Raw genomic sequence first — 115,343 nt, 5'->3', positions numbered from 1 at the left:
CATAATTATGATTATGACCCCAAGCCACTGGAAGAGGTTGAGAAACTGTTCGAGGATAAACTTTCGGCGGGATTTCCAGTCTTGGTTGGAACAATAGGAGACGAAGTCTGTGCCTATGCCACCTATGGGATGTTCCGCGCCAAACCAGGCTATCGCAGAACTATTGAGCATTCCATCTATCTCAACAAAAAAGCCCAAGGTCAAGGCTTGGGCTCTGAAATGATGAGACAGCTCATACAAATTGCCACTGATCAAGGATATCATGTGATGATAGCCGGAATGGATTCAGAGAATCTTGGCAGCTACCGCTTTCACGAAAGATTGGGGTTCAAGGAAGTCGCAAGATTTCCAGAAGTTGCCTTCAAGTTTGGCAAATGGCTGAATCTGGTTTTTATGCAGCTGACTATAAATCCTGACCAGCCGCCTTATTAATCCCAATAAAATCAAAGTCTATCCCAACTTGATTTTCTCTCCAGATTTGGCAGCGGCGTAGATCGCATCCACAATCACCAAATCCTTCAATCCTTCTTCCCCATCCACAGGTATTAGCGGCTTTTTCCCATCCAAAATAATCGCAGCCATTTCATCCATTTGAGTCGTCTGATGGGTGATATGCTCTGCTTCGATTGGGCCTTTGTTGGTCCAAGCTTTGATCGGACCATAGCCTGTAGAAGGCTGCATTTCTGCAAATCCTTTGGTCCCGTTTAGGTAAAACTTATCTAGATTGTTTAGACTGTAGGTTGAGAGGCAAGAGGCTACTGCACCCGAAGGAAAGCCCATCTGAAAAGTAATCGTCTCATCCACACCTTCTTTGAATTTGACAGGGTCGGTCTTCACCTCTTGGGCTGTAATCCAAGTCGGCTCTTCTCCCAACATATACCTCGCCCCATTGATCGAATAGACTCCGATGTCCATCATGGCACCTCCGCCTGCAAGTGCAGGATCAAGTCTCCATTGTGTCGGATCCCCGATTATAAATCCACTCAGGCCCTGAAAAAACAAGGTTTTTCCAAACTCACCGGCTCTTTGCTGACGAACCACCTCCAGCGTTTTCGCTTCAAAGTGCATGCGATAGCCAACTAGCAAATGAACCCCGGCTTTCTTACATGAAGCTACCATTTCCCGGCCTTCAGCAGCATTGAGCGCCATCGGCTTTTCACTGATCACATGCTTACCTGCCGCTGCGATACTGAGGCAATGTGGCTTGTGAAGGGAATTTGGCGTAGTCATGTAGACCACATCGATGTCCGGGTTGTCCTTGATCTGATCGAAGGTTTCGTAGTTGTAGCAGTTTTTGTCTGGAATCCCATATTTCTGCTTCCAGGTTTCCACCTTCGAAGGCGTCCCACTTACGACTCCAACCAATTTGGCGCGTTTGCAGTCTTTCATGGCTTCCGCGACACGGGTTCCGTAGCTTCCGAGCCCCATGATGGCCACTCGGAGGACTTTGTCTTCTTTGTCAGTATTCATAGCTGAAAGTGAATTTGCAAATGGCAGGCTCAGGGCTAAAGTGGAAAGTCCGGCTTTTTGGAGAAAAATTCTTCTGGTGCTCATCGGATGGGTGGCTTAAGAGTTTGTTTTTCTCAATTTATAAAAATCCCTGAGTGAATTCATCTTGGGATTTTGAGACTTGAAAAATTCGGTCAGACTTTCCGACGAACTACCTGAAAGGTATTCCTGGAAGCCTGCTCTAACAGAATTTCAAATCCTTCAAGAAAAGTAGGAATTTCCTCCTGCTTGGGATGTAAAATCGTCAAAAGCTCCAGTCCTTCGTTGTATCGGATCTCAAATTCCGATTTTAGTTTTTCAAGCAATTGTTCCAGTTTGAAAAGCTGAGCATCAATCACAATGGAAATACTGATAGCCGAAAGCTGAAGCATATTCACCCGGAGTTTCAAGGCCTGAAGTTGCTCATAGACCCTGTGAATGTGTTTTTCCTCGATGAAGGTAAAATCCGTCACTTTGAAACTCACTAGGATTTGGTCTTTCTTCAAAACAATTGTCGGAACATGGTGTGACGCGGCATTGGCATGAATCTTTGTTCCGGGAGCTTCCGGATCCAGAAATGACTTTACAAAAAGCGGAATTCCGGCATTTGCCAGAGGCTTTATTGTCTTTGGGTGAATTACCGAAGCCCCGAAATAAGTCATCTCAGCTGCTTCACGATAGCCCAATTCCTCAAACTTCCTGGTATTTGGAAAAAGTTTAGGGTCGGCATTGAGTACTCCTGGAACATCTTTCCAAATCGTTACAGACCCGGCATCCAAACTTTTGGCCAAGATAGCAGCCGTAAAATCCGACCCTTCCCTTCCCAAAGTCGTTGATCTGCCTTTTGGGTCCGAACCAATAAATCCTTGGGTCAAAATCGGAAAATTCTCCAGGATCGGTTTCCAGCTTGCCTGACAGGAATTTCTCGTTTTCTCCCAGTCGATTTTTGCAAAGCGAAAATCAGAATCTGTGTGAATCACTTCCCGGGCATCTTGCCAAAGGACGATTAAACTTTGAGAACACAGGTATTCTGCCACAATCCGGGAAGAAACCAGTTCTCCAAAACCTACGATACTGTCATAGAACTCGTCGTAATTTTCTCTGGAAAGCTTTTTTTCTAAAAGGTTGTTCAAGTGAAAAAAAAGATTGTCCAGTTGGGGGAAAACCGAATGCCCCTCCGGGAACAATTCCCGACAAATTTCCTGATGAAATAATTTTAAAATTGCACTATTTTCAGAAAAATCTTCTCCGTTTAACTTTTTAGAAAGGATGGATTCCAGACTGTTGGTAGTTTTTCCCATTGCCGAAACCACAACAACCATGTTTTTTCGCAATCGATTACGGAGAATTTCTGTTAAGTTTTTGACTGCTGCGCTATCTTTGACAGAGGCTCCGCCAAATTTATAGATCAAGGTTTTTGCCATAAGAAATAATTCCTAATTTTCGTGGGTATAAACCCAATTATTGTACTTTTCTGAGAATAGAATGAAAACCTTACCTTATCAACCAGATCAAAGTAACCTGGCCTATTCAGTCGGAGTTACGCTAGACCGATTTATCAAACTCAAACAAAGCGATTTCCCATTTGCTTCGGGAGAATTGTCCCAACTTTTACGGGACATTGCTCTTGCGGCTAAGATAGTCAATCGCGAAACTAACCGTGCCGGTCTGTCCAATATAGGCGGTGCTTTTGGCCAAACCAATATCCAAGGTGAAGAGCAGCAAAAGCTTGATGTCATTGCCAACATCCGTTTTATGCGTGCCTTGAGCAAAGGCGGCGAAGTTTGTGCCATTGTTTCGGAAGAAGAGGATGATGTGATCGATCTGCAAAACAATTCCGGCAAATATGTGGTCGCCATCGATCCACTTGACGGCAGTTCCAATATTGATGTGAACATCAGCATTGGGACAATTTTTTCGATTTATCGAAGAAAAACTCCGGTTGGAAGTCCGATCACTTCGGAGGATATCATGCAGCCCGGCAATCAACAGGTCGCTGCGGGGTATGTGCTTTATGGATCTTCCACGATGCTGGTTTATACCACCGGTTTCGGGACTAACGGGTTTACTTACGAGGCGAGTTTGGGTGAATTTTTCCTTTCCCACCCCAATATTCAGGCTCCTCAAACCGGAACAATTTATTCCATCAACGAAGGATTGGAATACGAGTGGCAATCTGGGATAACTTCCTTTGTAAAAAGCTGCAAGGAAAAACACTATCAATCCCGCTATATCGGAAGCTTGGTGGCGGACTTTCACAGAAATCTCCTGAAAGGAGGAATTTACCTTTATCCGGCAACCTTGAAAAACCCAAACGGAAAGCTTCGCCTTCTATACGAGGCAAATGCACTGGCCTTCATCATTGAGCAGGCAGGGGGAAAAGCAAGTGACGGAAAGCAGCGCATTTTGGATATTCAGCCCGAAGACCTACATCAAAGAACTCCCCTGTTTATTGGTTCGGCATTGATGGTTGAAGATGCAGAGCAATTGGTTCAAATTTCAGAAACAGAAATCACGGGATAGAGCCGTTAAACAAGATTATATTCTGAATCCGAAACTTTCGCATTAACTTACACTCTGAAAAATCCCGAAAATATGTCTTTAAACAAACATTATTTATCTATTGTAATTCTTGCGGGGACAGTTTCACTAGGAACTTCCTGCGCACCCAAAGAAACTGAAGTTGCATCGAATGACGTGGCTTTTACCACGCAGACCGAAAGGATGCTGATCAAAGTTGACACACTCTTTACCGAATTTGAAAATCCATGGGGAATGACCTGGCTTTCAGATGGCAGAATGCTGGTCACTGAGAGAAAAGGAGAAATCCTGATTTTTAAAGACGACGCTTTTACCGGTGAAAAAATCCAGGGATTACCCGCCGTACATGCGGTGAATCAGGCAGGTTTGCTTGACGTGGCTGTTCATCCAAAGTATGCTGAGAATGGCTGGATTTACATTGCTTACGCCAAAAATTTCGAAGACAGTACAGGTGCCACTACCATCATGAGGTTCAAACTTGAAGGTAACACCGCCGTCCAGCAAGAAGATCTGATCACAGCTGGACCACCTTGGAAGGGAGGCCGTCACTTCGGCAGCCGAATCGTATTTGACAACGAAGGCTTCATGTACTTCTCTAACGGGGACAAAGGCAACATCCCGATGAATGCCCAAGATCTGACCAATGCTCATGGCAAAGTCCACCGCGTAAATGATGACGGAACAATTCCTGCTGACAATCCTTTTGTGGATTCGACTGGTGCCGTTGCTTCAATCTGGTCTTATGGCAACAGAAATCCTCAGGGCTTGTACTTTGACAAAGCAAACAATGTCCTTTGGGAAACCGAACATGGTCCGAGAGGCGGTGACGAATTGAACATCATCGAAAAAGGCAAAAACTATGGTTGGCCGGTGATCTCCTATGGGATCAATTACAACAATACCATCTTGGCTGAGACTTCCGAAAAACCAGGCATGGAACAACCCATTCACTATTGGGTACCATCTATCGCTACCAGCGGCGTCACGGTCGTAACCTCTGACAAATACCCCAATTGGAAAGGCAACATCCTGGTTGGAGCACTTGCGAAACAACACATTGCAAGAGTAGTGTTGAAGGACGGGAAACATGTCGCTGAAGAAAAACTGCTTCCTGGCATTGGCCGAGTACGCCAAGTAGCCGAAAGCCCCGATGGCTACATCTACGCCATCACTGAGGCTACTGGACTTTTGGTGAAAATTCTACCTGTCAACTAATTGGCGACTTTAGGAATCAAGGCCTCCGGGAAACCCTGGAGGCTTTTTTTTGCTCAGGGTTGTAACTAGGCCTCCAATACGTTCCTTCAAATCTATTTCCGAGTGAAGTTAAATGTGGAAACTTTGACTCATTTTTTTCGCTTCAAAATATAATTCCCTTTGGTTCTTTCTTCAAAAGAAATACTGGATGGAAAAAGCCGGTTTACTCTTCGGCTTAAATCTAAAAAAGACATGAAACGATCTCCTGGAGACATCGCTAAAAATTCCTCTTGGCGTATCCTGTTGCTCTCCTCCTTAGTCAAAAACCTGATTCCCAGGAATCCAATTTAAGAATATAAGAACTTAGAGACCAAAGTAATGATCAAACAAAATCCACATCCACACTAAACGGATATTTCATCAGGAACTGAAGTGCATCTTCAATCGAGAGATCTTCGAAAAGCACCCGATGGAGATTTTCAGTGATCGGAGCACGGATTCCTACAGTCTTGATAAATGAATCGATGATCCTCACAGTATTGACACCTTCAGCCACTTCGTCCATTGTAGCCAAAATCTGATCAAGCGATTCCCCTTTTGCAAGACGGAATCCAACTGTGAAATTTCGGGAGTCCACTGAATTGCAGGTCGTTACCAAATCACCGATCCCAGCCAATCCCATCACCGACTGTACGCTACCTCCCAGGGCTTTGCTCAGGTGAACCATTTCTACCATTCCTCTGGAAATCAACAATCCCTTCGCATTTTCTCCCAAACCTAATCCTGCCAAAGCTCCGGAGGCAATCGCAATGATGTTTTTCAAAACCCCACTGAGCTCGACTCCGATAATATCCGAATTTCCATAGACCTGAAAGCGCTCTGAGCGAAGCAATCTTTGGCCTTCCAAAATCACCTCATTGTATTTGCTCGCAACCACTGTGGCCGCTGGCTGATCAAGAATGAGTTCTTTGGAAATATTCGGACCTGCGAGACATCCGACACGGATAGCCACCGTCTCCTGGAGGATCACCTCACTCATCGTCAAAATCTGACTTCGTTTTAATTTTTTAACGGTATCAAGATTTTCTCCCGGAGCAAGGTTGAGAGCTAGTCCTTTGGTCCCATGAATTATCATATGGTAGGGATAAAGGAATGGCGCAAAATTTCTGACCGCCTCCAAAAACCCTGTTGAAGGAACCATAAAGAACAAAATATCGCAAATTTTACAGAGCTTCTCAGGGTCACTTGTTGCCTGAATTCCGGGGTTCAATTCCCTTCCAGCCACCATATGAACGGAATTGATCTCTGCTACCACTTCTTCCTTTCGGGCATAGACCATCACGTCGCTTTTTTCAGCAAGCATATTGGCAATAGCTGTCCCAAAACTTCCGACGCCGACTACCCCGATTTTCTTGGGCTTAGAAGAGTTTCTCAAGGCCATATCCGTGTAATCTGTTGTGATAAAAATAGAGCAAACTCATATCCTCTGTAGCAATGTTCCCCTCTTTGTCTCTGACCAAAGGCCGCTTGGCATGGTACATCCCCACATTGTCGATTCCATGGGAGATGATCTCATCCATTGGCCTGCTTAGGTGCGGCGCAGCATCAATTTTACCCTGAGCCTTAAGCTCAAAAATCCTGTTCAAAACCATTTGACAGATTGATTTGAATTCTTCAAAGGGAATTACAATATCCTCCTCTGGCAATCGGATTAAGTCAAAAATATCCAGCTTAACGTTCTTTGATCTGATAATTTCAAAAGCTACAAATGAAACCAAATGTGAGCTGAATACCCTGTTGATGAGGTGGAATTCTTCAACTATCCGCTTGCCGAGCATATTGGTATATTCCTCTTCCCGCTGCTGGTCCACGGTGATTTTGCCATCTGAGATGAAATAATCCCGGGTATCAATCTTTCTTCCCCGTTTGTCCAGACTGTTTCCATTTTGATCCACATAATTACCCAGCACGTCCATCGCCTTACCTATCGAAACTGAGATATCGGATCCCTTGGTAAAGAATTTGAACAAAAACTTCGAGATCTTGTAGGAGGTCGAAAACTCGTCATTTTCCTTGTAGTATCGTTCCTGTCCGGTCAAACTCAGATGCTCCTGAATCAATCCCGGAGCTTCCAAAACGAAGTGATAATTGATCGTCACAGGTACGATGAAGATCTTGCCCGAGATATCGCTTATTCCATTCTGGAAATTCGCCCGCTGGGCTTCAATTGCGGTGCTCAAAAGTCCCAGTTTCAGCTTGGATTCGATCATCCCGCTGCGAGAGCGCGTTCCTCCGGGGAAAAACAAACTGTGGCAGCCAAACTGGATCGCTTCTTTAGAATAGGTTTTAAGCGTTTCGAGGTACATCAGGTTCTTCTTCCTCCGATCAACCTTGTATGCCCCGAGCGCATTCATGAAATAGGCGAAAATCGAAATATTGAAAAGATTCAACCCGGCTCCATAGATAAAAGGCGGCATTCCCAAAACGGAAATAATCCATCCAATCAAGATGCTGTCAAGATTCGAAAAATGGGTAGGAACCATCACTATCGTACCTTTGGTAGCTAGGTCACGGATTTGATCCGTCTGGCCGGTAATCTGAATTTTGTCCTGAAGGGTGTATTGATTACTGAAAATGGACTTGAAGCCTTTCACTCTTGCCGCGTTGAGCAGGCGGGAAAAGCCATACGTAACCACCCTTCTGGTAAACTTGTAATGGGAGGCTTTGAAATTGGAAGCAATTTCCTCCGCGTATCGGGAAGTGATACTGTGGAGAATCTCCTGGTAGGCCTGAAATCTTTTGGCTTTGTCAAGGGATGAATCTGTATTGACTTGGAGCAAGGAGGTTTTTACCTCATTCCAAAATAAGCTTTCATCATCCGGATCCACAGCCCAGGGATTTTGTTTGATCCGGAGTTTTTCGCGATAAAGCGTCGTCTCCAATTCTTCCTTTAAAATATCAGGATTTTTACCGGTCAGTCCCAAGACTCTGGACTCTGCCAAGTCAGCTACTTTCTTGACGAATTCCTTACGTTCTCTTGCCAATTTCACCACCGGCCACTCTTCCTTGCTGGGAATAATGGGGTCATACCGGTGCTTGATGTAGTTCTCGTCCAAAGTGGCGTGCTGGTTATGAAAAGGCCTCAAAGATAGAAAAAATGCCCTTCCCAAAGGTAAATCATTAGAAAGGGCATACAATCAGGGTTTTGAACGGACAAAAAAAACTACCAAAGCCACCACTGCGGAAGTGATCAAGCCCATCACTGCCGCACCGATGACCGACTGCATCATGTAGCTTTTCAGGTTAAAATATTCTTCGGCAGCCTGTTGCTCCATTTGGCCGGAGGAAACGGAATATTCAATTACATTTTTGAAATAATCCGGAGTGATGTAGGTACTCGTAATGTACTGACTGAGTGGGCTCAAAATCACGACCACCAGGGTAATGATCAGCCCGGCAACAAAACCCTGCATGTAGGTCATCTTTCCCCCATAGAAATTTCTCTTTTTATCCAAAAGAGCAAAAACGTAAATGGCAATGGCAATTGGTGCAATGAACAGCGAATAGGTGGCATGCTTATCGATGTGGACATCGTGCCAACCCATTGCTTTTTCGAAGACCATCCAGATCAACCCGACCAGGATGAAAAGAATCCCCCATTTAATTTCAATTCTGATGTTTTTCATAAGGCTTTGTTGGTTTTTGGGTTTAAACTTTCAGGCTATTCATACAAAATACAGAAAAAGCTCAAAACGATCTTCCAAATGTTCAGTTTGATTGACAGTCATTCGGATAATCATTTGCCCATGAGCTAAAGGATATTATTTTTACGCCACCTAATCCCCAATGAAACTAGACCTAAAACAAATTCAAGTCCCGATTGAAGCCGAAATGGCTCAATTCGAACATAAGTTCAGGGACTTTATGAAAAGTAAGGTCAAGCTTCTCGACCACATTACCAATTACATCGTCAAGCGAAAGGGCAAACAGATGCGCCCGATGTTTGTTTTTTTGACGGCGGGTGTTTGCGGCACTATCAATGAGTCCACTCACCGAGGTGCTGCTTTGATCGAATTGCTTCACACAGCTACGCTCGTCCATGACGATGTGGTGGATGATGCGGACTATCGTAGGGGATTTTTTTCGGTCAATGCGCTATGGAAAAACAAAATCGCCGTTCTGGTTGGGGATTACCTTCTTTCTCGCGGATTACTTCTCAGCGTAGACAACGGGGATTTTAACCTCCTTCGAATCGTTTCCAATGCCGTCAAGGAAATGTCCGAGGGTGAATTGTTGCAAAGCTACAAAGCCAGAAAACTGGACGTAGATGAGGAAGTGTATTACGAGATTATCCGGCAGAAAACAGCCAGTTTGATTGCTTCCTGCTGCTCAGTTGGAGCATCCAGTGTTGGGAGTAAAAACGGTGATATTGAGAAAATGAGACTTTTTGGAGAAAAAGTCGGGATGGCTTTCCAGATCAAAGACGACTTGTTTGATTTCGGGGACGATGAAATCGGCAAACCGGTAGGTATTGACATCAAGGAAAAGAAAATGACCCTTCCGCTGATCTATGCCCTTCGCCACACCGACTGGCTCACCAAGAAGAAAATCATTTACCTGATCCGCAACCGCTCCGAAGACAAAAAAGCAGTCAATGAGGTGATCGATTTTGTTAAAAAGAGCGGCGGACTGGACTATGCCAAAGAAAAAATGGATGGGTTCTACCTTGAAGCGCTAGCAATACTTAAAGAATTTCCGGATTCAGTCTACAAGACCTCTCTGAGTGATTTGGTCAGCTATACGATCGAGCGAAAAAAATAAAGCCGCCAGGAATCTGACGGCTTCACACCTTTATTTTTTCATCGCATCGATGGTCTGAATCGTCCCATCTGGATTGTGAATCAACTCTGCCATTTTGATGTTTCTGAGCGGAGTATCCCCCGACAACTGAGTATCGTGGTAAAACAGGTACCATCTACCTTCAAATTCGACTATAGAATGATGGTTGGTCCATCCTTCGACCGGATTCAGAACATTACCCCGATAGGTAAATGGACCATAGGGATTGTCGCCGGTGGCATAGGCAATGTAATGGGTGTCACCCGTGGAATAGGACAAATAGTAGGTATCTCCAAGCTTGTGCATCCAAGCGGCTTCAAAAAATCGGCGGTTGTTGTCACCTGCTTTGATGGGATTACCGGCTTGATCCAGAATTTGGATTTCTTTCGGCGTTTCAAAAAGGGATTTCATATCCTCGCCTAGTTTCGCAATATAGGGAACCAAAGCAGGCTCTTCTGACTCAGGCAAACCACTTAGCTGACTGTCTCGCCCAGGCACTAGTTTTTGGTCCTTATACCATTGCAATTGTCCTCCCCAGATACCACCCCAGATTAGGAAATAATCCGAGCCTTGCTGAAAGACCGCCGGATCCATGCTGAATGTACCTGGAATAGGCTGTGGCTCCGCCATAAATGGGCCACTTGGCTTGTCGGAAGAAGCCACACCTATTTTGAAGATTCCTTCCTTGTCCTTGGCAGGAAAAAAGAGGTAATATTTTCCATCCTTTTCAGCCGCATCCGGCGCCCAAAGCTGCCTGCTGGCCCAAGGAATTTCTTCCAATTTCAGCACCACTCCGTGATCAGTCACCGGCGATCCGGGTTTTTCCATGGAGTAGACATGGTAATCCTTCATGTCAAAATGGGAACCCATATCATCTTGCGCCACGTCAGTTTCGATGTCATGGGAGGGATAGATGTAGATTTTGCCCTCGAATACATGTGCGGAGGGGTCAGCAGTAAAGAGATCCGTCACAAGCGGCTGGTGGTTAAACTTGGCTGCAACGGTGTCTTCGAGTGATTTCTCAGCAATTTCCTCCTGCTTTGGACTAGCGCAAGCCAGCGGCAAAGCGATCAAGAGTCCATAAACCAGGATCTTGTTAGTTGGGTTTTTCATAGTGAAATAGGTAGAGTTAGATTAGGTATTTGATCAAATTAAATAATAAACTGACAGATTTATTTCAAAATCGAAATTATCTCCTGACTTTGACAGAAATAACTACATCAAACAAAAGAATAATCCCCGAAGCTTTAAATCCTGTCATGGTTAAATACATACCTGGTTTTTTACTTGCCACGCTACTAACTACCCTTAGCTTGGCACAGAACTATGCCATACCCCAAGAAACGGAGCGAATTGTCTTTCTCGGCAACAGCATCACCTACAGCGGTAAATTTGTCTCCTACCTCGATGCCTACCTGACTCTTCGCTATCCTGACAGGAAGCTGGAAATCATCAACCTTGGACTTCCAAGCGAAACTTTGTCGGGGCTTTCCGAGCCAAATCATGCCGAAGGCAAATTTCCAAGGCCTGACCTCAGGGAGCGACTTCAGCGGGTGCTGGTTCAATTGAAACCGGATTTGGTGATTGCCAATTACGGGATGAACGATGGGATCTATTTACCATTTGACGAAGAGCGATTTGATAAATTCAAAGCAGGAATGGATTGGATGCATCAAGCGATTGAAAATTCCGGCGCGGAAATCATTCATGTTACCCCACCACTATACGATGAGCGGAAAGGAGCTGCTTATGCCAATGTCCTTGATATTTATTCGGATTGGCTGGTAAGCCTTCGCAACACTGAAGATTGGAAAGTCATCGACCTTCATTGGCCGATGAAAAAACATCAAGAGGACCAACGGACGATCAATCCGGAATTTGCCTTTTCAAAAGACGGAGTTCATCCCGATGAAAGTGGGCACTTTTTAATGGCCAAAATCATTCTTCTGGGCCTTGGGGAACAGGTGGCCGGAGTAAAGACCATTGAAGAACTGCTCGCGCCATTCCCAAATGGCAAGCAAGTTTTAGACTTAATCGAGCTGCGACAGGAAATCCTAAAACTGGCCTGGTTAAGTCAAACCGGACACCAAAGGCCTGGAATCCCAGAAGGTCTGTCGATAGAAGAAGCTGAGAAAAAAGTAGCTGAGATCAATCAGGAGATTCAGTCCATTTTGAAAAAGTGATTGGGAGAAAAATCAAACACTATTATACTCCAAGAATTACGGGTGATAGCATCAAATGATACTATCACCCCACGTATTTTCTCAATCTAAATTCTCCAAAAACCCCTTAAACTCCCCAAAACCTTTCCCCATCGGGATCACCTTTTTCTCGCCTTTCAGAAATTTGGCCAATCGCGCAGGAAGCTCCAATTCCTCACCCAAGGCACCCTCCACCACGTCCCTAAATTTACCTGGATGGGCTGTTTCCAAAAATACACCGACATAGCCGGGATGCTCATTCATAAAGTCCCCCAAACCCAAATACCCGACCGCTCCGTGCGGATCGAGGGTATAGCCTTTCTTTTGAACTTTCTGAATGGCATCAATCGTTTCTTCGTCGTTGTAGAAATAGCCCTTTACCATCTCCCTGAAGAGATTTTCATCATTCCCGTAGAGCCAAAGCAGTCGCGGGAAATTGCTCGGATTACCCACATCCATGCTGTTGGATACCGTCTGAATCGAAGGCTCAGCCTGAAAAGCGGCTCCGTGTAAATAATCCGGTACAACCTTATTCACGTTCGTCGCAGCCACAAAACGGTCAATCTGCAAGCCCATACTTTGGGCCAAAATCCCAGCAGCCAAATTTCCGAAATTCCCGCTTGGTACAGCAAAAACGACCTTTTTTCCATTCTTTGGAAGTCTGGAAAAAGCATAGAAATAATACAGGCACTGGGGAATCCATCGGGCGATATTGATGGAATTCGCAGAAGTTAGCAGTAATTTTAGATTCAATTCCGGGTCCAAAAATGCCTGTTTCACCAAGGTCTGACAGTCGTCAAAAACCCCGTCCACTTCCAGGGCAGTGATATTTTGGCCTAAGGTGGTAAACTGCTTTTCCTGAAGCAGACTGACTTTACCCTTCGGGAAAAGAATGATCACTTCTACCCCATCTACTCTCAAAAATCCATTGGCAACCGCACTCCCAGTGTCTCCGGAAGTCGCGACCAATACCCGGACGGTTTTGTCGTTTTTTCCATGAAGCATACTCATCAGCTTGGAGCAAAACCTGGCCCCAAAATCCTTGAACGCCAAAGTAGGTCCGTGAAAAAGCTCCAGACTGTAGACGTCCTCATCCACTTTCACAACCGGCGCATCAAAGGTCAAGGTATGATCCACAAGTTCCCGAATCTGGGTTTCACTTAAATCCTCCGAAAACAAAGCATCGATCACGGCATAGCCAATTTCCCGAAAATTCATTTTGGAAAACTTTTCAATCAACTCTTTCGGCAAAACCGGAATCCGTTCAGGAAAATATAAACCATTGTCAGGCGCCAGTCCTTTGATGACGGCCTCGGAAAGTGATACTTTATGGTTTGGGTTGTTGGTACTGTAGTACTGCATGGTTTTTACTTTTCTTCGAGGACATAGGCCCCGCGGGTGTTGATTGCGGAATGGTAGACATCTACTCCCAGTCCGATGGAATCATAGACTTCCTGTGCGGCTTTGATGATTGCTCCGGATACTTCTTCACCTTTTGAAAGAGCGAAGAGGGTTGGTCCCGAACCGGAAATCCCCATTCCCAAGGCTCCGGCTGCTTTTACGGCTTCTTTAACTTCGTAAAATCCGGGAATCAAAGTTGCCCGATAAGGCTCGGCAATCACATCGCGCAATGACCGACCGATCAGTTCGAAGTCTTCCTGAAATAGCCCTGCGATCAATCCAGCCACATTTCCAGATTGAATGGTGGAATGTTTCAGCGAAACATTATCCCTTAATACTGATCTGGAATCTGAAGTTTTAAGCTCGAAATGCGGATGCAAAAGCGTGCAATGCAATCCGTTCGGCACGTTTAGCTTGATCACATCCAGCGGATGATAATCCCGGATCAACACAAAACCACCGAGTAAACTCGGGGCAACATTGTCGGCATGTCCTGCTCCGCATGCTGCTTTTTCAGCGGCGATTGCGAAAGGAAGCATGTTCTTCTTTTCAAAAGGTTCCCCGAGCAGCCGATTTGCAGCCACCAAAGCCGCTACAGCACTTGCCGCACTCGAACCCATTCCCGAACCTAAAGGCAAGCCTTTTTTCAGGTAAATATCCATTCCAACCTGCTGTCCCAATTCATCCAACAAAGCCTGAATGGCAACAGCGCAGGTGTTTTTCTCCACTTCGTAAGGAAGTCTTCCTTCATCGCCCTCTATAGACACAACCCTTAATCCGGGTTCATCTCGAAGCCGGATTTCCACCTCATCGCCCATTGCATCGATTGCAAATCCAAGAATATCGAATCCACAGGAAACATTGGCGACGGTGGCCGGAGCAAATGCTTTGACCGATCTCATCCTTACTCTCTGGTGTAATTACCGATACGGATCACATCCGCAAATACGCCTGCTGCGGTCACATCTGCTCCTGCACCTGGACCTCGGATGATCATCGGTCGGTCATGGTACCTGTCGGTAGTAAGCAAAATCATGTTATCCGAGCCTTTCAAGCTGGAGAAAGGATGAGATTCCGGTAGAGACTTCAATCCAACTTTGGCTTTTCCATCTTCCAAAGTCGCCATAAAGCGAAGCTTTTCTCCTTTGGCTTTTGCCTCTGCCAATAGCTTGGCAAAATCCGCATCATGACCTTTCAGTTTCTCAAAAAACACATCTACTGATGGCGTGACTTTACAATCAGCAGGGACCATACTTTGAATCGTGATGTGGTTAAACTCCAATTCCTGCTCTGCCTCCCGACCAAGAATCAGGATTTTTCTGGCCACATCCATTCCGCTCAAATCATCCCGGGGATCCGGTTCGGTATACCCTTTTTCTTTGGCAATCTTCACCACTTCTGAGAAAGGAGCACCATTTTCCAGTTCTGAAAAAATAAAATTCATCGAGCCGCTCAGCACCGCTTCTATCCGGATCACTTTGTCTCCGGAAAGCATCAGATCCTGTAAGGTATTAATCACCGGAAGGCCGGCGGCAACATTGGTTTCGTAAAGGAATTTCACTCCCCGGCGCTTGGCAATCCGTTTGAGAGCGCGATACTGATCCATTGAACTGGAATTCGCCTTTTTGTTTGGTGTCACGATAGCAACTTTGGCTTCCAAAACCCTGGAATAGGCGTCTGCCACATCTTGACTCGCAGTGCAATCCACAAAAACGGAATTGGAGAAGTTCATCTCTTCCATCTTCTGTACAAATTTCTCCAGATTCGTTGGCTCATCCGCTTCGCTCAACTGGTGCGGATTTTTCAAGTCAAAACCATCTTCATGGAAAGCCATAAAACGACTGTTTGCTAGTCCGTGGATCTGAACATCGAGCTCGTTGTCTTTGAGCAATTTGTGTTGTTGTGATGCAATCATCTTCATCAAGGCTTGGCCGATCAGGCCGGTACCAACCAAAAAGACGTGCAATACTTTATTTTCTGAAAGGAAAAATGCTTCGTGGAGTGCGTTGAGAGCTTTTTGTAAGTCTACCTGGGGAATTACCGCTGAGATGTTCAGCTCCGAACTTCCCTGAGCAATTGCTGCCACGTTGACGTTGTTTCGGCCCAAAGCACGGAACATGCGGCCGGAAGCACCCGGATTTTGCTTCATGTTTTCTCCCACCACAGCAATCGTGGCCAGACCTTGAAGCAGAGAAACCTGATCCATTTCGCCGGATTTGATTTCGTAGTAGAATTCCTTTTCGATCGCCTCTTTGGCAAGGTAAGCCTCATGGGTTTTGATTGCCAAACAAATGCTGTGCTCGGAAGAAGCTTGAGAAATCAGGACGATATTCACTTTTGCCTCTGCAAGTGCTTTGAAAACACGGCTAACTGTAGCCCCTCCCTCTATCAATCCCGCGCCCTGCACTGTCACGATCGAGATATTCGACATGGAGCTGATCCCTTTGATCAGGGCACCATGGCTTACTTCTCCATTGATTAGTGTTCCCGGATTTTCAGGCTCGAAGGTGTTCTTGATGTAAATCGGAATACTCTTTTTCATCGCCGGCTGCATGGTAGCCGGGAAAATCACTTTCGCCCCAAAATGGGAAAGCTCCATCGCCTCGTTGTAGCTCAGCTGAGGAATGGTAAAGGCAGTGTAAACCAACTTTGGATCCGAAGTCAAAACTCCTGAGACATCAGTCCAGATTTCCAGGTCATGAGCTTCTAGGGCTCCTGCGAAAATGGCAGCTGTATAATCCGATCCAGAACGTCCCAAAGTAGTGGTTTCGCCTTTGGCTGTAGAGGCAATGAATCCGGTAATTACTTTTACCCCGTCATTTTTTGAAAAGTAGTCCTTGATCTGGGCATTGGTCACTTCATAGTCGACTCTCGCTTGACCGAATCGGTCGTTGGTACGGATCACATCGCGCGCATCTACAAATTGCGTTTTGATGCCTTTTCCGGCCATAGCTTCCGCCAAAATAAATGCGGAAAGGCGCTCTCCAAAACTGGCTACATAGTCCAGCGTTCTTGCAGAATTCTCTTTAATCAGGAAAATCCCGTGAAAAAGATCCTCCAATTCCTTGAATCTCACCTTGACATAAGTCATTACGGTAGATTGATTTTGCACGGCAATAAGCTGTCTGACAATATCCAGGTGCTTTTCTTCCAAGGTTTGAAGCAAATCCCGGTAAGCCTGATCTCCCTCCCGGGCCAATCTCGCGATGGTCAAAAGACTTTCTGTAACTCCGCCAAAAGCTGAAAAAACGATGGCAATTTCGTGTTGCTTGAGTTTGTCCTGAAGGATGGCAAATACCTTTCGGATGTTTTCGGGGTTCGCTACGGATGAACCTCCAAACTTGATGATTTTCATGTGTTTAAAATGATTTTTTTAGGGTCACATGGAATCTCGCATGATTTAAAACCATCTCGCTGGAATTAGCTTGCGTCATGCTCGATTTCATAAAAGACTTAGGAATAAATTCTGGAAACTTTAAACCGGCCTAAATCGGCCTTGGGGCGGGTACTAATGATAATAACGGGTCACCCCGTAATCATGGTGGTCATACCGGTAGTTGTGGCAAAAAAAACAGCAGCACACAATCCTGTCAGAGGAAGCGTTTTCTTGAATAAAAATGATTTAGCTGCAAGTACCATGTGCGGATAGTTGACCCGACAACATTACAGCGAAAAAACGGTTTGGCCAAACAAAACCACAGACTTTGTGGATTTTTTTAGAATTAATTCAGTGTTCAAAGTCAAAAATTAACCTTTTGACAATGCAATTGGTCCATTTGTGATTTTTTGTAAAAAGGCAAAAAATCCCAGTTTCCGGGGTATTTGATTAACTTCAGAGACCTTTAAACATCAATACCATGAAACAGCGACATGCTTTTTTGATGGGTCTTTTGATCCTTTTTACCAGCGGCTGCGGCAGCACTGCAAAACTTAATCCTAACGCACTTATGGACCAAACGTGGGTTTTGGCTTCTATGATGGGGAGCGAACTTGACACGAGCAAATTCGCTGCCGGAGTACCAACACTTAACTTTCTGGAAGGTGGAAACCTAGCCGGATTTGCAGGTTGCAATAATTTCTCGGGAGGATTTTCACTGGAAGGAGCCGACATCAAACTTGATCCCGGTGCCATCACCAAAAAGGCCTGCCCAAGTACCGGAGAAGATGAATTTCTCGCTGCTTTAGAAAAAGCCAAGAACCTCAAAATCGAAAAAGAAAAGCTCACCCTGATGGACGGTGCCACCGAACTGATGAGCTTTTTCTCTAAAAAAGACTAGTTTCCAATCAAACCAACTCTTCGATCAGGTGCATTTTCCCGCGGAAATTCACCTGATCTTTCTTTTTCTTGCCAATCAAAAGCTCACCCAAAGGAGAGTTTTTACTCATCAAAAACACCTTGGAATCCTCCACTTTGACTTGCCCGATACTGACAGCAATCAGGAACCAATCCATACCGAGCTTGATCAAAGCGCCTTCCTGCACACTTGGAGGAGTTTCTTTAATTGTTTGCAACCGGTAGAGCTCCTCCAGGTCAAACTTACTTTGCTTGATCTGAGTCTCCAGAGTATTGAGATCCTGAGTCATGGTTTCTCTGCTTGTCTCATATTTATCCCCGGCACTGTTCTTTTCCTCTTCAAGGATGCTTTCGATAATGTTTTTGCGCTCAGTGGAGAGAAGGACTTCCTTATCCTTCAACTGGGTGATCGCCGTCTGATAGACTTTTGCTTTGAATTCGTTCATAAAATTTACTCTTCACAAGGTTCTTTTCTTCGTGTATCGATGATGTACACGATTTTCCAGCCTTCGGCCATTTTCACCAACTGGAAGGAATTGACTCCACAATGGCTAAAATTTCCGTTGACATAAAAGCGATAAGGCGTCCAGGCGGAAGCCATCGTCCCATCCACTTTGATTTGGTAATCTAAAATCCGCTCATCCAGATTCGTTTCGGCAGGAGTGGATGCGATTCTTTTTACAAAATCAGCCACAGCGTTGCTTCCTACTTCACTTCCTTCAGGTTTGAAAATCACTGTCTGCATCATAGCTTCCGGAGAAAAGGCGGCAGCTACCTGATCGGCATCCTTTTCGCGCATGCCGTCAAACAAACTCCTGATCACTTCCTCCACTTGCTTTTCTTCCTGCTGGGAAAAAGCATTAAAGGACAAAAATAGCCCCAAAAGGCCAGAAAGCAGCACCGTTTTTTTCATAGTAACCAAATTATACTCCTCCATAAAGTTTGAAAGTCATATTTCTTAGAGCCGGATTGTTGACTGCATAATGCATGGATTCCGCAATGTCTTTGGCACTGACCCACTTGGTAAAATCGGCATCCGGCATAGCCGCTCGATTCGCCTCCGTGTCAATAATACTAGGGACAAAAACATGACTCCGAATTTGGGTGTCGTGGACCTCTTCAGCAAGAATTTCGGCTAAGGTCAAAACCAGCTTTTTACTCAGCGCATAAGCTATGGTCCCCATGGCACTTGAAAGCTCCATTGCGGGTCTGGCTCCCACAAACAGAAAAGTGCCTTTTTGCTGCTTTTTCATAATCGGCAAAAAGCCCCTTACCAAATGATAGGCACTGAAAAAATTCAGGTGAAACATCGTCTGAATGTCCTTTTGAGACGTGGATTCGAGATTGCCCATCGCAAATCCTCCGACTAGCATAGCCATGGCATCGAGGTCATTGTATTGCATCTGAAACTCCCTGACAAATTCTAAAACAGCAGTTTCATCCGTCACATCCACCTCGTAGCAATCATCCGCTTCATCCACAGACTCCTCATAACCAGGCTTCAAGAGCGCAATTACATGATATCCTTCCCGTTTGAATTTCTCCACCACAGCTCTTCCAAGACCTCCTGCTGCACCTGTCACAATTATATTTCTGCTCATGTCTGGACTGATTTCATTCCGATATTTGCTAAAATTAGCCTTTATTTTTCGATTGAAACATGAATCACCTCAAAAGCAGTATCCAGGTCAAAGAGAATGTCCGCAGAAGAAACTTTGCCATAAAACTTCTCCTGTTGATCATTTTGGAGATTTTATATGAAGGGGACACATTTTTGAGGCCTTTACTTGAAAAATTTGAAATTTTAAACCACATCATCCGGGCACTGATTTTCCTGATCAGTACCAACCTGATCATTTCTTTGGGCCGGATCATCACCCTGAGAATTTACCTTCAACAGCGGGAAGACTCCAAAGTCCAGCCGAATTTCGTCATCGGAATTGGCCGGATTGCCGGGATACTCAACAGCATCGGGCTACTGATCTGTCTGATGCTTGCATTTGGCATCAGACCTCTTGAGTTTTTGACGAGTATCACTATCGTCGCGGCAGCGATTGCCCTTTTGACCAAGGAATACATCACCAGTATCGCAAATGGCCTGATTATGATGTTTTCAGACCAACTTGAAATCGGTGACAAAATCCAGGTCGGAAAGCACATCGGGTTCATCCGGGACATCACCTTGATTAATCTGGTTTTGAAAAATGACTCAGGGGAAATCATCCTGATCCCAAACACGATGGCTTTGACAACCGATGTGGTCAACTTTTCCAAAAACAATACCCACCAGGTGATTTTTGATGTGGAGATTTCTGCAAAAAGTGAAATCCATCTGAATCCCCTTGAAGAAAAACTCGTGTCAATTTTAGAAAAATTCGAAGTGGTATTTTCCGATGGAGCGCAACTGAATGTGATTGAGCGAAAAGCAGAGACTGTTCTGGTTAGATTTCAGTTTCCGATCAAAACTGGCGAAAAAGCAACCGAGATTATAGTTAAAAAAGAAATCAACCAAGCCCTGATCGACTGGAGCCATGAGCAACGAAAAGCCTAATTATTTTGACCTGGTCTATCAGGTAGTCCGAGAAATTCCAAAAGGAAGGGTTACAAGTTATGGTACCATTGCTCATTACCTCGGACTGAAAAGTGGCGCAAGGATGGTCGGATACGCTATGAATGCCGCCCATTCCATGTCTGATGTACCAGCACAGCGTGTGGTCAACAGAAATGGATTGCTCACGGGGAAAAACCATTTCGAATCCCCCACCAGAATGCAGGAATTGTTGAAAGCAGATGGTGTAAATGTCGAGAATGACCGGGTTGTGGATTTTGAGAAAGTCTTTTGGGATCCTGAAAAGGAACTTGGACTCTAGTCTTTTTTGCGCAGCAGGTAAAGGCCCAAAAACATCAGCAGTCCATTCAAAATCAATGCTTCAAAGCCGAATTTGTAGCCCCAAAGCAGTTTTTCAGAATTTTGGCTGATCAAGTAGGTGACAATAGGAGCTGCAACAGCAATGTAGGGCACCCACTTGTCCTTCACTTTCCACTTTGTGAAAAGACCAAATGAATACAGGCCTAAAAGTGGGCCATAAGTATATCCTGCGATGATAAATACCGAATTGATCACACTCTGGTCATTGAGCCAGTAAAAGGAGAGAATCAAAAGGTAAAACAATCCAGTGAAGGCGATGTGGACTTTCTGGCGGATGGCAACCCGTTTTTCGGGAGCATATTTTCGGTCGATCTCTAGAAAATCAATGCAAAAAGAAGTTGTTAAAGCGGTGAGTGTTGAATCAGCACTGGAATAGGCCGCTGCAATAATTCCCAAAACAAAGACAATACCTGCAAATGCAGAAAAGTGTTCTGTGGCCAACAAAGGAAAAAGCTGGTCCGATTTACCCGGAAGTGGAATCCCTTTGCTTTCAGCATACAAATACAGCATGACTCCAAGGGAAAGGAAAAGAAGATTCACAATCACCAAAATGATGGTAAACCAAAACATGTTTTTCTGAGCATCCCCGATATTCTTGCAAGTCAGGTTTTTTTGCATCATGTCCTGGTCCAATCCGGTCATCACGATGGTGATAAATGCCCCAGAGATAAACTGCTTAAAGAAATTGGTGCCGGCTTTCCAATCCCAATTGAAAATTTCCGATCGGCTGTCCTCCGCGACTGATGAGATGTAATCACCGAGGCTTTTTAATCCAAGTTCATTCCCAATAAAGAAAATGGTAATCACCACCGCAGCAAGCATAAAGGCGGTTTGTAGGGTATCGGTCCAAACCACCGTTTTGATCCCGCCCTTGTAGGTATAGAGCCAAATCAATCCGACAGTGATCAACACTGAAACCCAAAATGGAATCCCGAGTGAATCAAAAAGAATCAACTGTAAAACACTGGCAACCAAGTATAACCGAAGCGAAGAACCTAAAGCCCTTGAAAGAATGAAGAAAAAAGCACCGGTTTTGTAGGACCAAAATCCAAATCTATCCTCCAGGTAAGAGTAAATCGAAACCAGATTTAATCGGTAATAGAGCGGCAATAATACCTTGGCGATTGTGAAATAACCGACCGTATAACCCAAAACTACCTGAAAGTAATAGAAGTTGGTATTGCCGACTTCACCTGGTACCGAAATGAAAGTTACTCCAGAAAGAGAAGCTCCTATCATTCCAAAAGCCACCAAAAACCAAGGCGATTGCCGGTCACCTGTAAAGAAAGTTTCAGCAGTAACTTTGCGGGATGTAAACCAGGAAATCGAAAAAAGTAAAAGAAAATAGGCTGAAATGACTAATAAGACTACTTGGGGATTCATAAAGGAGGATCGAGTAGGTCGCTAAGTTGTCTATTATTCTTAATTTTGCAAAATGAACCAACTAAGCGTCACCCTTCCCTACATTGAGGAGTCGGAAATCCTCTTGGAGGATTTGCTGGATCAGGAAGCACTTGATCTGGTGGTCTTCAATGACGATGTCAATACTTTCGAGCATGTCATTGCTATCCTGATGAAAGTTTGTAAACATTCACATGAGCAGGCAGAGCAATGCACGCTCCTTATCCATTACCGTGGAAAATGTGCTGTAAAAAAAGGCTCTAGAGAAGAACTGAAGCCGATGTGTGAATCCATCCTCGATGCCGGAATTCAGGCAGCAATAGTTTAATTCCAAAACCATTGAATTTCCCTTCCAAATTAATTGAGGATGCAGTCACCGAAATTTCCCGGCTCCCTGGAATCGGAAAAAAGACTGCTTTGCGCTTGGCTTTGCATCTTTTGAAGCAGAATGAAGCGGTGACCGGAGCATTGGCGCTTTCAATTACCCGAATGAGAGAGGAAATCCGCTATTGCAAAAACTGCCACAACATTTCCGACCAAGAGGAGTGCAGTATCTGCAAAAGTCACAGAAGAGACGGGGCTGTTATCTGCGTAGTTGAAGATATACGGGATGTTCTTGCCATCGAAAACACCAATCAGTACCTGGGACTTTACCATGTTTTGGGCGGGGTAATCTCTCCGATTCAGGGAATTGGTCCCGAGGAGTTGAAAATCGAAACCCTGTTAGAGCGGGTATCAAAGGGAGAAGTTTCGGAGATCATTTTGGCGCTATCGGCCACCATGGAAGGAGATACAACTTCCTTTTACCTCAGCAAAAGACTCAAAGAATCCGGAATCAAAGTAAGCACTATTGCCAGGGGAATTCCTGTTGGCGGGGAGTTGGAGTTCACGGATGAAGTCACGCTGGGCAGAAGTATCCTCACCAGGATAAATTACCATCAAGAGTAAAGTTTTATTTGCGAGGAAAAATTCCCGTTCTATATTTGCACTCCGTTTGGGGGATTAGCTCAGTTGGCTAGAGCGTCCCGATGGCAATCGGGAAGGTCAGCGGTTCGAATCCAAATCGGATTAAAATAATGGGGGATTAGCTCAGTTGGCTAGAGCGTCCCGATGGCAATCGGGAAGGTCAGCGGTTCGAATCCAAATCGGATGAAAATAATGGGGGATTAGCTCAGTTGGCTAGAGCGTCCCGATGGCAATCGGGAAGGTCAGCGGTTCGAATCCAAATCGGATGAAAATAATGGGGGATTAGCTCAGTTGGCTAGAGCGCTACACTGGCAGTGTAGAGGTCATCGGTTCGAATCCGTTATCCTCCACTTGAAAGCTTCACAGAAATGTGAAGCTTTTTGCATTTTATAGACATTTTGGAATGCCTATTTTTCCCCCAACTTGGTAAGTTTGATCCATTCATTAGGTTAAATAGGGAATCGAAGGTCAGCATTAGATGGTATTTGAAAAGCAGGGAATACTGGCTAGTTTCCAATTTTTTACCAATTTTATATTCTTAACCCACGCCCTACAATGAAGTCAAATCTGATCTACTTTTTTTGCCTGATTTGGTTAAGCTCCTGCTCTTGCGAACCTGAAGATATCGCCAAGCTGGCATTCAGCGGCATGGAAAATATCATGGGGGAAGGCTTTATGCCTTCTGAGGAAATCCGGGCAATGGGGAGATTTCAGGGAATGAGTGTAAACCTGAGTCAATCCACGGTGGATGATGAAGTGGAGTCTACAATTTTTTTGAAGCTGGAAAATGGTGATCCAGCTATTTTGGGAAATCAACCGGAAATTTTAGCAAGAAAATGTGCTGAAACCTATCTCAGGGATTTTGAAAAATCAGTCGATTACCAAAAAATCACTGTCCAGTTCATCCAATCCGATCCTTCCAATCCCGAGAATGTCGCGATGCAGGAATATACGTTTGACACAAAAGACTTTTGACATTAATCCCTCCCAGCCATGAATTTTCCTCCTGATTTTCAAAAACCTCCCCAATCCCTCGGTGATTGGATTATCAATGTTTTGATTTCCAAAATTCCCCTGATCGGATTCATTATGCTGATCGTTTGGGCGGTGGACAAGAACACAGAACCTGATAAAGCCAACTGGGCAAAGGCTGAACTTATCGTCAAATTGATTGGAATTGTGATCGCTTTGTTGGTTTTAGGATTGGTTGGGTTCGGCTTTTTCATGAACTTCGCCGACCAAATCGACTGGGATTCCTTAGACTGATGAATTTTAAAGCCATCTGTTCCGATATCGACGGGACACTTCTCAATTCCGAACGGGATCTTTCCCCTCGCCTTAAATCGATAATCGGACTATTTCCAAAAGAATTCCCGGTGATTTTAGCCAGTTCCCGAATGCCCGACGCCATGAGGCATTTGCTGCTGGATTTAGGAAAACATCCACAGTCCCTGATTTCTTATAACGGAGGTTTTGTTTTGAGTTCGAAGGGAGAAATATTGGAAGACGTATCGATTCCTCTCGCACTGGTGGAAAAAATCCTTCGCCTTACCGAAAAAACTGAAATCCATGTCAGCCTTTATCAAGGTGAAAATTGGTACGAAGAGAAGGACGACTATTGGTCTCAGCGCGAGATCAAAAACACCAAAGTCCAATGCACCTGGATGAAAGCTATGGATGTCTTGGAGCTTTGGAACAAGGTAAATTCCGGTGCCCACAAAGTCATGTGTATGGGCAGCTCACAGGACATTTCCTGGCTTTTCGGAGAGTTGCATTGGGAACATGCCAAAGATCTTCACCTCTATCGCTCCAGTGACACTTACCTGGAAATCGCCCCAAGAGCGATTTCGAAAGCCACCGGATTGAGAAAAATCCTAAGCCATGAGTTTGATTTTGGAATGGATGAGGTCATCGCCTTTGGAGACAATTTCAATGACATCGACCTGCTCCAAAGCGTCGGTTGGGGTGTGGCTGTGGCAAATGCCCGGCCTGAAGTAAAGGCCGTAGCCAAGGAAGTCACTTCTCATCACAAAGAAGACGGAGTGGCAGCGACACTTGAGCGATTTCGGGATGTGAAATTTGGGCTGTGAAATAGCTTCAACCAGCAATCACAAAATCCCCGAACCGTCCTCCACTTCTTCCATCGCTTGGCTCAAAAAGTCATTGAAGGGTTTCATTTTGCCAAAACCATCCAACGCAAGCGTAATGAATCCACCGGATTCTATTACCTGATCGGAAATCGGTGAAGAAACTGTAAAACTTTTGAGCTTGAGGTACTCGATGTAGGGATGGCTTGCCTCATAGTCCCTTGGACTGGTTTTTAGCTTATCCCCTTCGATTCCTTTAAATAGCTTTTTGAATTCCGGATCATTTTCAATTTTCTCCAATTCGGCCCCACTGTAATCGATCTCTTTTCGAATTTTTTTCAAGGTTTCCGTCTCAGGCATCCAAATACCACCTGCCAAAAATGAATTTCCGGGTTGTATCTGAAGGTAATATCCCGGGCCGGGAGATTTTTTCCCTTTTGGAGAAAAGTAAACTCCAAAATTTGTCTTGTAAGGGTCCTTGTTTGTCGAAAACCGAACATCCCGGTTTTGACGAAAAACGCAATCTTTGGCTTTGAACTTGGATAATTCAGGCTCCAAATCTGTCAATTGCTTCAGTATGACCGTCACATCCTCCAGTAATTCCTCTTTGGTTTCCAAATACCATTTCTTGTTTGAATCCATCCATTCTTTGTGGTTGTTTTCTGAGAGAGCGGAGAGAAACTTGAGATAGGGGCGCATGGAAAGAGGGGAGTGAGAAAGCTAAAGATAGAAATAGGATTGTTTAACTGATTGGAGCTTCTTGAGGTTTGAAGGTTCGAGAAAATACCAAGTCCTGTATTGACGAGATAGAAACTTTTTGATTAACTTACACGTGTAAGGTTATAACAATCCACACGTGTCATGAATACGAAATTAACACTTACGCTCGAAAAAGACGTGATCGAAAAGGCCAAAGAATATGCTGCCCGACAAGGTCAAAGTTTGTCGTCTTTGGTGGAAAATTATTTTAAGCATCTCACATTTGAAAAAAAAGAAGAACCAAAGAAAGGCGAGCTAAAGCCGCTTCCAGAAAGTTTTCTCCGTTTTGAAGGAATCTTAAAAAAGGAAGGCGAAGAGTTTGATTACAAAGAAGAACTTACCAAGGCCTTGATGGAAAAATATGGCCTCTAGCTATTTTTTGGATTCTGATGTCATTTTGGACTTCTTGTTAAAAAGACTTCCTTTTAATATCGGAGCTAAACAAATTTTTCAATTGTCTTTTAATCATAGGGTAAAAATCTTTGTCTCGTCCCTGGCAATTACTAACGTGCATTATATTTGTACCAAGGCTGTTGGAAAAGAAGAAAGTCTTTTATTACTCGAGGAATTGGCAGATTTGGTAAAAATCCTTTCAGTAGGAGAGAAAGAAATCTTCTCCGCAATGAAAAGTGGTTTTCCAGATTTTGAAGATGCCATTCAACATTTCACCGCCTTGCAGGATTCACAAATCGAAGGTATTATCACCCGAAACACCGCTGATTTCCGCAAGTCTAAATTGCCGATTTATTCCCCGGAATCTTTTCTGGCACTTTTCAAATAAAATCCACCAAAGTTTCCAGCTTCATTCCCCTGCTTCCTTTGATCAGAATCAGATAATCTTCCAGCTTACTGTCTTCCAGCCAATTTCTCAATGAGAAAGGATCAGGGAAATACAGTGATTTGGGAGCCTTTTCCAAGGCAGAAACCATCAACTTTCCGGTAAAGCAAACCTTGTCAATCGGGTATTCGCTCACGATCTCACCTATCCTTCGATGCTCGGTTTTGGCGTGGTCTCCGAGTTCAAACATATCGCCAAGAATGATCATTTTCCTTTTGCCCGTCATCTGACCAAACGTCCGAATCGCAACCTCCATACTGGAAGGATTGGCATTGTATGCATCCAAAATGATGGTATTGCTGCGCTTTTCAATCAGTTGGGATCGCATGTTTTCCGGCCGATAGTTGACTACCGCCTCCACGGCTTTTTCCATCGGAACTCCAAAAAACTTCCCAATTGTCAATGCCGTGGCGATATTTCCAAAATTATAGCCACCGATTAGGTTGGTTTGAAACACCTGATCCGAGCCTTCCACTGTGAACTTTACGAAAGGATCAGCTCCCAGAAATTCCACCTCGCAAAAATCTCCATTAGCCGGATAAAGAACAGGATTCTCGAATCGCTTGGCCATATTGGATAAAATCGGATCCTGAGAATTGATAAAAACCGTTCCTTTGGTTTCTCTCAAATGCTGGAAAAGCTCGGTTTTGGTTTTCAATACTCCCTCAGGTCCACCCATCCCTTCCAAATGTGCTCGACCAATATTGGTGATAAACCCATGGGTTGGTTCAGCGATATCGCAGAGCTCTTTGATGTCACCTGGTTTGTTAGCCCCCATTTCCACGATTGCAATTTCGGCTTCTGATCCGACCGATAGCAAAGTCAGCGGCACACCGATGTGGTTGTTGAGATTACCGATAGTCGCGACAGTTTTAAACTTCTGCTTCAGTACAGCATTCAAAAGCTCTTTGGAGGTCGTCTTCCCGTTTGACCCGGTCAATCCGATAATGGGAATCTTGAGTTGATGACGATGGTGATTGGCCAATTTCTGCAAAGTCGCCAACACATCCTCACAGATGAAATACCGCTCATCGTCCTCCACCCAGTAGGCTGGATCATCAATCACGACAGTAGAGGCTCCCATTTCGAGGGCTTTCGGAGCAAACTCATTTGCATTGAAATTGGGCCCCTTCAGCGCAAAAAACAGATTTCCCTGCCCGATTTTCCGGGTATCGGTGCTGACACCGGTGCTTTTCAAATACAGTTCGTAGAGAATGGAGAGATTCATTATTGGAAAGAATTAATTGCCAAAATAACGCAATGATTCACATCTTTGGGGAGGCTCTTTCGTTTTATTTTAGAGTTTACATTTTCCTATTTCATGCAAAAACCCCTGATTTTTCTTTTCGCTTTACTCAGTTTCAATTCCTTTTCACAGGTAGTTTTTGAATTTGACCAAGAAAAATCAATTCGGAAAAACGATGCCCAAGTTCCTGTCCCTTTTTCGCAGGGAATCAATTCCGCACAGATTCAAACCATGGATTTGACGGGAGATGGAAAAGAAGAATGGGTTATCTGGGATATTAATTCCCGACAGCTTCAGGTTTTTGAAAAAAACGATGAAAGTTTCAGAATCCTGCCACATTCAGCCTACTTTTTTCCACAAGACATTTCAGGTTTCTTGGTTTTGGCTGACTTTGACGGAGACGGAAAAAAAGACCTTTTCACCTCTACAGCTTTAGGAATTAAAGCCTATCGAAATACTTCGCAGGGCTCACAAATCTCCTGGACGATGGCCCAAAATTTCCTCAGGCTAGATGGTTCTGGCAATATTCAGGCAAATAATCTGGACACTCCTTTAATTAAAGATCTGGACGGAGACGGAGACTTGGATCTGGTGATATTCAATTTTGCCTCGGGAGATTTCCTTGAATATTATAAAAACTCTTCGATCGAGAGAAAAGGAATCGCTGACATCGATGGCTTTGCTTTTCCCCAAAGCTTTTGGGGGAATTTCGTTTTCTGTGGCTGTTCGGATTTCTCTTTTGGGGAAAAGTGTGATGGAAGGCCAATTATTCCCTCCGAAAGAACTGACGAAAACGCACGAATCCAACATGCCGGCGGCCACAGCATTTTGTATCGAGACTTTTCCGGAGATGGGATTGCAGACCTGGTTTTAGGGAGGGATGAGTGTAACACCTTGTATTATTTACCCAATTTCGGTACCGATGCGGCTCCGCTTTTCACAAGTTTTTTAAAAGAAATTCCCGGCTTTGGCAGCCTCCCGGAGTTCCCGATTTTCCATATCGGTCAATTTATCGAGGAGGAATTGATCATCAGTCTCAATACCAATGAGGCCTCCTTTGACTACAAAATCGACTTTGCCAAATCCATCGTCAAACTGGATGAAAGCGGGACACAAGACCCGAATTTCCTCCAATCTCAACTCTTTGATTTGGGAGAAAATGCCCGTCCGTTTTTCAGAGGCAACAAATTTGGAGGAGAACTTTGGCTCACTGCAAATGTAAAAACAGACCAAACAGTCTCAGGACAGGCATTTCGAATGGCATACAGCGGTTCAGAGTTCGAGTTGCTGGAGAGTGATTGGATGGAGCTTTCTGAGCAAAATCTTCTGGATCTCCAATTGATCGAATACACCGACATTCAAAACAGGGATTACTTTTTGATCTCCGGAACGCGAATCATCAACTCAGTCCCAACCCAGCTTTTACTTAGATCAGAAGGCAGCGGATTTGTAGATTTCAATCTGAGTGGATGGACGCCTCGTCGCGGAGATCAGCTTACATTTTTTCCATTTGAGGGAAAAGACTATCTCCTGATTGCCGGCCAAAATGGAGCTTTGGATCTTTACGAAGTCAATTTTGCTGGCAATTCAGTGACCTTGCGTGAAGAGGATTTTTTGGGATTTGTCGACAATCCAGCCAATCGAAATTTGAGTGTAGGAGTCCATTTCAAAACTAATCCTGATCTTTTCACCGCGGATCAAACCGGTAAACTGATCCGAATCCGTGATTTCATGAATTCGGAGATTCGGGAAGAAGTTTTGCTGAAAATAGGGAATGAAAATCTACCAACCCGACTGGGCAGAAACACCTGGATTTCGGTACTCAACCCTGCTTTCGAGGAAGGACCAGATTTGATTTTAGGTAGTCGGGGCGGTGGAATCACTTATCTAAAATCCTTGGAAAGCCAAAATCCGGGAGAAGGTGATTTTCTAGTCAAGGTCTATCCCAATCCAACCAATGGCCCTTTTAAAGTCATCAGCAATACATCCGCCACCGCAAAACTGATTTCCAGTTTTGGTCAGGTTATTTTGGATGAAATCAACATTCCAGCCAATCGTGAGGTTGAAATTCAAACCCAAGTGCTCAATCCCGGTCTTTATTTTCTGCAATTAGAAGCTGAGGATCGCCAAGTTTTGACAAAAAAGATTCTGATCCGCTGATTACAGGACTGGTTTTGTAGCTCTGGATCAAAACATCTAGTTTCGTTTCAGAATTATAAATCCATGAAAAACTTATACACCCTCCTTTTTCTCGCCCTATTTGCTTGGGCTTGTAAATCCGGTCCCGAAAATCCCGCAGACAAAGTATTTACAAATGGCATCATCTACACCGTAAACGAAGCCCACCCCAAAGCCGAAGCAGTGGCAGTAAAAGACGGACTAATCCTCGCAGTTGGAACGGTTGAAGAAATCCAAACCTACGTGGGCGAAGCCACCGAAGTGATCGATTTGCAAGGCAAAACCATGACTCCCGGGCTGATCGAATCGCACGCACACCTCATGGGTATCGGCTACAACAAGCTGGAAATAGATCTGATGTACGTCAAAACTTACGACGAACTCATCCAAAAAGTAGCTGAAGCTGCCGCCAAAGCCGAACCCGGTGACTGGATCACAGGACGTGGTTGGCATCAAGACAAGTGGCTCCAAATGCCGGACAAGACTGTCAAAGGTTTCCAAACCCACGACGCTTTGAGCGCTGTCACGCCAAACAATCCCGTGTACCTCGCACACGCCTCCGGCCATGCTTCTTTTGTGAACAAAAAGGCGATGGAACTTGCCGGAATTACACAGCTAAGAAGCGAAAAACCGACTCAGGAAGTCGAAGGTGGAGAAGTTCTCCGTGACGAATTGGGAAATCCAACCGGAGTTTTGGTGGAGCGGGCTTCCGCTTTGGTGAGCAAATTGATTCCAGAAGAGACTCCTGAGCGGGCGGAAGAAGCTTTGACTTTGGCCTTAAAGGAACTTGCAGAAAAGGGCATCACTTCCTTTCATGACGCAGGCTCAGGTCAGGATGTAATCGATCTGTTGCAAAAGTTCAAAAACGAAGGCAAACTCACTGCCCGGATGTACATTATGCTGAGTGGACGCCAGCCAGAACTTTTGGACGCTTGGTACCAAAAAGGTCCTATGATCGATCCGGATCATTTTGTAACTGTACGATCCATCAAATTGAATTGTGATGGAGCACTTGGTCCTTGGGGAGCTTGGCTATTGGAAGATTATTCAGATAAGCCTGGCCATCGAGGTCATGAGACTTTGCCGATGGCTGTAGTGACGGAAGTTTCTGAGAAAGCCATTCCACTCGGTTTCCAAGTTTGCGCGCATGCCATTGGCGACCGCGCTAATCAGGAGATTTTGGACAGATTTGAAGCAGCTTTGGCTAAAAACCCGGAAGCCAAAGATCACCGCTTCCGCATCGAGCATGCACAGCATTTGCATCCGGACGACATTCCAAGATTCGGAAAACTTGGCGTGATAGCAGCCATGCAGGCGATTCACTTGAGTTCGGATAGGCCTTGGGCGATCGATCGCTTGGGAGAAAAGCGCATCATCGACGGAGCGTATGTGTGGCAATCTCTGATAAAAACCGGAGCCGTCGTGACGAATGGAACGGACGCTCCTGTGGAACCTGTTGATCCGATTCCTTCTTTCTTTGCTTCGGTATCGAGAAAAACACTACAAGGGCTTCCCGATGGTGGCTATGAAGGGGAGCAAAAAATGACCCGTGTGCAGGCTTTGAAGTCCTACACTCTGGACGGGGCTTATGCCGAGTTTGAGGAAGATTTCAAAGGTTCTATTGAAGTTGGAAAGGCTGCAGATTTCACCGTATATGACAAAGACATTATGGAAATCCCTGAGAATGATATTCTGAATGCGAAAGTGGAGTTGACTGTGGTCGGGGGAAAAATTGTGTTCAGCCGGCAGTAATTTCAACTAAAGCCTGCAAAATCCCCAAATCATTTGATTTAGGGATTTTTTTTGGCACCTCCTTTTTTCAGGAATCAACAATACAATGAAACCCTCTATTGTCGATGGACAGTAGACATCAATAATTTTCCCTAATTTCAAAATCCACATAATTTTTACCCCATGAGAAAAATAGTTCTACTCTTTTGGTTTCTCAGCCTGGCATCAACATTTGTCAGTGCGCAGGAGACCAAACCCATGTCCTGGAAGGACGTCGCCACCTGGAAATACATGCCCAACAGTGCCTTCAAACTTTCCCCGGACGGACAGTGGATGGCTTACGCCCTGATCGGCATCGAAGCTGACGGAGAATTGATCCTTCAAAAAGTCTCCGATCCGGCTACCAAAAAAACGTTCCCGATCGGAAACACCAGCTTCCCAAGCTTTGACTTCAGCGAAAACAGCCAATGGATCGCCTTCAGGGAGTATCCAAAAAACTCCGAAAAGCTTGCCAATGAAAAAGCCAAAGGCAAACCCCTCAAGGAAAAACTCCACCTGATCAAACTCGGGACCGAAGACAAAAAGACATTTGAAGGAATCGGCGGATACAGCTTCAACAATGACGCTTCCTCTCACTTATTGATCAGTTTCCCAAAAGAAGGTAACGGCGAGGCCAAAGGCTCCGATTTGCTGATTTACCACCTCAATTCCGGCAAATCCCAGAACCTCGGAAATGTGCGTGAACATGCCTCAAACAAAACAGGAACTCATTTGGCTTATTCTGTTGATGCAGCCAACTCTCAAGGAAACGGCTTGTATCTCTTGACACTTTCCAACAATTCTATCCAAGTCCTAGACTCGGACGAAGCCGGATATCAAAGCATCAACTGGACCGAAAAAGGAGAAGCCTTTGCAGCACTCAAGCTTAAAAAAGACAAAAAATACAAGCAGGAGCGTGGGACAGTTTTGGGGGTAAAAAACCTTTCCGGCCCACAAGTCACGCTTTACGAACCCGCAAAAGATTCGACAGGATTTGATCAAAAATACACCATTAGCCAAAACCGCCGTCCGATGTGGTCGGACGATTTGACTCGACTTTTCTACGGAATTCACCCTTTGGTTTTAGCAGAAAAAGAAAGTCCCAAGAAGGAGGAGAACAAGGACTCTCTAGCGGCAGCTGAGTCAGTGAAAATCGCCAAAATCATGGCAGACACTACGATCAAATCCATCGCTGATCTCCAAAAAGCCATTGCCAAACTCGATTCCGGAAAGACTAATGGCAAAAAAACGAATGATTCCAAAAAACCGGAAATGACCATTTGGCATTGGCAAGATGACCGGCTTCAATCCCGCCAGCAGGTGATGGAGTCCATGGACAAAAACTACAGCTTTTGGGCGATGTATGATGTCACTGCCAAAAAGCACATCGCTCTGCAGGACAGCAGCATGCGGGACTTGAATATTCTTCCTCAAGAACATTTTGCGCTAGGTTCTGACCGTCAAAAATACGAATTGGACATCAACTTGAATGGCCAAAGCTATCAGGATTTCTACTTGGTAGACTTGAAAACTGGTGCAAAAACACCTCTTTTCGAAAACTTCTACATGCCTTCTTTTGCCTCCATGCCGCGCCCATCGACTGATGGCAAAAAGCTGCTTTACGGTAAAGACGGACATTTCTACGTCTATGACATCCTGGCTAAAACCCATACCAACATCACTGAGAAGCTTCCTGTATCCTTGATCAATACCGAGGATGATCACAATGTGAAGGATCCTTTGCAAAATCCACTCGGCTGGAGCAGCGACAGCAAATATGTACTTGTTCGGGATGGTTGGGACATTTGGCAAATCCCTATGGGTGCCAAAGAAAGCGCCATCAACCTGACCCAAAACGGCAAAAAGGACAAAATCCGCTACCAGTATCGATTTGTGCTTGATCCTGAGGAAAAAGGAATTGATCTGACCAAAACTGTATATTTCCGCACTTATGGTGAAATGACCAAGAAAAGCGGAGTGGCCAGCCTCTCTCCAGCTAAAACCGGATTGGCAGCAGGACCAAAAGTTCTTCTCTGGGAAGATGCCAACATCAGCGGAATCGCAAAAGCAGAAAAGTCTGGGGTATTCACTTACTCCAAAGAGAAATTCAATGAACCAACTCAGATTTTCCTGACTGATGCCACCCTGGCAAATGGAAAAAAAGTCTCTGAAAGTGCTCCGGATGCCGGCAAATTTGCCTGGTCCAAGGGTGCCCAACTGATCGATTATATCTCTGCAAAAGGAGATACCCTTCAGGCGGCCCTTTTCCTTCCTGCAGATTATGTTGAGGGGCAAAAGTATCCGACGGTAATCTATTATTACGAGAAGCTTTCCCAGACTTTGCACAACTGGTCCAATCCAGGCTACAGCGGTACAGGCTGGAGTCCAAGCATCTACACCAGTAACGGATATGCAGTTCTGATTCCGGATATCGTTTACAAAATGGATGATCCGGGAATGTCGGCAGTTTGGTGCGTTTTACCAGCCGTGGATGCAGCTCTGAAAACCGGCGTGATTGACGAAACCAAAATGGGCCTCCACGGACACAGCTGGGGAGGGTACCAGACTTCTTTCCTGATCACCCAGACCAACCGTTTCAAAGCTGCTGCTGCCGGTGCGCCTTTGACTAATATGATCTCGATGTATGATTTGATCTACTGGAATTCCGGTGGAGGAAACATGTCAATTTTCGAGGCTTCTCAGGGAAGATTTTTAGGCGGACCTTGGGAAAACTGGGATGCTTACGAGCGAAACAGTCCGATTTACCATGTGAAAAATGTGCAGACTCCCCTCCTTTTACTACACAATGACAAAGACGGCGCAGTCGACTTCACTCAAGGCGTAGAATACTACAATGCCCTTCGCAGGTTGAAAAAACCGGTCATTATGGTTCAGTACCTGGGTGAAAATCACGGTTTGGGAAAACTCGAAAACCGAAAAGATTATAGTGTGAGAATGATGGAATTCTTTGACCATCACCTCAAAGGCCTTCCTGCACCTGAATGGATGACCAAGGGTGTGCCGAGACTTCAGCTTGGAGATCACTTGGACGACAGGGCGTTTTGAAATACTGAATTGTGAATTCGGATTTCGGAAAAAATCTCCTTTAGCCAACCAAATTCCCATAAGTCCTCCAATGAAAAATTGGAGGACTTTTTTGTGCTATCCTAGGTTTGCAATGCCTCTTGGAGTTTTTTGATTTCCCTTTTCCTCAAAAAATAAAATACGGAAATGAAAAAATAATCCTTCGTGATGGTCCAGTTTTCCACAATTACGGATAAGAAAAAATAAACAGTTGCAATTGATAGGATACCAAAAGAACTATTTACCTTAAAAATCTGTCTTGATTAAGCCTGTGGTTTTTTGTAGGTCAATCTTTATCTAAACAAACAAGTTGAATATGAAAAAAATAGGCGTTTTAGGTTCAGGAGTAGTCGGTAGAACTCTGGCAGAAGGATTTGTAAAGCGAGGCTATGAGGTCATGCTGGGGACTGGCCATCCCAACAAACTATCGGATTGGCAATCGGGTGCCAATGGGAAAGTGGGTAGTTTCGAAAAAGCAGCGAATTTTGGGGACTTGATTGTATTTGCCATCAAAGGCACCGCTGCCCTGGAAATTGCCCAATTGGTTAAAGTTGGGATCAGCGAAAAGACCGTTTTGGATGTCACCAATCCTATTTCGGACAAAAGTCCCAAAGACGGTACTCGTACTTTTTTCACCTCAGAAGATGAATCGTTGATGGAAAAACTCCAGGAACTCATCCCCGAAGCTCATTTTGTCAAAGCCTTCAACTATTTCGACAGTAAGGCAATGGTCAATTCTTCTAAATCAAAAGCTCAGACCATGAATATTTGTGGCAATGAGGAATCTGCAAAAATTGAAGCCAAAGAGGTACTTTCCCAATTCGGCTTTAAAACCAAAGACATGGGAAAAGCGGATGCAGCACGGGAAATTGAGCTTTTGGCGATATCCATTTAACAATCATTGTTAGCCTTTCTGGCTCTAAACCTAAAAAATCCAAACTGAATTCAGTTTGGATTTTTTATTTCCCTTCTTTTCATTGAAGGCACATTCTCATAAGAGCTAAAAATAAAATCATATTTTTGGTCTGAATTGAAAATCCTAGTGGTCCAGATGGGTATAAAATTCAACAACTGAAAATCAATTGGCCATTCACGTTTTTTTCAAAAAGTGATCAGCTTATAAATTTTAGCTTTACGTAATTTTCAAATTGATAATTTTATGAAACCCTATTTTACTCTAAATAGAATATGATTTTACAAATTGCACTTCTTGTTGTTGGTCTTTTATTGTTAGTCAAAGGCGCAGACTGGCTTGTGGATGGAGCCTCAGTTTTAGCCAAAAAACACAATATTTCGGATCTCGCTATCGGACTTACCATTGTAGCTTTTGGGACATCAGCACCCGAATTAGTAGTGAATGTAGTGGCAGCTTCAGGGAATTACCCGGACATCGTTTTCGGAAACATCATCGGCTCAAACAATTTCAACCTGTTTGCAATCCTGGGAATCGCCGGAATAATCACTCCTTTGGCAGTTCAATCCAGTACAGTTTGGAAAGAAATTCCCTTTTCCCTGCTTGCGGCAATTACTTTTTTCTTCCTCGCCAATAATTACTTTCTGTCAGACCAACCTTTTGTATCAAGATATGATGGAATTATCCTTTTGGCCTTGTTTGCAGGATTTCTTTATTATGTAGCGACCCAACTCAAAACTGATCCAAATGCAGAGGTGATTGCTAACAAGAGCTATTCAAACCTAAAAATATGGTTGCTGATTATTGGCGGGTTGGCCGGCCTGGTTGGTGGAGGTAAATTGGTAGTGGACAATGCAGTCGCAATGGCACAATCATTAGGGGTAAGTGAAAAAATCATTGGCCTGACTATAGTTGCTGCTGGAACTTCACTTCCTGAATTGGCAACTTCTGTGGTTGCAGCCATGAAAAAAAATGCGGATATCGCTATAGGCAACATTGTAGGTTCCAACATTTTCAATATTTTCTTCATAATCGGAGTGAGCGTGATGATCAGACCATTGAATTACAACGATGCGTTCAACACAGATATTTATCTCCTTCTTGGAGGAACAGTTTTCCTGTTTTTCACCATGTTTACCGGTAAAAGACGCCGATTGGACCGTTGGGAAGCCACCATCCTGCTATCGGTTTACCTTCTTTATACAGGCTATTTAGTTGGGATGGAATTTTGATTCTTTGCTTGAGGATCATTTGGAAAGGTTTCCCTGGGGAAACCTTTTTTTTTTGCCATTTGTCAAATTTAGACTGCTCCGAAACCAGTTTCATTCTAAATTTCGATAAGAGATTCTGAATAAATTTTAGAATTGCCCCCAATAACCAAACCTATGAAGCTCATTTTCTCAAAATACCTACTGATTCTTTGGACACTGCTCCTGGTAGTTGCGACCCAATCGGTTGCGCAACAAAACCCGGGAAAAGTCCGGGGCGTAATTCTCGATAAAACCAATTCCGAGCCACTTCCCTTTTCGACAATCGGGGTTTACACTGATAAAGACAGCTTGGTTGGCGGGGGTATTTCCGATGAAAATGGAAAATTTTCTGTTGATCTTCCCTTTGGAAAATTCTATGCCTTGATCGAATTCATGGGTTATGAAGCCCATAAAACGAATGGATTTACACTTACCCGAGAAAATCAAAACCAGGACTTTGGTGAAATCGGACTGGCTACTACTGCCTCAGATCTCAATGAAGTGGTGGTCCAGGGAGAAAAGACCGTCATGGAGCTTTCGCTGGACAAACGCATCTTCAATGTTGGGAAGGACCTGGCAAATGCAGGCGGAAATGCCTCAGACATTCTGATGAATCTGCCCTCAGTGGCAGTAGATCCTGATGGGAATGTCCGACTTCGCGGGTCTTCCAATGTGCGGATTCTGATCGATGGAAAGCCCTCCGGGCTAGTCAGCTTCAAAGGAAGCAGCGGACTTCGCCAACTTCCTGCAAGTATGGTGGAACGAGTGGAGGTCATCACCAATCCATCTGCTCGATATGAAGCAGAAGGCATGGCCGGGGTCATCAATATCATTCTGAAAAAAGACAGCAAGCAGGGATTTAACGGTTCATTTGAAGTGATCGCAGGATATCCTCTGAATACCGGCTTCACCGCAAACCTCAATTACAGACACAACCGGATCAACTGGTTTGTCAATTACGGCCTCACTTACAGGGAACAACCCGGAGTCAGCAATCTTTACCAGGAGGTGTACAATGAGAACGGGACGACTTCGATTTTGAACCAGAATAACGCCTCCACTGTCACCGGACTGAACAATAACCTTAGGGGCGGTTTGGACTATTATTTCAATGAAAACAGCGTTTTGACGCTATCTTATCTTTGGAGAAGGAGTGATGCTCATCGCATCACAGACATCCGCTATGAAGATTACTTGGACAGTTTCGACAACTACCTCGGCTATTCTCTCCGTCGTCAGGACGAAACAGAAGATGAACCCAACAAGGAAGCCATCGTCAATTACAAGCGGACCTTTGCTCAAAAAGGCCACGAATTCATCGCTTCATTCACCTATCTCAACTATTGGGAAAGATCAGACCAGCTTTTCACAGAGAATGAATTCACACCCCAAGGTGTGGAAATTCCAGAAGGAGAACTGGTTCAGACTTCACTAAATGATGAATATGAAAACCAATATTTGCTTCAAATGGATTATGTGAAGCCATTCGCTACCAAAGGAAAATTTGAATCTGGAATCCGGACCAGTTTTCGGGAAATGAAGAACGACTATCTGGTTCAGGAACAAAATGAATCCGGCGACTTTGTTACACTTCCCGGATTGGACAATATCTTTCTTTACAATGAAAACATCTTGGCAGCTTATGGGATTATCGGCAACGAAACCGGAAAATGGAGCTATCAAGGTGGACTTCGAGCCGAACATACAGATGTAGAGACAATCCTGGTGGAGACGAATGAGAGCAATCCCAGGGATTACACAAATTTCTTTCCCTCGGCTCACTTGACTTATAACATTTCGGAGGAAAATGCCTTTCAACTCAGCTATAGCCGGAGAATCAAGCGGCCGGTTTACAACGATTTGAGTCCGTATGTGACTTTTTCCGACCAGCGGAATTTCTTCAGCGGAAATCCCGATCTGAATCCAGAATATACTGATGCGTTTGAATTGGGTCACATCAAATACTATGAAAAGGCGACTCTTTTTTCCACCGTTTACTTCAGAAAAACCACGGACAAAATCGAGCGAATCCGTCAGGTTAATGACGACGGTTTTTCGGTGACTGCCCCATATAACCTAACCGGAGAAAAATCCTTCGGAGTGGAATTCAGCGGTGATTATCGGGTGAAGGACTGGTGGAAACTGGACTTTAATGCCAACTTCTTCCACGCCAGAATCGACGCAAGCAACATCGGACAGACAGAATTGAGAAAGACCTACTCGTGGTTATTCCGTCAGACTTCCAGATTTACATTTGGTGAGGGTTGGGACATTCAGGTGAGAGCAAACTATGAAGCTAAACAGAAAACTGCACAAGGATATAGAAAAGGAATTTTCTTTATGGACTTGTCGGCGAGTAAGCGAATATTGGAAGAAAGGGGCACACTGACTCTAAATGTAACGGACATTTTCAACACCCGAATTAACCGATTTATCTCTGAAGGCTACAACTTCTACACTGAAGGAGAATCCCAAATGATGAGAAGACAAACCAACCTTACATTTGCCTACCGGATCAAGCAATAGACCAATTTTAGTGGGCCCGGAAAACTGACGAGATCGATAGCTTTGAACCTGTGACCCAATCCATGAGACTCTTGTTCTTTTTCATTTTGGTATGCCTTGGGCTGCCAAACTACCTTTCTGCTCAAAAAATCAATGCAGATTATCGGCTTGGAATCCAAAAAGCAAGCTCGCCAATCCTCATTGACGGAGTCATGGACGAAAAAGCCTGGGAAGATGCAGCAGTTGCAACTGATTTTTTCATGATCACGCCCATGGACACCAGTTTTGCCCAGGTAAAAACGGATGTTAGGATGAGCTACGATACCGACCATTTGTATCTAATCGTGGTCAATCATCACGCTGTCGAAGGTCCTTATATGGTTGAGTCCTTGAGAAGGGATTTTGCTTTTGGGAAAAATGACAATTTCCTCCTCTTCATGGACCCATTTGACGATCTGACCAACGGATTTTCCTTCGGTGCAAATGCCGCTGGAGCGCAGTGGGACGGGCAGATGTACAACGGTGGCGCAGTCGATCTCAGCTGGGATAACAAGTGGGTTTCCAAAGTCAAAAACTACGAGGACAAATGGATCTTTGAGGCTGCGATTCCTTTCAAATCCATCCGTTACAAAAAAGGGATCACCGAATGGGGGATCAACTTCAGCCGACTGGATCTGAAGACCACCGAGAAATCCGGCTGGGCACCTGTTCCGCGACAGTTTCCCTCTGCTTCCTTAGCATACACTGGCACCCTTGTTTGGGATAATCCTCCACCCGATGCCGGAGCCAATGTCTCCATCATCCCCTACGCACTTGGAGGTGTAAGCAAAGATTTTCAAAATGAAGGCAGTTCTGAAACCAGAGGTGAAGTAGGTCTAGATGCCAAGATTTCCCTTACTTCTTCGCTCAATCTCGACCTGACCGTGAATCCCGATTTTTCCCAAGTGGAAGTAGATCGGCAGGTCACAAATCTGGATCGGTTCGAGCTTTTCTTCCCAGAACGGAGGCAGTTCTTTTTAGAGAATGGAGACTTGTTTGCAGGTTTTGGGTACACCACCATTCGCCCTTTTTTCTCCCGGAGAATCGGGCTCAATGCTCCTATTCAGTTTGGGGCAAGATTTAGTGGGAAAATCAACAAAGATTGGCGGATCGGAGCAATGAACATGCAGACCGGAGCTGTGGAAGAAACTGATTTGCCTTCCCAAAACTTCACCGTGATGGCGCTTCAACGGCAAGTTGGTGCAAGGTCCAACATCGGCGCAATATTCGTCAATAAGCAATCCCTTAATTACAACCCGGATTCGACTTCTGAAAATCCTGTCTATTCCCAATTCAACCGAACTGCAGGCTTGGAGTACAACCTTGCCTCAGCCAACAACATCTGGACGGGGAAAGCCATTGTACTCCAAAGCTTTGGCCCCGACAATGCTGGAAATGGATTTGTCCATGCAGCTAACCTCAAGTATGCGGGGGGAAATCTGACCTGGAGTTGGCAGCACGAGTATGTGTCTGAAAACTACACAGCGGAGGTGGGTTATGTACCCAGACGGGGATATTACAAGGTCAATCCATTTGTTGGGTACCGGTGGTTTCCCAAAAGCCAAAAAATCCTGAGCCATGGTCCGGATGCAAGTTCGACGCTGTTTTACAACACAAAGGGCGTCCATACCGACAACAATTCCTTTGTGTCCTACAATGTGCGGTTCAGAAGCCAAAGCAATCTAGCAACCTACCTGATCTATGATTTTGTGAAACTTCAGGCACCCTTTGACCCGACTAACTCCGGAAATGAAAAATTGCCGGTGGGCTCTGATCACTATGCCTTCAGCTGGAGAACCGAGTACGTTTCAAAACCCCAAAATCTCTTCACCTATGGCTTTTCTACTCGGTTCGGAGGGTATTATGCAGATGGGGAATTGTACACGCTCACCACGGATCTGGGTTATCGCTTTCAGCCTTATGTGAGCTTGGCCTTAAGCACCACCTACAATAAAATTGTGCTTTCGGAGCCATGGGGCACGACGGATTATTTGCTCGTCGGCCCGAGGATAGATGTGACGATGACGAACACGCTGTTTTTCACGGCATTCATTCAATACAACGAGCAAATCGACAACATCAACTTAAATACCCGATTTCAGTGGAGATTCAAGCCTGCCTCAGATTTATTTATCGTCTATACGGACAACTACCTGCCGGATCCATTTAATGTAAAAAACAGGTCGATCGTCCTGAAATTCACCTATTGGTGGAATTTGTAGGCAGGTCAACCGAAACCGGATCAAATTGTTGTTTTGACCAAACCCTCCTTATCAACTGACTCAATTGATAGAAATTGCGTCAATCAACTGACGGAATTAACATTAATTCCGTCAGTTGCACTGTCAACAAAAGCTCCAGGGGCATGGGCCAAAGGCCTACCCTGATACCAGCTTTGAAATGATTCATTCAGGAAATTACCAGAATTGGATCGGGGGTGATTTTTCTCGAAAAGAAATCGTTGAATATCAATACGTGGAATAAATTTCAATTATTATTAACTAAGAAAATGATTTTCCGTAAAAGATTGAAATGAGCCCACAAATTCAACTTCCTGTCCCCTGTTCTCAAGACCCAAAAAGTTTTACACCAACTGGAAATGGAGGTTTTTGCCAATCCTGCCGAAAAGAAGTGGTTGATTTTCGCAATATGAGCCAGGAAGAAGTTTGGAATTTTATCAGTAAAAACCCCCAGAACAGCTGCGGAATTTTCAGAAAAGATCATCTTAAATCGCATGAAGTTCCCTTTCGTAAAGTCAAATTCCACGGCATTTTGGCATTGAGTCTAGCTGGATTGATCGGAATTTCTCTACCGGTAATAGCTCAAACCCCGGCCAATACTCCTACAGAGAAGACCCAAAAAGAAAGCTCAAATTTCCCTTTGCTTCAGCCCACTTTTAGTCAAAACAAAATCATTAAAGGTCGGATTATAGGAAAAGAAGATTCAATGGAGATACCCGGGGCAAGCATAATCCTGAAGGGATTTAAAATTGGCGCTACAGCAAACGAGCATGGGGAGTTTGAATTACTTGTTCCCGATGAAATAACCAAAAACCCGATTACTGTGGTTTTTTCCATGATAGGATATAAATCATTGGAAACTAACTACTATCAATCTCAATTCCCTCTTAATGTGGAAGAAGTCTTTTTGGAATCAGATAATTCTGTGATGGGAGAATACATCGTGCTGCTCGCTAAAAAAACCCTTTGGCAGCAATTCAAAGGGATATTCAAAAAAGAAGAGGTAATCTACTGCGCTGACACCAAACACAATCACACCTAAAAAAAGCCCCTGAAAGTTTTCCTCCAGGGGCTGCTGTTACTGTTTGGTGCTGAAGGTGTCAGGCTATTACCTCTGCTTCAATATTCTTGAAATAAACCTGCTTATCAGCATCCAAGTCAACCAAGACTGCTGAGTCATTTTTGATATATCCGGAGAGGATCTGCTTCGAAAGTTCATTCAAAACCAACCTTTGCATGGTTCGCTTAAGCGGTCTGGCCCCAAAGTTCGGATCAAAACCAACCTCTCCTAAATAATCCAAAACCTCGGTCGTAGCGTCTATTTCAATATTGGCTTCTGAAAGTCGCTTCTGAATTTCTCTCCATTGAATATCCACGATTTTCCGGATAATGTCTTTGCTCAATGGCTCAAACATGATCGTTTCATCGATCCGGTTCAGGAACTCAGGCCGCACGGCTTTCTTCAACATTTCATAAACCTCGGTTTTGGTTTTCTCCAAAATCTCCTCCTTATTCCATTCTTCCATTTCAGCAAATCGCTCCTGAATCAGGTGCGAACCGATATTGGTAGTCAAGATGATAATCGTATTCTTGAAATTGGCCAGCCGACCTTTGTTGTCAGTCAGTCTACCATCATCCAATACTTGAAGCAAGATATTAAAGACGTCTGGGTGTGCTTTTTCAATCTCATCCAGAAGGATCACGGAATAAGGTTTTCTTCGCACCGCTTCAGTCAACTGTCCACCTTCATCGTACCCAACATAGCCTGGAGGCGCTCCCACAAGTCTGCTGACCGCATGGCGTTCCTGATACTCAGACATGTCGATACGGACCATGGCATTATCGTCATTGAAGAGGTATTCTGCCAAAGCTTTCGCTAACTCAGTTTTACCAACTCCGGTCGTTCCCATGAAGATAAAGCTACCGATCGGACGCTTTGGATCCTGAAGACCGGCACGGCTTCTACGCACTGCATCCGAAAGCGCTGTGATCGCTTCCTTTTGGCCGGCGACTCTTTTTCCCAGCTCTTCCTCCAGGTGAAGTAACTTTTCACGCTCAGACTGGATCATTTTAGAAACCGGAATTCCTGTCCATTTAGAAACTACCGAAGCGATGTCTTCTTGATCCACTTCCTCCTTTAGAAGCGGGGAACCAGCCTGCATTACTTCCAATTGGCTTTTGAACGACTCCAGTTTTTTCTCCGCTTCGACGATTTTGCCATATCGGATCTCGGCTACTTTGCCGAAATCACCAGCTCGTTCAGCTTGTTCGGCTTCCATCTTCAGCTTGTCAATCGCTTCTTTTTCTCGGCGAATCCCCATGATGACCGCTTTTTCGCTTTCCCATTTGGCTTTCACACTTTGACGCTTTTCAGAAAGTTCGGCGATTTCCTTACTTAGAACGGTTTCCTTGTCGCGGTTATTTTCCCGACGGATTGCTTCACGCTCAATCTCCAGCTGCATGATTCTTCGGTTGAGCTCGTCCAGTTCTTGAGGCAATGAATCAATTTCCATCCTCAGTTTGGCGGCTGCTTCATCCATCAAATCAATTGCTTTGTCAGGCAAGAAACGGTCTGAAATATATCGCTGCGAAAGTTCAACAGCAGCAATCACTGCATCATCCTTGATTCGGACTCCGTGGTGGAGTTCGTATTTATCCTTAATGCCCCGAAGGATGGAAATCGCATCGGCAGCATCAGGCTCGTCCACTATGACTGCTTGGAATCTTCTCTCCAAAGCCTTATCCTTTTCAATGTATTTCTGGTATTCCTTCAGTGTAGTTGCGCCGATTGCATGGAGTTCACCTCTTGCCAAAGCCGGTTTGAGCAGGTTGGCGGCGTCCATGGCTCCTTCGCCTCCACCACCTGCACCGATTAGAGTGTGGATCTCATCGATAAAGAGGATAATTTCTCCTTCGGCGTCGGTTACTTCTTTGATTACAGCTTTTAATCGCTCTTCGAATTCACCTTTGTACTTTGCCCCTGCCACGAGCAAGCCCATGTCCAAAGAGATCAAAGTTTTAGATTTGAGGTTTTCGGGAACGTCACCAGAGACGATTCGCTGGGCTAGACCTTCAACAATCGCTGTCTTTCCGACACCGGGTTCTCCGAGTAGAATCGGGTTGTTTTTGGTTCTTCGGGCGAGGATTTGAAGCACCCTTCGGATTTCTTCATCACGACCGATGACGGGGTCGATTTTGCCCTTTTTGGCCAAATCGTTCAGGTTTTTGGAATATTTTTCAAGAGCCCTGTATTTGCTTTCTGCGTTTGGATCGGTCACTTTATTTCCTTTTCTAAGTTCTTTGATTGCTTCTATCAGGGGCTTTTCAGTCAAACCCTGATTTTTGAGTAGTTGAGCGGTGGTGTCGCTTCCCGCCAGAATAGCCAACAGCAAATGCTCAATGGCTACATATTCATCCCCAAAAGTCTTGAGGTAATCTTTTGCCTTGGTCAGCACCTGATTGGCAGAACCAGATAAGTGGGGCTGCTGATTGGCTCCACTCACTTTTGGCAGTTTTGCCAATTCCTGATCCAGCTTTTGCGTGATTAACTGCTTATTTGTACCAAGTTTTTTGAACAGAAAATCAGCCACATTCTCATCTTCAGTCAGGATTCCTTGGAGTAAGTGAGAAGTCTCAATTGTCGGTGTGCTTGCATTCGCAGCAAGTTCAGCAGCTTTTTGAATTGCTTCCTGGGATTTTATGGTGAATTGATTGAAGTCCATAGTGATTTAGTTAGCGGGTTAGTTTCACCACATTGATCAAATGTTTCGCCAAGCCATCCACTCGGCCAAAATGACTCAAAATCAGCAAGTTTTAGAATAAAAATGGAAAATTTGACAGAAAAAAGACTTTGATTTCAATTTTATCAAGCCATTATTTCAGTTAACTGATCTTAGAATTTCAGAAGAATCCAAGAGTTTCAAGAACCAGAAATTATCAGAAAAAAGGAAGTCCAGAAGTCCAGTTCTACAGGTTGGATTAAAATAGGATTCAAAAAATAACCCCGACTTTTTAGGCCGGGGTATGATTCAATTATTGTCTTTAAGCAACTCATTCGCAGGAGGGGCTTTTCGATTTACACCTGAATTTTTATTGATAAATCCAGGGAAAAACATCTGCACCTGATAGCCTTGTTGACTCAAAAACATTTTGCTCATCCCTCCATTGATTTCATAAAGAGTGTTTGGGTCTTGTTTCGCATACCACTCCTGGTTAAAATCTTTGAAAATAGTAGCCAGTGTAGCATAGGACATGTCATCTTTTTGAATCATAACAGGCGCTACAAATTTTCCATCCTTAACGGTCACTTTGCCGATATAGCACTCACTCATATTTTGGTATAAGACCGAAATCACCACTTCATGCTCCCCATCAGTAACATCACTTGCTCCTTTGTTAGCAAATGCAGTGTAATAATCTATGTAGCAGCCTTCAACACCCCTAAGATGAATGCTAAACCCTTCCTGGGAAAAAGCCTGGGTCATAATGCCCAGAAAAAACAAAATACTGAGTTTGATTTTCATAAATAGTCTACAATTATAGTCTCTTAGGTCATCGAATTCAAATAACCTGCACAAGGATATTATTAAATCGACTTCAATTTTATGAGAAAAGTCAGTTGTCGAAAATTAAATGAGCTGAATCTGTTTTTCCTTAAAAACCAAAACCTCCGGATAGGCTATTTTGATCCCGCAGCAAAATCTTCAACCGCCTTCCACACCCGGAAGATATTCTTGTAACAGATCTTTTCAATATCCTCACGGCTGTATCCGCGTTTCAGCAGTTCCGCTATCAAGTTAGGGTACATGGAAACGTCCTTCAAGCCGGTCGGCAAGGAATCTCCAACCCCGTCAAAATCCGACCCAAGCCCGACATAATCTATTCCCACCAATTTTTTTACATGGTCAATATGGTCAGCCACTCTTTGTACAGTCGGAAATGGATTGTTGGCAGCGTTGTATTCGGCAGCATATGCACGATAGGCCGAATCGCCGCTGGAAAGGTTATTTTCAGCCATATAGTTCACCAAATGCTCTCTAACTTTTGTCGAACCAGCCGCATAGGCTGAATCAATGAAGCTACCGCCAAAATTGATCATCATCACCCCTCCATTTTTTGCCATAGCCTGAATCAGCTCATCACTCATATTCCGTTCAAATCCCGGCGTGAATTTCCTTACAGAAGAATGAGAAGCAATCACAGGAACTTTGGAAATGGCCAATGCATCTTTAAAAGTATTGTCCGAAACGTGGCTCAAATCAACCATGATTCCCACCCTGTTCATCTCAGCCACCACTTTTTCCCCAAATTCACTCAATCCCTGGTGGGTACCGGTAGTATCATAACTTGCATCTCCGATCAGGTTGTCCGTCCCGTGAGTCAAGGTGATGTACCGGATTCCCCTGTTGTGAAAATAGGCCACATTGGCCAAATCATCTTCGATTCCTGCACCATTCTCCATTCCCATTGGAAGGGAAATGAGACCTTTTGAAAAGTTTGTCTCGATATCAGCGGGGCTATATGCCATAGCAAACTTATCCGGAAAAGTCTCGGCCAACCGCTCTGTCATCAGGATCAGGGAATCAGCCAAGGCTTTGGATGCTCCGGGAGTTTTTTGGTTTCCGGCTGGAATATAGATTGACATAAATGGGGCATCCAATCCTCCTTCTTTGGATCGTGGATAGTCAAAATTCCCATCCGGAGTGCGAACAGAAACATCCAAAACCTCCCGCTGCAAGGTAAATCCACCGACTTTCATCCGATACGGAAGGTCCACGTGACCATCCACCATGATGGTAGATTGGGCGATTTCAGTAGCTGCTTTCAGCCGCTCCTCATCTGTCATTTTAGTGTAATCGATTGCTTCTTCTTTCGGTGTGCATGAGAAAATTGAACCTGAAAGAACGATTAGGTAAAGGAGTCTTTTCATGCAATTTTTTTGGTTGGGGAAATGGAAGATAATTGAATTTTCAAAGTTGAGAATTGAAAAATCCACCAATGGCTGAAAGAATTGAGCAATTTTTGAGTTCTGCCTTTCAAAAGATTCATCAAAATCCCAAGAATCATTCGGATTATTTACTCTGAAAACCTGAACAAAACGATCACTTTCAGGATTTTATTTTGAAAAGTAAAATCGCGAAATTTGAAATGAACAACCTCATATTTTAACCAATCCACATTTCTTATGAAATCAATTATGAAACTATCCTTGATGGGTCTTGCAGCTACCTTGATTTTGGTTAGCTGTTCACCGCCAAAAACCGAAGAAGTCGTGGAGGAAGTAGTCGAGGTAAAAATCCCCTCTCTTACTTTGCTTTGGGAAACGGCCGATTCCCTTATGACCAATGAATCTGTCCTTTTCGATGAGGCAAGCGGAACAATCTACGTAGCCAATATCGAAGGCCAGGACCCATCCGAAAAAGACGGAAAAGGATCGATTGCAACTCTTTCCAAAGATGGAAAAATTATCAATCCAGCATGGATATCAGGATTGAATGCCCCAAAAGGAATGGCGATTTCCAACGGAAAGTTCTACGTGACTGACATTGACGAATTGGTGGAAATTGACATTGCCACATCCAAAATTTCAAAAAAATGGAAAGTGGATGGTGCCCAGTTTTTGAATGATGCGGCTTCTCACAATGGGACCGTTTATTTCACTGATATGGCCACCGGAAAAGTGCATTCCTTTTTGGATGGTACGATTGCAACAGTTTCGGAGGGGAATAAATCTATCAATGGTATTGCGGTTGGAGCCGATGGCACAATTTACGGCCTGGATGAATCAGGTCTGAAAATGTGGAATGCTGACGGAACTGCCACCGTGGTGAATGCAAATGTATCCGGAGGCGACGGTTTGGTTATTTTGGGCGATGGCAATTTTGTAGCTTCCAAATGGCCTGGAGAAATCTGGTTTGCCAACGATTCCACTCAAACTCTGATGCTGGACACCAAAGCTGCTGAGTCAAATACCGCAGATATCGGGTACAATGCTGCCGAAAAAATCATTTATGTCCCTACCTTCTTCAAAAACAAAGTAGCGGCTTATAAGCTGGATTATTAATATGCAGAATTGTTTTAAACAGAAAAGCCTCCGTTTTGGAGGCTTTTCTCGTATAATGGGAAGAGGGAAAAATCATAGGTTATTTCTTCCATTTATGGAATCCTAAATCCGAAATAGAGGATTTCTATCACAAATCAGCAGATTTGTCCGTAACTTGCCGATCATAATTCATAAACACTTCGGGGCTAACCCACCCGGATAAATCAGTTTCCCAATGAAATCAGGTGAAATCAATTACGAATTAGAAAAGAATATAGAGGTCATCTCCCAATTGGATGAGTTGGTCGGCGATGCAGTCGATAACATACTGGTCGATCCCGACAAATGCTGGCAGCCTTCGGATTTTCTCCCGGATTTTGGCAATCCAGACATTCACGAAGAAATCAAGCTCCTCCAAAAAAGAGCCGAAGGGATTCCCGATACAGTGTTGACTTCCCTGATAGGCAATATGATCACTGAGGAGGCACTTCCCAGCTATCAAACCTATTTCAATATGCTGGAGGGAATCAATCCTGAGGGAAACCTCCTATCTCCAAGAGGATGGGTAAGGTGGTCCAAGACCTGGACTGCCGAAGAAAACCGGCACGGAGATCTGCTCAACAAATACCTTTACATGACCGGAAGAGTCGATATGAAGGCTGTGGAGCGGACGATTCACAGATTACTGATGAACGGATTTGATCCAAACTCAGGCGGAGATCCTTACCAGGCGATCGTCTATACTTCCTTTCAGGAGAGAGCTACAAAAATCTCACACGTAAACACCGGGAAACTGGCAGATATCGCAGGCGACTCTGTCCTGGGAAGAATCTGCAAACAAATCGCCGGAGACGAAGCCAGACACGAAAAGGCCTACAAGTCTTTTATGTCAAGAATATTTGAGATCGATCCAAATGGCGGGATCATCGCTTTTGAAAAATTGATGAGAAAGCAGATCGTCATGCCGGCAGTCATGATGGGAGAAGGTAGCTCAAACCCATCTCTTTTTACCCAATTCTCTGAAATCACTCAAAAAGTGGGCATTTATACCAGCTGGGACTATGCCAGAATCATCGAGCACTTGGTGAAACTCTGGAAAATTGAGGGCCTCACCGGCCTAGACGCGGCAGCTGCAAAAGCCCAAGACTACCTTGTAAAGCTGGCCGATCGATACATGAGAGTAGCAGATCGGATGAAAGCTCCCGATGAGGTACAGCTAGCCTGGCTCAAATAAGCACTCAAGTCCTTCTGAAAAGAGGGACTTTTTTTGTGTTAACTTGGTTCAAAATGAATTTTAAGACCATGAGAAAACCTCTTTTCTGCCTCACCCTCTTGCTGATTTTTCTGTCTAAATCGGGGTTTGCCCAAGACCTTTCTATCGATTCGGAAAGACTCCATCAAAGCCTGATAAAGCTTTCAACTTTTGGAAAAAATGCTGCCGGAGGTACAGACCGGGTGGCTTACAGTCAATATGATATTGAGGCAAGGGAATATATCAAAGGATTGATGAAGGCGGCGGGATTGAAAGTTTCGACAGATTTTGCAGGAAATATTATCGGCAGAAAATCCGGTAAAAACCCCAACCTCAAGCCCATCGCTTTTGGGTCCCACATCGATGAAGTCCCAAATGGAGGAGACTATGATGGCCCTGTGGGATCAATGGGGGCAATTGAAGTAGCAAGTACTTTGAACGAAAAAGGAATCGAAACCGAGCATCCACTTGAGGTCATCATTTTCACCAATGAAGAAGGAGGAGTTGTTGGAAGCAGAGCCTTGGTTGGAGCTTTGAGTAAGGAAGCCCTCCAGGTAAAATCAAATGCCGGAATCACCCAGGCGGAAGGAATCAAGCTTTTGGGAGGAGATCCGGAAAGAATTCCTGAACTCAAAAGAAATCCCGGCGACCTTGCTGCATTTCTTGAACTACATATCGAGCAAGGCGGTAATCTTGATACTGAAAAACTCGATATCGGAGTAGTCGAAGGGATTGTGGCAATAGAATGGTGGGAATTTACTTTTCTCGGAAAAGCAAACCATGCCGGAACCACTCCGATGGATATGCGCAAGGATCCCATGCTACCGGCGGCGAGGTTTGTGCTTGCTGTAAACGAAATTGTCAACAGCTACGAAGGAAAGCAAGTGGGTACAGTAGGTAAAATTCAGGCATTTCCGGGTGCAGGAAATGTGATTCCTGGAGAAGTAAAAGTGAATGTGGAACTGAGGGACCTTTCTTCTGATAAAATCTGGAAAATCTATGCCGACATCGAGGCTAAAGCCAAACTACTGGCAGCTGAAAGCCAGACAGAACTGAATGTTAAACACATTGAAGTTGCCAGCAAACCTGCTTTAGCCGACCCAATGGTCCGAGAGATCATCCAAACCCAAGCTGAAAAGTTGGGTTTTACCACCAAAAGCCTTCCGAGTGGAGCCGGACATGATGCACAGGAAATGGCCCGAATTGCACCGATGGGGATGATTTTCATACCAAGCAAAGACGGAATCAGTCATGCTCCGGCTGAGTATTCGACCAAAGCCGATATCGCAAATGGAGCAAATGTCCTGCTTCAAACCATCCTTGAATTGGACAAAAGGCTGAAATAAACTGAAATAAATCGGAAGATTTAAAACTTTTTCTCCGGCCAACCTCTTGAATTCATAGACATAAATATTCCATGAGACCCATCAAAAAAATCCATAAAGCAGAATACCGGCCCATCGCCGATTTGGTGACTTATAGCCCAATGCCAACTCGAAGTCTCCAGCAGATCGATCCGTTTATTTTTCTCAATCATCACGGCTTCCAAACCTATCCTGAACGAAACCAAGGACTTCCATTTGGTCCTCATCCACATCGAGGGATGGAAACGGTGACTTTTATTTTGGAAGGAGATATCATGCATAAGGACTCTTCGGGCCATGAATCTGTGATTGGTCCCGGAGGAGTTCAATACATGACGGCGGGAAGTGGGTTGATTCACGCAGAAGTTTCCAGCAAGGAGTTCAAGCTAAAAGGGGGTGACCTGGAGATTTTGCAGCTTTGGCTCAATTTGCCTGCGGCAAAAAAGATGATCAAGCCAAATTACGTCGGTCTGCAAAAAGACGAGATTCCGACTTTGGAACTTGATGAAGGAAAGGTGAAAGCTCAGCAGCTTTTTGGAGAATGGAATGGAGTAAAAGGCGCTTTTGCAGGGACTTTCCCTATGACGATGAGTACGATTTATCTTGAAAAAGGCGGAAAAATTGAAAAAGAAATCCCTGCTGAGGAAAACATCTTTTTCTATATCGTGCGAGGCGAACTTACGGTAAACGGAACCGAAGTAATGTTTCGCAATTTGGTTGAATTCGGAATTTCTGAGGAAAAAATTGAAGTGGAAGCGCTGGAAGATTCAATTTTAATTCTTGGTCATGCAGCTCCTTTTAATGAGCCAATGGTTGCCCAAGGCCCTTTTGTAATGAATACACAACAGCAAATTCAAGAAGCCTATCAGGATTACCAAGCCGGAAAATTTGGTTCTTGGAACCACTGATCAGCTGTCAATAATATCCTGGGAGATCAGTTTGTAGATTTCAGCGATCGATTCGTTAAAGCTCAGGAATTGGTGATGATCTTCCAGGGTTTCGTAATCTTCCCGGATTGCCGGTCCGGTTTGGGCATTTTTTGCGCCCATTTGCAAGCTTTTCGAAATAGTCTCGATGATCAGAGGTTTTAGCATTTCAAAATCCAAGCCTTGCCTCCTCATGATTTCCTCCGAAATGCGAAGCATATGATTGGTAAAGTTGCTGGCAAAAACTGCTGCCACGTGAATAGCTTTTCGGTCTTTGGAGCGAATCTGATAGACCAGAGGAGAAATGCTTTTTGCCAGCTTTTTTAGCTTTTGCAACGTTTCTTCGTCTTCAGCTTCTACTAAAAAAGGAACTTCTTCCATGTCCATTTTTCTGCCTTTGGTAAAAGACTGAAGCGGATACAAAATCCCTGTATAACTCGCCGAACTGTAACCTAAAATATCCAGAGTCATTGCCCCAGAAGTGTGCACTAAAATGCTTCCCTCGGGTAAAATTACCTCATCTGCCAGTTCGGTAATGGCTGAATCCTTGACCGCTAAAATGAAAATCCCAGCTTTACTTTCTGAAAAATCGAGGTCGTCTTTGGGTTCTGCGGAATAAACCCGCTCGGTAATTTGCTTGGCTTTTTCAAGATCCCTGGCGTAGACTTCTGTGATCTCGTGACCTGCATCTTCCAATGCTGGCGCTAAATGCCAAGCCACATTCCCGGCTCCCAAAATGGCTATTTTGAACTTCATCTCGGAAGTAAACCAATTTTAACAAAAAGAAAAAGCCATCCCAAGTGATCAGGATGGCTTTCGAATTATTCAATTTCTTAAAAATCAAATGTGGAGTGCCCTGTTATCAGTAGCAGCCAAACAGGCTTCTTTGAAAGCTTCTGTATAGGTCGGATGAGCATGAGACATTCTGGCAATGTCTTCTGCTGAAGCCCGGAATTCCATGGCAACAACAGCCTCAGCAATCATGTCAGCGGTTCTTGGTCCGATCATGTGAACACCGAGAATCTCGTCAGTATCTGCATCTGCCAGGACTTTCACAAAACCATCTGTATCCATGGAAGCTCTGGCTCTGCCTGAGGCTATAAATGGAAACTTTCCGGTTTTGAACTTTCGTCCCTGCTCCTTAAGCTGCTCTTCTGTGTATCCGACTGCGGCAACCTCCGGCCAGGTATAAACCACACCTGGGATTAGATTGTAATTAATATGCGGTTTCTGTCCCAAGATCGTTTCAGCTACGAAGACCCCTTCTTCCTCGGCTTTGTGAGCCAGCATGGCGCCTTTCACCACATCACCGATCGCGTAGATATTCGGAACAGAAGTCTGGAGATGATCATTTACTTCGATTTGGCCCCTGTCATTAATTTTTACACCTGCAGCTTCTGCATTAAGGCCATCGGTATAAGGCTTACGCCCGATTGAAACCAAGACATAATCGCCTTTCACTTCGATCACTTCACCTTTGTCATTATCAGCTTTAACAGTTACTTCATTGCCCGAATTCTCTACAGAAGTCACTTTATGCTTCAAGAAGAATTCAAAGCCGATCTTTTTCAGGGATTTCTGAAGCTCTTTGCCCATGGTACGGTCCATTGTAGGAATCAGTGAATCCATGAACTCGATCACAGAAACTTTGGCTCCTAAACGTGCATAAACAGATCCCAATTCCAACCCGATTACACCGCCTCCAATCACAACCAGATGCTTTGGAATTTCTTTCAGATTCAATGCCTCCGTAGAAGTAATGACTCTTGACTTATCCAATTTGATAAAAGGTAAAGACACCGGCTTGGAACCTGTGGCGATGATGATGTTTTTGCCCACAATATCAGACGAAGTGCCGTCCTCTTTGGTGACTTTCACGGTCGTAGCATTCACGAAAGAACCAAGACCTTGATGAACTTCGATCTTGTTTTTCTTCATCAAAAACTGAATCCCATCCACGTTTTGCTTTACAACCTCGTTTTTGCGGGTAATCATCTGACCCAAATCCACTTGGAGATCAGAAAGGTTTATTCCGTGCGTTTTAAAGGTATGTGATGCATTATGGTAATGCTCGGAAGAGTCCAAAAGTGCCTTTGAAGGAATACAGCCCACATTGAGACAGGTCCCTCCCAAGGTGGAGTATTTTTCAACTATGGCGGTTTTCATGCCCAATTGTGCAGCTCTTATTGCTGCCACATATCCTCCCGGGCCAGAACCGATTACTATAACGTCGTACATTTTTATTCAGATTTTAGACGCAAGACACAAGATTCAAGACTTGGCCGTTGCTGGTTAAAAACGGGATTGAAAATGCTCCAGCCCCTCGTAAATCGTATTTCGTAAATCGTAAATCAATCAAACTCCAAACAACAACCTTGTCGGATCTTCAAGCAACTGCTTCACCCGAACCAAGAAACTGACTGACTCACGGCCGTCTATGATTCTGTGGTCATAGGAAAGTGCCAAATACATCATCGGAAGGATTTTCACCTCACCGTTTACGGCCATCGGGCGCTCGACGATGTTGTGCATGCCGAGGATTGCAGACTGCGGGGCATTGATGATCGGCGTGGACATCATGGAACCAAAAATCCCACCGTTGGTCAAGGTAAATGTTCCTCCCGTCATTTCTTCGATCGAAAGTTTGTTGTCTCTAGCCTTGCCAGCCAGTCTCACGATTTCTTTCTCAATCTGGTCAAAGGTCATTGACTCAGCATTTCTGATCACTGGAACAACCAAGCCTTTTGGAGCGGAAACCGCCACAGAAATATCACAGAAATCATTGTAAACAATTTCATTCCCGTCAATCTGGGCATTTACAGCCGGCCACTCTTTGAGGGCAACACAGACTGCTTTGGTAAAGAAGGACATAAAACCCAAACCTACACCATGCTTTTCCTTGAACTGGTCTTTAAACTTTGACCTCAAATCCATGATCGGCTTCATGTTTACCTCATTGAATGTGGTCAACATCGCTGTTTCATTTTTTACTGCAACCAAGCGACGGGAAACAGTTTTTCTCAAAGAAGACATTTTCTCTCTTCTCACATTTCTTGAACCCGGGATTACAGGTGCCAAAGCAGATTCTGCGGATTTTGGAGCAGATGCTGCTGCCTGGGCAGCTGCAGCTGGTTTTTGAGCAGTCATTGCGTCTTCTTTGGTGATTCTTCCGTCCTTACCTGATCCAGCAACAGCAGCAGGAGCGATTCCTTTTTCTGACAAAATCTTGGATGCAGCTGGGGAAGCATGTCCGGAAGCATAGGTAGCAGATGAAGCAACAGAGCTGGCGGTAGCTGGTGCTGAAGTCCCAGATGCAGATGCCGGAGTGGCAGCAGGAGCTCCTTCTGTCACTTCAATTTTACAAATGAGGCCTCCAATTTCCAGCACATCACCTTCTTTGGCGACATGTCTCAAAATACCAGTAGCCTCGGCGGGAAGTTCAAAAGTTGCTTTGTCCGAATCTACCTCTGCGATGATCTCGTCCAAGGTGACAAAATCGCCGTCTTTTTTTATCCAATTGGCCAAAGTCACCTCGGTGATGGACTCACCCACTGTGGGTACGATCATTTCCTTCACTTCACCACTTGCTGAGGCTTTAGCAATAGGAGCTGGTGAAGAAGTGGCTGCTATAGGTGTAGACGCTGCCGGACTATAGGCATCCTCGATCACGCAGATCAAGCCGCCAATTTCGACAGTATCGCCTTCCTGCGCTTTAATTCTCAGGATTCCTGTGGCTTCTGCAGGAAATTCAAAAGTTGCTTTGTCCGACTCCAACTCGCAGAGTATTTCGTCCAACTGCACGGTATCTCCGTCTTTTTTAAACCATTGCCCAACAGTAACTTCAGAGATGGATTCTCCAACTGTGGGTACTTTCATTTCTTTGCTCATGGTTCTATATTTTTCCCTTCAGGTTATTTTGGAAGGAGGTTAAGAAATAGTTGTATTCAAAAACAACCCCGGAAAGACCGGGGCTTTGATCAAGTTTAGATTTTTAGCGCTTGGGAAACAATGTTTTTCTGCTCCTCTACGTGGACTTTGTTATATCCGGTAGCAGGAGAAGCACTAGGTTTCCTTGCTATGAGTTCCATTGGAAGTTCTTTGTATAGTAACCTTAGCAGGTAGTTCCAATAGCCCATGTTTTCAGGTTCTTCTTGTACCCAAACCACCTCAGCTCCCTTGTACGACTTCAACACTTCAAGTATTTGGGTTTTAGGCAAAGGATGAAGCTGCTCTATTCTTACAATCGCCACGTTTTTGATTTTTTCCTTTTCTCTGGCTTCCTCGAGGTCGTAAAACACCTTTCCGGTACAAAGGATCACACGTTTCACGTCTTGTGCAACGACTGTCGTGTCTGGAAGCACTTCTCTGAAATTTCCTGAAGTAAACTCGGAAATTGGAGAAACCACTTTCGGATGTCTCAGAAGTGACTTTGGAGACATCACGACACAGGGCTTTCTGAATTCCCAAGTCAGCTGTCTTCTCAGCAGGTGGAAAAAGTTTGAAGGCTCCGTAATATTTGCCACGACCATGTTGTATTCTGCAGAAAGCTGTAGAAACCGTTCCGGACGGGCATTGGAATGCTCTGGACCCTGACCCTCGTATCCATGAGGAAGCAACATGACCAACCCATTCATTTTTTGCCATTTGGATTCACCTGAAGAAATGAACTGGTCAATCATCGTCTGAGCTCCGTTGGCAAAGTCCCCAAACTGCCCTTCCCAAATCGTCAAGGCATTTGGATTAGCTATCGCATAACCGTATTCAAAGCCAAGAACAGCGTATTCGGAAAGCAGAGAATTGTAAATGTGGAATTGCCCTTTTCTGTCTTTCATCTCTTTGAGAGAGTTGAAAGGCTGATTGGAGTTGGCGTCGTGAATCACAGCATGTCGGTGTGAAAATGTCCCGCGCTGCACATCCTGGCCGGTTAACCTTACGGTCTTTCCTTCCAAAAGAAGAGAGCCATACGCAAGCAATTCAGCAGAAGCCCAGTTCAGCTCTTTGGTTTCAAAGAACATGTCCTTTCTCTGCTTCATCTGTGCTTCGATCTGTTTGATCGGTTTGAAGCCTTTGGGGATAAAAGTTATGGCATTGGCCACTTTCTCAATGACTTCAGGAGAAATGCCTGTATTAGGTGATTTCTCAAAATCTTCCGGCTTGGATCTCCTGAGGTTTGCCCATTCTCTTTCAAACTTCGTTGCTTGATATGGAAGTGGCTTTTCCTTCACCATGTTCAGACGATCCTGGAGCAATTGACGGAATTCCTCATCCATCTGAGCTGCAATTTTGGCATCAAAATCACCTCTCTCAGTCAGTTTTTTGATATAAATCTCTCTTGGATTCGGATGCTTGGAGATGATATTGTAGAGTTCAGGCTGAGTGAATTTAGGCTCGTCAGACTCGTTGTGCCCATGTCTTCTATAACAGACCATGTCTACGAAGATGTCTTTGCTAAACTTCTGACGGAATTCGGCGGCAAGTCTGGAAGCAAAAACTACGGCTTCGGCATTGTCACCGTTGACGTGAATGACCGGAGCATCGATGATTTTGGCCACATCTGTACAGTAAATTGAAGTTCTGGCGTCGTCAAAATCAGTAGTAAATCCAACCTGATTGTTGATCACGAAATGGATTGTTCCACCAGTATGATAGCCTTTCAATCCTGCCATTTGAGTGACTTCATATACAATCCCCTGCCCTGCAACTGCAGCATCACCGTGGATCAGAATTGGAAGTGCTTTTTTGACGTCATTTTTGTGGGCATGATCGATTTTTGCCCTGATAAACCCTTCAACTACAGGATTGACAGCTTCCAAATGAGATGGGTTTGGAGCAAGTTTTAGGTGAACTTTATTGTTTTCAGGAGTCACAATGTCAGATGAGTATCCCATGTGATATTTCACATCTCCATCTCCCATCGTCAGGTCAGGCTTGGCAGTACCTTCAAATTCAGAGAAAATCTGCTCATAAGTCTTGCCCATGATATTTGCCAGGACATTCAATCGACCGCGGTGAGCCATCCCGATCATTACTTCCTGCACGCCATGCTGCGCCGCAGTATTGATTACCGCATCTAAAAATGGAATAGTACTTTCTCCTCCTTCAAGTGAAAAACGCTTTTGACCCAGATATTTGGTATGAAGGAAATTTTCGAAAACAACAGCCTGATTCAGTTTGAAAAGAATGCGCTTTTTCTCGTCATGGGAAGGATTAAATGCCAAAGCCTCTTTTTCCACCTTGGTTTTAAACCAATCCAGAATTTCTGCATCCCTGATATATAAAAATTCAAAGCCAATTGGCCCTTCATAAATCGTCTTTAATGCAGAAATAATATCAGTAAGGGTTGCATTTCCTATTCCTATTTCATTTCCTGCTTGGAAAACAGTTACCATGTCTTCCTGACCAAGTCCGAAATTTTCAGGATCGATCATCGGTTTACGATCTCTTCTTTCCCTGACCGGATTGGTTTTGGATCTTAAGTGGGCTCTGGAACGATATGCGTGGATCATTGCCCGCACTTTGATCTCTTTTGGAAGAAGATCCATGTCCATGATTGTACCCGGAGATGCAACAGTTCCACTTTTTTCAGTGGAAATAACGGTACGGGTTTCAGCAGAATTGCCATTTTCTGCCTGTCCATAATTGGCCAACGCGAAATCAAATCCGTCAAAAAATTCTTTCCAACTAGGGTCTATTGAGGAAGGTTCGTTTTTGTAAGATGCGTATAGCTCATCGATATAGGAGACGTGCGCATTTGCAATAAAGGAGAATTTATCCATGGTGAGTTTATGAGAACATGGCAAATCTAGGCCCTAATACCCACATTCAAAAATTGCTTATTTGCTTTACCAAATATTTATTTGAATTTAACTGTTTAAACAAAAAAAGCAGCGCCTTTCGACGCTGCTTTTTAAATTAAGAGAAATGTTATTATCTCAAAGTTGAAGGCCAAGGCTTTCCAGCATTGGATTTAACTTTTACAATCATGAAATCTCCATAACCATTTGTAACGCTGAATGTCAACAACTCAGGAGTCACACTAATAAATTTCATAGAATATGGAGAACTATATTGATCTACACCATTGATACTCAATACACCACAGGCATCATTTATACCGACATCACCTTTGTATGTATCGCCTTGACATCCATACAATCCAAATGTTCCATCGGAAATTAGGTATCGAGTAGAAGTACCTACTTTTGTCCATGTGGTCTTACCTGTATAGGTATTACCGGGGCAAGTTCCATATTCAGATTTCTGATCAGTAGCCGTGAAATCAAACGTACCCGCCAAATCAGATGGACAGATTACACTCACGTTATACTGGAATGGAGACGCGTAGAAAGGAGCACCAGCCACGTTAGTTGTAACGTTGTTAGTAGAAAACACACGACCAAACTTGTCATTCAATACCAGTCTGAATTCGAAAACATCTCCTCCCGCAATATCCGCTGGAGTCAATCCCACAGCAGCAATTGCCTCTGCAGAAGAAATTTCAAATGCAGCTCTTAGGAATCTGGTATCATCATTTGGACCAAAATCTGAAGCCTGAAGAGTTTTAACCAATACGTCAGTCGCAGGAGTATATTTCAAACCTACTCCCGGTATCAATCTTCTGTGACGGACACGAATTTCCACAGTTTCCACTGTAGCCCCATCTTCCTTATCAACTGCTTCAAGTGTCAAAGCAAACTTGGAAGCTGCTAGGTTGAAGAAGTTGAATGTTGTACTTGTGCTGGCGACAGTTCTCAAATAAGCACCGTTGTCGAAAGTACTGTAAGGAACGTTTGGTTCCACAGAGTCTCTACAGGAGCTCAATAAGATGAGTGCAGTTGCCAATAAGCCGAAACTATATTTTAGAATTTTCATTTTTTCTAATTTTTTTGGTTAATAAATCCAAGGTGATCCAGGGTTCTTATCCCAGAACACCTGAACCGCGTTGTCAGGCTTTTGGACAGCATTCGTATTCGTAACCATGTAGTTATTTGGATACAAGAACGATCTAATAAATGGACCCGGATTGGCTTCCAATCCCGGCTGCATGTTTGCCGGCTTTCCTGTTCTTCTATACAAATTGTAGGATTCAGTTCCGTTACCGTATAGCGCCAACCAATATTCCAGTCCTATCAAATTCATTCGCGCATCCGCTGAGGCAGCAGCATCATATTTACCATTAACATAGGCCACATAATTATCTCTTTGACGAGCGTGTTCTGTGTCGTTAATGATTGCATTGATTGCTACACTTTCACTTGTAGCAACTGAAAACGCTCTGACATAGTTGATATGCTTAGTAATTCCAGACGCAAGAAGAGCTTTTGGATCTCCTGTAGTACCCAAGGTAAGTGCTGCCTCAGCCAACATAAAGTCCACATAAGCAGCCAACATGATAGGGTGAATACCTGCGCCTTTCGCACCCAAGGCAGGGTTGGAAACTACCGCACCGGAGTTATTGTCAAAACGACCTCCAGCTGGAAATACTCCATAAGCAGTTCTTTTCAAACCATCTGGTGGAATCCCGTCCGGATCCAAGTGATCTCTACCCCAATAACCTTTGTTACCGGCTGGATTACAATATGGGAAGTTACCAACCAGGTAGTGTGAAGGAGCTAGTTGAGATATACATTCTTGCTCATCCACATTGGTAGTATTGGTCAAAACCTGACGATACATGTAGTACCTGACACGCGGATCATCAAATCCCTTTTCTACAGTCAAGTGATGCATGTAGTAAGTGGATTGATAATCACCCCCACCCGCAGTATATTGACCTGCAAATTTAGGATGTCTGGAATCTGGATCAGCCGCAGTAGTACCGAACAGGAAAACAAAATTGTCGGTAGTACCCAACATGTTATTCTCTGCAATCAAAGCATTAATTCCGGCCTTTGAAGCAGCAGCATCTACCAATTTAGTGTTTAGATAATACCTCAATTTCAAAGTATTCACCAACTTAATCCAACGAGTATAATTTCTATTGTAATAATAATCGTTTGGTGTACCCGCCGAAGTGGCTGTGAAGTGCCCCTTAGCCTCATCCAATAGCGCAAGGGCAGCGGTATAGATGGTTTGACCGCTATCAGTCTTTGGATTGAAATTGGCAGGATCAAGAGCCTCTAAATATGGAACATCTCCATAAGTATCCACCAAATCAAAGAGAACCATTGCCTTTATTGTCTTAGCAATACCCAAGTGTCTTTGGAAGTTGGACGCTTCAGCTAAAGGCTCCAAAAACTTGATATCAGCCAACAAATTTGCGTAGCCATTGGACCAAGTTCCGTTTGTATCAACAGCCCTGTATGCATTGATATACAAGGAAGAACCCTGGTTGATTTGACGGGTAAGTCTCGCTCCTCTATCGGAAATCCCATACCACAAATCTTTGTAATCCAACTGGATCCTGTTTAAAAGAAAATCCGGAGATGCAGTTTGTGCGTTTACTGCATTTGGATTCTCTAACAATTCGTCCAATTTTTCATCGCAAGACGTCGCAAAAACCAAGCTGGTAGCAACCGTCAGGCCGTATATAAATCTTTTCATTGTCATTTCCATTTAGGGTTAGAAAGTAAGAGTTAACGTTCCACCCACTCTTTTCGAGCTAGGACCAGTCACGAAATCGAATCCAAGACCGTTACCAACACCTGTACCCAACACATCCACATCAAAGTTCATGTTTGGAGGAAAGTTAAGTGCCTCAAACCAAAGGTTTGTACCGCTTAACGCAATCGAAGCTCTCTTGAAAGGAGTCTTAGCCATCAAGTTGTTTGGCAACTGGTAAGCAAGAGATACTTCTCTCAAGCGGATCATGGAACCGTCAAACATATTTGGCTCATCGGTAGCACCCTGGTAGCCAGAGAAGAAGTAGTCAGAAGCAGAGATTTGGTAGTCGTTTGGTATGTATTTAGGAGTTCCATCTGAATTGGTACCGTCCTGTCTAACACCAGGCATGATAAAGGTCAACTCACGGTCAGCAACCGGATCCGTGGTTACACCTCGGGCAAGGGTAGCTGTCACGGTGTTGGAGTAAATCATCCCTTTATGTCTGTATTCCAACATAAAATTGAAAGTTAATCCTTTGTAGGAGAAGGAGTTGATCCAAGATCCGGTCCATGCTGGGTTCGGATCACCCAAAACGACTAATTCAGCTGTCGGCTTGTGTACACCAGTGGATAGGATGATTGGCTGGCCAGTTGCCGGATCACGGTCAAAGCCCACACCTTTGATCACGTTAAACGGCTGACCTGGAATGGCGAAATTTGCTACGTCATTGGAATAACCTGCAATAATCACTTCTTCTAAGCCACCACCCAGCTCAATTACTTCGGTTTGGTACGTAGACCAGTTTAAGGTTGAATTCCACTCAAATCCTGAGGCCGTAGAAATCGGAGTTACAGTTGCCTGAATTTCAGCACCTCGGGTTCTGATCTTTCCAATATTGATAGCTGTTGAAGTAAAACCTGTAGCAGGATCAATTGGAGACTGTGTAATCAAATCCTGCGTGTTTTTCTCGTAAACAGAGATATCAAATCTCAACTTGTTGTTGAACATGACACCTTCCACACCGAATTCCAATTCACCATGAAGCTCTGGCTTCAAGTTAGGGTTACCCAGGGTATTGGAAACAGCATGTGTAGTAGTTACAGCACCATTCACATCAAAAGCTCTTGCATTCTGCGCCAGTACATTTCGAGTGCTGTATGGAGAAGGATAACCTGCAGATGTTCCATATCCCAATCTCAGTTTCAAGTCGTTCAAAACAGCTGAGCTCCAGTCAAATGCCGTTGTTGGTATGAAGGAAACCGAAGCACCTGGATACAGAATACTTCTGTTCTCTGCCTCTACAGTTGAAGTCCAATCATTTCTTGCAGACAAGTTAAAGAACAAGTAATCAGAATAATCCACAGTAACGTTGGCATAGACTCCATACCTTCTTTGTTCCTCTTCATAATTTAACTGACCACCACTATAGGCATCAGTATTGGCAGAAGTTCGGAAGTTAGAATGTCTGAACAAGCCGAACGCCAACTGGCCTTGAGAAGCGATTCCATTCTGTGTATAATAATCATATCTGGAGTTCCCACCAAGAAGAGCGCTCATTCCGATTTTGTCAGAGAATTCCTTTTTCCAATTCAAAATCAAATCCTGATTCCAGATCGTATTATTGATGTTGATCGATCTGTAGTAACCGTTCTTTGTCGCCAAGTTTGCGGTTGCACCACCTTTGTTATACTTCACTTCCTGCAATTCTGAATAGGTATCAAGACCCAATCTGTAAGTCACAGAGAAGTCGTCGTTGATATCGTAGTTCAAAGAAGTGGAGTTGAAGAATCTATTTACTTTGGAGGTGTTGGAGTAATATTTCACCAACCAGTTAGGGTTGGTAATATCATTACCGCCTCGGAAATAAACGGAGCTCTTATCGGATGGGAGTTCATAAGGAAGATTTTCCAAATCCACAGAACGTGGAGTGAACAAGACGTGACCAAAAACTGATGGAATATCACTTCCAGAGCCAGAAGAGGCATTCGTAGGCGGAGATACCAAATCCGTGATGGCGAAAGTGAAGGAAGAGTTAACAGACAACTTATCCGTGATCGCAGAGTTCATACCAAGTCCAAAGTTGAATTTTTCCAATTCATTGCCTGGTACATATCCTTCTTCGTCAGTGTAACCAAAGCTGGCATTAAATCCGGTTCTGTCGGAACCTCCGGCTATCTGAACTGAGGTATTGGATACCAAACCTTGTCTGAAGAATACCTCAGATGGATCTTTGTAAGCTTTGTACTCATACTGTACTGGAGTTCCGCCCACAACACCATCTACCCAAAATTGAGGGAATTCGTTTCTGATGGCTGCTACAGATGAGGTAGCATACGGGTGATTGATGGTCAGACCCTGATCCATTCTCGGTCCGAAGTTAGAGAAGAAGAACCCAGGAGCCTGCTGGAAACCATTACCATAAATCTGACCATAATCTGGCAATGAAGCTGCCTCGTTGGTGAACAGAGATTGGTTGATGGTTACTTCAGCAGCTTTTCTTTTGGAAGCACCAGATTTGGTAGTGATCAGGATTACCCCGTTTCTACCCTGGTCACCATAAAGAACCGTTGCAGACAAACCTTTCAGTACAGACATGCTCTCGATGTTATTTGGATCGATATCCAAGAATCGGGAAGATGTAGATCCGCCACCGGTGGTGAAACCGTTTTGCGCATTGGTGCTGGTGTTGAAAGGCACACCATCCACTACGAAGAGTGGTTGGTTAGAACCGGTAGCTGAGGAATAGCCCCGGATTACCATGTTGGTACCGGACCCAGACATACCGTTGGTAGAGGTGATGCTCACCCCTGGCACTTTGCCCTGAAGTACTCGGGCTACGTCAGATTCTGGACGGTTCTCCAGCTGCGTATTGTCCACTGAGGTTACCGCGTAACCCAGCGCTTTCTTTTCTCTTTCGATACCGATCGCAGTTACTACCACTTCGGATAGTTGCGATGCGTCGGTCGTCAGAGTGACATTCACCACGGCTCGGTTGCCAATTGCCTCTTCCATGGTCTTTAGACCCACAAAAGAGAAAATCAAGACATCAGATCCCGCCGGTACGTTGATAGAGTAATTACCATCCAAATCGGTGGTAGTACCTACTGTCGTACCTTTCACGAGAACTGTTGCCCCTGGCAAGCCCAAACCGTCTTCCTCGGAAATTACCGTTCCGGTAATTACCCGTTGCTGCGCCGCGACCTCATAGCTGAGGGTCAAGGTGAAAAGCGCAACAACAAAGAGTAAAGCTTTTCTCATAAGGTATTTAGTTTAGTTGATTCGTAAATAAAATTTATTCTGGCATAATTTCAAAAGCGGTAAAAAATTCATTTGAACGGGTAGAAAAGCGAATTATTTGGTCCTTTCCAGTATTGTTAACATTTATTAACTGAATTGAACAAATTTCTTAACGTTAACAGAATATTATTTCGCCAAAGTGCCAAAATAATTAAAAACAAAAATAATTTTCAACTGCAAAAAATATTTTTTCAAGCCTGAAAAGGTGCTTTTTCCTCATTTTTAAGAATAAAATATACCCTTTATCCATTTTTTTTTAATAAAATTTCAATTCTTGAGAAAAAGCCTAAGCTAAAAATTGAAATATTTAAAAAATCGAAATTTCCTGTTCATTTTTTTCATTTTTTCTACTCATTTCTTACAGAAATTAAAAAAACCGGTTCATTTTCTAACCGGTTTTTCATTTTCAAAAGGAATATCTAAGTGTAAAGGCTGCTTCGTCCCACCAAAGCTTTGTGAAGTCAACAAAATTATATGCTGGTTTCCAATCCAAACTCAGATAAATATTTGTATTGTAAAAATTGTATTCCAAACCAGCTATAAAATCAATTCCATAAGCTTTGTAATCCTCTGTTCCTTTGTAGACCCATGGCGGTTCTGCCTTTGGCTCTTTCCATATTCCGTAGTGTCCCCCACCTCCCAGATACCATTCCATACCGCGCAATTCCCGAATATCCATGTGCACTTCATAAAGTAGGGCTGCATTCCAACCTTTCCACCTGTTGAACACCATAAGCTCAACAGCTGAATTGTCCGTGACAAATCGCTTAACCGAACCGCCAATGGAAGTCCCAGCTCGAAAACCGACCATGGTATTGTAATACCCTTGCTGGGCAATGGTCTGGGGAATGAAGGAAAATATCGCCATCGAGCAAATGGCGATTGAGAGTAAAAGTGTTTTTTTCAAGGGGTGACAGGTTAATTCCTGTCAAAAAGTAAAAACTTTTTCGGGAGTAATACAAAGATCCAACTTCACATCGTGCGATTCAGGTTGAATTTTTTCCTCAGGATCATAAAAACTGAGTCCAATCTTGAGCACCTCAGGTTTTAATTTACTCAGGTAGGAATCATAGAATCCCTTTCCAAATCCAACCCGGTTGCCAAACTGATCATAAGCCAATAGCGGCACAAAAACCACTTCAATTTTATTGGATGATACCATGATAGATTCCTGCGGAACGGGGATTCCCCATTCATCCAAAAAGAAAGCCGCATCCTTGGGAAGTTTTAAGGTTTCCAATTCGGTATCTCCTCTATTAACCTGAGAAGTGTACAGGGTTTTGTCCATCTCCTCAAGTGAATCCTTTATATAAAAGGTGTTGACTTCATTAAATTGGTCGATCGGGAAAAACAGATGAAAATGCTGAAGGTGGCCTTTATCTTCGAGCCAATTTAGAAATTGGGCTTTAATTGCCTGTGATTTGGATTCAACCTCGGAAGGTTGAAGTTTTTTTCTCAGCTGTCTGTAAGCTGATCGGAGTTCTTTTTTGCTTTTCATTTGTATTCCAGCACCATCATATTAAAGTCGAGCGGATCAAAACAAGCCATCAAATCTTCTACCAAAGCCGGATTGGAAAGATAAAACTGCATCATGTTTACCACCCGTTCCTGTGGACTTCCTCCCGGAGCGGTAAAATCCAAGACCGCTTTAGCCCTGTTGATATCCAGTTGCAATCTTCGCTCCTCTGCTTTTCTCAGTTTTGAACTCATCTGATCCAGAATCTTCAAGCTGCGGACCTTACCAGCCTGAAATGCCGATTCCAAACTCTTCTCCAAAGTTGCGGCTTCTTTTCCTTTTTTATCGAAAAGCCCGGAAATAATCTGGCTCTCCTCATTCAGATTGAAATCAACCTGCGCCAGCTGCTCGACATAGCCCTTTTTCCAAATCTCAAAATCCACAAAAACGTCACTCCAATTCCAGCCCAGTTTTTCCATTTTTTGCAAAACAGGACCATTGAGAATCAAGGCGAAATTCCTTGGCAAAAGAACAGGAAAAGGAACTCCGAAATGATCAAAAATTCCCTTCAACTGCAACCAATAAACCACTTCGGCAGGCCCGCCCAAATAGGCGAGATTTGGCAAAATCATTTCCTGATACAAAGGTCTCAAAACCACGTTTGGACTGAATCGCTCTGGATTAGAATCAATAAGTGACTTCAGCTCATCGGGAGAAAATCTGATTTCCGAATTCAAAACCTGAAACCCTTCACCCGAACGCTCAATTCGCTCCCGAATGCCCTTGTCTAGGTAAAAGTGATTGATTTCCCTGGGGAAAATCTGGCTTTTATAACCCAACTCCTCCAAGGCCTGAGTCGTCTTTTGAGCCTCCTCAAATGGAGTATGGTCAAAAAGATCGCTTGTGATCACCGGTTTGAAAATCGATTTGAGTCCAGAATCATTTCCATCGACGACAATTAGCCCTTCTTCCCCAAACAATTGATTGACATATTTCCGAACTGCCTCGCCCAGTGTTTTGCTGCTCTGGTAGGCTTTTTTGAATACTTCGGGGGCAAAATGTACTTCTTTCAAAAATGTCTTGAAAGTTTCATCTAACACAAAATCCCCAACCGCACCCTTTTGACCGCAGGTCCATTGATACTTTTTGCCATCCAGCTTGAAATAATTGATCTCGTCAAAGTCATGGTCCTCAGTGGCCATCCAATACACCGGCACAAAATGAAATTCCGGATAGGCTGATTTCAGCTTTTTGGCAAGGTTGATTGTGGATACGAGCTTATATATAAAGTAGAGGGGTCCGGTGAAAAGATTCAGTTGATGCCCAGTGGTAACAGTGAAGGTTTTTTCGCTTAGTAATGATTCCAGGTTCTTGGAAACCACTTCTCCTATCCCCACTCCGGAATACTGATTTTGCAAAGCATTATGAAGGATTTCTCTGTTTTTGGCAGAAAAGTTTTTAGCCTCAACCGCCTCCCGGAAACTTTCCAACTTGGGCAAATGAGCATAAAATGGCCTTAGTGTTTCTTTTCCTTCGATGTAGTCCAAAAAAAATCTTGAAAACTGTCCCGTCTTATTCAGATCTACGCAGTGTTTTTTCATCGGAATGGGTGAAGTATGTTTGGGAACTCTAACTTAGCGATCCGAACCAAAGTTCGGTTTTTTTTGTAAAAAACGGGACATCTTACATCAATGGCGGAGAGACCGGTCAAAAAAAGAAAAAACATCTGATTTTGATGCTTATTCTCAAAACTATCCATCCATTTTTGACTTACTAAAAAAGAAAATTCAACCTGAATGTTTCCTTACCACAGATTTTTCCTGAACAATGGCCTTGAAGTGATCGTCCATGAAGATCACAGCAGCAAGATCGCCGTTTTCAATCTACTCTACAAGGTTGGATCCCGATTTGAACTGCCTGGAAAGACCGGTTTGGCGCATTTCTTCGAGCATTTGATGTTCGGAAGTTCGGCCAACGTCCCGGTTTTCGACAGGGAATTGGAGCGGGTCGGTGGATCATGCAATGCCTTCACCAGCCCCGATATCACCAATTATTATATGACTTTGCCTGCGGCAAATATCGAAACGGCATTTTGGTTGGAGTCTGACCGCATGCTTCAGCTCTCCTTGAGCGAAAAAACAATTGAAACCCAGCGAAAGGTGGTCATGGAGGAGTACAAGCAGCGGTACCTGAATCAACCTTATGGTGATGTCTGGCATCACATGCGGGATCTTGCTTTTGAAAAACACCCCTACCGTTGGCCTACCATTGGGAAAAGCCTAAGTGATATCGAAGGCTATACCCGAGCGGATGTCTGGGATTTCTATAGGACTCACTATCATCCTGGCAATGCCATTCTTGTAGTGGCGGGTGATGTCACCCTGGCTCAAATAGAGAAATTGGCGGAAAAATGGTTTGGACCGATTCCTTCCAACTCAGCAGGGAAGAATGTAATCCTATCCGAACCTTCCCAAACAGAAAAAAAATCAAAGGTCCATCAGGCAAAAGTCCCTACCGACGCCTTATATAAGGCCTATAAAATGCCTGCAAAAGGCGAGGCGGGCTACCTCGAAGCCGACTTGATCAGCGATATTCTGGGTTCGGGAAAATCAGCTTTGCTGGAGCAACGATTGGTCAAAAACGGAAAAATCTTTGCTTCGATCGGTGGTTATATCACTGGTTCGGTGGATCCCGGTCTGCTGGTTTTTTCCGGAAAAATGGAATCCGGAATCACTGCCCAAGTGGCTGAAAAGGCCCTCAACGAAGTGATTGAGGAATTTTTGGACAGCGAAATCTCGGAAAGGGAACTCCAGAAAATCAAAAACCAAGGGGAAGCAATGAAGACCTACGAGTCGATTCAGGTTCTCAACCGGGCAATGAATCTGGCCTACTTTGCCCATTTGGGTAATCCTGATTTATATTGGAGGGAATTTGAAGAAAAATCAAAAATCGAAGCCCCACAAATCAATTCCTGGGCAAGCCAATTGCTCAAGGAGGATCAGGCTTCGGTGCTTTATTACCAAGCAATAAATCAATGACTCCATTCAGAATAGGATTCGGATACGATGTCCATCAGCTTCAGCCAGGCTACGACTTTTGGCTGGGCGGCATCAAGGTGGATCATGAAAAAGGTGCCGTCGGGCACTCCGATGCCGATGTGCTCATTCACGTGATCTGCGATGCGCTGCTCGGTGCCGCCAACATGCGAAATATCGGCTATCACTTTTCGGACAAAGACCCCAAATTCAAAGGCATTGACAGCAAAATCCTGCTCAAAGAAGTGATGAAAATGATCCGGGAAGCAGGTTACGAAATCGGAAATCTCGACACCACAGTCTGCCTCCAAGTCCCGAAATTGAATCCTCTGATTCCGGAAATGAAAACCTGCCTCGCTCAGGTAATGCATGTGGATGAGTCAGCCATCTCCATCAAAGCCACCACATCTGAGCATTTGGGTTTCGTAGGAAGAGAGGAAGGGATATCTGCATATTGCACTGCATTGATTTATAAAGTATGAGTGAAAAGCTAAAAATCATCACCACAGAAGACGGTTCACATTCTTTGTACAATGAGGAGCTTCAGGAAACCTACCACAGTTTTCATGGTGCCTACAGGGAATCAATCCATGTATTTATGATTTATGGACTGGATTCCTGGCTGGCCAGAAATCCCAGAAAATACCCGATCCGGATTTTTGAAGTAGGTTTTGGAACTGGTCTGAATGCCTGGTTGACTTTGGTATGGGCAGAGCAAAACCAGATCCCGGTACTTTACCACACCATTGAGCCTTTTCCACTTGGTGAGGAAATTTACTCCCAGCTTAATTATATCGAGCATGATCACGGTATCTGGCATTTTCATAAATATTTCGAGGCCCTTCACAAAGCCCCCTTGAATGAAGGCGGACCAGTTTCAGAATATTTCAATTTCAAAAAAGACAAAGTCACTTTGGAAGAAGCGCAGCTTTACCCTTCTGACGTGGTCTTTTTCGACGCTTTCGCTCCAAGCAAACAACCTGAACTTTGGAAAAAGGAAGCTTTGGAAAAAGTGACAGATGCCATGCGCCCCGGAGGTTTATTTACGACCTATTCCGCAACTGGACAATTAAAGCGGGATTTGAAAGAATTAGGATTGGAAGTCGAAATTCTTCCCGGTCCTCCTGGCAAGAAAGAAATGACACGAGCCTGGAAAGGCAGTGATCAGTGATCAGTTTTCAGAGGTAAGAGGGCAGTTTGGTGAGTGGTGAGTAGTAAGTAGTGAGTAGTCAACGCACTACTCACCACTCACTATTTACTACTTACAAAATCAGAAAACTGCGACTGCCTACTGATCACTAAAACTGGCTTGTATTTTGTTTTTAAAAAGTGAATATCAAACTTGAAAACCATGCTCAACCTCATTGTTGCACTTTTATTTTTCCTTCAGCAGGCACCACAATTTGATGGGGCAAAGCTTGAAAGAATGGTTCAGGAGCGAGATCAACTTCATGCAGAATGGAGGACCTCAGAAAGCAAGAAATCCGGGATTTTTGGCAACCGAACCAAAAAGGACATGATCGAAACCAATGAATGGCTGGAGCGGATTATCCAAAAAGACAATCAGATCATGGATGAACTCCGGATGATCGGTTCGATCGAAACTACCACCATATCACAGGAAAAGGAAGATTACAAATCCATCACCCTGAAATTGGAGCAGGATGTCCAAGCGCTGAAAAGAGCTGTGGCGGAAAGGGAAAAAGAAATCGAAAACAAACTTCTTGAGCGAAGGGCATTTGAATGGATGACTTTGATATTTTTCCTCAGCTCCTTGGGATTAGGATATTGGGTTTACCGCTTGAAAAAAGCCTAAAAGAAAAAGCCTTCCGAAAAATTCAGAAGGCTTTTGATTTATGGTTTGTGGTTAATGAATTACACGTAATTGTTGAGCATCACTGGCATGACCAGCATCAGGATGTCTTCGTTTGCATCCTGCTCGGCAGGAAGAATCAGACCCGCTCTGTTTGGCGCACTGAATCTCAAACTCACTTCCTTACAGCCCAGGTTATTGAGCATTTCTACAAGGAATTTAGCATTGAATCCGATTTCGATGTCCTCACCTTCATGATCGCAGGAAAGTCTTTCATTCGCTTCGTTTGAAAAATCAAGATCTTCAGCCGAAATCATCAATTCGCTTCCGGTCAGTTTCAATCTTACCTGATGGGTGGTCTTGTTTGCATAGATCGCGATCCGGCGAAGTGATCCTAGCAATTCCAAACGATCGATGTTCATGCGATTTGGATTGTCCACAGGGATTACATTTTCATAGTCAGGATATCTCTCGTCAATCAGACGACAGATCATCTTGATGTTATTGAACTTGAAATACGCGTTCGACTGATTGAATTCTACAGTTACCGGTACGTTTTCGTTTGGCAAAGTAGATTTCAGCAGGTTCAAAGCTTTTCTTGGGATGATCAGGCTTGCACCGTTTGGCGAGGCCACATCCACTCGTCTGTAACGGATCAATCGGTGACCGTCTGTGGCTACAAAAGTGGTGTTGGTTGCGCTTAGGTTGATATAAACACCTGTCATTGCAGGTCTGAGTTCGTCAGAGCTGGTCGCAAAAATAGTGTTGGAAATGGCCGAAGAAAGTACTTCGGTGGACATATCCACCGTCGTTGCGTTATTTACGGTTGGGATTTTTGGAAAATCGGTAGCATTCTCACCAGCCAATCGGTAGCGACCGTTGTCTGAACTGATCTCTACAGCGTAGGTATCGTGGTCGATACTGAAAGTCACCGGTTGTTCTGGTAAGTTTTTCAGCGTCTCGATCAAAATGCGGGCAGGCACTGCAATATTTCCATCCTCTTTTGCCTCCACATGAAGCTGGGTCATCATTGAGGTCTGCAAATCGGAGGCAGTGATGGTCAAAACAGAATCCTTGATTTCAAACAAGAAGTTCTCCAAAATGGGAACGACCGGATTGGTAGTCACGACTCCGTTGATGGCCGAAAGCTGCTTCAGCAAAGCAGAAGAGGAAACAATAAATTTCATATGGTTATAATTTTTTTTCAAAGGGGAACGGATGGAATCCAGCAGGGTCGAATATTATCCCTCTTTGTGAGGTTCTTCGCCAGTCTCGATCTCAAATCGTAGGGCTTAGTGTTTAGTTTAACTCCAATGGGGTAAATTTATAAATAAAATGCTAATTCGATTGGTCGGAAGAATCTTTCCCGGAAAATTTTTGACCTAATTATTTGAGCCTTATCCTATTGTTTTTGGGAGTACCTGAGCTTTCGCAGAAAAAGGATCACACCGCCCAAAATGCTCAAAATCACAACTGGCAGCACCACATTCACTCCTTGCCAAAAAGCTTTCTGCTCGACAATTTTGACCTTATTCAATGGCCTGATTTGTAGCGTACGCGTCCGTGCTGCAATGATCCCCTCCGGATCGCTAAGGTATTGCACCAGATTTTGAAGCAGTTGCTTGTTGGCGTAGGTGGTTTGGGCAAAGGGATCTTCCCCCAAAGCCATGGGCTGATTTCCCTGCAAACTCATCTGACTTTGGAACACCGAGCCATCCCCAAAAACAACCACTTTCCCTTTTCCGCTTTCTTTGAATTCTGATTTTTCAAAACCTTCAGGCACAAACCGATTTTTGAAAAGTGAAGTAAATTCCCCCTCCAGCAAGTAGGCCAAAGGCAAATTCTTCAGTGAAAACTCTGCCACATTGGGCTCCTGCTCAATATCTGAAAAAGCCACCCGGGACGGTGCCGGAATGATTTTGGCATTATCCGAACCGAAAATGAGCGGTGTCTTTTTCACGCCATCAGCTTTTACGGTATCCAAACTGCTGGCAAACCGGAAATTCAACTGATCCAGCGCCTTGGTGATCGGATGTGTTTGAACCCTCCCAGCATTGAAGTAAAATGGCCAAGGCAATGGTACCATCTGCTCTTGATTACCAAAATTCCCACCCATCACCGGAATATAGCTGAAGTTGAGATCTTGGATCAGGTCTTTGTTGATCCGGATGCCGTATCGGAATAGCAGTCTGTCCAGTTCATTTTCCAGGGGAAAAGAAAAAGTGCCCTCCCCTCCGGCTTCTGCAATGTTTACTTCTACACCTTCCGCAGCCACTACCAGATTTCCACCCAGCATCACGTATTGATCCAACAGATAAAGCTCACGCTCCGTGTAAGTTTGCTTTGGCCCAAGAATAAAAATCGTCCCAAAAGAACTCAAATCCTGCACTGATTTGGCCTGATCTAAGGGAACTTTGAAAACCTCATACTGGCCGTCAAGTGCCTCCACCATACCAAATCCATCGTCTTCGGAGAGTTCACCGTGCCCGATAATCATGGCAATCGCGCCTTTCTCAGGATCAACTAGTTTTCGGATCGCATTACTGAGTTCGAATTCCAGATTTTCGATAGAAGTATTCAAAATCTGGTCGGGAGACATTCCCCGCTCCCCTTTCAGGATCAATGCCCCGGTTTCATACTCGGCATCACTGACCAAGATTCCTGGGAAAATTAATTGAGCCTGTTGACCTGAATTTTGGTTGACAAAAAGATTGGTGGGATTGATCCCGTAATCAGCCAAAGTATAAATGAAATCTTCCTGAAGGGAATCAGTGACTGTCAGAGGATCAAAATAAGAAACCGAGATATTTTCCGACGAGTAAGCATTAAAAGTACGGACAGTTTCCTCCATTGATTTTTGAAGTCGGCGCATTCCACCCGGCAGATTTTCACCTGTCAAAAGGATATCCACGTGAAGCGGCCGGTCCAAATTTTCGAGCAATTCTTTGGTGGCAGGGTGAAGGGAAAAGCGCTTTTCCTCGGTCAGATCGATCCGAAACCGCAGAAATTGCCCCAACAAAATCAGGATCAAAATTCCTCCCAAAAGGATCAAAAACGGTCTGCCAGTATGGATTCCTGATTTCTTCATTTGTTTCTCAAAACCAAAACTGAAGCTCCCAAAAACACCCAAATCATCCCAAAAAGGAAAATCACATCCCGGCTATCCACTACCCCGCGACTGAGACTGATGTAGTGATAGCTCAGACTCAACTCCTCCACCCAATAGGCGACTTCTCCTGTCAGCATTTCCGCCAAAGCAGTAAATCCAAAGTAAAGTACAAAGCAAAGAAATACCCCAAGTACAAATGCAACGACCTGCTGGGAAGTCAGCGAACTGGCAAAAAGCCCCACTGCGGCAAAGGTCGCTCCGATCATCAAAAGCCCGATCCAGCTTCCAAAAAAGCCCGCCTGATCAAGATTTCCAACCGGATCTCCCAGTTGGATAATACTGAATGCATAGAGTAGCGTAGGTAAAACTGCCAGGAAAACCAAAGCCAATAAAGCCAGGTATTTTGCCAAAATAATCTGAACCAAGGAAAGTGGAGAAGTCCGCAAAAGCTCCCAAGTGCCGCTTTTCCGTTCTTCGGAAATCGCCCGCATTGACAGGGCTGGAATCAAAAAAGTAAAAACGTAAGGTGTATATGAAAAGAGCGATTCAAGATCAGCAAAGCCATAATCCAAAACCGAACTTTCAGGGAAAACCCAAACGATCAGGCCCAATGCTATAAGAAATAGAGCCAAAACCAGGTACCCGGTCAGGCTCCCGAAAAAAGCATTAATTTCTTTCAAAAACAGGCTTTGCATCAGGCGTTGGTGATTTCTCTGAAAAGTGTCTCCAAGTTTTTCTTGCTCTGGTTTAGGCTATTCAGGTTCAGTGATCTCTCAGCCACAAGCTGCATCAGTACTTTTCTGGTTTCTATGGGATCAGTGGTTTCTATTACCAATTCCCTTTTCCCTTTCCCACCAAATCTGACTTTCCCCAACTTTTCAAACCATTCCAGTTCCATTTCTTCCTCGGTCACCAAAATCAATTCAGTTTTTCCGGAGCCTGCTTTTAGGTCGGCAAGCGGACTGGCCGCCAGGATTTTTCCTTTGTTGATGATGACCACATCCTGACAGATCGCCTCCACTTCCTGCATGATATGAGTGGAAAAAATCAGGGTTTTTTCGGCTGCTATTTCACTGATGAGGATTCGGATTTCTACCAGTTGATTGGGATCAAGGCCGGTGGTGGGCTCATCCAAAATGACCACCTGGGGATCGTGAATCAGCGATCTCGCCAATCCAACCCGCTGACGAAAGCCTTTTGAAAGCTGTCCGATTTTCTTGTGCTGTTCTGAGTTAAGACCTGTTTTTTTGACGAGCTCATTGACTCGCTCGCGGACTTGGGCTGACTTCATGCCATAAAGCCCACCGGAAAATTCCAGAAATTCCCTGACATACAGATCCAGATAAAGCGGATTGTGCTCGGGCAAATAGCCAATTTTCGAGCTGATATTCTTTGGGTTTTGCAGGGCGTTTTCTCCCAAAATCTTCACTTCTCCCGAGTCCGCCTGCAGGTATCCGGTAATGATTTTCATCGTAGTGGATTTCCCCGCACCGTTCGGACCAAGAAAACCAAGAATTCTCCCAGGCGCAGCCGAAAAACTCACGTTATCCAGTGCCTTTTGCGTACCGTAAAGTTTATTGAGTTGGGAGACTTCGAGTGACATGGATGATTTTAAGCCTCTCAAAAGTAAGGAAAAAATGCAGTTTTAAGTAGTTACTCGAAGTGATCAGTAGGCAGTCTCAGTATTCAGTAGGCATCACCCTGTATACTGAGTACTGCCTACTGCGACTGATCACTGATCACTTTTTCCCTTTCGGTCTCAGCGGTCGACATTCCACATCCGCCACAAAGTAATTCGGGTGGGTTTCCAGGGTTTGCACGATCGTTTGGGCCACATCGATTGGGCGCATCATGTGTTCATGGGCTTGCATTCCTTCGATTTTATCAAAAAAGTTGGTCTGAATAGAGCCCGGATAGATCGTGGAGACTTTGATTCCAAAATCTCTCAGTTCCATGTACATCGAGTGGGAAATGCCCCTCACTGCATGCTTTGTCCCAGCATAGCCAGCAAAATTCGCGACACCGTTGAGTCCGGCGATAGAGGCTACATTAATGATATGGCCTTCGTCTGCAGCTTTCATTCCGGGAATCAGCCTTTTGCTTACATAGAAAATACCGTGAACATTGGTGTCAAACATGGATTTCCAAACCTCAGAGGACATTGTTTCAAATGTCCCTGCAACTCCAAAACCAGCATTATTCACCAAAATCCGGATGTCAAATCCCAATTTGGAGACTGTGGCCATGTAGGCCTTTTCCACCTGATCCTCTACGGACACATCGCAAGTGAAAAAATGAAAATTCTCATGGGCAAATTCAGGTTGGGTTCTCCCCCATCCTGCCACAATTACCCCTTTTTCGATCAGTTGCCTGACCAATTCAAGACCGATTCCTTTGCTTACTCCGGTGACAACGGCAATTTTATTGTTGAGGTTCATAGCTTATTATTTATCCTAAAAAGTCAAATCGGAAGGAAAAGTTCTGCTTTCCCTGATATAACCCAAAAGAGAAAAGAAATTTAATGACTTCTCTTCTTATTTTAACCGAACCAAATAACCGCTACCCTGAACATCAACCTTATATTCTTATGAAGAAATTAATTCTGCCACTAGTTCTGCTAAGTGGAGTAGCCGTAGGCCAAACAAACCTCCGTCCCGAAATCGACAAAAAAGCAACCTCCATTGAGGCCAAAGTAATCGAATGGAGACGGGACATCCACAAAAATCCGGAACTCGGAAACAATGAAGTCCGAACCGCAAAAATGGTCGCAGATCACCTGCGTGCCCTAGGAATCGAAGTGCAAGAAGGTGTTGCTGTGACCGGGGTTGTTGGAATATTGAAAGGCGGAAAGCCGGGACCAACAGTTGCCCTTCGTGCTGATATGGATGCTTTGCCAGTGACTGAGCGTGTTGATTTGCCATTCAAATCTACAGTGACCGCAACTTACAACGATCAGGAAACAGGCGTAATGCATGCATGCGGACACGATACCCACGTCGCGATTCTGATGGGCGTTGCTGAAGTCTTGGCCGGGATGAAAAATGAGCTTCAGGGAACTGTAAAATTCATCTTTCAACCTGCCGAAGAAGGAATCTATCAGGAAGGCGTAACCACTTGGGGTGCCAAGCAAATGGTGGAGCAGGGCGTGATGAAAGACGTGGACGCGGTTTTTGGACTGCATATTGGTTCGCAGATGGAAGTCGGCAAGATCGGCTATCGCTCAGGACCGGCCTTGGCTGGAGTTGATAATCTCGAAATCACCGTTCACGGCACACAAGCACATGGTGCTTCACCCTGGTCAGGCGTGGATCCAATCGTCACTTCCGCTCAGATCATCAATGGCCTTCAAACCATTATTTCCAGAAATGTAAACATCACCACAGCACCAGCAATCGTAACCGTAGGAGCTATTCATGGTGGAATCCGCCACAATATCATTCCAGAAAAAGTCGAAATGATCGGTACAATCCGCACATTCGGAGACGACCAACAAATCCTCGTACACAAAAGAATCACCGAAATCGCCACCAATATCGCTGAAAGCGCTGGAGGCAAAGCCGATGTCACCATCACCAAACTTTACCCAGCTACGGTCAATGATCCTGCCCTCACGGAACTCATGGGACCGACTGTACTGGCTGCTGCTGGCGAAGGAAATGTCCTTACCAATCCATTGATCACTGGAGCGGAGGATTTCAGCTTTTTCCAGCGTGAAAAGCCCGGATTTTTTATCTCCTTGGGAGGCATGAAAAAAGGCGGAGATCCCACCAAAACTCCATCCCACCATACTCCTGACTTCTACATCGACGAAGGCGGATTTGTATTGGGCATGCGTGTGATGAGCTACTTTGTGGTGGATTATATGGGAATGAAAAAATAGATGTTAGACGTAAGACGTTAGATAGTAGACTTTAGATATTAGAAGGCCCTTCTCCGGTCTGATCGGAGAGGGTTGCTTTTTTTTTACCATCCCTAGCAAATTCTGCAAAAATCCAAAACTATTTTAAAAAACGGATTATAAAGAACAGCCAAAAGAAAAAATGAAAATGCAAATAATAGAATTAACAATGTTATCGCATTTTTTGGGGGCCTCCCAGGCCAAGGTATCCATACGGAATTCTTTCCTACACGAATTTGTCCTTTATCTTTTAGCTTTTCTCCATCCTTAAAAAACCCGGCTTTTTTTGGTTCAAATTTCTTTGCTTCATTAATTCTTAACAAATAAAATGAATGATTGTATTGGAAAGTTGTCCACCAAGCTATAGAAATAATAAAACCAAAAAGACTAAATAGAAATACCAAACCTTGTTGTAAGTCCTTAATCAATGATAAAACACCGCTTAACACCACTGTTTCAGTAATTAAAAAAGCTGTCGAAACAAGCCAAAATAGCTGCACTTGATGTTGAATCAAAGTTATTGCTCTATCGTAGTTCTTACCTTTTTTCATGGATTCCTTTTTGAGATCAATAACATTTAGTCAGTTTTATTCGAAAACCTAATCAGGCTTTTAAAAATCAAATCCCGGCCACCAACTCCCGCATAATCAAACTCATCACCGGTTCAGCTTTGGCGGCGGCTGCGAGTACGTAAGCAATGTCCACTTTGTGGATCCGACCTTCTACTCCCAAGTCAGTAATTGCTGAGATCCCGAAAACCTCCATTCCGGAATGCCTCGCCACCAAAACTTCCGGGACAGTGCTCATCCCGACCGCGTCGCCTCCGATTGTCCGAAGGTATTTGTATTCGGCTGGTGTCTCCAGATTTGGCCCTTCCACTCCGGCATAGACTCCCTGATGAAGTTTGATCCCATGCTTTTCGGCGATTTTCATCGCTTTATTAACCAAATCAGCCGAATAGGTATCGCTCATATCTGGAAATCTCGGTCCGAGTTCATCGTAGTTTTTACCTCTCAGTGGGTTTTCTGGAAATAAATTTATGTGGTCGGTGATAATCATGACTTCGCCCACTTCCTGGGTGGGATTCAATCCCCCGCAAGCATTCGAAACAAGCAGGGTAGTGACGCCGAGCTTTTTCATGACCCGAACCGGAAAAGTCACTTCCTTCATCGAATAGCCTTCGTAATAATGGAATCGGCCTTTCATGGCGACTACTTTTTTCCCGGACAGGGTTCCAAAAATCAACTTCCCTGAGTGGCTTTCTACGGTAGAAACCGGAAAGTGCGGAATGTCTTTGTAATCAATTTCAAGTTCAACCTCGATTTGATTACCCAGACAGCCCAGGCCGGTCCCTAAAATAATTCCAACCGGAACAGGAGAAGGATGTAACTTTTGGATAAATGAAAAAGCGTCCTGAATTTGCTTGAGGTAGTCCATAATTTTTGGCTGATTTACGGGCAAATATAGGATTTTGGTTCAGCCTGAGAACTTTTCACCGCACTTGCTTGTATAGGAGACAGAAATTCCACCCCCATGATCAAAATCATCGTAGGCACCAACCGTAAAAACTCGGTTTCTAAAGTCATCGCAGAACTTTACCAGACAATTCTGAAAGAAAGAGGGGCAGAATCAGAAATATTGGAACTGGATCATTTGCCGGCGGATTTTATCTCAACGGCTTTGTATGAAAACAACGGCAAAAATGAAGGCTACAATGCCTTCCACAGCCGGGTCAAAGAAGGGAAAAAGTTTGTGTTCATCGTACCGGAGTACAACGGTTCTTTTCCCGGAATTCTCAAAACATTCATCGACGGAATGACCTATCCGAATACGTTTCGGAATAAAAAATGTGCTTTGGTGGGAATATCATCAGGAATAGGCGGGGGTGGCATCGCTTTGAGCCACCTCACCGACATCTTCCATTATCTGGGTATGAACGTCCTCGCTCTCAAGCCTAAGCTTGCTAAAATCGAGCAAAATATGTCAGATAACCTGCTCACCAACAGGCTTTATGTGGACTTACTCCATACCCAGGCAGACATGCTGCTTGAGTTTTAGGACTTAGTCCACATTGTCATGCAGGAATCTGTTGTTGCCAAGAATCTCGTTCTCATCATTCAGATTGTACTTACTGATTGCAGGCTCTGAACTATGCTGAGGCTCATTGAGCACCACATTCTTGCGCTGATACGCAGGTACATTCATTTTTTCCTTCAATTCATCCGGGCTAGGATTGTAAACTCGATTTCCCTTTAGTTTTTCAAATCGCTCATGCGCACGTTGAATGGCTTTTTGCTTCATGGTCTCATAGTAATCATTGGCAAAAACCTGTGGCATGGGCTCAGACTCTTTGGGAAGTTCAACAGTACTCTTTGAAGGCTCCTCATAGAGCTCATGAACGATCTTCTCCGGCTCTGCCGCTTCAAACTTAGGCTCTTCTTTTTCTTCCTGAATTGGTGTGAATCTGAAAACAAACTCTTCTTTTTCTTCTTCAACTGGCTTGGCAGGAGCAACAGGAGCTTTTGGCATGTTGAACGTAAAAGTTGATCCACCTGAAATCGGTTCTTCTTTCACTTGTTGGCTTTTTCCTGAGTCCAGATTGATGACAGTTTTTACCACTTCAGGTGCAGGTACCGGAGTGCTTGCAATCGGATTGGCAAATGCAGAAATAGGAGCAACAAACTCTTTTCTAGGCTTGTCTGTCAACTTATCCATTTCGAAACCTGTCGCAATGACTGTTACTCGGATGGCTTTGCCAAGTTCGGGATCGATACCCTGACCGAAGATCACCTCAGCATTGTCGCCGGCCTTCTCCTGGATGTATTCCGTGATTTCGCTGAGTTCGTCCATTGACAACTCCTCTTCCTCGCCGGACATGATGGAAAGGAGGATCTTCTGAGCACCTTTGATGTCCACATTGTTGAGCAATGGTGAAGAGATCGCTGCTCCGGCAGCGCGGATCGCACGACCTTCGCCATCTTCAGTCGAGGAGCCCATTACTGCAGCACCTGCGTCTTTCATCACTGTCTTCACATCTTCAAAATCGACGTTTACATCCTGATGGATTGTGATGATTTCGGCGATTGACTTGGCTGCCGTAGTCAGGATGTTATCTGCTTTGCTGAAGGCAGTGCGGATCGCCAAGTTGCCATAGATTTCTCTAAGCTTGTCATTCAGGATGACGAGGACGGTGTCGCAGTTTTCGCGTAGAGCTTCGATTCCTTGTTGCGCGACCGACATTTTCTTTTTGCCTTCGAACATGAACGGAGCTGTCACGATACCGACAGTCAGGATGTTCAGTTCTTTGGCGATACGAGCTACGACAGGTGCTGCACCGGTGCCGGTACCGCCGCCCATTCCCGCAGTGATAAACACCATTTTGGTGTTGTCAGCCAGCAACTCGCGGATCTCATCTTCCGATTCGATGGCTGCATTTCGGCCTTGTTCAGGATTGGCACCTGCACCGAGACCTTCGGTCAGGTTTGCTCCCAATTGTAGTCTCAATGGCACCGGACTGGATTTCAGTGCCTGTGCATCTGTATTGACTACCACAAACTCCACATCTTTGATGCCTTGGGCATACATGTGGTTCACGGCGTTGCTACCGCCTCCTCCCACACCAATTACCTTGATAATTGATTTTTGATTTTTGGGGAGGTCAAATCTGTAATCTTTCATGTTATCTGACATATTTTATGGTTTGGTGAAAATTTTCTGTTGATAGTTGTTTTGAAAAAAGGGTAAAGAAGGAAGTAATCTGCAGGGCTGATTACCTCCCCAATCATAAGCCCTAGTAATTATTTGTTTCGCCGATATCATCGGAGATAAATGTTTTCAGTTTGTCGGTGATTCCCTTGAAGAAATTGTTGGCAATGGCTTCCCGCTTTATCATGATTTTAGGCTTCACGCCTGTGTTGGCTTTTCTTTTCAGATAGCCATCTTCCCTGTTGTCTAGTGATTTGAATCCTGCCAAAACCAATCCCACGGAAGTGGCATACATCGGGCTCTTTACATCCTCGATCACAGACTTACCCAGGTGCTCATTTGGAAATCCGATTCGTGTATCCAATCCGGTCTGGTATTCAAACAACTGGGAAATGCACTGGAGTTGGGCACCACCACCGGTCAGAACAATACCTCCTGCCAGTTTTTTGTAATAGCCGCTCTGCATGATTTCGTTTTGGACGATCTCGATAATCTCATCCATACGGGCCTGAATAATCGAAGCCAGGTTGCGAATCGAGATTTCTTTGGGATGTCTATTTCTGAGTCCTGGAATGGACACGATTTCATTTGGATTGGCTTCCTCCGCAATGGCTTTTCCAAAGCGGGTTTTCAGCAACTCTGCCTGATTGTGCATCAGCATGCAGCCCTCCTTGATATCAGCCGTGATTATATTTCCTCCCAGAGGAATCACCGCGGTATGGCGGATGATGTTTTCGTAGAAAATAGCAATGTCCGTAGTTCCTCCTCCGATATCCACCAAGCACACCCCGGCTTCTTTTTCATCGTCGCTCAGAACAGAAAGTGAACTCGCCAATGGCTCAAGGATCAGTTGCTTAGATTCGAGATTGGCTCGCTTGACGCATTTGTTGATGTTGTGAATCGCGGTAGTCTGGGCGGTGATGATATGGAAATCCGCCTCCAAACGAGTACCTGCCATCCCCACTGGATCTTTGATCCCTCCTTCGTAATCCACAGTATAATCCTGTGGCATCACGTGGATGATACTGTTGCCCGCAGGGACGACGATGTTGTGCATGTCGGCAGAAAGCCGCTGCACATCTTCAACGGTGATTTCGTCCTCAGATGGTTGGCGCATGATGCTGCCGTGCATGATTTTGCTTTGGATATGCTGACCGGCTATCCCGACAATGACTTCGGCAATGTCTACATCGGCCATGTTGGAGCAGTCTTCGACGGCTTTTTGAATGGCATGAATAGTCTTCTCGATGTTGGTCACGATGCCGCGATCTACCCCGTCAGAGACGGCCTTGCCCATTCCAAGAACCTCGAGTTTTCCAAACTCATTTTTCCGTCCGATGATCGCACAGATTTTGGTGGTTCCAATATCCAGCCCTACAATTAGTTTGTCGTTTTCCATATCCAAGCGTTATTCACAAACAATTTGATTTTTATACTTCACGCTGATCCGCTCGTAAGCATTCCAGCCTTTCCTCGGTAAAATCTCTTTATACAGGATTTCGATTCGTTTGAATTTGCTCTCGAAATCCAGGGCATCACCAAATTCAATCACCTGCTTACCAACCTGCTGATGAAGTCGGATATCGTCTTTTTTGTTGATTTCCAACTCGGTCACCTGGGCACTCCAGAATTCATCCTGGGTGACAAATCGGACCAAAGGCATCAGTTCGGGCATAGCGTCCACACTTCCCTGATCCATTAACCTCTCTGCAAAGTCCCCTTCCAAAATCAGAACCCGACTGGTGTAAGTTGGCGAGGTGGGAATGATCAATCCCTCTGTGGTGATGTACCCATCCGCACCCATCGGTCGGGCGATCCTTGCGATCGGCTCATGCTGATTGATTTTCACTTTCAGAATTCCCTTTTGTTCGATCGAAGCCTGAACAGATTTGATGAAAGGATGTCCGGAAAGCCGTTTTTCAATTGCGGCCAAAGGCACCTCATTGATTGGAAGACCTGCTTTCAATTCAGGAAAACCTGAAGTGACAATCTCCCCGATCTCTTTTTCCTCAACAAAATAAACTCCGCTCACCGCCTCCAAATCAATCTCCAAGCCTCCATAGGTTTTCAGCTGGGATTGCTTTTCCACAAATCCTATAAACCCAACCAATACCAGGCAAAGGGTCAAAAATCCAAGCGGCTTTTTCAGTCTGGCGAACGTCATGCTTCCTGTGATTTTGTTCTTGAATTCATCCAGGCGGTAATGCCTGGCACCAATCGATCTATATCTCCAGCACCCATGGTCACAAGGACTTCAGGTTGGGATTCCTCCAGGTAATTCATCACCTGGGCCTTATTTATCAAAGTCTTTTTCCCTGCCTTAATTCCATCCAAAAGCATCTCGGATGTCACTCCAGGGATAGGCAATTCCCGGGCAGGGTATATGTCAAGGAGCACCACTTCATCAGCCAGAGAAAGGCTTTCAGAAAATCCAGGGGCAAAATCTCTGGTCCTGGTAAAAAGATGTGGCTGGAAGATCACAGTCAGTCTTTGTGATGGATACATTGCCCTTACCGAACTCAAACAAGCTTTGATCTCCTCTGGGTGGTGGGCATAATCATCGATATAAATATGTCCAGGCACAGCAGAATGAATCTCAAATCTGCGTTTCACTCCGCGGAAGGATTTGATTCCTGCTCTTATTTGCTCCTCAGTCACACCATGGTCCACGGCGATTGCAATCGCTGCCAAAGCGTTTTCCACATTGTGGAAGCCGGGGATTCGCAGCTCCAATCCTTTGATCTGCACTTTGGTACCGATGTAGTCGAAAAGGAAAATCCCAGGCTTTGCAATGATATTTTCAGCATGTATCCCGGATGATCTCAGTCCATATTCCCGGATTCCGGCGCTAATTCCAAGGTTTTCACCCAAGCGATACCAGGCATGGGATTGGATGTAGAGCTTGCCTTTCTTATCCAACAATTTGATGAAGTCTCGGAATCCATTCAGAATCGTAGCCTCGTCTCCATAGATGTCCAGGTGATCAGGATCAGCACTGGTGAGTACCGCTTCATTTGGATGAAGTCGGAGGAAAGAACGGTCAAACTCATCCGCTTCCACCACGACAAGTGTTGCTTCTTTGGACTTACCAGGCAAAATCAGATTGCTGTTGTAATTCTGGGTAATCCCGCCAAGGAAAGCAGCTACAGGTTTTCCAGCTGATTTTAGCAGATGCGCCACCAAAGAGGATGTGCTGGTTTTTCCGTGAGTACCGGCAACAGCAATGGTGTAGAAATCCTTAGTGATCATCCCCAGGACTTCAGAGCGCTTTTTCAATTGATAGTGGGCCTGGAAGAAATTTAACAGCACACTGTCTTTTGGAATAGCCGGAGTCCATACTACTAACACTTCATCCGGATTGGTAGTGAATTCAAATGGAACATCCGCTGCGGAATCGGTGAAACTGATCACCATGCCTTCTTTTTCCAACTCTTCGGTCAAAGGAGAAGGAGTCTTGTCGTATCCCGCTACAGGATAGCCCTCATGACGGAACCATCGGGCCAAGGCACTCATGCCTATGCCACCGATTCCGAGGAAGTACACCTTATTTACACCTTTGAATGTCATTTGACCAGTTTTTCCAGTTCATTCACAATGGCATTGGCCGCATCTGGCTTAGCCATCTTTTTCATATTTTTCCCCAATGCATCCCCCAATTCAGGGTTCTGCATCAATCCTTCAACTTTACTTTTCAATTGTCCCACAGCTTCAGAATCCTTCAGGAGTAAAGCGGCCTGATGATTCACATATGCCATGGCATTTTTGGTTTGGTGATCTTCGGCCACATTTGGAGATGGGATGAAAATCACCGGCTTGCCAACCAGACTGAGTTCAGATACAGAAAGCGCTCCTGCTCTCGACACAATCACATCTGCTGCCGCATAAGCCAAATCCATTTCTCGGATGAATTCTCTCAAGTGAATGTGCTTCAATCCTGACTCCTCAAGCTTGGTCAGCATGTCTTTGAAATAGAATTTCCCACACTGCCAAAGGACTTGGAAACCTGCTGCTTCCAAGCTTTCCATGTCTTTCAAAACCGCTTGATTCAGAGTTCTAGCTCCCAATGAGCCTCCCAAAACCAGAATGGTTTTTCGCTCTGCAGTCAGTCCAAAATGTTCGATGGCCTTTTCCTTTTTCCCTGACAAATCCAGAATGTCTTTTCTCACAGGATTTCCTGTGATTCTAATTTTGGATGCAGGAAAGAACTTCTCCATCTCCGGATAAGCCACGCAGATGGCTTTAGCCTTTTTGGCCAAAAGTTTATTGGTAAGCCCTGCGTAAGAGTTTTGCTCCTGCACCAGGGTTGGAATTCCTTTATTTTGTGCAGCATAAAGCACCGGTCCGCTGGCATAGCCGCCTACTCCGACTACGGCATCGGGACGGAAGTCCTTTACAATTCCGGATGCGATCCTCAGGCTTTTCAAAAGCTTAAAAGGAAAGCTCAGGTTGTCCAAAGTCAGGCTGCGCTGAAGACCTGCCACCGGCAGACCTTTGATTTCGTAGCCAGCCTCAGGGACTTTTTGCATTTCCATTTTTCCCAAAGCACCCACAAATAGAATCTCACTGGCAGGATGCTTTTCCTTCCAGGCATTGGCGATGGCGATGGCAGGATAGATGTGCCCGCCGGTGCCTCCACCGCTAATGAGAATTCGATATGTTGACTGAGCGTTAATAGCTTTTTGGGTTTATGCTGTACGTAATCTGTTACTCACTTTCATTTCAGGAGCCGCTGCACTCACTTCGTCTGAATGATCCCCACGGCTCACACTCAGGATAATTCCCAGAGCAGTTCCGGTGAAAACCAGAGAAGTCCCCCCCATACTCAGAAGCGGAAGCGGCAAACCTGTAATCGGCCCCAATCCTACCGCCACGGCCATATTGACCAAAGCCTGTATGACCAGGGCAAAACTCAAACCTGCAGAAAGCAAGCCTCCGAAGGCTTTATTGGAATTGGCTACGATTCGCATTCCACGATAAAGAAGTGCGAGGTAGAGGAAGAGTACTGTAGCTCCACCCACCATGCCGTATTCCTCGATGATGATGGCGTAGATGAAATCCGAATAAGGATGTGGCAGGGAATTACGCTGCTCACTGTTGCCTGGACCTTTGCCGGTGATTCCTCCGGTCGCAATGGCGATGTAAGATTGCTCTGCCTGAAAAGGAATTTTGCTTTCGTCGTCTTTGGACTCCCAGAAAGCTTCGATTCGGGACCAGAAAGTCTCACCTCTTTGACCTGTAAAAACCGCAACTGTCAAGCCCATCACCCCGACCATGACGACCAAGGCCAAGTATTTGACAGGAACCCGACCGATAAACATGATCAGCAGACAAGTGGCCAAAAGCAGGATCGCTGTGGACATATTAGCCATTCCGATCAGTGCACTGATCAATCCAATGGAAAGGATAACCGGTAGGAAAGTACCGGTAAAATCATGGATGTTATTTTGACGCTTTGCCAACATCGCCGCCAAGGCAGCAATGAGCGAAAGCTTCGCCAAATCGGAAGGTTGGAAAGCCTGATTGATCACCGGGATGGTTAGCCAACGGTTTGCATCATTGATATTGGATCCAAAGAAATAAGTGAATGCCAGCAATGGAATGGACAAATACATGAAGAGACGCGCGTAAAGCGCGTACTTTCGGTAAGGCATCTTATGAGCCAGCCACATCACAAACAGGGAAATGAACACCAAAAAGGAATGACGGAACAAGTACAGTTCGGTATTCCCTCCCGCTGTTTTATAGGCCAAAGTGCCCGTGGCAGAATACACCACCAGAATGCTGAACAAAGACAGCAAAATCACGATCGCCCAGATGATGGGATCGCCTTTAAACTGCTCGTCTATCCATGCCTTCAGCTGAATCATGCTTTTTGCTTTTCTTTTAATCCCAAAACCGCCGCTCTAAACTGCTCTCCACGGTCCTCATAATTCTTAAATAAATCGAAGCTGGCACAGGCCGGAGAAAGCAAAACCACTTCTCCTGATTTGGCCAAATCCTGCCCCCAGGTCACCGCTTCGCGGATATCCTGCGTTTCTCTGATCTCCGGGATGATTCCTGAGAAAGCCTTTTTCAGTTTCTCATTGTCTATACCCAGACAGATCAATACTTTCACTTTCCCATCATCCACCAAGCTGTTCAACACAGTATAGTCATTGCCTTTGTCCACTCCTCCGGCAATCCAAATCATCGGGTCAGTATAGCTTCCCAAAGCGTAATAGGTGGATTCCACATTGGTGCCTTTGCTGTCATTGACAAACCGTACCCCATCCACCTCGCGGATAAGCTCCATTCGGTGAGGTGCATTTTTGAAAGTTTTGAATCCGGCAGTCAATTGCTCCTCGGTCAGTCCTGCAATCAGTGCAGCAGTTCCCGCGCAGAGTGCATTCAGAATATTGTGTTTTCCTTTGATCGGAAGACTTGAAACCGGAATCTTAACTGACTCTCCAACTGCTGAGATCTCAAACAATTCGCCATCGCTAAAGCCTCCTTTTTCCTGCTTTTCAGAAAGAGAAATCCAATGGATATCTGCCTTTACTTTTTTTAATTCCAGTCCTTTCTTTGTCAAAGGATCCTCCAGAAATGCAATTGCCTTTTCGCGCTGAGCCATGTTTTTGAACAGACTCATTTTGGAAAGGATATAGTTTTCGATTTTGTATTCGTAGCGATCCAAATGATCCGGAGTGATGTTGGTCAAAATCCCGATAGTCGGCCTGAAACACTGGAAACCATCGATCTGGAAACTTGACACTTCAATCACCCACCAGTCATGGTCTTGGTCGACCAATTGACCAGCCCAACTTTGGCCGACATTTCCTGCCAAACCGACGTCGTATCCGGCTTCCTTGAGCAAGTGATAGGTCAAAAGCGTTGTTGTTGTTTTTCCGTTGGTTCCGGAAATGGCAATCACCTTTCCTGCGCTGAATCGATAGGCAAATTCCAATTCGTCAATGACCGGAATTCCCTGATCCATGGCTTTTTTCACTAGAGGAGCCTTAGTGGGAATTCCCGGACTTTTGATGATCAAGTCGCTGGAAAGGATTTTCGCTTCATCATGCCCGCCTTCTTCAAAGCTGATTCCGGCTTCCTGAAGAGCATTTTTTCTTTCGGCTGAAATAACCCCTGAATCAGATACCCAAACCCCATAGCCTTCCCGCTTGGCGAGCAATGCTGCTCCCAATCCACTTTCTCCGGCTCCAAGGATGGCAATCTGTTTCATATTTTATCTAAGCTTCAAAGTGGCCAAAGTGAATACTGCAAGCAGGATTCCGACAATCCAAAATCGGGTGACGATTTTGGCTTCATGAATTCCTTTTTTCTGGTAATGATGGTGCAGAGGAGACATCAGGAAAATCCTGCGTCCTTCTCCGTATTTTTTTCGGGTGTATTTGAAATAGCTCACTTGTAGCATTACGCTGACATTTTCCACCAGGAAAATCCCGCACATGATCGGGATCAACAGTTCTTTGCGAAGCGTCAAAGCCAAAACCGCTATCACTCCACCCAACATCAATGAACCTGTGTCCCCCATGAAAACCTGGGCGGGGTAGGCATTGTACCAAAGGAAACCGATACAGGCACCGATAAAGGCAGAGGCGAAAATCACCAGCTCCCCGGAATTGGGGATGTACATGATATTCAGGTATTGGGAAAAAATGGCATTACCGCTCAGGTAGGCGAAAATCGCAATGGCAAGCCCGATGATGGCAGATGTCCCGGCAGCTAGGCCGTCTATTCCGTCGGTGATGTTTGCGCCATTTGAAACCGCTGTAATGATGAAAATTGCAACCAGAATGTAGAGCACCGGTACCATGGATTCACCCATAAATCCCAAAACCCGCTCATAGTCCAATTCATTGTTTTTGACAAAAGGAATAGTGGTCTTCAGTGCCTTCACATCCTGGAAAGATGGTGTTTCTACAACGCCTTCTTCAATGGAAACAGGTGTGGAAAACTCTCGGATTACCACATCGTCATTGTAATAGAGCGTAGAACCCACGATGATCCCGATCCCGATCTGTCCAACTATCTTGAATCGACCTTTGAGACCTTCTTTGTTTTTGCGGAATACTTTGATGTAATCATCCAAAAACCCGATCAATCCCAGCCAAACCGTGGAGATCAGCAAAAGGATGATGTAGACATTGTTTAAGTTGGCAAATAGCAGAGTTGGAATCAGGATGGCAGCAATCATCATCAGACCACCCATGGTTGGAGTTCCTTTTTTCTGATTTTGTCCTTCAAGACCCAAATCACGAACTGTCTCCCCGATCTGTCTGTTTCGGATCCATTCGATGATTTTGTGTCCAAAAGTGATGGTAATGATCAGTGAAAAAACCGCTGCCATTCCCGCACGGAACGAGATATAGCGGAACACGCCCGTTCCCGGGATGTCCAGCACTCGATCTAGGTAGTCAAAAATGGGATAAAGCATATCAGTTTTTTGTCAGTTGTTCTAAGATTTCGGTCACGACTTCGGCATCATCAAAGTGGTGTTTCACCCCTTTGATTTCTTGGTAATCTTCATGGCCTTTGCCAGCGATCAGGATGATATCCCCTTTTTTGGAAAGCATCACCGCTGTCTTGATTGCTTCTCTTCGGTCTTCGATTGTCAGGGTTTTTCGGACTTCTGAAGGACCGATTCCAGCCTGCATGTCACGAAGGATATCCATGGGCTCCTCAAATCGGGGATTGTCGGAAGTGAGAATGACCTTGGTGCTTTCACTCACAGCCATTTTGGCCATGATTGGCCGTTTGGTTTTGTCCCGGTTTCCACCGCAGCCTACCACTGTGATGAGTTGTTCGTTGCCTGTTCGGACTCCATTGATGGTTTTGAGGACATTGTCCAGCGCGTCCGGAGTATGTGCATAATCCACGATCGCTATGATTCCGCCGATGGCTATCCGGTCAAATCTTCCCTTTGCACCACGGATGGCAGAAAGCATCCGAAGCACTTCATCCTCATCTTCACCCAGTAGAACCGCCACTCCCAAGACTCCCAGGAGATTGTAGGCATTGAATGCTCCGATCATCCTAAACCAGATCAGCTTGCCGTTGATTTCCAGTTCAAGACCTTCGAGGGTATTGGAAATGATTTTTCCTTTGAAATCCGCTGAAGATTTAAGTGCAAAAGTCTGATGAGTTCCTTTGCAATTTTGAACCATCACAGCAGCCCGCTTATCGTCACCGTTTACAAGTGCAAAAGCATCTTTAGGCAACTCGTCAAACAGTTTTTTCTTGGCCTTAATATACTCGTCAAACGTCCCGTGATAGTCGAGGTGATCGTGGGTGATATTGGTGAAAACAGCTCCAGTCAACTTTAATCCTGCAATCCGCTCCTGGACGATGGCATGGGAACTGGCTTCCATAAAGCAATGCGTACAGCCTTCCTCGACCATTTTGCGGAGCAAAGCCTGCACACTTACCGCATCCGGGGTGGTATGGGTAGCTGGAATGACTTCGGAATTGATTTTGTTTTCCACTGTGGAAAGCAAACCGGTGCTGTAACCCATGGAAACAAACAACTGGTGCAAAAGTGTCACCGTAGTGGTTTTACCATTGGTCCCGGTCACAGCAACAACTTTGATTTTTTCCGAAGGATTATCGTAGAAGTTGGAAGCGATAATGCCCAAAGCCTTGGCAGAATTTATGACTTGCACATAGGTAATTCCTTCCTTGATGACTTCTGGTAGTTTCTCACAGATGATGACCGTGGCTCCTTTTTCAAGCGCAGTGGCAATGAATTCGTGCCCGTCTACCTGAGTTCCGGGCACAGCGACAAATGCACTGTTCTCCACCACTTGTCTGCTGTCAAAGACAATACCACTCACCCTACGCTCCATGTCTCCGATGGTCGAGGTCAGCGATACTTTGTACAATATGTCCTTGAGAACTTTCATTTATCCTAAAACCAGATTTATCGTCGCATTTGGGGTAAGCGGAGCACCAGGATTCAAGGATTGCTCCATCACCCGGCCTTTGCCGCTGTAGTTAACTTTGAGTCCTTTATTCTCCAGGATAAAAAGCGCATCCCGGAGGGGCATTCCCGAAACATTCGGTACAACCGGCTTTTCGGTATCATTGATTTTCAATTCAATTTTCTCCATCAATTGAGATGAAATGACCCACTCTTCACTGCTAGGAATTTTGGAAGCGAGGCCCAATTGTTCAAAAATCCCCTGGAGCTCCTCCCCTTTGCCAGCCTTGATATAAGGCAACTTGCTTTGCTGATTTTCAGCAAGGAAAATTTTGGACTGATCAACTGGATTGAGTTCCATATCCAAGGCATAAATCCGGTCTGCGATTTCTTTGAAAACCGGAGCGGACACATCACCTCCATACGCAGCGAAGCCATTGGGACTGTCGATCACCACAATCATGCTGTACTTGGGACGATCAGCTGGAAAATAGCCCGCAAAGCTGGTGTAATAAGTCTCGGTATATCTGCCGTTGACGATCTTTTGAGCAGTGCCGGTTTTACCTGCAATCGGATAGTTTTCGTTGAGTATATTTCTGGCTGTACCTCTCAAAACCACCCCTTCCAATAGCTCCTGAAGCTGCTTTACTGTTTTTTCCGAGGCGATTTGCTTGCGCAAAACCTGAGGTTCGTAAGTCTCCACAAGCGAATTTCCTCTACCCACCCCTTTCACAAAAAGCGGCTTCATCATGACTCCGTTATTTGCAACAGCATTGTAAAATGCCAGGGTATGGATCGGATTTAGTTTGGATTCATATCCGATCGAAATCCAAGGAAGTGAGGTTCCGTACCAGGTTTTTGATCCGGGCTTTTTGAAAAAAGGTTTCCCTTCACCTGCCAACTGGAGATCTAATGGCTCCGCTAAACCTACCTTGTCCATGTATGCCATAAACTTGGAAGGACTTGATCCAAAATGCATGTCTACCAATTTGGAGATTGCCACATTGGAGGACTTTTCAAAAGCTTCCCTAATAGTTATGGTGCCAAATCCGCCATTTTTGGCGTCATACATCGTTTGGTTGTAAAATCTATGAGCCCCGTTTCCGGTTTCGATCTTTTCATTCAGACTGATCTTATTTTCTTCCAAAAGTGCCAGCATGGACAGCAATTTGAACGTCGACCCTGGCTCTGTATTTCCGATGTCCCCGACCGCATAGTTGTAGCTTTCGGAATAACCGACCCCATTTTTGTTTCGCTGCAGGTTGGCCATTGCCTTGATATGTCCCGTCTTTACCTCCATCACAATGACAGATCCAAAAGCAGCTTCCCGATCCGTCAATTGTCTTCTTAGGGCCGTTTCTGCAACATCCTGGATATTGACATCCAAAGTGGTAAACACGTCGTAACCGTTGTCCGGCTTAATGTCTTCTGCATCAAATACCGGCTTCCAGCTTCCGCCTGCCAATCTTTGGAAAAGCGCCTTTCCGTCTTTGCCTTTGAGGTAATTGTTAAAGCTGTATTCGATACCGGCCCCTTGATCCTTTTCGTTTACTGTACCGACTGTCCGGCTTGCCAGAGAATTGAATGGCAGGTAGCGTTTTTCCACCTTCTCAAAAATCACTCCGCCGCCAAGTCTTCCTTCTCTGAAAATTGGCCAGGAGGTCATTTTTTGCATATCCTGATAGCCGATTTGCTTTCTGTTCAGGATGAGGAAACGCTTTTTATCTCCCCTTGCATCCTGGATCATTCGTTTGTAGGCTGTAGCAGATTTGTCCTTGTAAAAGCCTGAAAGCTTACGCGCCAAAGAATCGATACCCGATTTGAATTTGCCGTCTTTTGCCACTGTCGGGTCAATGGCGACCCTGTAAAAAGGCAGACTGGTAGCCAAAAGGCTGCCGTCTGTCGCATAGATATTTCCACGAGTAGCGGGAACTTCACGGTACTGAAAGTTGACCTGCTCTGCTTTTGCTCTCCACTTGTCTCCCTCCTTCACCTGCACCACGGCGATCTTGTATGGTATCGCACAGGCAGCCAAAGCCACCAGGATGAAAACCACCCTCACTCGGAGCACTATGGAGCGTTTTATATTCACTTTTCTACCTCGATTTTGATCGGCGGTTGATTCAATTCATAGATTTCAAGCTTGGCTACACGCTTGGCCACTTCGGACTGCATGCTGCTTTGCATATACTCTGCCTCCAGAGTGGTGACGTCCGCATGCAGGTCCTCCACTTCCTGTTGGGCTTTTTCGATTTTTCGGGTCATGCTTTCTGCCCTATGATTGCTGTAGATATAGATCAGTGCGAGCACAACCAAAAAGCCCACCGGGGGCACAAACTGGACAGGAACCCCTTCGCCAAGAATTCCCTTGACGTCTAGTTTTTCTTCGATCCAAGTAAAAATGGTCTTTCCGGAACCTCCTTTTGGAGCATTCCCGGCCTTCAGTTTTTTCTTAAAGGTGTTTTGACTCATTTTCCTAATTTTTTAGCTACTCTCAACTTGGCACTTCTAGCACGTGGATTGGCGGCAATCTCTTCCTCATCGGGCACGATCGCACCTCTTGTAATCGGTTCCAGAGGTCTGATCAGATTTCCGTAGAAATCCTTCTCCACCTCTCCCTGGAATTTTCCTTTTGCAATCAGGTTTTTGACCAATCTGTCTTCCAGGCTATGATAGCTCATCACGACCAGTCTTCCCTTCGGCTTCAACAGCTCTAAGGCACTGAGAAGCATTTCTTCCAAAGCCCCCATTTCGTCGTTTACTTCGATTCTCAAAGCCTGAAAAACCTGAGCGTAGTATTTGAAATCCTTTCCCCTAGGGGCGAATTTTTTCAGAAATGCGGTAAATCCTTCTGTCGTTTCAAAAGGCTTTTGGGCCCGTTCGGCTACAATAGACTGAGCCAACGTCTTTGCGTTTTTCACTTCTCCGAAGATTCCGAAAATCTTGTGAAGCTTCCCCTCATCGTAGGTATTCAGAACTTCTTTGGCACTGATCTCCGCCGACTGGTTCATCCGCATGTCCAGATTTCCGCTAAAACGGGTAGAAAAACCCCGTCCCGGTTCATCAATCTGGTGGGATGAAATCCCCAAATCCGCTAAAATCCCATCGACTTGCTTTATCCCATACAGTCTTAGATATCGCTTGATATCCCGGAAATTGGCCTGCACAAAAGTGAACCGGTCATCCTGGGGGGCATTGGCCAAGGCATCTTCATCTTGATCAAATCCATACAAATGGCCTTTATCCAAATGCTTTAGGATCTCTTTGGAATGCCCTCCCCCACCAAAAGTCACATCGACATAGATCCCGTTGGGATCAATAGCCAAGCCTTCAGTGCATTGGGCGAGCATCACTGGGATATGGTAAACAGCCGATGTCATAGCTTCAGGAGAGATGTTTTTCCATCTGTTGCGACATTTCTATATCGTCATCGATGACATTTCCTTTGATTCGGTCCGCACTCCACATTTCGATTTTGCTTCCCACGCCAATTAGAATCACATCTTTGTCAAGACCCGCAAACTCCTGAAAGGATTTAGGGATCAAAAAACGACCCGCACTGTCTAGTTCTACCTCGGTGATCCGGGTGAAAAAAGACCGCTTCAATCGACGAGTCTCTTCGTTGTGATCCGACAATGCATTGACCTGACTCTCAAGTTTTCGAAACTCAACCATGGGATAGAGTTTTAGACATCTGTCAGCGGCCATCTGAAGCATAAGCGCGGCACCATTAGACTCCGGAATTGCCCCCTTTATTTTGGAAGGCAAAACCAGACGCCCTTTGGGATCTAGCTTCAAATCATATCGACCGTTAAACATTGCTTGACTCTTCTGAATGTTGAGTTTGTGGTAAAGACAAAAGTAGCAAAATGGAACTCACTTTCTCCCACTTTCTCCCACTTTTTACCACTTTCAATTAAAAGTAGCCAAAAGTTTCATCCAAGCCAATATTTTCACTAAAAAATCAAAGAAATTTTTATTGATACTCAAGACCTTAACCCCTTCCACAAAGTGCAGGAAAAAGCCCTAAAATTCCGTCAAAAATGGGTTTTTATGTCCAAAATCGCTTTTAAAAAAGTTATTGATTCCATGATTTTTTTAAAAAGTGGGAGAAAATCCCATGCATTTTCATCTGAAAAATAAAAGTGGGAGATTTTCCCAGATCAAATACCCAAAAAAGAAAAAAGACCCGCCCAAGAGGCAGGTCTTTTTCATAGCATCAACACACAATTAATTATTTGTTATTGTCTTTTTTCAATTCTTCCTGGATCAACTTTTCAAACTCCTGAAGTTTGGCTTGGTGCTCCTTTTGCCATAGCTCCATCTTTCGCTGAAACTCTTCCATTTTGGGCTTTTGCGCAACTTCCCATTCTTTCATTTTCAGCTCAAACTCCTCCATTTTGGGGCCCTGAGCCTCTTGCCAAGCCTTCATCTTTTCTTCGAATTCCTTCATCTTCGGACCGTTGGCAGCTTGCCATTCTTCCATTTTTGCTTCAAATTCCTCCATTTTTGGGCCATGGGCTGCCTGCCACTCTTCCATCTTAGCTTCAAATTCCTTCATTTTGGGTGCATTGGCAGCTTCCCATTCTTTCATTTTATTTTCAAACTCCTTGATCTTTGGCTCAAAGTCTTTTTCGAATTTCTCCTCCCATTCTTTGGCTTTTAGCTCCATTTCTTTAGCCCATTTTTCCTTCTCTTCTTTTGTCATTTTGGTGGTATCAGTAGAGAAATGAAATGGTGCTAAATTCTGATCAAATTCAAAATCAAATGACATGTCCATCTCAGGCATTGCAAATGAAAAATCAGCCATGTCCATCGGTGGCATCGGAGGAATAGCCGCCATCACCGGCATATCCATTGTAAATTCGAAGGGAGGCATAGGTGCCATAGGAAAATCAGCTGGAAAAACAGGCGTCATCGGAACGTCGAGGTGGGGCATGTTCTCATAATCGAAGGTTCGAAGTTGATCCAATGCCGCCTTGGTCTTGGCACTCATGACCACCGTGTCACCGTCAGATATCAGCAATTCCCCATTGATCTGGTAGGTTTTTCCGTGTTCATTGGTGAAGAAATGGTCACCATAACTGTAGGAAGGGGCTGTTGCTTCCGGTTTCGAAGCCTTTTTAAGGGTGTCCTGAACAGCCGGAAAAGCCGGTGCTAAACTTTGAATGGTTCCATTCGGCTCGCTGGAAGCAATTGGGCCAGTTTTGCTGGGTGCGTCCTGCTGGGCACTCGCCATCAGTCCGACGCTTAGAAATAGGGTAAGTAACATAGGGATAGAAATAATAGGGTTTTGTGGATAGTTTTGAGCCGGATAACCAAGTATTCTCTTGATCCGCTGTAGGGTTGGGTTTCTTCTTTTTCCGGCTGCCAGAGCCAGTTCAGGTGGGTTTTGCTTGGCGAAATTGAGTACCTCGGCCAGGCTTGTTGCCAAGTTTTTTGGTTCGATACCCACTTTCATCACCAGATCATCCGCTGCATTTTCACGAAGTTCTTTTATGGTAGTATTCATCCACCAATAGCAAGGATGAAAGAAGAAGATCACTTCCAAGCCTGACAGAAGGAGGTTGACGATGTAGTCATTTCGCTTTACATGCGCCAGTTCATGGGCAATGATGGCTTCCAACTGGGCGGGTGAAAGCTGGAAAAGCAGACCAGCCGGAAGGAGGATAATAGGTTTGAAAGTACCAAAGGTCAAAGGTGAAACACCGAAAGAACTGATTCTCAATTGCACTTCGGTATTAATTCCCATTTTACCAGCCATTCGGTAAACGATTTTCTCTAGCTGAAAATCAGAGACGGAAGTGGAAGATTTTCGGAGACTTCGGATTTCTGAAAGGCTATTGACCAATCGGAATAAAAAAAGAAGCGCACCAAGAAACCAGAAATTAACCAATAAAGGAATGTTTTGCTCAATCCAGAAAGTGGCTTGATTGATTCCTGATTCAAGCCCTACTTCGGCCTGAATGATAGACGGGTCGCTAAGGATAAGCTGAAGATCTTTACTTGTCAGAAATGGTTTTGATGTTTCTTCTGGACCATACTGATAAATAAAAGTACCAATTGAAACTGCCAAAGAAAGGACCATTGCCCCGACTGCCAATCCATATTTTACAGCAGGTTTAGCGCGGTGGGCAAGTTTCAATACAAGCCAAAGCACTCCAGCAATCAGAATGAGCTGCCAGAGCGAGTGAACCAAGGTCCAGCCTATGGCTTTGAGCAGACTTTCGGAAATCAAGTCGTTTAAAAGTTTCATTTTGGATTATTTTCGAGTTGGTCTAAAAACGCCCTGATTTCATCAATTTCATCCTTGGAAGGATTGTCCTGTCCAAGAGCCTGCATTACCAGAACTTTGGAAGAACCTCCAAATGCTGTACTCATCAGATTTTTCAAAAGGGATTTTTGGGTCTCCTTTTGGTTTGTCGCAGGTCGGTAAATGTGGGTTCGATTTTCTTCATCCCGGATGACCATTCCTTTAGCATGCATGATCTGCATAATCTTCAAAGTAGTGGTATAACCGGTTTCTTTGGTCTCCGCCAATCGCTCGTGTATTTGGCGAACACTAGCCTCTTTCAATTCCCATAACAGGGACAAAATTTCTAATTCTGCTTCAGTAGGTTTGCTCATGGAGATAGTTACGATGACTTTCGTATCAAAGTTATACGAAGCCAATCGTAATTTCAAAATAAGTACGATAATAATCGTATTAAAAAATGTTAAGCGCTGGTTTTCTAGGTTTTAAAGATTCATTAAATAAGAATCCCTTTCCTTTTGGGTAAAATCTACTTTGAAAATGGGAAGGATATGTACCTTTAATCTATGTGTCTTGTCGCTTTTTCCTGGAAAGTAAATCCTGAATACCCATTGCTTATTTCAGCAAATCGGGATGAGTTTTTTGATCGGCCCAGTGCTCCCTTACACCAATGGGAGAATGGAATCTTTGCAGGAAAAGACCTCAAAGGTGGCGGCACTTGGATGGGTTTTCATCCCGATGGAAGGTGGGCTTTGGTCACAAACTTCCGGGATTTTACCAAAAAACAAAACGGAATAATCAGCCGGGGAAAACTTGTCCTGGACTTTTTGGTGACCAATATTTCCCCTCAGGATTATTTGGATCAATTGATGGCGTATAGGGACCAATTCGATGGTTATAACCTTTTGGCATCGGATGGAGACCAGCTTTTTTATTATAGCAACTATGGAAAAGATCCGGTTGAAATCCCACCTGGTATCCATGGGCTTTCCAACGGACTGATCAACGACCCTTGGCCAAAAACTGAACTGGCAAAAATCCAACTGCAGGGACTGGAATCGGGGAATATTTCCCCCGACCAACTCATCCAATTCCTCAAATCCACAGAAACCCATTCGCTGGACAAGCTTCCAAAAACCGGAGTCAGCCCTGAAATGGAAATCCAACTTTCGGCCCAATTGATCCGAATGGAACCCAATTATGGAACTGTTTCGGCTGCTGGGGTTTTAAGGGATAAAACCGGATTTACCCAGTTTAAAGAGCGAAGCTTCGACTGGGATTTCCAATCTTACCATGACAAAAGCATAAGCTTTCAACCTTGACCTATGGAAAAAACTTACGATCTGATCATCATCGGAGGAGGGCCAATTGGTCTGGCCTGTGGGATCGAAGCGCAAAAAGCTGGATTGGATTACCAGATAATTGAAAAGGGTGCCCTGACCAATTCGATTTATAATTATCCGGTAAATATGACTTTTTTCTCTACTTCGGATCGGCTGGAAATGGCCAATATTCCATTTATGTCTGTAGGAGTAAAACCCACACGAACCGAGGCCCTGGAGTATTACAGGAGGATTTTCTTCCATTTCAAATTGAAAGTCAACCTGTATGAGGCGGTCCAAACTTTAGGAAAAAGCGAAGGCGGATTTTCAGTAAAAACCTCAAAAGGACTTTACCAGACCAGAAAGCTTGTCCTGGCAACAGGATTTTATGACCTGCCCAATCTCATGAATGTACCCGGGGAGGAATTGCCAAAAGTCCTCCACTATTATAAAGAGCCTTGGCCGTTTATCAATCAAAAAGTAGTAGTGGTTGGCGGAGCCAACTCGGCTGTGGATGCTGCTCTGGAAACTTGGAGAAAAGGCGCTGAGGTGAGTATGGTTTTACTCGGTGACGAAATAGACGACAATGTGAAATATTGGGTAAGACCGGATATTATGAACCGGATCAAGGAGGGATCCATCAAGGCATTTACCCAATCCAAAATCAAAGAAATCAGGGAACAAGAAATAATCATTTCCACACCGGAAGGCGAGGTGATGCTGGAAAATGACTGGGTTTTGGCCATGACAGGCTACAAACCAAACTTCTCACTTTTGGACCAATTGGGTGTGGAGATGAGCCTTGATGAAAAACGTCAGCCTTGCTATGACCAAACCAACCAAGAATCCAACGTCCCAGGAGTTTACCTTGCGGGAGTCGTCTGTGGTGGACTAAATACCAGAGAATTTTTTATTGAAAACAGTATTGTACATGCTGAGTCAATTGTAAAAGACATTCTTTTAAAATTATCTCAAAAAGGAGTTTGAATACTTGCAAATCAAAGTAAAATTTGTAACTTCCTAAAAATTAAAACGGAAGATATGAGCCAGACTTGGAGAATCCGGTTTTCAGCAAGTAATCCTGAGGTCATTGAGACAGGTATTCGACCTTACCATTTTTTTCAGGATTCACCATCTTTGGTCAATGAGCCGAGGGAGACCTATGGAGCCGTACTGGATTTTCATGAGACTGGGCAGTTTTTTGAGTTTTTGGACTTCACCACCCATGATATAGCAGAGGTGATGGAGATAGATCCGAGTACTCTTTTCCGTTGGAAAAAGGAAGATCGCAAGCTCAGTAAGTCACTTACCAAAAATCTATTAGAGATGGACCAGATAATCGCCAAAGGCATCCGGATTTTCGGCTCTGAAGCACTCCTTTCCCAGTGGCTTCACACACCCAATTCCTCCCTTGGGGATCAAAAGCCTGCAAATCTTCTCAAGAACCCATACCAGATTTCGTTGATAGATCAGGCCTTGGAAGCAATCTCCTGGGGCAATATCCTTTGATATGAGATACTTCCGGCTTTACGAAGCTATCGAAGGGAGAAATGGATTGGGTTATTCCTTGGGTCCGGCCAGATGGAATCAATTCGGAACACCTATTATCTATGCCTGCTCGGCAACTGCTTTGAATTTTCTCGAATTACTCAGTATCAAAGGACCTGTGGTGACGCAAAGCAAATGGAAGCTTTCGGTTCTTGAAATTTCAGGTGAAATCCCCGAACTGGATCCGGATTTCCTTCCAACAGACTGGAAAAACCGCCCCTATCCACGGTCTACTCAGGAGTTTGGAACAACTTGGGCAAAAGGCATGGTTTCACCTGTTTTGAAAATTCCATCCATTCGAATTCCAAAAAATAGCTATCCAAGCGAGCACAACCTATTAATCAATCCGCTTCACAAAGAATTCACTGACAAAGTTCGTTTAATGGAAGAATTGGATGTGACTTTTGAAGTAAACAGCTGAAATGACCAAAAAATAAAGGCTGGTTTCGAATTGAACCCAGCCTTTATTTTCTTACGATTTCAAGCTATAGTTTGGAGCTTCCCGCGTCACACTGACATCGTGCGGATGGGATTCTTTCACACCAGCTGTCGTGATCTTCACAAACTTGCCGTCTTTCTGGAGATCCTCGATGGTTCTTGTGCCGCAATAACCCATACCGGCCTGCAAGCCCCCCACCAACTGGTATAAAACTTCTGAAACCAGTCCTTTGTAAGGCACTCTTCCAACAATTCCCTCAGGAACAAGTTTTTTGATATTGTCTTCAGCATCCTGAAAATAACGGTCTTTGGAACCGGATTCCATGGCCTCCAATGAACCCATTCCACGGTAAGACTTAAATTTTCTTCCTTCAAAAATGATCATTTCACCCGGCGCTTCCTCTGTACCGGCCAATAATGACCCGATCATGATCGAACTTCCACCTGCTGCGATAGCTTTTACCAAATCTCCTGAATAACGAATCCCACCATCAGCAATTACCGGCACTCCTCTGTCCTTCATTGCTTCTGCACATTCAAAAACTGCGGAAAGCTGAGGAACTCCAACACCTGCAATCACACGAGTCGTACAAATTGAGCCTGGACCAACTCCAACTTTCACCGCATCAGCACCTGCATCAGCCAAGGCGATAGCGGCCTCAGGGGTCGCGATATTTCCTACAATCACTTCCAATTCCGGGAAAGCTGCTTTGATTCTCTTGCAGGTTTCGATCACTCCTTTGGAATGACCATGGGCGGTATCGATAGAGACGACATCAACTCCGGCATGTATTAGTGCCTCGACCCGCTCCACAATATCAGCCGTCACCCCAACAGCCGCACCCACTCGGAGTCGACCGTATTCGTCTTTGCAAGCATAGGGCTTGTCTCTTCTTTTCAGAATATCCTTATAAGTGATCAGCCCTGTGAGCTTGTTTTCATCGTCTACGATCGGAAGTTTCTCGATCTTATACTCCTGAAGGATTTCCTCCGCCTGCTCCAAGGAAATCCCGGATTTGGCTGTGATCAGGTTATCCTTGGTCATGATTTCACGAATCAAGCGATTTTGATCTTTGATAAAACGCAGGTCACGGTTGGTGATAATTCCCTTCAGAACCTTGTCTCCGTCCACTACAGGAATCCCACCGATATGGTATTCACGCATGATGGTTTCCGCATCACGAACTTTGGAATCAATGTGAAGGGTAATCGGATCGAGAATCATCCCTGCTTGAGAACGCTTTACTTTGCGAACTTGAGCAGCCTGCTTCTCAATGGACATATTTTTGTGAATAAATCCAAGTCCACCTTCAAGAGCAATAGCAATTGCCAATTCAGCTTCAGTTACGGTGTCCATTGCAGCGGATACCAACGGAATATTCAATCTGATTTTTTTGGTGAGTTGGGTTGAAGTGTTGGTCTCGCGAGGGAGGACTTCAGAATAACCCGGGACAAGAAGCACGTCGTCGTAGGTGAGTGCTTCGTAGAGGAACTTCGAGGAGTTTCGATTCATGGCAAATATTGGTTGTAGGTAACCCTATTTGCCCGTCAAAGGTACAAACAAAAACCAATGCCAAGCCAGAGAAAAACAAAAATTAATGTGGAATTAGCGTTAAATGGATGTTGGTTTTAAAATATGTTTTGGTAAGTAATCTTAAAACCAACCCAAAATCCCCTTCCCCTGCAAAGCCATCCAGAGGGTTCCAAAACTGAATAAAAAGTAAAGTAACCCAACTAGAAGTACCTTACCTGGATGGTTTTTCAAGAAAAACCAGCTTTGCAAAGGCAAAATCTGTAATCCATGAAGTCCCAGGAAGTGAAAAATCCTCAGGTCTCCATATGCTTTTGCCCATCCCAAAAAGGGAAGCCCAGCTTGCCCGTCCTCTGCTCCTACCGTGTGTTTTAATTGCCCAACCATGACGAAACCTTCAAATCCGGCAATCAAAAAAATTACCAATCCAATCCTGATGCCCATTAAATACCCTTTAGGTAAATCGATTTTTTGGAAGAATTTCAATAAGACTAAAAAAACCAAAGCGGAATTTAACGTGATGGCAATCCCCATTATTTGAAATAGCACTGCATCCCAAACAGAAGAAATATTATAATGAGAAAGCTTGCCCTGAGAGGCTTGAAAAGTAATGATCACCAATTCAATTAGCATCAATACCCAAATGCCCCAGCTAATCCACTTGACGAATTTTTCGCTTTTCAGGTAATCCATCAGCCAGCCCATCGTCCAGAAGAAAATACCTATGGAAATGAAAAATTTGGCAGGTTTGATCCAAATACTAAATCCCTGTAGCTCTCTGGGATCAGCCAATGGAATAAAGACGATAAAAAATCCCAGGAGAAAGCAAAACCCACCCGATTTGGCTAATAGCGGATTCCGAAGCCAAAGCTCATTGAACCAACTTTTCATCATAAGGGTTTTGGGGAAATTTCTTCAAATGAATCACTCGGATAATGAAATAAAGTAAAAGACCTGTCGGTCCGAGCATAAAAGTCAAAAACAAACACGGCAATAAAATCCAGCGGTTGATCCCTTTCCTATCCCCATCCTGACATATCCACATTCCAACAAAAAGGTCGAATACCAGATAATGAATCCAGCCTGCCAAAACAGCCTCATCTTGAGTAAACAGCAATTTGACATTGGCCAAGGAATCAAATCCTCCAACTGAATCTGCACCCATTCCTTTCAAAATAAAAATGAGATAGACCACTGCCATGGCTGTAAACACAAAAGAAAAAAGCGCCCGGTAAACCCAGCGCTTTTGGTATAAGGCAAACAGCAAAATCCAACAAACAAATGCTGTACTACTTGCGATTGAGAAAATAAGCTCGAGGTTCATTCCAGATTTTTTCTGAAATTAAAAATAACAAGCTGTATTTTAGACTACTGCGATACTTTTTGCTTCTGATTTAATTGGCTTTTTTCATCAATCGGGCGATATAAAAACCGTCAAAGCCACTTTCCTGAGCCAATACTTTCTTGTCTTCGATCAACTCAAACTGCTTTCCGGCTTCACTTTCCAGAAATTTTTGCACCTGAAGTTCATTTTCTGAAGGAAGGATACTGCAAGTTGCGTAAACCATTTGCCCACCTGGCTTCAGCATGGACGGATAACTCTGAAGAATTTCTTGCTGTGTTTCCTGGACTTTTTGAATGGAATCCAGACTAAGTTTCCATTTGGTATCAGGGTTTCTTCTCAGTACACCCAGTCCAGAACACGGCACATCAAGTAATAGTCGATCCGCAGATTCTTTAAGCCGCTTGATGGTTTTGGTCCCTTCAATTGCCTTAGGTTCGATGATAGAAACTCCATCTCTGCGAGCTCGAAGTTTGGCTTGTTGAAGTTTCCAATCTTCCACATCCATGGCGAGGATCTTTCCTTTGTTTTCCATCAAGGCTGCCAAATGAAGTGCTTTCCCTCCTGCTCCGGCGCAGGCATCGATGACACGCATTCCTGGCTCCACTGCCAAAGCTGCAGCTACCAATTGGGAACTGGCATCCTGAACTTCAAATAGTCCCTCCTTAAATGCAGGATGACGAAAAACATTTTGCCTTTCCTCCAGAATCAAAGCATCAGGATATCCTTTGACGATGTAGGTATTAATCCCGTCGGCTGCCAGTTGGTTTTTAAGTTTTTCACGGGTAGTTTTTAGCGTGTTTACACGAAGGACCACTTCCGCTTCCTCATTGAGTGCGTGAATTTCCGCAGACCACTTTTCACCCAATTCGCTCATTCCGAGTTTTTGCAACCATTCAGGAATGGATTCCAGCATTGCCGGATCTTCGATTGACTCATATTTGCCTTTCAATTTATCGGGGTTGATTCTGGCAAATTCCTCCCACTCTGGAAGTGGATTGCCCTGCATCAACCAGTAAGTCCCAAACAAATCCCAATAATCTTTGGACGGACTCAGATGACCGATAAGTCTCCACCAACGAACCATTTCATAGGTTGTCTCAGCAATAAAAGAGCGATCCCGCGCTCCCCATTTTGGATTGGATTTCAGGGTCCGTTCGATGACTTTGTCGGCGTATTGGCCTTCTTCGAAAATGGCTTGAAGTGCGGTATGTACTCCGCGGATGGTGTTGTTATGTAGCTTCATGGGAGGAAATTCTCTTTGCAAAGGTAAGGGAATTGTCTAAGAATAGCCTTGAATCGGAAAGCTGCCTCCAACCCGGCCGAAAAACGAATCTCCTGCTTACCTTTGGCCATGCCGATTTCTTACCAGCAACTTGTCAATAATTGGTCTGTCCAATTGACCCAATACGAGTCAAATGAGGCCCAAAATCTTGTAAATTGGCTTCTGGAGCATCATTTGGGGTTGAGACGGGTGGATATGATGCATTTTTTGGAGGAAAATAATCTGCCCCAGGTACTGAAGGCCGATTTTGAAAAACTGAAATCCGGAATGCCTATTCAATACATCTTGGGACATGGTCCATTTTACGGCAGAGAATTTTTGGTCACAACTGACACTTTGATTCCACGAAATGAAACCGAAGAGTTGGTCCATTTGATAATTAAAGAAAATCCGAAGCCAGGTCTAAAAATTTTGGATGTAGGTACTGGAACGGGTTGCATTCCGATTTCGCTTGCACTGGATATGAATTCCCCAGAAGTTTATGCTTTAGACATTTCTGAAAAAGCACTGAAAATAGCCTCCGAGAATGCGAAAAATCTACATGCAAAAGTGATTTTCTCGAAATGCGACATTCTAAAAAAAATACCTCAAGTCAAGGAACTTGACATTTTGGTCAGCAATCCCCCCTACATTCCTATCGAAGAAAAAGGACAAATGCATTCTAATGTTCTTGATCATGAGCCAGACTTAGCCCTATTTGTGAGCGATGAGGATCCGCTGATTTTTTATCGGATTATTTCTGAAAAAGGGAAAAAGCTCCTCAAACCAACAGGAAAAATTTACTTTGAAATCAATGAACGGTTCGGAAAGGCTGTCTCCGAGCTTCTTTTGGCACTTGGTTATCAAAAGGTCCGAATCATCAAAGACCTGAACGGAAAAGACCGCATGGTAGCAGGCCAGATCTCCCTTTGACCCGAAAGGAATGCTTTTCATGTAAAATTTATTTCCCCCTCAAAGTCAATCCTTTATTTTCAGCAAAGAACTAACCCAAAGACTATGAAAAACTCATATTGGAATGATTTGGCCCTTTTGGTAATTCGGCTTGGCGCTGGAGGCATGATGCTGACACACGGAATCCCAAAGATCGGACGGCTGTTCGGTGAAGGCCCAGTGAAGTTTTCTGATCCATTTGGCTTAGGTCCGGAAATCTCCCTAGGCTTGGCCATTATCGCTGAAGTTTTCTGCACCATCTTGGTCATGGTCGGGTTCAAAACCAGACTCGCGACGATTCCATTGATTCTCACGATGCTGACCGCGGCATTTTATGCGCATTGGAATGATCCCTTCGGAAAGAAAGAACTTCCCTTGCTCTTTGCCTGCGTATTTTTGGGGATTCTGGCATTTGGTGCCGGGAAATACGCCATTGACGGAATGCGAAAAAAATAAACAAAAATGGCAACCAAATTGGGTTGCCATTTTTGCTATGCCTCCATCAAGGCTTCAATATTGAACTTTTTCATCTTCAGAAATGCCTGGATTACCCGTTCTGAGCGATCGGGATCAGCCATGAGCTTATTTAAAATAGCCGGTACAATCTGCCAGGAAACACCAAATTGATCCTTGAGCCACCCACATTGACTTTCCTCCCCTCCTTTTGTCAGCTTTTCCCAGAAAAAATCGATTTCAGCCTGATCTTCACATTCCACGACAAAGGAAATCCCTTCTGAAAAAGAAAATTGATGATCCAAATTGCTGTCCATAGCTATGAATAAATGGCCATTGAGCATAAACTGTGCATGGTTAATTTTCCCTGCTTGTGTTCCCTGATTGTCTCCATATCGGGAAACAAAACGAAGCGAAGCATGCTCAAAAATCGACAAGTAAAAATTGATCGCATGCTCAGCCTTTCCAAACTGAGGACCAGTAAACATCAAGGCAGGACTAAACCGATCAATTATCCCATCCGGCTTATCCATAGTCAGTTGCCAACTCACTCCATATTGATCCTCCAGCCATCCGTAATTTGAAGACCAAGGATAAGAACCCAAAGGCATCAGCGCTTTGCCGTTTTGGATCAATCTGTCCCAAACCTCTTTGATCTCAGCCTCAGAGTCCAAAACAGTATAAAAAGAAATCGAAGGGTTGGGCGTGAAAATTGGTCCACCGTTTAATAGCATGAATTTTTGGCCAGAGGAACTCCAGGTAGTGACCATCGGATTGGACTCAAGAATTTTGGAATCCGGGAAAACAGAAACATAAAACTCTGCAGCTTCATTGGCCTTGTCTTCAAACCAGATACATGGATAAATCGGGGTTTTCATGATATTCGGGACTTAGTATTCACAGATTTCTTTGAGTCGTTGGAGCGCATTAGGCCACATTTTCTCAAACATTTCCTTGTATTCTCCACCGCTCTCCATGTCAACTTTGAGCAAAGTTTTGCCTCCTAAATCCACGAAACTGTAATTCTCTGTGACACCCGCAAAACTCTCCACCATAGGGCCTGAAGTGATCTCCTGTCCATCTCCATAAAGGCCCAGATGCTCAATGGAAACATATTTGTTTTTCACGTGTTCCGCAATTCTGGCGACCATTCCGCCTTCCTTTCCATCTGGTCCTGGGCCAAGGAAAAGGATCTTGGATCCCTTAGTCCAGTCCCCTTTATAATATGATCCTGGGTGAAAGGCCGTAGTCCAATCCCGATAGGATTCACCCGCAAGCATCAGCTCAAAAACTTTGGACACAGGAGCGTTGATCTCTATTTCAAAATGCATTGAATCATGCTGAAAACCCTCGACGTGTTTCTTGAAATTGTCGAGAATTGCTTGCCATCCATCTCGCTGCAATTCTTCGGAATTCATCTCTTCGGCATCGAACGTTACGGTCACGAGTGTTTTTTCACCAAGATCCTCAAACTCCACGACTGCCTCACGCCCATCTGCCATCACATAGCTAACCAATTCATTTGGCTGCACTTTTTGAAATACTCCCTCAAAATCAAAACCCATCGATCCGTCTTTGGCTTCCATACGATAGGAAAAACTTCCTCCGGGCTCCAATTCATTTGTGGCAGATGGAGAATGCCAGTCCGGCGAGGCGCAATTCCACTTGACAATGTGCCTTGGTGAATTGTAGGCTGTCCATACTTGGTTGACTGGGGCGGCGATCTCTGCCGAGACCGTGATTTTTGTTTTAGGTTTAGTAGCCATAGTGCTTAAGATGAAATAATGATATGTCAAATCTACAATCCTTTTCATTTGTAGTTCCTGTACAATTCTGACAATGAAGGGGTGAATTGCGACAGGATTTTTTATTTTTATCCATGAAAATCATTTACATCCTCGCAATGGAGCACTCTGTTCTCCAGGCTATTGCCGGTACCCAGTATTGTTTTAACACTGTGAACTTTTTCCTTGAACAAAGTGGAAAACCAGCGGCATTCGGAACGCATTTGGTCGGATTGAAGGAGCAAATCCAGCCGGGATCTCCTGGTTTTTCTGTAAATCCGGACCTGTTACTGGAAAAATCCGGAAAACCGGATTTGATTATCATTCCACCGCTGTTTGGAGATTTTGACCAGGCGATTTCAGTAAATGCACCTTTCCTTCCCTGGATCAAACACCACTATGAATCAGGTACCGAGATCGCTTCCCTTTGTGTAGGAGCATTTTTTTTGGCCGCAACCGGGATTGTGAATGGTAAAAAATGCTCCACTCACTGGGGGTTTATCGATCGGTTTAAATCTCAATTTCCGGAAGTAGAGGTTTTGGATGGAAACATTGTCACAGAGGAAGCCGGGATATATTCCAGCGGCGGGGCAAATTCCTATTGGAATCTGCTTTTGCATTTGGTGGAAAAATATGTGGACCGGGAAATGGCCATTTTGCTTTCCAAATATTTCGCAATTGACATTGACCGGACCAATCAATCTTCATTTGCCATTTTCCAGGGACAAAAAGAACATCCTGATTCAGAAATCAGGAAAGCCCAAGAAATCATCGAACATCGGTTTGGAGAACGGATTTCGGTCGACGAATTGGCAGACGAAGTAGCTATTGGGAGAAGGAGTTTTGAGAGGAGATTTAAACGGGTGACCAATAATTCAGTGCTGGAATATATCCAGCGGGTAAAAATTGAAGCCGCAAAAAGAAGCTTTGAAAGCAGCCTGAAAAATATAAGCGAGGTGATGTTTGACGTAGGTTACACCGATTCAAAGGCGTTCCGGACGACTTTCAAAAAAGTAACAGGCCTCACACCCATTGAGTATCGCAACAAATACAACAAGCTGGTGAGGGCGAATTAGGATATTGAATTAAATCTTGCTGAAAAAGAAAAAACCGATCATTTCTGATCGGTTTTTTTTGTAGCGGGAACAGGACTCTTATAAATATTTGATTTATTGTTATTTATATGTTAAAGGGGACAAATTGGGGGACATGTTCATTTTCATTTATAAATATTAAATTCATTTGAATTGATTTTAATCATGAGCCTAAATTTTCCCGAAAACCTTGGTTTATGAATCGTATGACGGGCCAAATTTTCAAGATTTTTTTCTTTTTGATCAAAAATCTTAAAAGCCTCTCAGACTTCAGATGCGGTCTCAAAGATTCAAAACTTAATTTTTCCTCTGTCTTTCCTAATTAGTGGAAAATCTCAGCTTCGAAAATTCAAATTCATTTCGATGATTTCGAATTTCAACCCTCGAAAAATTCGTACGCTACGAGGTGTGCGATGTGTACGAACTGTACGAGTAAAACTCCTACTTTTTCTTTTTGCTGTAAGTTGGTTTTCAAGGACACTTGCACCTGGCTAATTTTCTTTATCTCATTCTGGATTGTAAAAATTATAATACTAAAGCAATTGTCTCCAACTGTCAGTTAGAACTTATTTGGCTACTGGTGTCATTGCGGATATACATAAATCAAAATCAAGGAATTGTGTTCCTATTTCCTTTTTTTCAAGGTCATGAAAAACAGGGTAAATCCGGAAGCAATTGTAACCATTCCAAACAGGGAAAAAGCCCTCAACAGTAGGTTGTTGAAATTGTCCCGTCCGGCATAGTCCATGGTGTGAAACATCCAAAGAGTGTCAAACCATCTCCAACTCAGGTGGCGAACCCGTTCAAAATTGCCGCTCTTTGCATCGATGTAGGCAGTCAATTTTTCGGGATGATTGAAGTGAATAGCCCAGGCGGGAAGTGGACGACCACGATATTCGTGGTGAGAACCTGTCTCAGTCAAGTATTCGGCTGACTCGATATCATAATCCCCTTTGATGTAGATTTTGGCGATTTGCCTGGCTTCTTCCTCTGTGATTTCTCCTGTTTCCTCACCAGTTTGGGCGTTAAACAGCTTTTCTTCATTTACCCAATAATAGGGCTGATGATTGACGAATCGAAGTTCCAAACTGGCTACTTCCAACGTTGAATCCAGGCTAAACGGATCAATCAGATTTTTGGCAGTCATATGCATCATGTGCTCCTGATGAAAATGATCCCCATGAATCTCATCGATATCCGTCCAGGAAAAATAGAGGCCTGATATCGTCCAAAAAAGGAATTGGATGCCGATAAATACTCCAAGAAATCGGTGGATTCTCCGGATGTAGTATTGGTTATTTTTTCTCATAAGGCTGGGTGGGTCGGGGTAACTTAGATGCTTTTTACTTCAAATGTGATTTTTGTTTTATCCCAGGCCACTGAGATTTCAGCGGTTCCTTTTGAAGTTTCATTCACCGTGTAGGTAAGGGACTCCACCGTGTCCAGTAACTTCTCAGGGGCAACTGAGATGCGCACCAAATCTTTACCGGCATCATAATCGTCAGCCAAGTGCATGTCCCAAACCTGATTGAGAATCACTGTCCATTCATTTTCTCCTGGAATGGTAAAGAGGCCATACTTTCCGGCGGGAATTTCCTTCTCTCCGATTTTCACAGCCTTGTCAAATTGGATCGATGTAGCCTTATGAGCACCGGTCACCCAAACATCCCCAAAAGCTACAAGGCCTCCGAAAATATGTCTTCCTCTCACACTGGGCGAAGAATAATCGATATGAATATGGTTCCCATCCACCATGGCCATGGCCGAAGTTCGAGGGCTTTTGGATGGTGTGGCTGGAGCTTCTGCAGCTTGGTGCTGGCTATGGTCCTCTGGAGCGGAAGCTTGATTTTCGGTTTTTCCCGCACATGCAGCAGTAAAAAGCAGAATCAGAACTGGATAAATTAAATTTTTCATGATTAAATGATGTTATTGGATTTGGTGAAATTTCAATTGAAGGGGTATCTCGGTTTCATAATACAGATGATAGTGCTTTCTGTAACCGGGGTTAAAACCGGTTTTGCAATGCTGCCAGGTATTGTTGAAAGCCTTATAATCCTTGTTGCTCAATTCATAGGCGCAGAATTCGCAGTGGATGGCCTTTTGATCGAATTCGGCTTTTTGCCAAACCAGTGGGCTCTTGGTCAGCTTGTTCTTCTTGGCAGAAAAAGCAGAGATAATATTTGTCACTGCATTTGAACTTAATAGAAATGGTGTCGAGTTGGAAGTGCGAATTCGCGCAATGTGTTTGATTGTCCACCGGCTTGCCTAGACAATGATGTCACGATCTGTGAAAATTTGAGTGGCTCCAAGACTTTTTCCTGTGCCAAGGAATTTGCTGAGAAACGCAACATCAAGAAGAGGGTGATCAGTAGGTTTTAACTCATTGGGTTTTAATACAGAAGGCGGGCTCAAGTTAATTCCCGCCTGTGAAATGGTATCAGTTCACTGCAAAAGTTTCCTCGACTCGACCGCAGGTCAGCATAGAACTTCCAAACAGCGGATTTTTGATATCCTCATTGGCGCTGAGCCACATGCCACCGGTATTTCCTTTGTACATCGGGCAATATTGACGGTAAAGGGTTCGGTCAGTTCCTGCGATTTTCAGCATGTCTTTCAGTACAACGCTCAGTGCCTGGAAGCTTTCTCGTTGAGCTGCGATATCGGCTTTGCCCAGTTTCTCGGCAATGCCTGTTCCCTCGACTTGAAGTCTTTCCAATTCTTCGGGGTCATTAGCTTGAGAACCTGCAATGTCATAGTTTTTCAAAGTAGAAACCAAGTCAGCACTTTTTGCTGCTGCAGAGGCGGAGTCATCCGCGACTAAGGCATCTTTCACTGCCAAGTAAGCATCGATAATGGATGTAGTTGTTTTGGTGCTTGTCACTGCAACCGAATTTGCTGAAGTTGCATCGCCTGAGGCATGGGTTACTTCCTGAGATTCTGAATTGCTTGGTTTTTCACCGCAGGAGATGAGTGTGAGAGAGATCAGGGAAGCGAATAAAAGGGTCTTTTTCATTTTTATAAATCGGCTATTAATTGTTTTTTATTGGTTGAGCCCTCTCCGGTTTTGAAAACCGGAGAGGTTTGATAAGGGTCAAAATCAATGCTTATGGCCCACAGGAGCTGAAGGAGTTCCTGAAAGGTTCAACACCGGCTGGCCTTTTAGATAGGTTTGCTTGACTTCCCCACAGCTGAGCATGGAAGCTCCAAAATAAGGATTGGTGATATCTTTTTGTTCACTCAGCCAATAAGCACCCTGATCTCCGAATGCCATCGGGCAATAGTCTTTGTACACAACCTCTTTGTTGATTCCAAAGGTCTCGGTCATTTCAAGAATATGAAAGGAAAGCATGGAGAAGTGTTTCCGAGCTTCTTCGATTTCTTTTGCTGAGCCCATTTTGGACCGTGAATCTTTGATCCCTTTCATCATTTCCATCCATTTGTCATGTGCCTGGTCTTTCACCAAACTCATATTTACTTTAGAAAGGCTTTGATCTATCAAAGCAAGTGACTTCTGAGCATCAGGCAAATTATCCTTTACAAGTCCATTTTTCACCTGAAAGTATGCATCGGCCACGGCAGTAATCTGATTTCTGAATTCCTCCGAAACCTCAATCGACTTAGTTTCCGGCCGCTTCATCATACTGAATTGCCCAGAAAGCTGTGAAGCAGCATCGATGGCAAAAACTCCGTTGGTCACGATCTCTTCACCTGCCTGAAGGCCTGACTCTATCAGGTAATTTTCACCCATCCGGTTGCCCAAAGTCACCTCTCGCATTTCAAATCCAGGGGTTTCAGAATTTGGAACTTTGACATAAACTACAGACCGCTTTCCCGACCACAAGAGGGCTGTCCGCGGTATAGTGACTCCTGCAGAGCTTGGCTTTTTGGCAGTTTGGATCTTGGCCGTCACAAACATTTCCGGTTTGAGTTTTCCTCCCGCATTGGTGATCTCGGCCCTTACGGAAGCTGCCCGAGTGTTGGAGTTTAACATCGGATCGATAAAGGAAATTCTGGCCTGAAAGGCCTCCTCCGGAATACCGGCAACCGTAAAACTGAATTCGTTTCCAGAAGAAAGCAATGGTAAGTCAGACTCATAGGCATCCAACAACACCCAAAGCTTGTTCAAGTTCACCACATTGAACAGGGCCGAACCGGTGCTTACATAATCTCCCACGGCGATATTCCGCTGAGTTACCACTCCGGATTGGTCGGAAAGAATGTCAAACAGTTCCCGTACGGTACCGCTTTGTTCAATTTCTGCAATTTGAGTTTCGGTCAGTTTCCAGAGTTTGAGTTTTTCCTTGGCTGCGCTGTAGAGTTGAGGGAAATTGCCTTTGCTTTTTGCTGCTTCCAGCAATTCGCGCTGTGCCGTAAGCAATTCAGGGGAATAGATCGTAGCAAGTCTCTGACCCGCTTTGACTTGTTCACCGGTGAAGGTTACGTACAGTTTTTCTATCCTTCCGGGGAATTTGGCTGTAATGGCGGCATTTTCTCGTTCATCCGCCTGGATTTTTCCGGTGAGGAAAAGTTCTCCAGAAGCATTGGTTCCACTGATTTTGGTGGTGTGGATTTGTGCTAAGGCTACCGCCTCGGGAGTCATTTCGAATACCATGGGATTATCACCTCCCGAACTTGCCTGTGCGACAGGAATCAGATCCATACCACAAATCGGACAGTCACCGGGTTCACCCAGCTTGATCTGCGGATGCATGGAACAGGTCCAAAGAGAAGCTGCTCCGGATTCAGTTTCATGCTCATGGCCTTCATGTGATTCAGAGGCGGATGGTTTGAGAATCCAGCCTATCAATCCTCCGATCACCAAGGTGACCAGGATCAGGGTAAGT

At 44.5% G+C, this 115,343-nt stretch carries 101 protein-coding genes and 1 tRNA gene (2 of these 102 only partly in view); 42 read left to right on the top strand and 60 right to left on the bottom strand.

Annotation, left to right across the window (positions count from 1 at the left end; translation table 11 throughout):
* Positions 1-432 carry the 3' portion of a GNAT family N-acetyltransferase gene (locus tag B0E43_RS21745; RefSeq protein WP_077353481.1) on the top strand. It extends 84 nt beyond the left edge of the window, so 432 of the gene's 516 nt are visible here — the last part of the coding sequence; its start codon lies beyond the left edge, outside the window; it ends in the stop codon at positions 430-432.
* An 18-nt stretch (positions 433-450) separates the two neighbouring features.
* Here B0E43_RS21745 and B0E43_RS21740 read toward each other — a convergent pair whose 3' ends face one another.
* Together B0E43_RS21740 and B0E43_RS21735 are read right to left on the bottom strand one after the other, a co-directional pair.
* Complete coding sequence (locus tag B0E43_RS21740; protein ID WP_077353480.1) at positions 451-1,554, bottom strand: Gfo/Idh/MocA family protein; 1,104 nt, start codon at positions 1,552-1,554, stop codon at positions 451-453.
* 89 nt (positions 1,555-1,643) lie between these two features.
* A complete protein-coding gene (locus B0E43_RS21735) occupies positions 1,644-2,912 on the bottom strand; it encodes an aspartate kinase (RefSeq protein WP_077353479.1) in 1,269 nt (422 codons plus the stop codon).
* Positions 2,913-2,973: 61 nt separating this feature from the next.
* Here B0E43_RS21735 and fbp point away from each other — a divergent pair, with 61 nt between their 5' ends.
* Together fbp and B0E43_RS21725 are read left to right on the top strand one after the other, a co-directional pair.
* Positions 2,974-4,011 (top strand): class 1 fructose-bisphosphatase, encoded by a 1,038-nt coding sequence (gene fbp / locus B0E43_RS21730; RefSeq protein ID WP_077353478.1) that lies wholly within the window; start codon positions 2,974-2,976, stop codon positions 4,009-4,011.
* 72 nt (positions 4,012-4,083) lie between these two features.
* On the top strand, positions 4,084-5,244 hold the full coding sequence (locus B0E43_RS21725) for a PQQ-dependent sugar dehydrogenase (protein ID WP_077353477.1): 1,161 nt from the start codon (positions 4,084-4,086) through the stop codon (positions 5,242-5,244).
* A 361-nt stretch (positions 5,245-5,605) separates the two neighbouring features.
* Here B0E43_RS21725 and B0E43_RS21720 read toward each other — a convergent pair whose 3' ends face one another.
* The 3 genes from B0E43_RS21720 to B0E43_RS21710 form a co-directional block, all read right to left on the bottom strand.
* A complete protein-coding gene (locus B0E43_RS21720) occupies positions 5,606-6,664 on the bottom strand; it encodes an NAD(P)H-dependent glycerol-3-phosphate dehydrogenase (protein ID WP_077353476.1) in 1,059 nt (352 codons plus the stop codon).
* Positions 6,642-8,339, bottom strand: coding sequence for a 1-acyl-sn-glycerol-3-phosphate acyltransferase (locus B0E43_RS21715; protein ID WP_077353530.1), 1,698 nt, complete (start codon positions 8,337-8,339; stop codon positions 6,642-6,644). Before B0E43_RS21715 ends, B0E43_RS21720 begins: the two co-directional genes overlap by 23 nt.
* 81 nt (positions 8,340-8,420) lie before the next feature.
* On the bottom strand, positions 8,421-8,909 hold the full coding sequence (locus B0E43_RS21710) for a DUF4199 domain-containing protein (RefSeq protein ID WP_077353475.1): 489 nt from the start codon (positions 8,907-8,909) through the stop codon (positions 8,421-8,423).
* A 160-nt stretch (positions 8,910-9,069) separates the two neighbouring features.
* Between B0E43_RS21710 and B0E43_RS21705 the strand changes: the two genes are divergently transcribed.
* Positions 9,070-10,044, top strand: coding sequence for a polyprenyl synthetase family protein (locus B0E43_RS21705; RefSeq protein WP_077353474.1), 975 nt, complete (start codon positions 9,070-9,072; stop codon positions 10,042-10,044).
* A 30-nt stretch (positions 10,045-10,074) separates the two neighbouring features.
* Here the strand turns inward: B0E43_RS21705 and B0E43_RS21700 are convergent, their stop codons facing one another.
* Positions 10,075-11,175 carry a glycoside hydrolase family 43 protein gene (locus tag B0E43_RS21700; RefSeq protein ID WP_077353473.1) on the bottom strand — a complete coding sequence of 367 codons (1,101 nt, stop codon included), beginning with the start codon at positions 11,173-11,175 and terminating at the stop codon, positions 10,075-10,077.
* A gap of 146 nt (positions 11,176-11,321) precedes the next feature.
* Here B0E43_RS21700 and B0E43_RS21695 point away from each other — a divergent pair, with 146 nt between their 5' ends.
* Positions 11,322-12,245 carry an SGNH/GDSL hydrolase family protein gene (locus B0E43_RS21695; protein WP_077353528.1) on the top strand — a complete coding sequence of 308 codons (924 nt, stop codon included), beginning with the start codon at positions 11,322-11,324 and terminating at the stop codon, positions 12,243-12,245.
* An 81-nt stretch (positions 12,246-12,326) separates the two neighbouring features.
* Here the strand turns inward: B0E43_RS21695 and thrC are convergent, their stop codons facing one another.
* Genes thrC through thrA form a run of 3 tightly spaced genes read right to left on the bottom strand, consistent with a single transcriptional unit; the run spans position 12,327 to position 17,019 of the window.
* The gene (thrC, locus tag B0E43_RS21690; protein WP_077353472.1) at positions 12,327-13,625 is read right to left on the bottom strand and encodes a threonine synthase; all 1,299 of its coding nucleotides are present in this window, start codon (positions 13,623-13,625) and stop codon (positions 12,327-12,329) included.
* Positions 13,626-13,630: 5 nt separating this feature from the next.
* Complete coding sequence (locus tag B0E43_RS21685) at positions 13,631-14,566, bottom strand: homoserine kinase (RefSeq protein WP_077353471.1); 936 nt, start codon at positions 14,564-14,566, stop codon at positions 13,631-13,633.
* A gap of 2 nt (positions 14,567-14,568) precedes the next feature.
* Positions 14,569-17,019, bottom strand: coding sequence for a bifunctional aspartate kinase/homoserine dehydrogenase I (thrA, locus tag B0E43_RS21680; protein ID WP_077353470.1), 2,451 nt, complete (start codon positions 17,017-17,019; stop codon positions 14,569-14,571).
* Between the two features lie 502 nt (positions 17,020-17,521).
* On the opposite strand from thrA, the gene B0E43_RS21675 reads away from it, so the two are divergent.
* Positions 17,522-17,941: an META domain-containing protein gene (locus tag B0E43_RS21675; RefSeq protein ID WP_077353469.1), complete on the top strand. Its 420-nt coding sequence runs from the start codon at positions 17,522-17,524 to the stop codon at positions 17,939-17,941.
* Between the two features lie 7 nt (positions 17,942-17,948).
* On the opposite strand, the gene B0E43_RS21670 is transcribed toward B0E43_RS21675, so the two are convergent.
* Genes B0E43_RS21670 through B0E43_RS21660 form a run of 3 tightly spaced genes read right to left on the bottom strand, consistent with a single transcriptional unit; the run spans position 17,949 to position 19,559 of the window.
* The gene (locus B0E43_RS21670) at positions 17,949-18,404 is read right to left on the bottom strand and encodes a hypothetical protein (RefSeq protein ID WP_077353468.1); all 456 of its coding nucleotides are present in this window, start codon (positions 18,402-18,404) and stop codon (positions 17,949-17,951) included.
* 5 nt (positions 18,405-18,409) lie between these two features.
* Positions 18,410-18,871, bottom strand: coding sequence for a nuclear transport factor 2 family protein (locus B0E43_RS21665; protein ID WP_077353527.1), 462 nt, complete (start codon positions 18,869-18,871; stop codon positions 18,410-18,412).
* Between the two features lie 10 nt (positions 18,872-18,881).
* Complete coding sequence (locus tag B0E43_RS21660) at positions 18,882-19,559, bottom strand: SDR family NAD(P)-dependent oxidoreductase (RefSeq protein WP_077353467.1); 678 nt, start codon at positions 19,557-19,559, stop codon at positions 18,882-18,884.
* 59 nt (positions 19,560-19,618) lie between these two features.
* Here B0E43_RS21660 and B0E43_RS21655 point away from each other — a divergent pair, with 59 nt between their 5' ends.
* Together B0E43_RS21655 and B0E43_RS21650 are read left to right on the top strand one after the other, a co-directional pair.
* The gene (locus tag B0E43_RS21655; RefSeq protein ID WP_077353466.1) at positions 19,619-20,509 is read left to right on the top strand and encodes a mechanosensitive ion channel family protein; all 891 of its coding nucleotides are present in this window, start codon (positions 19,619-19,621) and stop codon (positions 20,507-20,509) included.
* Positions 20,490-20,828: an MGMT family protein gene (locus tag B0E43_RS21650; protein ID WP_077353465.1), complete on the top strand. Its 339-nt coding sequence runs from the start codon at positions 20,490-20,492 to the stop codon at positions 20,826-20,828. Before B0E43_RS21655 ends, B0E43_RS21650 begins: the two co-directional genes overlap by 20 nt.
* On the opposite strand, the gene B0E43_RS21645 is transcribed toward B0E43_RS21650, so the two are convergent.
* Positions 20,825-22,270 (bottom strand): sodium:solute symporter, encoded by a 1,446-nt coding sequence (locus B0E43_RS21645; protein WP_077353464.1) that lies wholly within the window; start codon positions 22,268-22,270, stop codon positions 20,825-20,827. The genes B0E43_RS21650 and B0E43_RS21645 overlap by 4 nt on opposite strands.
* Before the next feature lie 52 nt (positions 22,271-22,322).
* Here B0E43_RS21645 and B0E43_RS21640 point away from each other — a divergent pair, with 52 nt between their 5' ends.
* From B0E43_RS21640 to B0E43_RS21615, 6 genes are all read left to right on the top strand, one after another.
* Positions 22,323-22,616, top strand: coding sequence for an ATP-dependent Clp protease adaptor ClpS (locus B0E43_RS21640; protein ID WP_077353463.1), 294 nt, complete (start codon positions 22,323-22,325; stop codon positions 22,614-22,616).
* An 11-nt stretch (positions 22,617-22,627) separates the two neighbouring features.
* Positions 22,628-23,236 carry a recombination mediator RecR gene (gene recR, locus B0E43_RS21635; RefSeq protein ID WP_077353462.1) on the top strand — a complete coding sequence of 203 codons (609 nt, stop codon included), beginning with the start codon at positions 22,628-22,630 and terminating at the stop codon, positions 23,234-23,236.
* Between the two features lie 294 nt (positions 23,237-23,530).
* A tRNA-Ala gene (locus B0E43_RS21630) sits at positions 23,531-23,604 on the top strand.
* A gap of 205 nt (positions 23,605-23,809) precedes the next feature.
* Positions 23,810-24,229 (top strand): hypothetical protein, encoded by a 420-nt coding sequence (locus tag B0E43_RS21625; protein WP_077353461.1) that lies wholly within the window; start codon positions 23,810-23,812, stop codon positions 24,227-24,229.
* 18 nt (positions 24,230-24,247) lie between these two features.
* On the top strand, positions 24,248-24,520 hold the full coding sequence (locus tag B0E43_RS21620) for a hypothetical protein (protein WP_077353460.1): 273 nt from the start codon (positions 24,248-24,250) through the stop codon (positions 24,518-24,520).
* A complete protein-coding gene (locus tag B0E43_RS21615) occupies positions 24,520-25,344 on the top strand; it encodes a Cof-type HAD-IIB family hydrolase (protein ID WP_077353459.1) in 825 nt (274 codons plus the stop codon). The genes B0E43_RS21620 and B0E43_RS21615 overlap by 1 nt, the downstream gene beginning before the upstream one ends.
* 18 nt (positions 25,345-25,362) lie before the next feature.
* Here the strand turns inward: B0E43_RS21615 and B0E43_RS21610 are convergent, their stop codons facing one another.
* Positions 25,363-26,040 (bottom strand): DUF2461 domain-containing protein, encoded by a 678-nt coding sequence (locus B0E43_RS21610; RefSeq protein WP_077353458.1) that lies wholly within the window; start codon positions 26,038-26,040, stop codon positions 25,363-25,365.
* Between the two features lie 162 nt (positions 26,041-26,202).
* Here B0E43_RS21610 and B0E43_RS21605 point away from each other — a divergent pair, with 162 nt between their 5' ends.
* The gene (locus B0E43_RS21605) at positions 26,203-26,472 is read left to right on the top strand and encodes a DUF6364 family protein (RefSeq protein ID WP_077353457.1); all 270 of its coding nucleotides are present in this window, start codon (positions 26,203-26,205) and stop codon (positions 26,470-26,472) included.
* Entirely contained in the window at positions 26,462-26,881 is a 420-nt protein-coding gene (locus B0E43_RS21600) for a PIN domain-containing protein (RefSeq protein ID WP_077353456.1), read from the top strand. Before B0E43_RS21605 ends, B0E43_RS21600 begins: the two co-directional genes overlap by 11 nt.
* Here B0E43_RS21600 and murF read toward each other — a convergent pair.
* Positions 26,874-28,166, bottom strand: a complete 1,293-nt coding sequence (gene murF, locus B0E43_RS21595; protein WP_077353455.1) for a UDP-N-acetylmuramoyl-tripeptide--D-alanyl-D-alanine ligase — start codon at positions 28,164-28,166, stop codon at positions 26,874-26,876. The two genes, B0E43_RS21600 and murF, sit on opposite strands and share 8 nt — an antisense overlap.
* Before the next feature lie 93 nt (positions 28,167-28,259).
* Here murF and B0E43_RS21590 point away from each other — a divergent pair, with 93 nt between their 5' ends.
* The 8 genes from B0E43_RS21590 to B0E43_RS21555 all read left to right on the top strand — a co-directional run bounded on the left by B0E43_RS21590 (position 28,260) and on the right by B0E43_RS21555 (position 43,205).
* Positions 28,260-30,344 (top strand): FG-GAP-like repeat-containing protein, encoded by a 2,085-nt coding sequence (locus B0E43_RS21590; protein ID WP_077353454.1) that lies wholly within the window; start codon positions 28,260-28,262, stop codon positions 30,342-30,344.
* 63 nt (positions 30,345-30,407) lie between these two features.
* Positions 30,408-32,114, top strand: coding sequence for an amidohydrolase (locus B0E43_RS21585; RefSeq protein WP_077353453.1), 1,707 nt, complete (start codon positions 30,408-30,410; stop codon positions 32,112-32,114).
* A 162-nt stretch (positions 32,115-32,276) separates the two neighbouring features.
* Entirely contained in the window at positions 32,277-35,198 is a 2,922-nt protein-coding gene (locus B0E43_RS21580) for a prolyl oligopeptidase family serine peptidase (protein WP_077353452.1), read from the top strand.
* A gap of 334 nt (positions 35,199-35,532) precedes the next feature.
* Positions 35,533-36,111 (top strand): NADPH-dependent F420 reductase, encoded by a 579-nt coding sequence (locus B0E43_RS21575; RefSeq protein WP_077353451.1) that lies wholly within the window; start codon positions 35,533-35,535, stop codon positions 36,109-36,111.
* A gap of 293 nt (positions 36,112-36,404) precedes the next feature.
* The gene (locus B0E43_RS21570) at positions 36,405-37,361 is read left to right on the top strand and encodes a calcium/sodium antiporter (RefSeq protein ID WP_077353450.1); all 957 of its coding nucleotides are present in this window, start codon (positions 36,405-36,407) and stop codon (positions 37,359-37,361) included.
* A 153-nt stretch (positions 37,362-37,514) separates the two neighbouring features.
* Positions 37,515-39,905: an outer membrane beta-barrel family protein gene (locus B0E43_RS21565; protein ID WP_077353449.1), complete on the top strand. Its 2,391-nt coding sequence runs from the start codon at positions 37,515-37,517 to the stop codon at positions 39,903-39,905.
* A 62-nt stretch (positions 39,906-39,967) separates the two neighbouring features.
* The gene (locus B0E43_RS21560; RefSeq protein WP_077353448.1) at positions 39,968-42,145 is read left to right on the top strand and encodes a DUF5916 domain-containing protein; all 2,178 of its coding nucleotides are present in this window, start codon (positions 39,968-39,970) and stop codon (positions 42,143-42,145) included.
* A 310-nt stretch (positions 42,146-42,455) separates the two neighbouring features.
* Positions 42,456-43,205, top strand: a complete 750-nt coding sequence (locus B0E43_RS21555) for a carboxypeptidase-like regulatory domain-containing protein (protein WP_077353447.1) — start codon at positions 42,456-42,458, stop codon at positions 43,203-43,205.
* A gap of 58 nt (positions 43,206-43,263) precedes the next feature.
* Here B0E43_RS21555 and clpB read toward each other — a convergent pair whose 3' ends face one another.
* From clpB to B0E43_RS21540, 3 genes are all read right to left on the bottom strand, one after another.
* Positions 43,264-45,885 carry an ATP-dependent chaperone ClpB gene (gene clpB, locus B0E43_RS21550; RefSeq protein ID WP_077353446.1) on the bottom strand — a complete coding sequence of 874 codons (2,622 nt, stop codon included), beginning with the start codon at positions 45,883-45,885 and terminating at the stop codon, positions 43,264-43,266.
* A gap of 306 nt (positions 45,886-46,191) precedes the next feature.
* Positions 46,192-46,686: a hypothetical protein gene (locus B0E43_RS21545; RefSeq protein ID WP_077353445.1), complete on the bottom strand. Its 495-nt coding sequence runs from the start codon at positions 46,684-46,686 to the stop codon at positions 46,192-46,194.
* Between the two features lie 155 nt (positions 46,687-46,841).
* Positions 46,842-48,092, bottom strand: coding sequence for a dipeptidase (locus tag B0E43_RS21540; RefSeq protein WP_077353444.1), 1,251 nt, complete (start codon positions 48,090-48,092; stop codon positions 46,842-46,844).
* A 255-nt stretch (positions 48,093-48,347) separates the two neighbouring features.
* Here B0E43_RS21540 and B0E43_RS21535 point away from each other — a divergent pair, with 255 nt between their 5' ends.
* The 4 genes from B0E43_RS21535 (at position 48,348) to B0E43_RS21520 (ending at position 52,729) form a co-directional block, all read left to right on the top strand.
* Positions 48,348-49,226 (top strand): ATP-binding protein, encoded by an 879-nt coding sequence (locus B0E43_RS21535; protein WP_077353443.1) that lies wholly within the window; start codon positions 48,348-48,350, stop codon positions 49,224-49,226.
* A 214-nt stretch (positions 49,227-49,440) separates the two neighbouring features.
* Positions 49,441-50,439: an acyl-ACP desaturase gene (locus B0E43_RS21530; RefSeq protein ID WP_077353442.1), complete on the top strand. Its 999-nt coding sequence runs from the start codon at positions 49,441-49,443 to the stop codon at positions 50,437-50,439.
* A gap of 68 nt (positions 50,440-50,507) precedes the next feature.
* Positions 50,508-51,803 (top strand): Zn-dependent hydrolase, encoded by a 1,296-nt coding sequence (locus tag B0E43_RS21525; protein WP_077353525.1) that lies wholly within the window; start codon positions 50,508-50,510, stop codon positions 51,801-51,803.
* Positions 51,804-51,874: 71 nt separating this feature from the next.
* Positions 51,875-52,729, top strand: a complete 855-nt coding sequence (locus tag B0E43_RS21520) for a pirin family protein (protein WP_077353441.1) — start codon at positions 51,875-51,877, stop codon at positions 52,727-52,729.
* On the opposite strand, the gene B0E43_RS21515 is transcribed toward B0E43_RS21520, so the two are convergent.
* From B0E43_RS21515 to bshC, 10 genes are all read right to left on the bottom strand, one after another.
* On the bottom strand, positions 52,730-53,503 hold the full coding sequence (locus tag B0E43_RS21515; protein WP_077353440.1) for a Rossmann-like and DUF2520 domain-containing protein: 774 nt from the start codon (positions 53,501-53,503) through the stop codon (positions 52,730-52,732).
* 84 nt (positions 53,504-53,587) lie between these two features.
* Positions 53,588-54,985 carry a dihydrolipoyl dehydrogenase gene (gene lpdA / locus B0E43_RS21510; RefSeq protein WP_077353439.1) on the bottom strand — a complete coding sequence of 466 codons (1,398 nt, stop codon included), beginning with the start codon at positions 54,983-54,985 and terminating at the stop codon, positions 53,588-53,590.
* A gap of 117 nt (positions 54,986-55,102) precedes the next feature.
* The gene (odhB, locus tag B0E43_RS21505) at positions 55,103-56,635 is read right to left on the bottom strand and encodes a 2-oxoglutarate dehydrogenase complex dihydrolipoyllysine-residue succinyltransferase (protein ID WP_077353438.1); all 1,533 of its coding nucleotides are present in this window, start codon (positions 56,633-56,635) and stop codon (positions 55,103-55,105) included.
* Between the two features lie 95 nt (positions 56,636-56,730).
* Positions 56,731-59,523 (bottom strand): 2-oxoglutarate dehydrogenase E1 component, encoded by a 2,793-nt coding sequence (locus B0E43_RS21500; RefSeq protein WP_077353437.1) that lies wholly within the window; start codon positions 59,521-59,523, stop codon positions 56,731-56,733.
* 151 nt (positions 59,524-59,674) lie between these two features.
* Positions 59,675-60,619, bottom strand: a complete 945-nt coding sequence (locus tag B0E43_RS21495; protein ID WP_077353436.1) for a hypothetical protein — start codon at positions 60,617-60,619, stop codon at positions 59,675-59,677.
* 18 nt (positions 60,620-60,637) lie between these two features.
* The gene (locus B0E43_RS21490) at positions 60,638-62,290 is read right to left on the bottom strand and encodes a SusD/RagB family nutrient-binding outer membrane lipoprotein (protein ID WP_077353523.1); all 1,653 of its coding nucleotides are present in this window, start codon (positions 62,288-62,290) and stop codon (positions 60,638-60,640) included.
* 18 nt (positions 62,291-62,308) lie between these two features.
* Positions 62,309-65,548 (bottom strand): SusC/RagA family TonB-linked outer membrane protein, encoded by a 3,240-nt coding sequence (locus B0E43_RS21485; protein WP_077353435.1) that lies wholly within the window; start codon positions 65,546-65,548, stop codon positions 62,309-62,311.
* A 445-nt stretch (positions 65,549-65,993) separates the two neighbouring features.
* Positions 65,994-66,494, bottom strand: coding sequence for a hypothetical protein (locus B0E43_RS21480; protein ID WP_139352848.1), 501 nt, complete (start codon positions 66,492-66,494; stop codon positions 65,994-65,996).
* A gap of 21 nt (positions 66,495-66,515) precedes the next feature.
* Positions 66,516-67,085, bottom strand: coding sequence for a 5-formyltetrahydrofolate cyclo-ligase (locus tag B0E43_RS21475; RefSeq protein ID WP_077353433.1), 570 nt, complete (start codon positions 67,083-67,085; stop codon positions 66,516-66,518).
* Positions 67,082-68,644: a bacillithiol biosynthesis cysteine-adding enzyme BshC gene (gene bshC / locus B0E43_RS21470; protein ID WP_077353432.1), complete on the bottom strand. Its 1,563-nt coding sequence runs from the start codon at positions 68,642-68,644 to the stop codon at positions 67,082-67,084. Before bshC ends, B0E43_RS21475 begins: the two co-directional genes overlap by 4 nt.
* 195 nt (positions 68,645-68,839) lie before the next feature.
* Between bshC and B0E43_RS21465 the strand changes: the two genes are divergently transcribed.
* The 4 genes from B0E43_RS21465 to B0E43_RS21450 all read left to right on the top strand — a co-directional run bounded on the left by B0E43_RS21465 (position 68,840) and on the right by B0E43_RS21450 (position 71,894).
* Complete coding sequence (locus tag B0E43_RS21465) at positions 68,840-70,081, top strand: pitrilysin family protein (RefSeq protein WP_077353431.1); 1,242 nt, start codon at positions 68,840-68,842, stop codon at positions 70,079-70,081.
* Positions 70,078-70,560 (top strand): 2-C-methyl-D-erythritol 2,4-cyclodiphosphate synthase, encoded by a 483-nt coding sequence (gene ispF, locus B0E43_RS21460; RefSeq protein WP_077353430.1) that lies wholly within the window; start codon positions 70,078-70,080, stop codon positions 70,558-70,560. Before B0E43_RS21465 ends, ispF begins: the two co-directional genes overlap by 4 nt.
* Positions 70,557-71,249 carry a tRNA (5-methylaminomethyl-2-thiouridine)(34)-methyltransferase MnmD gene (gene mnmD, locus B0E43_RS21455; RefSeq protein ID WP_077353429.1) on the top strand — a complete coding sequence of 231 codons (693 nt, stop codon included), beginning with the start codon at positions 70,557-70,559 and terminating at the stop codon, positions 71,247-71,249. The genes ispF and mnmD overlap by 4 nt, the downstream gene beginning before the upstream one ends.
* A 180-nt stretch (positions 71,250-71,429) precedes the next feature.
* Positions 71,430-71,894, top strand: coding sequence for a Clp protease ClpB (locus B0E43_RS21450; RefSeq protein WP_077353428.1), 465 nt, complete (start codon positions 71,430-71,432; stop codon positions 71,892-71,894).
* A 59-nt stretch (positions 71,895-71,953) separates the two neighbouring features.
* Here B0E43_RS21450 and dnaN read toward each other — a convergent pair whose 3' ends face one another.
* The 5 genes from dnaN to B0E43_RS21425 all read right to left on the bottom strand — a co-directional run bounded on the left by dnaN (position 71,954) and on the right by B0E43_RS21425 (position 77,438).
* On the bottom strand, positions 71,954-73,078 hold the full coding sequence (gene dnaN / locus B0E43_RS21445) for a DNA polymerase III subunit beta (RefSeq protein WP_077353427.1): 1,125 nt from the start codon (positions 73,076-73,078) through the stop codon (positions 71,954-71,956).
* A 215-nt stretch (positions 73,079-73,293) separates the two neighbouring features.
* The gene (gene gldG / locus B0E43_RS21440) at positions 73,294-74,979 is read right to left on the bottom strand and encodes a gliding motility-associated ABC transporter substrate-binding protein GldG (RefSeq protein ID WP_077353426.1); all 1,686 of its coding nucleotides are present in this window, start codon (positions 74,977-74,979) and stop codon (positions 73,294-73,296) included.
* Positions 74,976-75,695, bottom strand: coding sequence for a gliding motility-associated ABC transporter permease subunit GldF (gene gldF / locus B0E43_RS21435; RefSeq protein ID WP_077353425.1), 720 nt, complete (start codon positions 75,693-75,695; stop codon positions 74,976-74,978). Before gldF ends, gldG begins: the two co-directional genes overlap by 4 nt.
* The gene (gene gldA, locus B0E43_RS21430; protein ID WP_077353424.1) at positions 75,695-76,603 is read right to left on the bottom strand and encodes a gliding motility-associated ABC transporter ATP-binding subunit GldA; all 909 of its coding nucleotides are present in this window, start codon (positions 76,601-76,603) and stop codon (positions 75,695-75,697) included. The genes gldF and gldA overlap by 1 nt, the downstream gene beginning before the upstream one ends.
* Before the next feature lie 136 nt (positions 76,604-76,739).
* On the bottom strand, positions 76,740-77,438 hold the full coding sequence (locus B0E43_RS21425; RefSeq protein ID WP_077353423.1) for an SDR family oxidoreductase: 699 nt from the start codon (positions 77,436-77,438) through the stop codon (positions 76,740-76,742).
* A 149-nt stretch (positions 77,439-77,587) separates the two neighbouring features.
* Between B0E43_RS21425 and B0E43_RS21420 the strand changes: the two genes are divergently transcribed.
* Positions 77,588-78,880: an amidohydrolase gene (locus B0E43_RS21420; RefSeq protein WP_077353521.1), complete on the top strand. Its 1,293-nt coding sequence runs from the start codon at positions 77,588-77,590 to the stop codon at positions 78,878-78,880.
* 92 nt (positions 78,881-78,972) lie between these two features.
* Here the strand turns inward: B0E43_RS21420 and B0E43_RS21415 are convergent, their stop codons facing one another.
* Positions 78,973-79,449, bottom strand: coding sequence for a hypothetical protein (locus B0E43_RS21415; RefSeq protein WP_077353422.1), 477 nt, complete (start codon positions 79,447-79,449; stop codon positions 78,973-78,975).
* A 67-nt stretch (positions 79,450-79,516) separates the two neighbouring features.
* Positions 79,517-80,335, bottom strand: a complete 819-nt coding sequence (locus B0E43_RS21410; protein ID WP_077353421.1) for a purine-nucleoside phosphorylase — start codon at positions 80,333-80,335, stop codon at positions 79,517-79,519.
* A gap of 96 nt (positions 80,336-80,431) precedes the next feature.
* Here B0E43_RS21410 and B0E43_RS21405 point away from each other — a divergent pair, with 96 nt between their 5' ends.
* Positions 80,432-80,956 carry an NADPH-dependent FMN reductase gene (locus B0E43_RS21405; RefSeq protein ID WP_077353420.1) on the top strand — a complete coding sequence of 175 codons (525 nt, stop codon included), beginning with the start codon at positions 80,432-80,434 and terminating at the stop codon, positions 80,954-80,956.
* Between the two features lie 3 nt (positions 80,957-80,959).
* Here the strand turns inward: B0E43_RS21405 and ftsZ are convergent, their stop codons facing one another.
* From ftsZ to B0E43_RS21330, 15 genes are all read right to left on the bottom strand, one after another.
* A complete protein-coding gene (ftsZ, locus tag B0E43_RS21400; RefSeq protein ID WP_254423476.1) occupies positions 80,960-82,588 on the bottom strand; it encodes a cell division protein FtsZ in 1,629 nt (542 codons plus the stop codon).
* 100 nt (positions 82,589-82,688) lie between these two features.
* The gene (gene ftsA, locus B0E43_RS21395; protein ID WP_077353418.1) at positions 82,689-84,002 is read right to left on the bottom strand and encodes a cell division protein FtsA; all 1,314 of its coding nucleotides are present in this window, start codon (positions 84,000-84,002) and stop codon (positions 82,689-82,691) included.
* A 9-nt stretch (positions 84,003-84,011) separates the two neighbouring features.
* A complete protein-coding gene (locus B0E43_RS21390; protein WP_077353417.1) occupies positions 84,012-84,767 on the bottom strand; it encodes a cell division protein FtsQ/DivIB in 756 nt (251 codons plus the stop codon).
* Positions 84,764-86,170, bottom strand: a complete 1,407-nt coding sequence (gene murC / locus B0E43_RS21385; protein WP_077353416.1) for a UDP-N-acetylmuramate--L-alanine ligase — start codon at positions 86,168-86,170, stop codon at positions 84,764-84,766. The genes B0E43_RS21390 and murC overlap by 4 nt, the downstream gene beginning before the upstream one ends.
* Positions 86,167-87,276, bottom strand: a complete 1,110-nt coding sequence (murG, locus tag B0E43_RS21380; protein ID WP_077353415.1) for an undecaprenyldiphospho-muramoylpentapeptide beta-N-acetylglucosaminyltransferase — start codon at positions 87,274-87,276, stop codon at positions 86,167-86,169. The genes murC and murG overlap by 4 nt, the downstream gene beginning before the upstream one ends.
* 12 nt (positions 87,277-87,288) lie before the next feature.
* Complete coding sequence (locus tag B0E43_RS21375) at positions 87,289-88,470, bottom strand: FtsW/RodA/SpoVE family cell cycle protein (RefSeq protein WP_077353414.1); 1,182 nt, start codon at positions 88,468-88,470, stop codon at positions 87,289-87,291.
* The gene (gene murD, locus B0E43_RS21370) at positions 88,467-89,822 is read right to left on the bottom strand and encodes a UDP-N-acetylmuramoyl-L-alanine--D-glutamate ligase (protein ID WP_077353413.1); all 1,356 of its coding nucleotides are present in this window, start codon (positions 89,820-89,822) and stop codon (positions 88,467-88,469) included. The genes B0E43_RS21375 and murD overlap by 4 nt, the downstream gene beginning before the upstream one ends.
* Positions 89,823-89,825: 3 nt before the next feature.
* Positions 89,826-91,037 carry a phospho-N-acetylmuramoyl-pentapeptide-transferase gene (gene mraY / locus B0E43_RS21365; protein WP_077353412.1) on the bottom strand — a complete coding sequence of 404 codons (1,212 nt, stop codon included), beginning with the start codon at positions 91,035-91,037 and terminating at the stop codon, positions 89,826-89,828.
* Position 91,038: 1 nt separating this feature from the next.
* Positions 91,039-92,502, bottom strand: a complete 1,464-nt coding sequence (locus tag B0E43_RS21360; protein WP_077353411.1) for a UDP-N-acetylmuramoyl-L-alanyl-D-glutamate--2,6-diaminopimelate ligase — start codon at positions 92,500-92,502, stop codon at positions 91,039-91,041.
* Positions 92,503-94,611, bottom strand: coding sequence for a penicillin-binding protein (locus B0E43_RS21355; protein WP_077353410.1), 2,109 nt, complete (start codon positions 94,609-94,611; stop codon positions 92,503-92,505). It abuts the gene before it with no gap.
* Positions 94,608-94,991, bottom strand: coding sequence for an FtsL-like putative cell division protein (locus B0E43_RS21350; protein WP_077353409.1), 384 nt, complete (start codon positions 94,989-94,991; stop codon positions 94,608-94,610). The genes B0E43_RS21355 and B0E43_RS21350 overlap by 4 nt, the downstream gene beginning before the upstream one ends.
* Positions 94,988-95,899 (bottom strand): 16S rRNA (cytosine(1402)-N(4))-methyltransferase RsmH, encoded by a 912-nt coding sequence (gene rsmH / locus B0E43_RS21345; RefSeq protein ID WP_077353408.1) that lies wholly within the window; start codon positions 95,897-95,899, stop codon positions 94,988-94,990. Before rsmH ends, B0E43_RS21350 begins: the two co-directional genes overlap by 4 nt.
* Positions 95,900-95,903: 4 nt before the next feature.
* Positions 95,904-96,338, bottom strand: coding sequence for a division/cell wall cluster transcriptional repressor MraZ (mraZ, locus tag B0E43_RS21340; RefSeq protein WP_077353407.1), 435 nt, complete (start codon positions 96,336-96,338; stop codon positions 95,904-95,906).
* A 415-nt stretch (positions 96,339-96,753) separates the two neighbouring features.
* Entirely contained in the window at positions 96,754-98,775 is a 2,022-nt protein-coding gene (locus B0E43_RS21335) for a M56 family metallopeptidase (RefSeq protein ID WP_077353406.1), read from the bottom strand.
* Positions 98,772-99,146 (bottom strand): BlaI/MecI/CopY family transcriptional regulator, encoded by a 375-nt coding sequence (locus B0E43_RS21330; RefSeq protein ID WP_077353405.1) that lies wholly within the window; start codon positions 99,144-99,146, stop codon positions 98,772-98,774. The genes B0E43_RS21335 and B0E43_RS21330 overlap by 4 nt, the downstream gene beginning before the upstream one ends.
* Before the next feature lie 192 nt (positions 99,147-99,338).
* Between B0E43_RS21330 and B0E43_RS21325 the strand changes: the two genes are divergently transcribed.
* Genes B0E43_RS21325 through B0E43_RS21310 form a run of 4 tightly spaced genes read left to right on the top strand, consistent with a single transcriptional unit; the run spans position 99,339 to position 102,063 of the window.
* On the top strand, positions 99,339-100,094 hold the full coding sequence (locus tag B0E43_RS21325) for an NRDE family protein (protein WP_077353404.1): 756 nt from the start codon (positions 99,339-99,341) through the stop codon (positions 100,092-100,094).
* A 3-nt stretch (positions 100,095-100,097) separates the two neighbouring features.
* Positions 100,098-101,081, top strand: coding sequence for a YpdA family putative bacillithiol disulfide reductase (locus B0E43_RS21320; RefSeq protein WP_077353403.1), 984 nt, complete (start codon positions 100,098-100,100; stop codon positions 101,079-101,081).
* 54 nt (positions 101,082-101,135) lie between these two features.
* Entirely contained in the window at positions 101,136-101,603 is a 468-nt protein-coding gene (locus tag B0E43_RS21315; RefSeq protein WP_077353402.1) for an antitoxin Xre/MbcA/ParS toxin-binding domain-containing protein, read from the top strand.
* Between the two features lies 1 nt (position 101,604).
* Positions 101,605-102,063, top strand: a complete 459-nt coding sequence (locus B0E43_RS21310) for an RES family NAD+ phosphorylase (protein ID WP_077353401.1) — start codon at positions 101,605-101,607, stop codon at positions 102,061-102,063.
* Positions 102,064-102,114: 51 nt separating this feature from the next.
* On the opposite strand, the gene guaB is transcribed toward B0E43_RS21310, so the two are convergent.
* The 4 genes from guaB to B0E43_RS21290 all read right to left on the bottom strand — a co-directional run bounded on the left by guaB (position 102,115) and on the right by B0E43_RS21290 (position 106,199).
* A complete protein-coding gene (guaB, locus tag B0E43_RS21305) occupies positions 102,115-103,593 on the bottom strand; it encodes an IMP dehydrogenase (RefSeq protein ID WP_077353400.1) in 1,479 nt (492 codons plus the stop codon).
* 141 nt (positions 103,594-103,734) lie between these two features.
* Positions 103,735-104,505, bottom strand: coding sequence for a hypothetical protein (locus B0E43_RS21300; RefSeq protein WP_139352847.1), 771 nt, complete (start codon positions 104,503-104,505; stop codon positions 103,735-103,737).
* Positions 104,483-104,935, bottom strand: a complete 453-nt coding sequence (locus B0E43_RS21295; protein WP_077353398.1) for an ABA4-like family protein — start codon at positions 104,933-104,935, stop codon at positions 104,483-104,485. Before B0E43_RS21295 ends, B0E43_RS21300 begins: the two co-directional genes overlap by 23 nt.
* 70 nt (positions 104,936-105,005) lie before the next feature.
* Positions 105,006-106,199, bottom strand: coding sequence for an RsmB/NOP family class I SAM-dependent RNA methyltransferase (locus B0E43_RS21290; protein WP_077353397.1), 1,194 nt, complete (start codon positions 106,197-106,199; stop codon positions 105,006-105,008).
* Positions 106,200-106,247: 48 nt separating this feature from the next.
* Between B0E43_RS21290 and prmC the strand changes: the two genes are divergently transcribed.
* Positions 106,248-107,150, top strand: a complete 903-nt coding sequence (gene prmC / locus B0E43_RS21285) for a peptide chain release factor N(5)-glutamine methyltransferase (RefSeq protein WP_254423475.1) — start codon at positions 106,248-106,250, stop codon at positions 107,148-107,150.
* A gap of 84 nt (positions 107,151-107,234) precedes the next feature.
* The gene (locus B0E43_RS21280) at positions 107,235-107,624 is read left to right on the top strand and encodes a DoxX family protein (RefSeq protein ID WP_077353395.1); all 390 of its coding nucleotides are present in this window, start codon (positions 107,235-107,237) and stop codon (positions 107,622-107,624) included.
* Positions 107,625-107,659: 35 nt separating this feature from the next.
* On the opposite strand, the gene B0E43_RS21275 is transcribed toward B0E43_RS21280, so the two are convergent.
* The gene (locus B0E43_RS21275) at positions 107,660-108,499 is read right to left on the bottom strand and encodes a VOC family protein (RefSeq protein ID WP_077353394.1); all 840 of its coding nucleotides are present in this window, start codon (positions 108,497-108,499) and stop codon (positions 107,660-107,662) included.
* 12 nt (positions 108,500-108,511) lie between these two features.
* A complete protein-coding gene (locus B0E43_RS31440) occupies positions 108,512-109,387 on the bottom strand; it encodes an SRPBCC family protein (protein WP_077353393.1) in 876 nt (291 codons plus the stop codon).
* A 113-nt stretch (positions 109,388-109,500) separates the two neighbouring features.
* Here B0E43_RS31440 and B0E43_RS21265 point away from each other — a divergent pair, with 113 nt between their 5' ends.
* Positions 109,501-110,481, top strand: a complete 981-nt coding sequence (locus B0E43_RS21265) for a GlxA family transcriptional regulator (RefSeq protein WP_077353392.1) — start codon at positions 109,501-109,503, stop codon at positions 110,479-110,481.
* 643 nt (positions 110,482-111,124) lie between these two features.
* Here the strand turns inward: B0E43_RS21265 and B0E43_RS21260 are convergent.
* On the bottom strand, positions 111,125-111,808 hold the full coding sequence (locus tag B0E43_RS21260) for a PepSY domain-containing protein (protein WP_077353391.1): 684 nt from the start codon (positions 111,806-111,808) through the stop codon (positions 111,125-111,127).
* 23 nt (positions 111,809-111,831) lie between these two features.
* Entirely contained in the window at positions 111,832-112,413 is a 582-nt protein-coding gene (locus B0E43_RS21255) for a DUF2911 domain-containing protein (RefSeq protein WP_077353390.1), read from the bottom strand.
* 6 nt (positions 112,414-112,419) lie between these two features.
* Here B0E43_RS21255 and B0E43_RS23050 point away from each other — a divergent pair, with 6 nt between their 5' ends.
* Positions 112,420-112,695, top strand: a complete 276-nt coding sequence (locus B0E43_RS23050; RefSeq protein WP_168171997.1) for a hypothetical protein — start codon at positions 112,420-112,422, stop codon at positions 112,693-112,695.
* Positions 112,696-112,936: 241 nt separating this feature from the next.
* Here the strand turns inward: B0E43_RS23050 and B0E43_RS21245 are convergent, their stop codons facing one another.
* Together B0E43_RS21245 and B0E43_RS21240 are read right to left on the bottom strand one after the other, a co-directional pair.
* Positions 112,937-113,512: a DUF3347 domain-containing protein gene (locus B0E43_RS21245; protein ID WP_077353389.1), complete on the bottom strand. Its 576-nt coding sequence runs from the start codon at positions 113,510-113,512 to the stop codon at positions 112,937-112,939.
* Between the two features lie 84 nt (positions 113,513-113,596).
* A protein-coding gene (locus B0E43_RS21240) for an efflux RND transporter periplasmic adaptor subunit (RefSeq protein ID WP_077353388.1) crosses the window boundary here: on the bottom strand, positions 113,597-115,343 show its 3' portion. Its footprint extends 23 nt past the window's final position; 1,747 of the gene's 1,770 nt are visible here — the last part of the coding sequence; its start codon lies beyond the right edge, outside the window; it ends in the stop codon at positions 113,597-113,599.

This window comes from Algoriphagus sp. A40 (assembly GCF_002002735.1).
Classification (GTDB): Bacteria; Bacteroidota; Bacteroidia; order Cytophagales; family Cyclobacteriaceae; genus Algoriphagus.
The sequence above is the reverse complement of the archived record's forward strand: the minus strand, read 5'-3'. Positions and strand labels throughout refer to the sequence as shown.

Coding starts and splice junctions, on each gene's coding strand:
- B0E43_RS21740 (WP_077353480.1), bottom strand. CDS start 1,554: ATGAGCACCAGAAGAATTTTTCTCCAAAAAGCCGGACTTTCCACTTTA.
- B0E43_RS21735 (WP_077353479.1), bottom strand. CDS start 2,912: ATGGCAAAAACCTTGATCTATAAATTTGGCGGAGCCTCTGTCAAAGAT.
- fbp (WP_077353478.1), top strand. CDS start 2,974: ATGAAAACCTTACCTTATCAACCAGATCAAAGTAACCTGGCCTATTCA.
- B0E43_RS21725 (WP_077353477.1), top strand. CDS start 4,084: ATGTCTTTAAACAAACATTATTTATCTATTGTAATTCTTGCGGGGACA.
- B0E43_RS21720 (WP_077353476.1), bottom strand. CDS start 6,664: ATGGCCTTGAGAAACTCTTCTAAGCCCAAGAAAATCGGGGTAGTCGGC.
- B0E43_RS21710 (WP_077353475.1), bottom strand. CDS start 8,909: ATGAAAAACATCAGAATTGAAATTAAATGGGGGATTCTTTTCATCCTG.
- B0E43_RS21705 (WP_077353474.1), top strand. CDS start 9,070: ATGAAACTAGACCTAAAACAAATTCAAGTCCCGATTGAAGCCGAAATG.
- B0E43_RS21700 (WP_077353473.1), bottom strand. CDS start 11,175: ATGAAAAACCCAACTAACAAGATCCTGGTTTATGGACTCTTGATCGCT.
- B0E43_RS21695 (WP_077353528.1), top strand. CDS start 11,322: ATGGTTAAATACATACCTGGTTTTTTACTTGCCACGCTACTAACTACC.
- thrC (WP_077353472.1), bottom strand. CDS start 13,625: ATGCAGTACTACAGTACCAACAACCCAAACCATAAAGTATCACTTTCC.
- B0E43_RS21685 (WP_077353471.1), bottom strand. CDS start 14,566: ATGAGATCGGTCAAAGCATTTGCTCCGGCCACCGTCGCCAATGTTTCC.
- thrA (WP_077353470.1), bottom strand. CDS start 17,019: ATGAAAATCATCAAGTTTGGAGGTTCATCCGTAGCGAACCCCGAAAAC.
- B0E43_RS21675 (WP_077353469.1), top strand. CDS start 17,522: ATGAAACAGCGACATGCTTTTTTGATGGGTCTTTTGATCCTTTTTACC.
- B0E43_RS21670 (WP_077353468.1), bottom strand. CDS start 18,404: ATGAACGAATTCAAAGCAAAAGTCTATCAGACGGCGATCACCCAGTTG.
- B0E43_RS21665 (WP_077353527.1), bottom strand. CDS start 18,871: ATGAAAAAAACGGTGCTGCTTTCTGGCCTTTTGGGGCTATTTTTGTCC.
- B0E43_RS21660 (WP_077353467.1), bottom strand. CDS start 19,559: ATGAGCAGAAATATAATTGTGACAGGTGCAGCAGGAGGTCTTGGAAGA.
- B0E43_RS21655 (WP_077353466.1), top strand. CDS start 19,619: ATGAATCACCTCAAAAGCAGTATCCAGGTCAAAGAGAATGTCCGCAGA.
- B0E43_RS21650 (WP_077353465.1), top strand. CDS start 20,490: ATGAGCAACGAAAAGCCTAATTATTTTGACCTGGTCTATCAGGTAGTC.
- B0E43_RS21645 (WP_077353464.1), bottom strand. CDS start 22,270: ATGAATCCCCAAGTAGTCTTATTAGTCATTTCAGCCTATTTTCTTTTA.
- B0E43_RS21640 (WP_077353463.1), top strand. CDS start 22,323: ATGAACCAACTAAGCGTCACCCTTCCCTACATTGAGGAGTCGGAAATC.
- B0E43_RS21625 (WP_077353461.1), top strand. CDS start 23,810: ATGAAGTCAAATCTGATCTACTTTTTTTGCCTGATTTGGTTAAGCTCC.
- B0E43_RS21620 (WP_077353460.1), top strand. CDS start 24,248: ATGAATTTTCCTCCTGATTTTCAAAAACCTCCCCAATCCCTCGGTGAT.
- B0E43_RS21615 (WP_077353459.1), top strand. CDS start 24,520: ATGAATTTTAAAGCCATCTGTTCCGATATCGACGGGACACTTCTCAAT.
- B0E43_RS21610 (WP_077353458.1), bottom strand. CDS start 26,040: ATGCGCCCCTATCTCAAGTTTCTCTCCGCTCTCTCAGAAAACAACCAC.
- B0E43_RS21605 (WP_077353457.1), top strand. CDS start 26,203: ATGAATACGAAATTAACACTTACGCTCGAAAAAGACGTGATCGAAAAG.
- B0E43_RS21600 (WP_077353456.1), top strand. CDS start 26,462: ATGGCCTCTAGCTATTTTTTGGATTCTGATGTCATTTTGGACTTCTTG.
- murF (WP_077353455.1), bottom strand. CDS start 28,166: ATGAATCTCTCCATTCTCTACGAACTGTATTTGAAAAGCACCGGTGTC.
- B0E43_RS21590 (WP_077353454.1), top strand. CDS start 28,260: ATGCAAAAACCCCTGATTTTTCTTTTCGCTTTACTCAGTTTCAATTCC.
- B0E43_RS21585 (WP_077353453.1), top strand. CDS start 30,408: ATGAAAAACTTATACACCCTCCTTTTTCTCGCCCTATTTGCTTGGGCT.
- B0E43_RS21580 (WP_077353452.1), top strand. CDS start 32,277: ATGAGAAAAATAGTTCTACTCTTTTGGTTTCTCAGCCTGGCATCAACA.
- B0E43_RS21575 (WP_077353451.1), top strand. CDS start 35,533: ATGAAAAAAATAGGCGTTTTAGGTTCAGGAGTAGTCGGTAGAACTCTG.
- B0E43_RS21570 (WP_077353450.1), top strand. CDS start 36,405: ATGATTTTACAAATTGCACTTCTTGTTGTTGGTCTTTTATTGTTAGTC.
- B0E43_RS21565 (WP_077353449.1), top strand. CDS start 37,515: ATGAAGCTCATTTTCTCAAAATACCTACTGATTCTTTGGACACTGCTC.
- B0E43_RS21560 (WP_077353448.1), top strand. CDS start 39,968: ATGAGACTCTTGTTCTTTTTCATTTTGGTATGCCTTGGGCTGCCAAAC.
- B0E43_RS21555 (WP_077353447.1), top strand. CDS start 42,456: ATGAGCCCACAAATTCAACTTCCTGTCCCCTGTTCTCAAGACCCAAAA.
- clpB (WP_077353446.1), bottom strand. CDS start 45,885: ATGGACTTCAATCAATTCACCATAAAATCCCAGGAAGCAATTCAAAAA.
- B0E43_RS21545 (WP_077353445.1), bottom strand. CDS start 46,686: ATGAAAATCAAACTCAGTATTTTGTTTTTTCTGGGCATTATGACCCAG.
- B0E43_RS21540 (WP_077353444.1), bottom strand. CDS start 48,092: ATGAAAAGACTCCTTTACCTAATCGTTCTTTCAGGTTCAATTTTCTCA.
- B0E43_RS21535 (WP_077353443.1), top strand. CDS start 48,348: ATGAAATCAATTATGAAACTATCCTTGATGGGTCTTGCAGCTACCTTG.
- B0E43_RS21530 (WP_077353442.1), top strand. CDS start 49,441: ATGAAATCAGGTGAAATCAATTACGAATTAGAAAAGAATATAGAGGTC.
- B0E43_RS21525 (WP_077353525.1), top strand. CDS start 50,508: ATGAGAAAACCTCTTTTCTGCCTCACCCTCTTGCTGATTTTTCTGTCT.
- B0E43_RS21520 (WP_077353441.1), top strand. CDS start 51,875: ATGAGACCCATCAAAAAAATCCATAAAGCAGAATACCGGCCCATCGCC.
- B0E43_RS21515 (WP_077353440.1), bottom strand. CDS start 53,503: ATGAAGTTCAAAATAGCCATTTTGGGAGCCGGGAATGTGGCTTGGCAT.
- lpdA (WP_077353439.1), bottom strand. CDS start 54,985: ATGTACGACGTTATAGTAATCGGTTCTGGCCCGGGAGGATATGTGGCA.
- odhB (WP_077353438.1), bottom strand. CDS start 56,635: ATGAGCAAAGAAATGAAAGTACCCACAGTTGGAGAATCCATCTCTGAA.
- B0E43_RS21500 (WP_077353437.1), bottom strand. CDS start 59,523: ATGGATAAATTCTCCTTTATTGCAAATGCGCACGTCTCCTATATCGAT.
- B0E43_RS21495 (WP_077353436.1), bottom strand. CDS start 60,619: ATGAAAATTCTAAAATATAGTTTCGGCTTATTGGCAACTGCACTCATC.
- B0E43_RS21490 (WP_077353523.1), bottom strand. CDS start 62,290: ATGAAAAGATTTATATACGGCCTGACGGTTGCTACCAGCTTGGTTTTT.
- B0E43_RS21485 (WP_077353435.1), bottom strand. CDS start 65,548: ATGAGAAAAGCTTTACTCTTTGTTGTTGCGCTTTTCACCTTGACCCTC.
- B0E43_RS21475 (WP_077353433.1), bottom strand. CDS start 67,085: ATGAAAAGCAAAAAAGAACTCCGATCAGCTTACAGACAGCTGAGAAAA.
- bshC (WP_077353432.1), bottom strand. CDS start 68,644: ATGAAAAAACACTGCGTAGATCTGAATAAGACGGGACAGTTTTCAAGA.
- B0E43_RS21465 (WP_077353431.1), top strand. CDS start 68,840: ATGTTTCCTTACCACAGATTTTTCCTGAACAATGGCCTTGAAGTGATC.
- ispF (WP_077353430.1), top strand. CDS start 70,078: ATGACTCCATTCAGAATAGGATTCGGATACGATGTCCATCAGCTTCAG.
- mnmD (WP_077353429.1), top strand. CDS start 70,557: ATGAGTGAAAAGCTAAAAATCATCACCACAGAAGACGGTTCACATTCT.
- B0E43_RS21450 (WP_077353428.1), top strand. CDS start 71,430: ATGCTCAACCTCATTGTTGCACTTTTATTTTTCCTTCAGCAGGCACCA.
- dnaN (WP_077353427.1), bottom strand. CDS start 73,078: ATGAAATTTATTGTTTCCTCTTCTGCTTTGCTGAAGCAGCTTTCGGCC.
- gldG (WP_077353426.1), bottom strand. CDS start 74,979: ATGAAGAAATCAGGAATCCATACTGGCAGACCGTTTTTGATCCTTTTG.
- gldF (WP_077353425.1), bottom strand. CDS start 75,695: ATGCAAAGCCTGTTTTTGAAAGAAATTAATGCTTTTTTCGGGAGCCTG.
- gldA (WP_077353424.1), bottom strand. CDS start 76,603: ATGTCACTCGAAGTCTCCCAACTCAATAAACTTTACGGTACGCAAAAG.
- B0E43_RS21425 (WP_077353423.1), bottom strand. CDS start 77,438: ATGAACCTCAACAATAAAATTGCCGTTGTCACCGGAGTAAGCAAAGGA.
- B0E43_RS21420 (WP_077353521.1), top strand. CDS start 77,588: ATGAAGAAATTAATTCTGCCACTAGTTCTGCTAAGTGGAGTAGCCGTA.
- B0E43_RS21415 (WP_077353422.1), bottom strand. CDS start 79,449: ATGAAAAAAGGTAAGAACTACGATAGAGCAATAACTTTGATTCAACAT.
- B0E43_RS21410 (WP_077353421.1), bottom strand. CDS start 80,335: ATGGACTACCTCAAGCAAATTCAGGACGCTTTTTCATTTATCCAAAAG.
- B0E43_RS21405 (WP_077353420.1), top strand. CDS start 80,432: ATGATCAAAATCATCGTAGGCACCAACCGTAAAAACTCGGTTTCTAAA.
- ftsZ (WP_254423476.1), bottom strand. CDS start 82,588: ATGTCAGATAACATGAAAGATTACAGATTTGACCTCCCCAAAAATCAA.
- ftsA (WP_077353418.1), bottom strand. CDS start 84,002: ATGGAAAACGACAAACTAATTGTAGGGCTGGATATTGGAACCACCAAA.
- B0E43_RS21390 (WP_077353417.1), bottom strand. CDS start 84,767: ATGACGTTCGCCAGACTGAAAAAGCCGCTTGGATTTTTGACCCTTTGC.
- murC (WP_077353416.1), bottom strand. CDS start 86,170: ATGACATTCAAAGGTGTAAATAAGGTGTACTTCCTCGGAATCGGTGGC.
- B0E43_RS21375 (WP_077353414.1), bottom strand. CDS start 88,470: ATGATTCAGCTGAAGGCATGGATAGACGAGCAGTTTAAAGGCGATCCC.
- murD (WP_077353413.1), bottom strand. CDS start 89,822: ATGAAACAGATTGCCATCCTTGGAGCCGGAGAAAGTGGATTGGGAGCA.
- mraY (WP_077353412.1), bottom strand. CDS start 91,037: ATGCTTTATCCCATTTTTGACTACCTAGATCGAGTGCTGGACATCCCG.
- B0E43_RS21360 (WP_077353411.1), bottom strand. CDS start 92,502: ATGAAAGTTCTCAAGGACATATTGTACAAAGTATCGCTGACCTCGACC.
- B0E43_RS21350 (WP_077353409.1), bottom strand. CDS start 94,991: ATGAGTCAAAACACCTTTAAGAAAAAACTGAAGGCCGGGAATGCTCCA.
- rsmH (WP_077353408.1), bottom strand. CDS start 95,899: ATGACATCGGCTGTTTACCATATCCCAGTGATGCTCGCCCAATGCACT.
- mraZ (WP_077353407.1), bottom strand. CDS start 96,338: ATGTTTAACGGTCGATATGATTTGAAGCTAGATCCCAAAGGGCGTCTG.
- B0E43_RS21335 (WP_077353406.1), bottom strand. CDS start 98,775: ATGAAACTTTTAAACGACTTGATTTCCGAAAGTCTGCTCAAAGCCATA.
- B0E43_RS21330 (WP_077353405.1), bottom strand. CDS start 99,146: ATGAGCAAACCTACTGAAGCAGAATTAGAAATTTTGTCCCTGTTATGG.
- B0E43_RS21325 (WP_077353404.1), top strand. CDS start 99,339: ATGTGTCTTGTCGCTTTTTCCTGGAAAGTAAATCCTGAATACCCATTG.
- B0E43_RS21320 (WP_077353403.1), top strand. CDS start 100,098: ATGGAAAAAACTTACGATCTGATCATCATCGGAGGAGGGCCAATTGGT.
- B0E43_RS21315 (WP_077353402.1), top strand. CDS start 101,136: ATGAGCCAGACTTGGAGAATCCGGTTTTCAGCAAGTAATCCTGAGGTC.
- B0E43_RS21310 (WP_077353401.1), top strand. CDS start 101,605: ATGAGATACTTCCGGCTTTACGAAGCTATCGAAGGGAGAAATGGATTG.
- guaB (WP_077353400.1), bottom strand. CDS start 103,593: ATGAATCGAAACTCCTCGAAGTTCCTCTACGAAGCACTCACCTACGAC.
- B0E43_RS21300 (WP_139352847.1), bottom strand. CDS start 104,505: ATGATGAAAAGTTGGTTCAATGAGCTTTGGCTTCGGAATCCGCTATTA.
- B0E43_RS21295 (WP_077353398.1), bottom strand. CDS start 104,935: ATGAACCTCGAGCTTATTTTCTCAATCGCAAGTAGTACAGCATTTGTT.
- B0E43_RS21290 (WP_077353397.1), bottom strand. CDS start 106,199: ATGAAGCTACATAACAACACCATCCGCGGAGTACATACCGCACTTCAA.
- B0E43_RS21280 (WP_077353395.1), top strand. CDS start 107,235: ATGAAAAACTCATATTGGAATGATTTGGCCCTTTTGGTAATTCGGCTT.
- B0E43_RS21275 (WP_077353394.1), bottom strand. CDS start 108,499: ATGAAAACCCCGATTTATCCATGTATCTGGTTTGAAGACAAGGCCAAT.
- B0E43_RS31440 (WP_077353393.1), bottom strand. CDS start 109,387: ATGGCTACTAAACCTAAAACAAAAATCACGGTCTCGGCAGAGATCGCC.
- B0E43_RS21265 (WP_077353392.1), top strand. CDS start 109,501: ATGAAAATCATTTACATCCTCGCAATGGAGCACTCTGTTCTCCAGGCT.
- B0E43_RS21260 (WP_077353391.1), bottom strand. CDS start 111,808: ATGAGAAAAAATAACCAATACTACATCCGGAGAATCCACCGATTTCTT.
- B0E43_RS21255 (WP_077353390.1), bottom strand. CDS start 112,413: ATGAAAAATTTAATTTATCCAGTTCTGATTCTGCTTTTTACTGCTGCA.
- B0E43_RS23050 (WP_168171997.1), top strand. CDS start 112,420: ATGATGTTATTGGATTTGGTGAAATTTCAATTGAAGGGGTATCTCGGT.
- B0E43_RS21245 (WP_077353389.1), bottom strand. CDS start 113,512: ATGAAAAAGACCCTTTTATTCGCTTCCCTGATCTCTCTCACACTCATC.